This window comes from Azospirillum sp. (assembly GCF_050789165.1).
Map to the genome: position 1 here is coordinate 52,932 of NZ_JBOZRT010000162.1, position 88,918 is coordinate 141,849.

Sequence of the window (88,918 nt, forward strand, 5' to 3'; positions counted from 1 at the left end):
TTGAGCTTGCCGTCCTTGGTCATGCGGAAGATCTTCGGCATCGGCCACGCCGGCTTGAAGCTCTCCAGCCGCTCCACGGCGCGCGGGCTCAGCACCAGCATGCCGTGCGCCGCCTCGCCGCCCAGCACCTTCTGCCAGGACCAGGTGACGACGTCGAGCTTGTCCCACGGCAGGTCCATGGCGAACGCCGCCGAGGTGGCGTCGCAGATGGCGAGGCCCTGGCGGTCGGCCGGGATCCAGTCGCCGTTCGGCACGCGCACGCCCGAGGTGGTGCCGTTCCAGGCGAAGACCACGTCGCGGTTCCAATCGACTTGGCCGAGGTCGGGGATCTCGCCGTAGCCGGCCTGGATCAGGCGGGCGTCGAGCTTCAGCTGCTTGGCGATGTCGGTGCCCCAGTCCTTGCTGAAGCTCTCCCACACCAGCACGTCGACCGGCCGCGCGCCCAGCAGCGACCACAGCGCCATCTCGACCGCACCGGTGTCGGAGGCCGGCACGATGCCCAGGCGGTAGTCGGCGGGGATGCCCAGGATCTCCTTGGACAGGTCGATGACCTGCTGCAGCTTGGCCTTGCCCGGCTTCGAGCGGTGCGAACGGCCGAGGCAGGCGCCCTTCAGCGCGTCCAGCGACCAGCCCGGACGCTTGGCGCAGGGACCCGAGGAGAAGTTGGGAACGGTCGGCCGGACGGTCGGCTTCATGGAGCGCTTCCTTCGTTGCTGTGCGACCGGGTGGGCGGTCGCGGCCCGCAGCGACGATAGGTGCGGGAGCGGGGGTCCGTCAACGGACGGGAACCGGGGAGCCTGAGGCGGGATGCCGCGTGGGACACGCCGGCGCAAGGGAACACGCCGGTCGGGCGGCTGTTTGCCCTACATCACCCCTTGCAGGGGATAATCGCTGTGGAAGGACGTAATGGGCATTCGCATCGGAATCGCAGCGCTCGTTTTCATGATGGTTCAGGCCGTCCTTTTCGGCGTCGGGGTTGTGCTGGTGCTGGCGACGCCGCTCTCGGAACTCGCCATGACCCTGATGCCCTGGGTGGTGGGCGTGAGCACCGTGATCGCGCTTCCGCTCTCCTGGTTCATCGCGCCCAGGCTGCGGCTGCGTTATTGGCGCGAGCGCGGGCAGCTGCCCGGATCGCAGCCCCCCGTGCAGCCCCACGTGCCCCACGCCGCCTTGCGCCGCTGACACGCGCCCGTCACCGCCCCACCGCAGCCAGCACCCCGCGCATCCACTCCAGCGCCTGGTCGGCGTGGTCGGCGTCGAAGGGCTGGTCCGGCCAGTACTCGGCGTGCTGGCGCAGGCGGGCCAGATCCTCGAAGTAGTTGGCCAGCACCAGGATGTGCGTCGGCGGCGTGCCGGTGAAGCGGGAGGTCCGCATCGCCGTGCGCACCTTGGCGTGGCGCACCGGGTCGCGGCCGACATCGACGCCGACGTGCGGCGCCGCCATGTGCAGCGCCGCGGTGTAGCAGGCCTGCGCCGCCAAGCGGCACTGCGCCTCGCCCGGGGTGCCCGCCAGCAGGGATTCGGCGGCGGCGATCAGGTCTTCAGGACGCATGGGGTCCCCGCAGGAATTCAAAGCCGATGCGGCCGGCGAACTCGGGTCCGGCCTCGCGCACGCGGGCGTGCACGCGGTCGAGCGCGGCACGGTAGACGCGGTGCGGCTTGTCGGTGCCGGGCGGCACGCGGATGCCGAGCACGCGGAACAGGTCGTCGCCAAACGACTGCCCCATCGGCTCGCTCTCCAGGCCGAGTTCCTGGGCCACGAACGCCTGGTAGACGTAGACCGCGCGCTCGTCGCGCAGGCGCTCCGGGTCGAGGTCGCCGATGCCGCGCGGGTACAGTGCCGGGGCCGCCTTGTAGAGCGCCGAGAAGGCCCGGCGGCTGGCGTCGTTGGCGGTGTCGATGACGCGCTGGAGGGCGGGGATGCCCAGCTCCAGGAAGCCGGTCCACTGCGCCCACTCCTCCTCCGTCGCCGTTTCGGCGATGCGGCCGCGCAGCTCGGCGCAGCGCTCCACCAGCGGGCCGAGCGTGCCCTCGGCGCTGCGCGCCATCCACAGCAGGGTGATCGCCGTGCGCTCCAGCGGCAGCACGGCGTCGGGCGCCGCCTCGGCGGCGATCCGGGCGGCGGTCCACTCGACGCGGCCGGCCCACTCGTGGACGCTCACCGCGTAGGCGCGCGCGGCGTCGGCGCGGCGCTTGAGGTCGGCCAGGCGGTCCGGCGTCAGGACGCCGGGGACGAAGTCCGGCAGCGCGCGCAGCGCCTCGGGCGGGCGCATGACGGCGGCGATGTCGGAGGCACGGAGCGGTTGGGTCATGGCCGCCTCACACGACGCTGGTGAAGCCGTTGGTGATCGGGTAGCGGCGGTCGCGGTTGAAGATCCGCCGCGTGATCTTCACCCCCGGCGGCGCCTGCCGGCGCTTGTATTCGGCCAGATGCAGCATGCGCCAGACCTTGTTCACCGTCTCCGCCGCGTGGCCGCGGTCGACGATCTCGGCGATGCCCAGGTCCCGCTCCACCAGGCATTCCAGGATGTCGTCCAGCACCTCGTAGGGCGGCAGCGTGTCCTGGTCCTTCTGGTCGGGGCGCAGCTCGGCGGTGGGGGCCTTGGTCAGGATGCGCTCCGGCACCACGCGGCCGGCCGGCCCCCGGGCGTTCGGCGGCAGGTGTTCGTTGCGCCAGCGGCACAGGCCGTACACCGTCATCTTGTAGACGTCCTTGAGGATGGCGTAGCCGCCGCACATGTCGCCGTACAGCGTGGAGTAGCCCACCGACAGCTCCGACTTGTTGCCGGTGGACAGCACCATGGCGCCGAACTTGTTGGACAGCGCCATCAGCGTCATGCCGCGGGCGCGGGCCTGGATGTTCTCTTCCGTGATGTCGGGGTCGCGGCCGGCGAAGGCCGGGGCGAGCATGTGGGCGAACGCCTCCATCGCCGGCACGATGGGGATGGTGTCGATGCGGCAGCCCAGCAGCTCCGCCGCCTCGGCCGCGTCGTCCAGGCTGTCCTGCGAGGTGTAGGGCGAGGGCATCATCACGCAGTGCACGCGGTCCGGCCCCAGCGCGTCCACCGCGATGGCCGCGGACAGCGCCGAGTCGATGCCGCCGGACATGCCGAGGATCACGCCGGGGAAGCGGTTCTTGTTGACGTAGTCCTTGAGGCCCAGCACCAGCGCCTCGTAGACGCCGGCCAGCCCCTCGGCGGGCTGGGCGGTCTCGCCCTCGGCGCAGGTCCAGCGGTCGTCCGCCCCGCGTTCCCAGCGGGTGAGCAGCAGGTGCTCGACGAAGCTCGGCGCCTGCGCCTTGAGGGTGCGGTCGCCGTCCAGCGCGAAGGAGGCGCCGTCGAACACCAGCTCGTCCTGGCCGCCCACCTGGTTGACGTAGAGCAGCGGCAGCCCGGTCTCGGTCACCCGCTGCACGGCGAGCTGGAGCCGGCGGTCGAGCTTGTCGGCCTCGTAGGGGCTGCCGTTCGGGACGACGAGGATCTCCGCGCCGGTCTCGACCAGCGTCTCGGCGGCGTCGGGGGTCCACATGTCCTCGCAGACCATCACACCCAGCCGCACGCCGCGGACATTGATCGGCCCCGGCAGCGGGCCGGAGGCGAAGACGCGCTTCTCGTCGAAGACGCCGTAGTTCGGCAGGTCGTGCTTGTAGCGCACCGCCGCCACCTTGCCGCCGTCCAGCAGCAGCGCCGCGTTGTAGGTCCGGCCGCCGTCGCGCCAGGGCGCGCCCACCAGCACGGCGGGGCCGCCGTCGGCGGTCTCCGCGGCGAACTCCGTCACCGCGCGCTCCACCGTGTCGAGGAAGAAGGGCTTTAGGACCAGGTCTTCCGGCGGGTAGCCGCAGACCACCAGCTCGGTGAACACCACGAGGTCGGCGCCCCGCGCCGCCGCTTCGGCCCGCGCGGTGCGGATGCGGTCGATGTTGGCGGGGATGGCGCCCATGGTCGGGTTGATCTGGGCGAGCGCGATGGACAGGCGGTCGGTCATCATCTTCGTTCCGTTCCCGGAGGAGACGGGAGCCTAGCAGCCGGCGCGGCGCCGCGAAAGGCCCGGAACCCGCCTCGACCGGAGCTGTTTGCTGGAGAGCAACAGCAGGAGGCAGGCCATGCAGGGTTCCGGCTCGACCACGTCGGTGTGGATGGCGACGGCGGCGACTCCGCAGGGTACCGCCGATCCACAGAGCGTGCAGCCCGACGTGGTGCCCGATGTGATCGTGGTCGGGGCCGGCATCGCCGGGGTCAGCGTCGCCTATTTCCTGCAGCGCTCGGGCAAGACGGTGCTGCTGCTCGACGACGGCGCGCCGGGCGACGGCGAGACCGGGCGCACCACCGCCCACCTCTCCAACGCCATCGACGACCGATTCACCGAGATCGAGCGCCTGCACGGCCGGGACGGCGCGCGCCTCGCCGCCGAAAGCCACGGCACGGCCATCGACGCCATAGAGCGGATCTGCCGCGAGGAGGGGATCGCCTGCGATTTCACCCGCCTGGACGGCTGGCTGATGGCCGCCCCCGGCCAGGACCCGGCCGACCTGGACAAGGAACTGCAGGCCGCGCACCGCGCCGGTCTGACCGGCGTCGAGAAGCACGACCACGCGCCGGGCATCGCGCACCCCGGCCCGGCGCTGCGCTTCCCCGACCAGGGCATGTTCCACCCGCTGAAGTACCTGAACGGGCTGGTCGAGGCGTTCCGCAGGCGCGGCGGCACGCTGGCCACCGACGCGCACGTCACCACGCTGGAGGAGACCACCGACGGGGTGCGCGTGCACATCCAGGGCGACGGCGCCCCGGCACGAGCATTCGAGGCCAGGGCGGTGGTGGTCGCCACCAACGCGCCGATCAGCGACCGCGTCACCATCCATTCCAAGCAGGCGCCCTACCGCACCTACGCCATCGGCCTGAAGGTGGCGCGCGACGCGCTGCCGGCCGCGCTGTGGTGGGACGACCTGGACGCCTATCACTATGTCCGCCTCCAGCCGGAGGCGGACCACGCCGTGCTCATCGTCGGCGGCGAGGACCACAAGACCGGCGAGGCCGACGACATGGACCTGCGCTACGCCCGGCTGGAGGCCTGGACGCGCGAGCATTTCCCGATGGCCGGCGAGGTGCTGTACCGCTGGTCCGGGCAGGTGATGGAGCCGTTCGACGGCCTCGCCTTCATCGGCCGCGACCCGGCGTACTGGGGGCGCGTGTTCGTCGTCACCGGCGACAGCGGCATGGGCATGACGCACGGCACGCTGGCCGGCCTGATGCTGTGCGAACTGGTGCACGGCCATGACCACCCCTGGGCGACGCTCTACGACCCCTCGCGCAAGATGATCCGCAAGCTGGGCACCTACCTGCGCGAGAACCTCGACGCCGCCAGGCATCTGGCGCGCGCCGCCTTCGGCCCGTCCGACGTGGACTCCGAGGACCGGATCAAGCCCGGCGAGGGGGCGATCATGAAGACCTTCGGCCGGCCGATGGCGGTCTACCGCGACGAGCAGGGGGCGCTGCACCGGATGTCGGCGGTCTGCCCGCACCTGAAGTGCACGGTGGAATGGAACCCCGGCGAGAAGACCTGGGACTGCCCCTGCCACGGCTCCCGCTTCGCCTGCGACGGTGCGGTGCTGAACGGCCCGGCGACCTCGGCGCTGGCCAAGGTCGAGCAGGAGGTGCACGGGAAGGGTAAGTGAGCTTGCGGGAATGGCGTCGATCCGACACCATGCAGGACAATGGAGGATCCGCCCGCATGACCGCCCAAATGACCGCCCAAACGACGGATGGCGACGCCGTCCTGGCGCTCAACCAAGCCTTCTACCGTGCCTTCGCCAGCCTGGACTTCGCCGCCATGGACGCGCTGTGGGCGCGGCACCTGCCGGTGGCCTGCCTGCATCCGGGCTGGACGCTGCTGATGGGGCGCGAGGCGGTGATGGACAGCTGGCGGGCGCTGCTCGCCGGGCCGCAGCCGCCCTCGCTCCATCCGCGCAACGAGCAGGTGGTGATGCTGGGCGACACCGCGCTGGTGCTGTGCGAGGAGGTGATGCCGGGCACCGTCTGCGCCGCCTCCAACCTGTTCGCCCGCGAGGAGGGCGGCTGGCGCCTCGTGCACCATCAGGCCGGGCCGCTCGCCCCCGCCGCCGAGCGTGGTCCCACCCCGGCGCGGCGGCTGCACTGAGCGGTCAGTTCCCCTCGAAAGTCCGCAGCACGTCGATGGCGACCTTGTCGGCGACGGTGCGCTCCGGGTCGGTGTTGGTCAGCGCCACCACCGCCCACCGGTGCGCCCGCGACACCGCCATGTAGGCGTTGAAGCCGCCCGTGGCGCCCGAGTGCCAGTAGATCGGCGTGCCGTCGCGCGCCCACGCCACGAACCAGCCCAGCGCCATCGCCCCGTGCCCCAGGCTGCCGGGATCGACCAGCGAGGGGCCCTGGACCTGCACGGTCTGCGCCAGCGCCAGCGTGCCCACGGTGTCGGCGCCGCAGCCGCCGGGGCAGTCGCCCATGTTGACGCGCAGCCACTTCAGCAGGTCGTCGGCGGTCGAGTACAGGCCGAACGAGGGCAGCATGGCCGGCGCCTCCCAGTCCGGCACCTCCGAGCCCTGGGCGTGGCCGACCGCCTTGCGGACGCGCTGCTCGGCGCTGAGGCGGAAGGTGGTGTCCCGCAGGCCGAAGCGCTCGGTGACGATGCGCTTCAGCAGCTCCTCGTAGCTGGTGCCGGCGGCGGTGGACAACGCCTCGCCCAGCACCGCCATGCCGACGTTGGAATAGCGGAAGCGCGTGCCCGGCGGCACCGGCAGCTCGTAGCCGGACAGCCACGCGTCCACCTCGGCCGGGGTGAGCGGCTTGTAGGGGTTGCGCGGGTCCTCCAGGCGCGACCAGGAGAAGTTCGGCGTCTCCGGCACGTTGGGCAGGCCGGCGGTGTGCGTCGCCAGATCGACCAGCCGGATCGGCCGCCCCTCGTAGGCCGGCACGTGCGGCGTCTGGCGCAGGTGGCGGTCGAGCGGGTCGGTGGCGGCCACCGCGCCGGCGCGGATCAGCTCGGCCAGGATGGTGCCGGTGAACGGCTTGGTCAGCGAGGCGATCTGGAAGACCGTCCGGCCGTCCGGCCGCGGGCCGCCGCGCCGTCCGATGCTGCCGTAGCCGGTGACCAGCGCGCGTCCCTGCTGGATCACGCCGACCACCAGCCCGCCCCCGGTGGCCCCCGCCTCGGCCAGCCGCGCCAGGGCGGCGCGGTCCATGACCTCCTGGACCCGTCCCTGGGGCCGTTCCAGGTTGACCGCCGACGCCGCGGGCGCCAAGCCCACCGAAGCCGCCAGCGCAAGCCCGAATCCCATCGCCGCCGCCCGCATTCCACAGCTCCCGTCCTGGGTCGCTGGTGGACAGTGGGGAGCCGCGGGGGCCGCCGGGATTCACGCGTCGGGCGATCCCTCCACAGCGCGCGGCGCACCGGTCGACGCACCTCCCGGGCGGGGTGGCGGGTAGCCCTTTTCGCCCAGCCGCTCAGGTCCCTGGACAGGCGGGGGATGGGCGGCTAGACCAGTTCGCGGAACGGCCGGGACGCCATTCTTCTTTCGTCATCCCCGCGAAGGCGGGGATCCAGTCCGAGCGTCCGCGAGCCTTATGAGTCATGTCGCCCCGGTCGGGGCTCATCCTGGATCCCCGCCTTCGCGGGGATGACGTTCGGAGACGTTGCGGCCCCCATGACGGCGCTGGAGCAGATCAGGCAGTTCGCGATGTTCGTGGTGGTCGGCTGCGCCGCCGCGGCCGGGCATTACGGGCTGCTGGTGGCGCTGGTCGAGCTGGGGCACGCGCCGGCGGTGCCGGCCTCGGCCGCGGGGTTCATCCTCGGCGGGGTCATCAGCTACCTGCTGAACTACCATTTCGTCTTCAACAGCGCGGGCGAGCACCGGACGACCGCCGGCAAGTTCCTGGCGGTCGCCGTCACCGGCCTGGCGCTCAACAGCGCGCTCATGTGGGTGCTGACGCACTGGGCGGCGCTGCACTACCTGCTGGCGCAGGTGACCGCGACCGGCACGGTGATGCTGTGGAGCTACGGCGCCAACCGCTTCTGGACCTTCGGCGAGCGGGTCAGGCCGGACGCCCCACCAGCGTGAAGCGGTGCGGCGTCGGGCCGATGTTGGCCGGCAGCCGCTCGACCGTGAAGCCGGCCCGCTCCAGCACCGCCGACAGCTCCTCGGGCGTGTAGGTCGAGAAGCCGTTCTCCTGCCGGACGCGCCGGTAATCGGACAGCGCCATGCGCACGATGCCGCCCAGCGCCGTCGTCAGGAAGCCGTGCCGCGCCGCGAACTCCAGCTGGCTGCGCACATCGCGCAGCATCGGCGTGCCGGTCACCACCACGTCGGCCAGCATCAGCCGCCCGCCCGGCGCCAGCAGTTCCCGCCAGCGCGCCAGCAGCCCCGGCAGGTCCGGCTTGGCGATGTATTGGAGCACCGAGACCACCGTCACCAGGTCGACGCCGCCCGCCGGCTGGGCTGCGAGGCCCGCCTCGTCCAGCACCCGCACCCGCGGCGTCCCGCCCAGGCGGGCCGCCAGCTTCCGCCGCACCGAGGGGGCGCCGTCGAACAGCAGCACCTGCCGGCAGGCCCGCGCCATCGCCTCGGCGCCCAGCGCCTCGCCGCAGCCGAAGTCGAGCACCGTGCCGCCCGACGGCAGGTGCGGCATCAGGTCGTGCGTGATGCGGTCGAAGTGCGCCTCCAGATTGCGCTGGTCGGCGTAGATGGCGTTGGGACGATCCCAGAAGTCGATCCACAAGGTCACGGCGCCCTCCCCCATCACTCAACCAGCGATGGGGGAGTATGACCGATGCCTTAACGGATGATCAACCCGCCGAATCTTCCTATCCGTCTCGTCAATGGGCGTCCGTCTGGGCGCCCGCCTGCAGCTTCCGCTCCGGCGGGCGGCGGTCCTTGACGATGGAGAGCGGCACGCCGTCGGCGTTGATCTCCAGGATCGGCTGGCCGTCCAGCAGGTCGGGGCAGCGGCGCACCTGGGTGAACGCCATGAAGAAGTCGGCGCGCCGCCAGTCCGGGTCCTTGTCCACCAGCTTCAGCCACGGCGGCAGGTCGTAGCGCACCGCCAGCGGGTTGCCGCACACCGAGAGCGTGTAGGTGGTCTTGGGCGCCTCGCCGTTGTTCTCGCGCTCGATGAAGGCGATCAGCTCCTGCGTCGCCTCGTGCAGCGAGTTGCCCCAGTAGTCCAGCTCGAACTTGCCCACCGCGCCGCGCAGGCCGCCGATGAACTTGTTGTAGTAGACGTACTGGTTGGGATGCATGCTGGTCAGCTGCCAGAGATAGACCACGCCCAGCACCGTCAGCGCCCCGGCGAAGACGTGCCCGGCGCGCCGCCTCCACTGCTCGGCCACCGACCAGCCGCGGTCGGCGGCGTAGGCGGCCATCACCGCCATCGGCGGGATGACGAACAGGAAGTGGCGGATGCCGTTGTAGATGGTCGGCCGCATCAGCATGAAGACGACGATCGGCACGAAGGCGCCGAGCACCGTCGGCACCCAGGTCACCGCGACGTGCCGGCGCCACGGCTGCGATTCCAGGCGCAGCAATGCCACCACGCCCATCATCACCGCGACACCCAGCCCGACCACCAGCGCCTCGGGCAGCTTCACCGCCAGGTACATCGGCACGTAGGAGGCGGGCGGGTCGCTGGACAGCACGTTCTGGCCGTTCAGCAGGGTGATGATCTTCAGCGGCACGCGCGAGAACGCCTGCAGCGCCTCCAGCGGGTTCAGCGGGTTCAGCACCGCCCACGGCCAGAACACCGCCATCACCACGTAGGCGATCGGCAGCGCCGGCAGCAGGATCAGGAACGACAGCCGGGCGTCGTGCAGCATCTGCTTGCGCCCTTCCAGGTGCCACACCACGGCGAGGTGCAGCAGCAGCGCCAGCCCCAGGTAGAACACCCCGAACACCGCGCCGACGCGGATGCCCAGCGTCAGGCCGAGCGTCAGCCCGAACTTCCACGCCGCCGAGCGGCTGGGCCTGGGCATCTGCTGCAGGATGCGGGTGGCGAAGTACAGCATCCACACCATGCCGGCCGCGAACGGCACGTCCTTGGTGTTGTTGAACATCGCCCCGTAGTAGACGCCGCACAGCGCCAGCCCCGCCGCCGCCAGGAAGCCGGCGCGCGGGCCGGCCAGCACGCGGCCGAGCCGCCAGGTGCCGGCGACGCCGACCACGCCGATCAGGCCGCACAGCAGGTGGCGGGTGGCGTACTCGTCGAAGGGCGAGACCGGGATCAGGGTGGCGACCGCCAGGTCGAACAGCCCGCCGTACAGGTACAGGTCCTTGAAATGGAAGGCGGATTGGTCCTGGAACCCCGACAGGTAGAAGGACAGCAGCTCCTTGCCGTAGATGTGCTGCACCTCCTCGTCGGTGGTGATGCCGTAGTCCTGGAAGGACAGCACGACCAGCACCAGCATGCCGAGCAGCAGCACGCGGGCCAGCTGGTCCCACACCGTGCCGTAGTCCACGTCGGCGCGCGTGCCGGCACGGATGGCCGGATCCGTCGGAAAGACCTGATAATTCACAGCGGCGCCTCCGGCACCCGATGGCGCGCTGCCGCCTCGGCCTCGGCGCCCTCGGCGATGCCGTGCGTCGAGCGGACGATGAACAGCGGGCGACCCTTGACCTCCTCGAACACCCGGCCGAGGTAGTCGCCAATGATTCCAAGCGTGATGAGTTGCAGGCCGCCCATGAACAGCACCGAGACGATCAGGGATTCGTAACCCGGCACGTCCACGCCGAACAGCAGCGTCCGCAGCAGGCGGAGCACGATGTACACGAACGCGAAGCCCGATACCATGACGCCGATCAAGCTCCACACCCGCAGGGGGAAGGTGGAGAACGACGTCAGCCCGTCGATGGCGAAGCGCAGCAGCTTGACGAAGCCCCACTTGGTGTCGCCGCCGGCGCGCTGGCCCTGCTCGTACGACACCACGGTCTGGCGGAAGCCGACCCAGGCGAAGATGCCCTTCATGAAGCGCGAGCGCTCGGGCATCCGGTTGATGACCTCGACCACCTTGCGGTCCATCAGGCGGAAGTCGCCGACCTCGCGCGGCAGCTTGACGTCCGACAGCGTGTCGAACACCCAGTAGAAGGCGCGGGCGAACAGCCGGTGCTTCCAGCACTGGCCGATCCGGGCGTGGCGCGCCGCCACCACCACGTCGAAGCCTTCCCGCCACTTGGCGATGAACAGCGGCAGCACCTCGGGCGGGTGCTGCAGGTCGGCGTCCATCGGCACCACGGCGTCGCCGCGGGCGTGCGCCAGGCCGGCGGACAGCGCCAGCTCCTTGCCGAAGTTGCGCGACAGGTCGACCACCTTGATGCGCTCGTCGCGGCCGTGCGCGGCGACCAGGCGCTCCAGCGTGTCGTCGCGGCTGCCGTCGTTGACGCAGACCACCTCCCACGCCATGTCGAGCCGGTCGAGCACCGGCGTCAGCCGCGCGAACAGCGCCTCGACGTTGGGGCCCTCGTTGTAGAAGGGGATGACCACCGACAGCAGCCGGCGCCCGGAACCGCCGCCTGCGGCCTTGCCGTCCGGATCGGCGGGGGAACGTACCAGGGTGGGCGCCTCGGGCGCCTCGACGAGGGACATGGGGGACCGCAAGCTCACTTCACGCGCTGCCGGATGCCGTCCAACGGGCTGCGGGACCCCGGCCGGTCCGTGTGCCTTCGTCGCGTATACCATGAGACCTACGTGTGGGCAAAATGCCTGTCTTGTGACCATTGGCCGATTCGCACGCGCGTCTGCCCGTACCGCGGCGCACAACAACCACCCGCACGAACGTTCCGTGCCCGACGCTTATTCCATCCCCTTCGGCAGCCGCCTCTTGCGGCCCGCCCGCCCGGCGGCGCAAATAGGACCCGACGTTCCATGAGCCGCCACCGAACCGGTCCCCGATGATCCTGACGCCCATCCCCGCCGACACCCTGCCCGACGCGCTGGAGCGCATGGCCGCGCACCTCGCCGACCGCCCGCAGCCGCTGGCCGCCTTCCGCCGCATCGCCGCGACGTGGCCGGTGACCGGCGGCGTCGATACGCCGGAGCAGCGCGCCGACGGCGTCGCGCTGGCGCACGCGCACGGCATCGGCACGCTGGACGAGAAGCCCAGCGCCTCCTTCATGTGGGACGGCCACGTCATCCGCACCGAAGTCGAGGCCACGGTGATCGTGCACGAGGTGGCGCACTGGCTGTGCGCCGCGCCGGAGCGCCGCGGCCTGCTCGAGTTCGGCCTCGGCCCCGGCCCGGAGACCAGCCGCCGCGCCGAAGCGCGCGCCCAGCAGACGCAGACCTTCCAGCAGTGCATGCACGAGGAGGCGCAGACCTCGCTGCTCGGCATCCTGTGGGAGGCGGAGCTGGGCCACCCCGCCATCCTCGCCTTCCTGGAGCAGAACTGGATGGAGGCGTGGGAGCGGTCGAGCACCGCCGACTGGTTCGCCGGCCACGCCGCCGAGCTGTTCGAGCGCGGCCTGATCGACGCCGACGGCCGCCCGACCACCGCCCGCGCCTGGGCTGATAAACGCGGGGCTGATTCCCGCAGACTGGAGACCACGCATGGCTGAGACCGTCACCGTCCTCCCCCTGGCCCATGAGCACGAGGCCGGCTGGCGGCCGCTGTTCCGCGGCTACCGCACCTTCTACAAGTGGCCGGAGGACGAGGCGGTGCTCGACCGCGTGTGGGCATGGCTGCACGACCCGGCGCACCCGCTGGAGGGTCTGGTGGCGATGCAGGACGGCCGCGTCGTCGGCCTCGCCCACTTCCGCGGCGAGCCGAGCCCGAGCCGCGGGATGGAGGTGGGCTTCCTCAACGACCTGTTCGTCGATCCGGAGGCGCGCGGCGGCCGCGTCGGCGAGGTCCTGCTGGAGGAGCTGCGCCGCGTCGCCGGGCAGCGCGGCTGGCCGATCGTGCGCTGGATCACCGCCGACGACAACTACCGGGCGCGCACGCTGTACGACCGGGTGGCGAAGAAGACGGCGTGGAACCTGTACGAGATGGTGGCGGGGTAGAAACGAAAAAGCCCCCGCGCCATGAGGCCGGGGGCTCTTTCGTACCCGCTCATGCGGGGAAACTGGCGGATGGGGGGAGATTCGAACTCCCGATACCCTTGCGGGTATGCCGCATTTCGAGTGCGGTGCATTCAACCACTCTGCCACCCATCCGTGGCGCCCCGCGGTGCGGAGCGGCGCGGAACCTAACCGAAGCGTTCCGGCGCTGCAAGCCCTAAGATGAACCCGCAGCGCCGGAATTTTTCACTCAGCTGATTTCATACGCGCGCTCGCCGTGGGTGGAGAGGTCGAGGCCCTCGTACTCCTCCTCGGCGCTGACGCGGCGCGCGATGGCGACGTTGACCGCCTTGATGATCGCCCAGGTCACCGCGCCCGACCACAGCGCGGTGACGCCCACCGCCAGCGCCTGCACGCCGAGCTGGCCCAGCCACGTCATCCCCTCGGCCAGGCCGTTGCCGCCCAGGCCCTTCAGCGCGAACACCGCCAGCAGCAGCGAGCCCAGCATGCCGCCCACGCCGTGCACGGCGAACACGTCCAGCGAATCGTCGATCAGCAGGCGCTGCTTGACGTACAGCACGCACTGGAAGCACACCGCGCCGCCCAGCGCGCCCAGCACGATGGCGCCGCCCGGCCCGATGTAGCCGGCCGCCGGGGTGACGGTGGCGAGCCCCGCGACGCAGCCGGTGACCAGGCCGACCGAGGTCGGCTTGCCCAGCTTCAGCCACTCGATGGCGGTCCAGGTCAGCGCGCCGGCCGAGGCGGCGACGTGCGTGGCGATGATGGCGGCTGCGGCGCTCTGGTCGGCGGCCAGCGCGCTGCCGCCGTTGAAGCCGAACCAGCCCACCCACAGGATGCCGGCGCCGGTCATGGTCATGGCCGGGCTGTGCGGCGGAATCAGCTCGTGCGGGAAGCCCTTGCGGCGGCCGATCATGACCGCGGCCACCAGCGCCGACACGCCGGCCGTGGTGTGCACGACGATGCCGCCGGCGAAGTCCAGCGCCCCCATGGCCGCCAGCCAGCCGCCGCCCCACAGCCAGTGCGCCGCCGGCAGGTAGACCAGCACCAGCCACACGGTCGAGAACACCACCACGAAGGCGAAGGGTGCGCGCTCCGGGAAAGCGCCGATGATCAGCGCCGGGGTGATGATGGCGAAGGTCATCTGGAACAGCGCGAAGACGTTCTCCGGCAGGCCGGAGGCGGGCATCGCCGCGTCCATGTTGGCCAGGAACGTCTTGCCCAGGCCGCCCAGGTACGGCGCCGTGCCGTCGAAGGCGAGGCTGTAGCCGAACGTCACCCAGATCAGCGAGGCGACGCAGCAGATCGCGAAGCAGTTCATCAGCACGGACAGCACGTTGCGCGCCCGCACGAGGCCGCCGTAGAACAGCGCCAGCCCCGGCAGCGTCATGAACAGCACCAGCGCCGACGCCACCAGGATCCACGCCGTGTTCGCCCCCGAGGGCGCCAGCGCGGGGGCCGGCGCGTCTGCCGCCATGGCCGGCAGCGCCGTGGCGAGCGCGCCGATCAGCCCCGCCGGGGCCGCCTTTCCGATCAGCCGAAGTTCCATAAGTCCTGCTTCCCCATCCACTGGCGCGCCCCGCGCCGGTCGTTAGCCCAAAAACTGTGCACCTGCCTGCGGAGTGGCCGATTCCCCATCCACCCCACGCCGCCGGCCGGACCCTTCGGTTTCGTTGCGTTCGGCGGGCCAAGGGCCCATTCCTTGTGCAGCAAAGCCGAGATATTCAGCCGTGTCAGCGTTCGACGGCGCAACTGCTTGCAATTTATCTGCCACGTTTTCGGGCAGATGGACTCGAGATGCGGAATCGATAGGCAAAGCCCAGGAGACTCAACGAGTCGCGGCGTCTGGCGAAGGGCCGGCCAAGGGTGGGGACGCGTGGCGCGCCAGGGGCATGACTGCTTGTATCTTGAGCAGCATCCTGAAGCGGCGATCAGAACCACAGAGACACAGAGGCACAGAGAAGGCATGCACCGGCACTCTCTTCTCCGTGTCTCTCTGTGCCTCTGTGCCTCCGTGGTATGAATCATCAACACATGGCCGACACGGCAAGCCGCGCCCCCGGCTTTCGCCGATCCGGGCTCCCAAACCCTGTTGACTCTGCGGGGAAGACGCGTATAAATCGCCGCTCTCACGAACGGGCACGCACCAACAACGGTGGGCGGGCGGCCCGCCGTTTGTTCTGCAATGGGTATACGACAATGTTCGCAGTGATCCGCACCGGCGGCAAGCAGTACAAGGTCGCCTCTGGCGACGTGATCAAGGTCGAGAAGCTCGAGGCCGAGGCTGGCGCTTCCATCACGCTCGATGACGTGCTGATGGTCAGCGACGCCGGCTCCACGACGATCGGCACGCCGACGGTGGCGGGCGCTTCGGTGGCCGCCGAGGTCGTCGCCCAGGACCGTGGCCCGAAGATCATCGTCTTCAAGAAGAAGCGGCGCCAGAACTACCGCCGCAAGAACGGCCATCGCCAGGACCTGACCGTCCTGCGCATCACCGGGATCAACGGCGCGGCGTGAGCCGCAGCCGTATGTAAGGAGTAGGACTATGGCTCATAAAAAGGCAGGCGGCTCCTCGCGCAACGGGCGCGACTCCGACGGCCGCCGTCTCGGCGTCAAGAAGTTCGGTGGTGAGCTGGTGATCGCCGGCAACATCCTGGTCCGCCAGCGCGGCACCAAGTACCACCCGGGCACCAACGTCGGCATCGGCAAGGACCACACCCTGTTCGCCCTGACGGACGGCCAGGTGGCGTTCAAGCGCTCGTCGCAGGGCCGGACCTTCGTCCAGGTCGTGGCGACCGAGGTTGCCGTCGCGGCCGAGTAAGCCGCACGACCCTCCGGGGCGTCTACGAATTCGGGGGACCGGGCGACCGGCCCCCGTTTTTCGTTTCTGCTGTTATAGTCTCTCGGCCCTTCTCTCGGCCGTCATCCCCGCGCAGGCGGGGATCCAGGATAGAGCCCCGTCAGGGGCGACATGACTCATGTGGCTCGCCGACGCGAGCACTGGATCCCCGCTTTCGCGGGGATGACGGGATAGGGGACGTTGTCGAACCCACTGTAAGAATCGCGCCATGAAGTTCCTCGATCAGGCCAAGGTTTTCCTCAAGAGCGGCGACGGCGGCCCCGGCGCGGTGGCGTTCCGGCGCGAGAAGTTCATCGAGTTCGGCGGCCCGGACGGCGGCAACGGCGGGCGCGGCGGCGACGTCATCATCGAGGCGGTGAACGGCCTCAACACGCTGATCGACTACCGCTACGCCCAGCACTTCAAGGCCAAGCGCGGCAATCACGGCATGGGCAGCGACCGCACCGGCGCCAAGGGCGACGACATCGTGCTGCGCGTGCCCGTCGGCACCCAGATCCTCGACGAGGACCAGGAGACCGTGCTCGCCGACATGACCGAGGCCGGGCAGCGGATCGTGCTGCTGAAGGGCGGCGACGGCGGATTCGGCAACGCGCACTTCAAGACCTCGACCAACCGCGCCCCGCGCAAGTCGCACCCCGGCTGGCCGGGCGAGGAGCGCTGGGTGTGGCTGCGCCTCAAGCTGATCGCGGACGCCGGCCTCGTCGGCCTGCCGAACGCCGGCAAGTCGACGTTCCTGGCGGCCACCACGGCGGCCAAGCCGAAGATCGCCGACTATCCCTTCACCACGCTGGCCCCCAACCTGGGCGTGGTGCGCGCCGGCGAGGAGGAGTTCGTCATCGCCGACATCCCCGGCCTGATCGAGGGCGCGCACGAGGGCCACGGCCTGGGCGACCGCTTCCTCGGCCACGTCGAGCGCACGCGCATCCTGCTGCACCTCATCGACGGCACCGCCGAGGACGTCGTCGAGTCGTACCGCGTCATCCGCGGCGAGCTGGAGGCCTACGGCGGCGGCGTCATCGCCGGCAAGCCGGAGATCATCGGCCTGAACAAGGCCGACGCCATCCTCGAGGAGGAGATCGAGGAGAAGAAGGCGGCGCTGGAGGAGGCTTCGGGCGCCGAGGTGATGATCCTCTCCGGCGCCACCGGCCAGGGCGTGAAGGAGGTTCTGTACCGCCTGCTCGGCGCCATCAAGGCGTCGAAGGAGGAGGAGCCGGGCGTCCTGCACCCGACCGCCACCAAGACGCAGCGGCCGGACATCCCGACCTTCCGCACCAACCGCGACCCCGACATGATCGGGTGGGACGAGGACGACGACAACTGGGCCGACGGGGAGGACGGTGAGGATGGCGACCAGCGCTGAGGCCACGGCCCTGTCCGTCCCCACCCTGCTCGACGCCCGCCGGCTGGTCATCAAGATCGGCTCGGCGCTGCTGGTGGACAGCGGCAGCCACAAGATCCGCCGGGAATGGCTGGACGCACTGGCCGACGACGTGGCCGCCGCCCGCAAGCGCGGCACCGAGGTGGTGATCGTCACCTCCGGCGCCGTCGCCGCCGGGCGCGAGCATCTGGGCCTCGTCGGCCGCCCCCTCAAGCTGGAGGAGAAGCAGGCCGCCGCCGCCACCGGGCAGATCCGCCTCGCGCACGCCTACCAGGAGACGCTGGCCCGCCACGACGTCACCGTCGCCCAGGTGCTGCTGACGCTGGAGGACACCGAGGAGCGGCGCCGCCACCTCAACGCCCGCGCCACCATCGACACGCTGCTGAAGCTGGGCGCCGTGCCGGTGATCAACGAGAACGACACGGTCGCCACCGCCGAGATCCGCTTCGGCGACAACGACCGCCTCGCCGCCCGCGTGGCGCAGATGATCAGCGCCGACACGCTGGTGCTGCTGTCCGACATCGACGGGCTCTACACCGCCGACCCGCGCAAGGACCCGGACGCCACCCACATCCCGGTGGTGGCCGAGCTGACCCCGGACATCGAGGGCATGGCCGGCGAGCCGCCGCCCGGCTACAGCTCCGGCGGCATGGTGACCAAGATCGCCGCGGCGCGCGTCGCCATGTCGGCCGGCTGCCGCATGGTCATCGCCAAGGGCAAGCGCATGAACCCGCTGGCCGCGCTGGAGAAGGCCGAACGCGACGGCGGCGCGCCGTGCACCTGGTTCCTGCCCGCCGCCGAGCCCTCCAGCGCCCGCAAGGCGTGGATCGCCGGCCACCTCAACGCCGTGGGCGTGCTGGTGGTGGACGACGGCGCCGTCCGCGCGCTGAAGCAGGGCGCCAGCCTGCTCCCGGCCGGCGTCGCCGAGGTGGAGGGCGAGTTCGAGCGCGGCGACGTGGTCATCGTCCGCGACCGCGAGGGACGCGAGCTGGCGCGCGGCCTGTCGGCCTACGGCTCCGACGAGGCACGCCTGATCCGCCGCCGCAAGAGCCAGGAGATCGAGGCGATTCTCGGCTATCGTGGCCGCGACGAGATGATCCATCGCGACGATCTGGTGGTGCGATGACGGTTGATTCGATGATGGGGGGCCGCCCTCCCCTTCAGGCCATCCTTTGGGACATCGACGGCACGCTGCTGGACAGCGAGCCGTGGCACCAGCGCGCCACGCTCGCGGTGTGCCGGTCGCACGGCTACGACATCACCGACGCGCAGTACGCGGCGACGCTCGGCATCTCCTTCCCCGACTTCTACGCCCGCCTGCACGCCGAGCGCCCGATGCCGGTGAGCTTCGAGCAGTGGGCCGGCGCCATCACCGACCACTACATCCAGCGCATCCACGAGGTGGCGCCGCGCGACGGCGCCTTCGCGCTGGTCGAGGCGTTCGCCGCGCGCGGCCTGCGCCAGGCCTGCGTGTCGAACAGCGGCCGGCGGGCGGTGGCGGCCAACCTCGGCTACATGGGCCTGACGCATTTCGAGTTCGCCATCTGCCGCGACGACGTGGTGAACGGCAAGCCCGACCCGGAACCGTACCTGCGCGCCGCCGAGCGCCTGGGCGTGCCGCCGGAAGCCTGCGCCGCCATCGAGGACAGCCCGACCGGCGCCCGCGCCGCCAAGGCCGCCGGCATGCTGACGGTGGCGTGGCCGCAGCACGCCCACCTCGTCTTCGAGATGGCCGACCACGTCGTCGGCCACCCCGGCGAGGTGGACTGGGACGCGCTGTGCGAGATGGCCGGGGATTGCCGGCGCCTCGCGGCGGATTGAACCGGCGCGCTCAGGCCATCGGCCCCAGCAGCATGACCAGCTTGCAGTCCGACCGCCCGGCCGGGATCAGCGTGACCTGCTCGTAACGGACCAGCCCGTCCGCGGGGTGATTGAACGTCCGCACGCCGCCTTCGCGCTCCAGAACGCCGTGGTCGTCCCAGAAGCGTGCGAACATTTGGCTGCGGCGGCGCAACTCCTCCGTCAGGTCTTGCAGGCCGGAGTCGTCGGCGCGGCGCCCGGTGTCGGCGCGGAACTCGGCCAGCAGGCGCCGGGCGCGGTTCTCCCAATCATCGATGAAGTCCCGCGCCGCCGGATCGAGAAAGACATACCGCAACAGATTGCGGTCCGGCCCTCCCAACCAGCCGCCGAACAGCCGCGCCGCCGGGTCGTTCCAGGCGCACGCCTGCCACAGGCGGTCGAGAACGTAGGCCGGCGCCGTCACCGACTCGACCGCCGCCAGCAGCGCCGCGGGCGCGTCCACCGGCGCGGATCCGTCTGCCGGATCACGCCTGCGCGCCAGCTCGAACAGGTAAGCACGTTCGGCGGCGGTGAGCCGCAACGCCTCGGCCATGCGCGACAGGGCCGCGGGCGAGACGGACACGTCCCGGCCCTGCTCGATCCACGTGTACCACGTCGGACTCAGGCCGCAGAGGTGCGCCACCTCCTCCCGCCGCAAGCCCGGCGTCCGCCGGCGCACCGGACCTCCCTGGATGCCGGCGTCGGCCGGCGTCAGCCGCTCGCGGTGCGCGCGCAGGAACGCGCCGAGAAGGCGCCGCTGTTCGAGCGTGGGGATCATGGTGGCAGTTGATATACCAGGATAAGAGCCTGCCTTGTACCAGGTTAAGTGATCGCCGACGCTGGGCTCACCGACACAGGAGCCCACCCATGAGCAACAGCCATCACGCCTTCGTCGCCGACCAATATGGTCCCCGCGCCAATGCCTACGTCCTCAGCGCCGTGCACGCCGGCGGCGAGGATCTCGACCAGCTGGAGGCCGCGGTCCGCGGCTGCACCGGCGCACGTGTCCTCGACCTGGGGTGTGGTGGCGGTCACGTCGGCTACCGCGTGGCCCCGCACGTCGGCGAGGTGGTCGCCGTCGATCTGTCGCCGGAGATGCTGAACGAGGTCACCCGCACCGCGGCCGAACGCGGATTGCGGAACCTCTCGGTGCAGCAGAGCCCGGCCGAACGGCTGCCGTTCGCGGACGGGCGTTTCGACATCGTCCTCAGCCGTTTCAGCGCCCACCACTGGCATGATCTGGACGCCGGCCTGCGGGAGGCCCGGCGTGTGCTGGCCGCTGGCGGGCGGGCCATCTTCATCGACGTGATCTCGCCCGCCCGGCCGCTTCTGGACACGCATCTGCAGGTGGTCGAGACGTTGCGCGACCCTTCGCACGCTCGGAACTACACCGCCGCGGAGTGGGTGGCCTCCCTGTCGCGCGCCGGTTTCACCGTCAACGCCATCACGCCGCGCCGGCTGCGCATGGATTTCGCCACCTGGACCGCGCGCACGCGGACCCCAGACCTGCATGCCCAGGCGATCCGTTCCTTGCAGGCGACCGTGTCGGAGGAGGTGCGCCACCATTTCGCCATCGAAGCCGACGGCAGCTTTCTGATCGACACGCTGGCGCTGGATACCAGCGTGCCGTGACGCATGGCCTGCAGCACCGGGAACACAGGGCGGTGTGCGGATGCCCTCCTCCGCCTGTGGGCGCGCACGTGGGCGACCGGCGCCCTGCCGGAGCCGGGGCTCAGGCGCAGCCGGGCAGCCCGGCGTCCGCCGCGCGCTGCATCAGCCAATCGACCCAGCGCCCCGGACCGTTGCGCTCGGCGTAGCGGGCGGCTTCGGAGCGCGCCGCCCAGGCCAGCGGCTTGAAGTGCTGGAGCAGCGTCTCGACGGCATCGGTCACCGCTTCGGCGCCGTCCCCGTCATAGGCGACGCAGCCGGCCTCGCTGGCCTGCTCGACCAGCGCCGGGGCATCCGGAATGACGAACGGCAGGCCGCAGGCGATGGCCTCCGCCACCAGCCCGCTGTGCATCCGTTCGTACTCCGTGCGCGAATAGGGCATGAGCAGGGCGTCGCACGAGTCGAGCAGCCCCTGCCAGTCCGTCGTCTTGGAGCGGACCACGCGGACGTTAGGCAGGGTTTCCAGATCGTCGAGGATAGGGCCCGCGTCGGTGCCGCTGTCGTGCACCAGCCAGCGCGCGTTGCCGCGCGTCCAGCGGATCACCTGCGGCAGCAGTTGCGTCCCCTTCGCGGGCCGCTGGTGGCCGAGGACGCCGATCACCACCGGATCGGCGCCGCTGCGGTCGCGGAAGCGGCCCTCGTGCGGGTTGGGAGCGGTGACGAACGGCCGCCCCACCACATCGGCGTAGTCGCCCGCCATCAGGTCCGCCGTTGCGGCGAGCACGACCGGCGCCGCCGGCGGCAGGCGCCGGCAGGCGAAACGCCAGTAGGCACTCTCCGGCTCGGCGCAGCGGAACCCGGCCGTGAAGACGCTGAGCACCGGCGACGGCCAGGACCGCAGAAGGTTCCCCATGGCGACGATGTGGTGCGGCCGGGCGGTCGGCCACACCATGACGTCGCCGGGCACCGGATTCAGCCGCCGCAGGTCGCCCATGATCATCACGGCGCCATCGATCAACGTCTCCAGCGGGCCGCAGATCGGGTCGGTGCTGGTGACCTCGTAGGTGCCGAGCGAGAAGAACGGCTCCGCGCCGAGCGCCTCCACGACGTTCGGGGCGAGATGGCGGTGCCCGACGACCCGCACGTCCTGCCCGCGGCGGCGCAGTTCCTGGCTCAGGGAGAACACGGTGTTGGTGTGGTGTCCGCTGAAGGTCTGGATGCCGGGATCGAGGAAGAAGACGGTCACTCTGATGCCTCCAGCACGGACAAGCCGGGCGCGCACCGTAGCATGGGCGTGGGACGCACCGAACGGCAAAGATCATCCGCTTTCCGCGTGGCTCCGAATTCGTTACAGTCGCCCCCTTTACCGCATCGCAAAGGAACGACTCCCGTGTCCGCGTCCGCTCAAACCGCCGATTCCCTGCTCGATCAGATGCTGTCGCTGGGCCGTGCCGCCCGCGACGCCTCCGCCGTGCTGGCGAACGCGCCGAGCCCGCGGAAGGACCAGGCCCTGAGGGCCGCCGCCGCGGCCATCCGCGCCCGCAAAGCGGAGATCCAGGCGGCCAACGACCGCGACGTGGAGGCCGCCAGGGCCCGCGGCATCGCCGGCCCCATGGTGGAGCGCCTGCTGCTGAACGACGCCCGCATCGAGGCGATGGCCAAGGGGCTGGAGGACATCGCCGCCTTCCCCGATCCCATCGGCGCCGTGCTGGCCGAATGGACGCGGCCCAACGGCCTGGTGATCCAGCGCGTGCGCGTGCCGCTGGGCGTGATCGGCATCATCTACGAAAGCCGGCCCAATGTGACCGCCGACGCCGGCGGGCTGTGCCTGAAGTCCGGCAACGCCGCCGTGCTGCGCGGCGGGTCGGAGAGCTTCCATTCCTCGCGCGCCATCGCCGACTGCCTCGCCGAGGGGCTGCGCGCCGCCGGCCTGCCGGAGGCGTGCGTCCAGCTCGTCCCCACCACCGACCGCGCCGCGGTGGGGCACATGCTGACCATGCGCGACCATATCGACGTGATCGTGCCGCGCGGCGGCAAGTCGCTGATCCAGCGCATCGCCGAGGAGAGCCGCATCCCGGTCATCAAGCACCTGGACGGCAACAACACCGTCTACGTCGACAAGGGCGCCGACCCGGAGAAGGCGCGCAAGGTGGTGCTGAACGCCAAGATGCGCCGCACCTCGATCTGCGGCGCCGCCGAGACGCTGCTGGTCGACCGCGCGGCGGCCGGCACCCTGCTGGCGCCGCTGGTCAAGGACCTGCTCGACGCCGGCTGCGAGGTGCGCGGCGACGAGGCGGCGCGAGCCGCGGACGCGCGCGTCGTGCCGGTGACGGCGGAGGACTGGGACACCGAGTACCTGGACGCCGTCATCGCCTGCGGCGTGGTGGACGGGGTGGACGCCGCCATCGACCACGTCAACCGCCACGGCTCGCACCACACCGACGCCATCGTCACCGAGGATCCGGCGGCGGCGGAGCGCTTCCTGCAGCGGGTGGACAGCGGCATCGTGCTGTGGAACGCCTCGACGCAGTTCGCGGACGGCGGCGAGTTCGGCATGGGCGCGGAGATCGGCATCTCCACCGACAAGTTCCACGCCCGCGGCCCGGTGGGCGCGGAACAGCTGACCAGCTACAAGTATGTCGTGCGCGGCGATGGGCAGACGCGGCCGTAAGGCCCCCGCGTCGGGCCCCCCTCCTAACTTCCCCCCATCTACGACGAGGAGAGGAACTGAGCCCTCCCCCGCGAAGTGGGGGAGGGTTGGGTGGGGGCCCAGCGCGCGCACACCCCACAAATACTCCGGCCCCCAGCACGCCGGGCTGCGCATCGGGCTGCTCGGGGGCTCGTTCAATCCCGCGCACGCCGGGCACCGGCACATCAGCGTCTACGCGCTGAACGCGCTCGGGCTCGACCAGGTCTGGTGGCTGGTCAGCCCGCAGAACCCGCTGAAGTCCGCAGCCGACATGGGCAGCCTCGCCGAGCGGCTCGCCTGGGCGCGGATCGCCGCGCGGCACCCGCGCATCCGCGTCACCGCCCTGGAGTGCAGCCTCGGCACCCGCTACACCGCGGACACCCTGAAGCAGCTCACCCGCCGCTTCCCGAAAACCCGCTTCGTCTGGCTGATGGGAGCCGACAACCTCCGTCAAATCCCACGCTGGAGGGACTGGACGCGGATATTCCGGCTGGTGCCCATTGCGGTCTTCAGCCGGCCGACTTATTCTCTTGGTGCACTGGGCGGCGTAGCCGCGCAGCGCTTTGCCCGTCGCCGGGTGCCCGATCTCCGGGCCAGGGGGTTGGCCGATGCGACACCGCCGGCCTGGACCTTCCTGCGCAACCCGCTGCATCCGGCTTCGGCGACGGCGATCCGCCGGGCGCGTGCCCGCGGGTCGTGACCCCTGGTAACCGAGGTGGGAACCATCAGTACGTTCATGCAACCGGCCGCCGCGTCCCCCGTGCGGCCCGCGCCCGTTCCCCAGGAACTGAAGGCGCTCATCGAGCAAGCCCTGGACGACGACCAGGCCGACAACGTCGTCGTCATCGACCTCGCCGGCAAGACCAGCATCGCGGATTACATGATCGTGGCGTCGGGACGCAACACCCGGCACATCGCGAGCATGGCCGAGAAGCTGCGCGAGCGGCTGCGGGTCGCGGGCATCGGCGGCGTCGAGATCGAAGGGCAGCCCCAGTGCGACTGGGTGCTGATCGATGCCGGCGACGTCATCGTCCACCTGTTCCGGCCCGAGGTCCGCACCTTCTACAACATCGAGAAGATGTGGGGCCTCGACCTGCCGCGCGCCGAACCGCAGCGGCTGATGGCCTGACGGCAGGGGAAACGGGAGCCGGACCATGCGCCTGTGGCTCGCCGCCGTCGGGCGGGCGCGGGGTGGCCCGGCTCGCGACCTGTACGAGGAGTACGCCGGCCGGCTCGGCTGGCCCTTGACCCTGCGCGAGGTCGAGGTCAAGAAGCGCCTGCCTCCCGAAGAATTGAAGCGCCAGGAAGCCGAGCTTCTGCTGGACGCGGTGCCCGCGGGCGCCATCATCGTTGCGCTCGATGAACGGGGAACCGCGCTGTCCAGCGCCGCCTTCGCCCAGCGCGTCGGCGGCTGGCGGGATTCCGGGGTGGGCGACCTCGCCTTCCTGATCGGCGGCGCCGACGGGCACGGCGAGGAGGTGCGGCGGCGCGCCGCCTTCCTGCTGGCTTTCGGTCCGGCGACCTGGCCCCATATGATGGTGCGCGGGATGCTGGCCGAGCAGCTGTACCGCGCCCAGCAGATTCTGGCGGGACACCCCTATCATCGGGCGTGAAACTGATATATTAGTTAGCCGAACCGCTGAGCGACCCTGATCTGGAGAAGACCGCCATGACCGACACCAAACGCCCCCGCCCCGTCGTCCTGTGCGTGCTGGACGGCTGGGGGTATCGCGAGGAGACGGCGGACAACGCCATCGCCCAGGGCAACACCCCGGTGTGGGACCGTCTGTGGTCGGGGGAGCCGACCGGCTTCCTGAACGCGTCGGAGGAGGAGGTCGGCCTGCCCAAGGGGCAGATGGGCAACTCCGAGGTCGGGCACATGAACCTCGGCGCCGGCCGCGTGGTCATGCAGGACCTCGTGATGATCGACCACGCCATCGTCGAGGGCGAGTTCAGCCGCAACAAGGCGCTGAACGACATGGCCAAGGCGCTCAAACGCACCGGCGGGCGCGTCCACCTGATGGGCCTGCTGTCGCCGGGCGGCGTGCACTCGCACCAGGACCACATCGCGGCGCTCGCCTCCACCCTGTCGCAGGAAGGGCTGGAGGTCGTCGTGCACGCCTTCACCGACGGCCGCGACGTGCCGCCCGACAGCGCCAAGGACCAGGTGGCCGAGTTCATGGCCGACGTGCACGGCCTGCCCGGCGTCTCCATCGGCACGGTGATCGGCCGCTACTGGGCGATGGACCGCGACAAGCGCTGGGACCGCGTCGCCAAGGCCTACCGGGCGATGGTCGAGGGCAAGGGCGAGAAGAGCGCCGCCGACCCGATCCAGGCCATCGAGCAGAGCTACGCCCGAGAGAAGTACGACGAGTTCATCGAACCCACGGTCATCGACGGCTACGCCGGCATGAAGGACGGCGACGCCGTCCTGATGGCGAACTTCCGCGCCGACCGTGCCCGCGAGATCCTGGCGGCGCTGCTCGACCCGGCCTTCGGCGGCTTCGAGCGCGCGGCGACGGTCAAGTTCGCCGCCGCCGTCGGTCTGGTCGAGTACTCGACGGACCTCAACACGCTGATGACGACCATCTTTCCGCCGAAATCCATCACCAAGGTGCTGGGCGAGATCGTGTCGGAGGCCGGGTTGAAGCAGCTGCGCATCGCCGAGACCGAGAAGTACCCGCACGTCACCTTCTTCTTCAACGGTGGCGAGGAGCGCTGCTACCCCGGCGAGGACCGCATCCTCGTGCCGTCGCCCAAGGTCGCCACCTACGACCTGCAGCCGGAGATGTCGGCCGCCGAGGTCACCGACAAGCTCGTCGAGGCGGTGGACAGCGGCAAGTACGACCTGATCGTCGTCAACTACGCCAACACCGACATGGTCGGCCACTCGGGCATCCTGGCGGCGGCGATCAAGGCGGTGGAGGCGGTGGACGCCTCGCTGGGGCGCCTGGAGGCGGCGGTGCGCCGCGCCGGCGGCGTCATGCTGGTGACCGCCGACCACGGCAACGCCGAGCTGATGAAGGACCCGGAGACCGGCGGCCCGCACACCGCCCACACGCTGGACAAGGTGCCGCTGGTGCTGGTCAACGGCCCGGCCGGCGTGCGCCTGCACAGCGGCCGTCTGGCCGACGTGGCCCCCACGCTGCTCGACCTGATGGGCCTGCCCAAGCCGGCGGAGATGACCGGCCACACCCTCATCGATCGCGCCGCCCAGCGCGAGGCCGCGGAATAGGGGATGAACGACAGGGCCGAGGCAACATTTCCCTCTCCCCCCCGGGGAGAGGGACAGGGTGAGGGGGTCCGGCACTGCGGACGTGCCCGGTCCCCCGACATCCCCCTCACCCCACCCCTCTCCCCGGAGGGGAGAGGGGGCATTGCCTGCCTCGCCCTGCTCCTCCTCGCTTCGCCCGCGTTCGCGCAGGACGAGGCGCCCAACCAGACGCTGAAGCGCGTCGAGCAGGAGATCCAGGCCGACAAGGCGCGCCAGCGCGACCTCGAGCGCCAGTCGGACGCCATCCGCAAGGAACTGGCCGACCTGCGCAACCGCCTCGTCGGCCTTGCCGAGCAGGCCCGCGCCCAGGAAAGCGAACTCGGCGAGCTGGAACGCACCCTCGCCGGCCTGGAGGACGAGGAGCGCGCCCAGGCCGAGAGGCTCGACGCCGAACGCCAGAACATCGCCCGCCTGCTCGCCGCCCTGCAGCGGCTGTCGCGCGTCCCGCCCGAGGTGGTGATGGCCACGCCGGAGGGGCCGGTGGACACGCTGCGCTCGGCCCTGCTGCTGCGCGACACCGTGCCGGCCCTGCGCGAGCGCGCCGACGCGCTGGCCGCCGCCCTGCAACGCCTCGCCGACGTGCGCGAGCGGCTGGAGGGGCAGCGCGCCCGCACCCTCTCCGCCCGCGCCAACCTGACCAACCGCGAGGGCGAGATCGCCGCCCTGGTGGCCCGGCGCGAGGCGCTGTCACGCCAGACCGACGAGGAACGCCAGACCATCGCCCAGCACATGGCCCGGCTGGCCAGCCAGGCCGGCGACCTGCGGCAGCTGATGGAGCGGGTCGAGCAGGAACGCCGCGCCACCATCGAGACGGTCGCCAGGCTGGAGGCCGGACGGCTGGAAGCCGAACGCCGCGCCGCGGAACAGAGGTCGGCCGAGCAGAGATCCGCCGAGCAGAAGGAGGCCGACCGCAAGGCCGCCAAGACCGAGGTGGTCGCCGTGCAGCGCCCGCCCGACCTGCCGATCCTGAACGGCGGGCTGCGGCTGCCGGCCGGCGGCACGGTCACCGCGCGCTACGGCGAGCAGGACCGCTTCGGCGGCACCAGCCGGGGCGTCACCATTTCGGCCAGGGCCGGTACGCCCGTCCTCGCGCCCTATGCCGGAAGCGTGATGTTCGCTGGGCCTTTTCGCGGATACGGGCAAATCTTGATCGTCGAACACAGCAATGGATATCATAGTCTGATTGCTGGTTTGGGACGGATCGACACCTCCGTCGGCAAGCATGTCTCCACCGGAGAACCGGTCGGCCTCATGCCGTCACCCGCCGACGGCACACCGGATCTTTACTTCGAACTGAGACGACACGGTCAGCCGATTAACCCGGAACGCGGGTTCAGCGCGCCGGAGGGGAAAGGACAAGGCTAGATGCGAATGATGAAGCGCGCCGCTTTCGCTGCGGCCATGGTGTTCGTAGGGGCCGGAATCGGCCGCCTGACCGCCGCCGACACCAACACGTCCGAGACGTACCGCCAGCTCAACCTCTTCGGCGACGTGTTCGAGCGCGTCCGCGCCGAATACGTGGAGAAGGTCGGCGACGAGCAGCTGATCGAGAACGCCATCAACGGCATGCTGACGTCGCTGGACCCGCACTCCAGCTACCTCAACAAGAAAAGCTTCCAGGACATGCAGGTGCAGACCCGCGGCGAGTTCGGCGGGCTCGGCATCGAAGTGACCATGGACAACGGCCTGATCAAGGTCGTGTCCCCCATCGACGACACGCCGGCCTTCCGCGCCGGCCTGCAGCCGGGCGACTTCATCACCCACCTGAACGGCGAGGCCGTCATGGGGCTGGCGCTGAACGAGGCGGTGGAGAAGATGCGCGGCCCCGTCGGCTCCGACATCAAGGTCACCATCCGCCGCGGCGAGACCGGCGAGCCGTTCGAGGTGTCGATCACCCGCGCCGTCATCAAGGTGCAGTCGGTGCGCTCGCGCCTGGAAGGCGACGTCGGCTACATCCGCATCACCAGCTTCAACGAGCAGACGCAGTCCGGCCTGGAGAAGGCGATCACCGCCCTCCAGCAGCAGGGCGGCGACAAGCTGAAGGGCTACGTGCTCGACCTGCGCAACAACCCGGGCGGCCTGCTCGACCAGGCGGTGTCGGTGTCCGACACCTTCCTCGACAAGGGCGAGATCGTCTCCACCCGCGGCCGCAAGGCCGAGGAGGGCACCCGCTACAACGCCAAGCCCGGCGACATGACCAAGGGCCTGCCGCTGATCGTGCTGATCAACGGCGGCTCCGCCTCGGCGTCGGAGATCGTCGCCGGCGCGCTGCAGGACCACAAGCGCGCCGTCATCCTCGGCACGCAGTCGTTCGGCAAGGGCTCGGTGCAGACCATCATCCCGCTGCCCGGCCACGGCGCCATGCGCCTGACCACGGCGCGCTACTACACGCCGTCGGGCCGCTCGATCCAGCAGCTCGGCATCACCCCGGACATCGAGGTGAAGCCGGCCAAGCTCGAGGAGCTGGACGCCCAGGGCCAGCGCCGCCGCGAGGCCGACCTGCGCCACTCGCTGCGCAACAACGACCCGAACGCCGCCAAGGCGAAGCCGGCCACGCCTCCCGGTTCGGGGCCGACCCCGGCGCCGGGCGCCTCCAACGCGCCGCCGGCCCCGCCGACCCCGGCTCCGGGCGCCACGCCGGGCGCGCCGCCGGTCGAGCCCGGCGAGGCGTCGAACGACAACAAGCCGCCGTTCGACTACCAGCTGTCGCGCGCGCTCGACCTGCTGCGCGGGGTGGCGCTGTTCCAGGCGCGCGCCGCGCACTGACCGCAGAGGATGTCCGTGAACGCCGCCGCCATGCTGGGCCGCCTGAAGTTCGATCCGATGGGCGCCATCCGGCGCGGCGGCGAGCGTTTCCGGAACCTCCACGTCGTCAAGCGCTGGCGCTACCGCGAGCGCGAGCCGCGCAAGCCGCTCCCCGTGCCGCTTCTGGCCGCCTTCGGCGGCCTCGCGGTGGCCCTGGCCGGGGTCGGCGGCTGGCTGGCGATGCAGGGGGAGGAGACGGTGCAGGCCCGCGAGGCCGCGCTGCCGCAGGTCACCGTCGCCGTCAAGGGCGCCGCCCCGCCGCAGCCGGCCAAGCCCCCGACGCCGGCACCGGCACCGGCACCGGCTCCAGCCGCCGCCCCCACGCCCCCGCCGCCGCCCTCCCCGGTGGCCGCGGCGCCGCAGGAGGCGTTCGTCACCCTCACCCCCGCCCCGGCCGCGGGCCTGGTCGAGGAGACCAAGACCGGCCCGCTGCCGCGCGTCGCCGAGGACGGCCGCCGGCCCTGGCAGGTCTACGCCCGTCCCTTCCCGGCGACCGACAAGCGCCCGCGCATCGCCATCGTCATGTCCGACATGGGGCTGTCCGGCGTCACCACCGGCGCCGCGCTGCAAAAGCTGCCGGTCGGCGTGACGCTGGCCTTCCTGCCCTACGCCGAGCGGCTCGATTCCTGGGTCGAGCAGGCGCGCACCAAGGGGCACGAGGTGATGCTGTCGGTGCCGATGGAGCCCCTCGGCTTCCCGCGCGACGACCCCGGCCCGAACGCGCTGCTGACCACCCTGCCGTCCGACCGCAACATCGAGCGGCTGCACTGGTCGATGAGCAAGGTCATGGGCTACACCGGCATCACCACCACCACCGGCAGCAAGTTCGTCGGCAACGCCGACGCGCTGAAGCCGGTGATGGACGACCTGAAGGCGCGCGGCCTGCTGTTCCTCGACCCGCACCTGACGCCGAAGAGCCAGGGCGCGGCGGCGGCCGAGAAGGCGGGCGTGCCGCGCGCCGCCGCCGACCGGATCATCGACCGCGACCTCGCGCGCAACGCCATCGACGACCAGCTGCGCGAGCTGGAGGCGGTCGCGAAGCAGCAGGGCTCCGCCGTCGGCATCGGCTTCCCCTACCCCAGCACGGTCGAGCGCCTGTCGATCTGGGCCACCGGGCTGCAAGACCGCGGCATCGTGCTGGCGCCGCTGTCGGCGCTGGTCACCCAAACGAAAGGTCCGAACGGATGAGCCGCAAGCCGGACCGCGAGTCCCTGCCCTACCGCCCCTGCGTCGGCATCATGCTGCTGAACGGCCGCGGCCAGGTCTTCGTCGCCCGCCGCCGCGACACCACCGACGCTTGGCAGATGCCGCAGGGCGGCATCGACGAGGGCGAGACGGTGCACGAGGCGGCGCTGCGCGAGCTGGAGGAGGAGATCGGCACCGGAGCGGCCGAGATCCTGGCCGAGACGGTGGAGAAGCTGCGCTACGACCTGCCCGACCATCTGCTGGGCAAGGTGTGGAAGGGCCGCTGGCGCGGGCAGGAGCAGGTGTGGGTGGCGGCGCGCTTCACCGGCACGGACGCCGACATCGACCTCGCCACCGAACACCCGGAGTTCGACGCCTGGACGTGGGTGGACGCCGCCGACCTCACCGCCCTGATCGTGCCGTTCAAGAAGCCGGTCTACGAGTCGGTTCTGGCGGAGTTCAAGCCGATCATCGACCGGCTGCGGGCGTAACGAACCGGAACGCAAAAGGGCGGGCCGCCCCCTCCGGGACGGCCCGCCTTTTCGTTTTCTACGGATCAGTGGTGGTTCTCGGCCATCTTGTCGGGCTTCTGGTGCGGCCGGAAGACCGCGGGGTTCTCCGGCCCCTCGACGTCGAGTATGCCGACCAGACCGCGGGCGGCGCGGGACAGCGAGTGATCGACCAGCATGTACTTGCCCGGGACCTCGAGCTTGAACTCCACCGCGGTGGCGCCGCCGGCCGGCACCATGGTGGTCTGCACGTTCCGCTTCGGCGCCGACACCATGTCGCCCTCGGCGTACAGCTTGTCGAAGATCTCGCCGATCACGTGGAAGCTCGACGTCTTGTTGGGGCCGCCGACGCCGAAGTAGATGCGCACCGTCTCGCCCACCTTGGCCTTCAGTGCGTTGTCGCCCTGCAGCGCGTTGGCGGCGCCGTTGAAGACGAAGTATTCGGGCTGCTCGTTCATCAGCTTGTCGTAGCTCTCCGTCAGCTCGCCCGACGCGCCGTAGGCCTGCTCGGTGTAGATCTCGCCCTGCATCACGTAGAACTCGCGGTCCACCTTGGGCAGGCCGCCTTCCGGCTCGACCAGGATCAGGCCGTACATGCCGTTGGAGATGTGCTGGGCGGCCATCGGCACCGCGCAGTGGTAGACGTACAGGCCCGGGTTCAGCGCCTGGAAGGTGAAGCCCTTGGTCTGCCCCGGCTCGGCCACCGTCGCCACGCCGCCGCCGCCCGGCCCGGTGACCGCGTGGAAGTCGATGTTGTGGTTCATGGCGCTGCTGTCGTGGTTGTGCAGCTTGACGTCCACCGTGTCGCCGACGCGCACGCGGACGAACGGGCCGGGGACCCTCGGGGTGGTCTCGTCGGTGCTCTTGAAGGTCCAGTAGCGGTAGGTGGCGCCGTCCGCCAGCTTGCCATCCAGCTCCACCGTCTCCAGGTTCAGGGTGATCTTCTGCGGCGCGCGCTTGGCGAGGGGCGCCGGCAGGTCGGCGGCGGAGCGGACGATGTCGGCCGCGCCGGCACCCTCCGCGCGGGCCGGCTGTGCCAGCATGGCGCCACCGGCGATCAGGGCAACGGCGGCGGCGGTCGAGAGGAGCTTGGCGAAGGAGGTCATGGCCGTGTCTCTTTGAAGTCTGTTCGGTGTGTTCCGATGCCCCAGAGATAAGCCCGCCCCCGCCGGGCGAAGTTGTCGGCGGACAACTTCGCCCCTGGCCACCGGCTCCGACGGCGCGCGAAGTTGTCGGCGCGCAACTTCGGCGGGCCATGGGCCGGCGCCGTTCGTCACCCATCTTGTACGCAGGGGCCGCGCCGCCGGCCGACGACCAGGAGCCGCACGTGCCTTTGACTCCCGACCGCTCGATCCTGAAGAACCAGCAACTCTTCGCCGACCTCACCGACGAGGAGCTCGACGACGCGTTGCGGCACGCGCGCACCCGCCGGCTTCCCAAGGACATGCGCGTGTTCTCCCAGGGCGACCCGGCGGCGACCTGCCACGTGCTGATCGACGGGCGGATCAAGCTGACGCAGTCCACCCCCGACGGCGGGCAGGTGGTGCTGCGCTTCATCGGCCCCGGCGACATGTACGGCACCGTCGCCGCGCTGATCGGCATCCCGATGCCGGCCGACGCCACCGCGGTGGTGGACAGCGTGGAGGTCTACTGGTCGCTGGAGGCGATGCACGCGCTGATGCAGCGCTACCCGCGCGTGGCGCTCAATTCCAACGCCATCACCGGCGGGCGGCTGATCGACCTGCAGACGCGCGTCCGCGAGCTGGCGTCGGAACGGGTCGAGCGGCGCATCGCGCACGCCCTGCTGCGCCTGGTGCGGCAAGCCGGGCGGCGGGTGGACGAGGGCGTGGAGATCGACTTCCCGATCACCCGGCAGGACCTCGCCTCGATGACCGGCAGCACGCTGCACACGGTGAGCCGCACGCTGTCCGCCTGGGAGGAGCGCGGGATCATCGAGGGCAGCCGCCGGCACATCGTCGTCAAGGCGCCGCACCGCCTCGTCGCCATCGCCGAGGACCTGCCCGAAGCGGACGCGCCGTAAAAGCGGACGGCGCGCCGCTGCGTGTCTGATGGCTTTTCCTACGCCGCCACGAGCCACGACGACGAGACGTGGAAGTCGGGGATCTCGCGCAGGGTCAGGCTGCTGCCATCGGAGAAGCTGATCAGCGCCTGGCCGAGGCTGTCGCTGCCGATGGTGTAGGTGAGGTCCGAGGCCACCGCGATCCGGTCACCCGCATAGCCCCGGAAATCGGCGATCTCGTCGTGGCCGGCGCCGCTGCCGATCACAAAGAGGTCCTCCCCGCCACCACCGACCAGCAGATCGTCGCCGCCGCCGCCGATCAGCACGTCGTTCCCGCCGCCGCCGGACAGCAGTTCGCCCTGCGCGGTGCCGTACACCGTCTCGTCCACGACGATCTCCGGCGTGGCGTACACATCCACCGACGACGCCCCATAGTGCCCGGCGGAATCCCAGACCCTGAATTGGATCTGGCTCGCCGCCTCGTACAGCACGGTGAACCGGGCTTCGGCAAGCCGCGCGTTGATCTCGGCCTCGGTATCGGACATCGCATACCAGGCGGGCCCATAGCCCTGCCCCTGGACAGGCACGCCATGGATGGCGACGTTCGCGGCGTCGATCTCGAGCGTCAGCAGGCCGTCCTCCGGGTCGTCCACGGAGATCCCCGACAGAGCGGCGACCTCACCGACGGCCAGCGTGAACGGCGCCGGGGGCGTCGCGACGACCGGCGCCTCGTTCGTGCCGGTCAGGCTTAGGGAGGCCGAGCTGTAGTGGCCGCCGGAGTCCCAGGCGGAGATCGAGATGTACCCGGTCCCTTCATGGGACGGGGTGATCGTCGCGCCGGCCAGTTGGGCGTTGATCTCTTGCTCGGTGCCGACGAGCCGATAGAAGCCGGCCTCGGGCCCGTACCCGTCGGGGATCGGCAAGCCGGCGATGGTGCCGTTGCCGGTGCTCAGCTCGACGGTCAGGAGGCCGTCCTCCGGATCGTCGATCGTGATCGCCGGCAGCGCCACCGCCTTGCCGACGGGCGCCGACAGAGGCTGGTCGGGAAGCCCGCCGATGACGGGCGCCCAATCCGCCGCCGTGAAGGCGAACTGCGCGCTGGCGCCGCGGTAACCTTGATCTCTGACCTGGACCCAGATGTTGCCCTGGCCCTCGTAGGCCGCCGTGAAGGTGGCGTTGGCGAGCCGCGCGTTGATCTCCTGCTCGGTGCCGGTGACCTCGTAGATGCCCAACCATGCCGGAATCCCGTCGGCGAGCGGCAGCCCGTCGATGGTTCCGTCGCTGGACTGCAGCTGCACGAAGAGAACGCCGTCCTCCGGATCATCGACCGTGATGGCCGGCAGCGGTGCCGCGACGCCCACATGGACCGACAACGGCGCCTCGGGAAGCCCGCCGATGACCGGCGTCTCGTTCACGACCGTGAAATCGATCTGCGCGCTGCTGAGGTGGGAACCCTGGTCCCAGGCTTGAACCGAGATGTAGCCCGCCCCCTCCTGGTACGCCGTGAAGGTGGCGTCGGCGAGCAGCGCGTTGATCTCCTGTTCGGTGCCGGTGACCTCGTAGACGCCGGTCGTGGGGCCCGCCCAGTCAGGATAGGGCAGGCCCTCGATGGTACCGTTGGAGGCGTACAGCTGGACCGTCACGATGCCGTCCTCCGGATCATCGATCGTGATGGCCGGCAGCGCCGTCGCAACGCCCGAGCGCAGCGACAGCGCCCCCTCGGGAAGCCCGCTGACGACGGGCGCATGGTTGGTGCCCATGATCGGGATGTCGAAGTTGTTGGTATAGGCCGCGCCGTCCGTGGCAGCGATCCCCAGGATGCCCTGCCCTTCGTACCCGGCGGTGTAGGTGGCGGCGGCCAGCAGGGCGTTGATCTCGTCGGCGGTGCCGGTCAGCAGGTAGTACGGCGTGTCCGGAGGGACGTTCGGGTCCTGCGGCAGCCCGGTGATGAAGCCGTTGATGACGGACACGCGGACGGACAGGATATTGCCATCCGGGTCGTCCACCGTGATGGCCGGCAGCGCCGTCGCCCTGCCGACCGGCATCTCCAACATCCCCTCGGGCACGCCACTGATCGTCGGCGCCCCATTGACGACGTTGACCTCGATCGTCCCTTGGGTGGGGAGGTTGGTGCCGTCGACGGTCTGGACGAAGATCGAGTCGGGCCCCTCCCGCGTCGCCCTGTAGGTGGCGGCGGCAAGCGCGGCGTTGATCTCCGCCTCGGTGCCGGTCAGCTCGTAGTAGAGGTCGTTCGGCCCGGCGTCGGGAGCGCGCGGCAGGCCCTCGATGATGCCGCTGCTGGTGGCCAAGCGGATGGTCAGGATGCTGTCCTCGGGTTCGTCCACGGTGATGCCCGGCAGCGCCATCACCGAGCCGTACGTCACCGTCAACGGCCCCTCGGGCCAGCCGCCGATGGTCGGCGGATCGTCGGTGACCATCATCGCGAAGGACGCCGCACTGCTGTGGCCGGTCGAATCCTCGGCCCAGACGTCGATGTTGAACCATCCCTCAGCCGTCGGCATGTAGGTGGCGGCGGCGAGCTGCGCGTTGACGTCCGCCGCGGTGCCGGTCAGCACGTAGACGGACAGGCCGTCCTGCGAGGCTGGATCGCGCGGCAGGCCGTTGATGGAGTTGGTGTGGGTGCTGAGGCGAACGGTCAGGATGCCGTTTTCCGGATCGTCCACGGTGATGTCCGGAAGCGCGGTCTCCCGGCCGATCTGCACCGTCACCGCGCCGCCTTCCGGCAAGCCCCCGATGACCGGCGCATAGTCGGTGCCCTGCGTGGGGGTGTACGCGTAGGCGAAGCCTCCCCCTGCATCCTGGACGGAGAGGTCGAAGCTCCCGCCCCATTCGTTGTCCGGGGTGTAGGTGAGATCGGCAAGGTCCGCGTTGATCTCCGCCTCGGTGCCGGTCAGCGTGTAGACCGTGGCGCCGTCCTCCACCACCGGATCGGCCGACAGGCCGCCCAGGGTGCCGTTGGAGACGGTCAGGCGCACCGTCAGCGATCCGTCCTCCGGATCGTCCACCGTGATGCCCGGCACCGGCGTTGCCTGGCCCACGCTGGCATACAGGACGTCCGTCGGCATGCCGCTGATGACCGGCGCCTCGTTGACCGCGTCGAGGTTGATCGAGGCGTAGCTGGTCCAGCCGTGGTCGTCCTGGGCGGAGATGTCGATGGAACTCCAGCCCACTCCGTCCGCCGTGTAGGTGGCGGCGGCGAGCTGAGCGTTGATCTCGGCCTCCGTGCCGGTCAGCAGATACGACCGTTGCCATGGATAGTCCGCAGCGGTGGCCGGCAGGCCCTGGATGGTTCCGCCGTTGGTGGTCAGGCGCACGGTGAGCTGCCCGTCCTCCGGATCATCCACAGTGAACGCCGGCAGGGCCGCCGGCACGCCCGTCCGCACCGACTGGGTCTCGGTCGGCACCCCGTCGAAGACCGGCCCCTGGTTGAACGCGTACGTGGCGTAGTTCACGCTGGTCATGGCGCCCGCCTGATCGATGACGTCCATATCGACCGTGCCCCACGTCTCGCCGTCGGCGGTGTAGGTGAGGTTGGCGAGCACGGCGTTGATCTCCTGCTCGGTGCCGGTCATCGTGTAGAGCGTGTAGCCGTCCGGCTGCACCTCCGGCGTGAGCGACAGCCCGCCCAGGCTGCCGCCGGTGGAGCCCAGGCGCAGCGTCAGCAGCCCGTCCTCCGGGTCGTCCACCGTGATGTCCGGCAGCGCGACGGCGATCCCCGGCCGCACCGTCACGTACCCCGCGGGCACCCCGCTGAGCACCGGCGCTTCGTTGGTGACGGTCACCGCCATGCTCTCGTAGGAGCTGGCCAGGCCATCGGAAACGGACACGCTGATCTCCCCCGCCCCGCCGGTGGTCGCGGTGAAGGTGGCGGCGGCGAGCTGCGCGTTGATCTCGCCCTCCGTGCCGGTCAGCGTGTAGTGGCCGCTCACGCCGGGCCAGGTGGGGTCGGCCGGCAGGCCGTTGATGACGCCGTTGCTGGCCGACACGTACGCGGTGAGGATGCCGTCCTCCGGATCGTCCACCGTGATGCCGGGAAGCGCGACCGTCTGGCCGGCCGAGACCGTCAACCCCTCGGCCGGCACCCCGCCGATGGTCGGCGCGGCGTTCACGGCGGGCTCGTCGCCGGCTCCGGACTGGTCGCCATCGCTGCCGAAGCCCTGCCGCCGCGGGTTGTGGCCATGCCACCCCTTGGCCCCGGTCACCGGATCCGTCGGGTGCGTGACGGCCGTCACATCGCCGCCGCCGCCCGACGTCCTAGGATCCGAACCGTCGAAGGCGGTGTGCTCGCGCTTCAGCGATGACGCAGCCGGCACGCCGCCAGCCTTATGCGCAACTATGGATGATCTCCACTTTTGGGTTTCCAGAGCATTTTCGGGCATGTCCGAGCCGTCTGACCGCCGAATTCGGAAATTCTTAAAATAATATTCAACCCTCTATAGGCGGCGGGCGAACAATGACGCGATACCGGAAAAATCCCTTAGGCCACGAAGCGGAGGTCCTCCCGCAGCCCGTGCCCCAGGGCGAATGGGCCGGTGGCCGGATCGAGCGGATCGCGGTGGACGCGGTGACGGACAAGGCTTTCGTGAAGGCCCTGCGCTGCTGGCAGCAGGCGCCGGACGGCGGCACGCCGGAGGGTGCGATCCGGCTGCTGACGCCGCTGTGCGACTCTGCGACGCAGCTGCGCCTGACGCCGGTCGAGCGCGGCGCCACCCCGGAACACGACCGTGAGCCGTCCGCCCACCGGGTGCAGGGAATCGTCGACGGGCGGCTGCTCGCCTACGAGCGGTTGACGCTGCCGTTCTTCGACGGCGACCGGCTGATGGCGTTCCTGACGCTGTCGCGGCTGAAGCTGGTGGTGGAGGACGTGACGACGCCCAGAATGCCGCCGCTGTCCCCGCGCGAGCGGCAGTGCCTGGGCCTGCTGGCGTCCGGCTATTCCGCCAAGCGCATCGCCACCGAACTGGGCCTGACCGCGAAGACGGTGGAGCAGCACATCCAGCACCTGAAACGCAAGCTCAGGGCGAGGAACATCGCCCAGGCGGTGGCGAAAGGCATGGTCGCCACTCTGCTGCCGACGCAGCCCTGACCGTGACGGACGGTCCGTTTTTCCCCTTGCGCGCGCACCGGGCCGGGAGGACACTTTCCGCATGAACGTCGCGATGAACACCGCCCTGTCGGGATTGGCCGCCGCGTCCCGCCACCTGGACGCGTCGGCGTCGAACACCGCCAACGCCCGCACCACCGGCCCGATGCCGGCGGACGGCGACCTGGGGGCGGTGCAGTCCACGCCCGCCTCGGGCAGCCCCTACGTGCCGTTGCAGGCGGTCAACACCGCGCTGCCGACCGGCGGCGTGCGCGCCAGCCTGGCGCCGATGTCGCCCGCGCTTTATGCCGAGTACCAGCCGGACTCGCCCGACGCCGACGCCGCCGGCATGGTGGCGGCGCCGAACGTCGATCCGGCGCAGGAGACGGCCCGGCAGATGGTCGCCAGCGCCGCCTACAAGTTCAACGCCGCCGTCGTGAAGACCTCGGACGAGATGCTGAAGAGCGTCTTCGACATGAAGGCCTGACGGGCCGCGGGGCCGCTCAGCGGCCGCGGTGAAAGGCGATCCCCATCTGGAAGCTGCGGGCGATGTTCTCGGCCTTGCCGATGAAGAACGCCGCCGCCTCGGGCGTGCAGACCTCGTGCGCGGTCTGGCGGAACAGCTCCAGCCAGCGGGCGAAGTGCTCCTCGCCGACGTCGAGCTTGATGTGCGCCGGCATCGGCCGGCCGCCGTAGCGCGCGGTCATCAGAGCCACCGACGACCAGAAGTCCACCAGCGTGCGCAGGTGCTCGTCCCAGTCCTCGACCTCCGCGGCGAAGACGGGGCCGAGCGTCGCGTCCTCGCGCACGCGGCCGTAGAAGCCGTGCACGAGGCGGGTGATCATCGCCTCGTCGATGCCGGTGCGCTCGACGATCTCCTGGACGCGCACGTCGCGCAATTCGCGGTGTTCGGGTTCGGTCATGGCGTCACGTCAAATGCTGCTTCGCGAGGTAGTCTTCCGACTGCATCTCCATCAACCGGCTGACCGTGCGTTCGAACTCGAAGGCGTGCTGCCCTTCCGGATAAAGCCGCTCGGGCGGGCCGTCGGCGGCGACGACCACGTTCACCTTGTGCTCGTACAGCGCGTCGATCAGCGTCATGAAACGCTTGGCCTCGTTGCGCCGGTCGTCCTTCAAGGTCGGCACGTCGTCGATCAGCACCGTGTGGAAGTGCGTGGCAATCGCCAGATAGTCGGCGGCGCCGAACGGCTTGCCGCAGAGCTCCCAGAAGTTCACCCAGGCCACGCCCTTGGCGGCGCACGCGATGTCCACCCGCCGGCCCTGCACCAGCAGGTGCGTCGGCGCCGCGTGGGCGCCGTCGGTGAGCGTGGCGAACAGCTGCTTGACCGTCTTGTCGGTCGCCGGCCCCAGCGGCCAGTAGTACACCGGCGTGCCCTTCAGCCGGTCGAGCCGGTAGTCGGTCGGCCCGTCCAGGGCCATCACGTCCAGCTTCTCCTTCAACAGCGCGATGAAGGGCAGGAACAGCTCGCGCTGCAGGCCGTCCTTGTACAGCAGGTCGGGCGCCCAGTTGCTGGTCGCCACCACCACCACGCCAGCGTCGAACAGCGCGGTGAACAGGCGGCCGAGGATCATCGCGTCGGCGATGTCCACCACGTGGAACTCGTCGAAGCACAGCAGCCACGCCTCGTCCGCCATCTGGCGCGCCAGCTCGGGCAGCGCGTCGTCGGGGCCGGTGGCCTTGCCGCGCGCCTGGCGGTGCTTGTGGATGCGCTCGTGCACCTCCAGCATGAAGGCGTGGAAGTGGACGCGCCGCTTGCGCTCGACCGGCGCCGTCTCGAAGAACAGGTCCATCAGCATGGACTTGCCGCGCCCCACCCCGCCGTACAGGTACAGGCCCTGCGGCGCCTCCACCGGCTCGGGCCGGCGGGCGAGGCCGAAGCGCTCGCGCCAGCCGACCTTGCCGGTCTGCGGCCGGTAGTTCCGCAACGCGCCGTACAGGCTCTGCAGCTTCTCGGCGGCCAGTTCCTGGTCGGGATCGGGGCGCAGCGTCCCGGTGCCGCGCCGGGCGCGATAGAGCGAAAGCGGTCCTTCGGGCATGGGACTCCGCAGTGCGGGCTTGGAAAAAACAGGCCCTTTACCTAGCCGATGCGGGCCGTGCGCGCAATCCGGGTCGCGGACGAGGGCGCGGGATGCCCCTATGCGGTTCCGCCAAACCCTCTGACGAAAGTAAGATTCTCTAATGAAATGTGTGCGAAAGAGGTGTAACATTCCGTCCACACCCCGTGGAGACGCCGCCCCATGCCCATGCACGACCGAGCCGCCGCCATGGCGGAGCCGCCGCGCGTCGGGCTGGCCGAGCGGATCAGCCGGCGGCTGGACGCCGCGCTGGGGTCGGTCCGCTTCCTGATGGTCGCCTCCGGCGCCGCCTTCATCGCGGTGGTCGGCGGGCTGATCGGCTACGGCATCTGGCAGCATTATCACGAGGCGCTGGACTCGGTGCGCAGCAACGCCCGCCATCTGGTGCGCACGCTGGAATCCGACGCGGTGCAGCGCATCTTCGGCGTCGACCAGCTGTTCGCCGACGTGCAGTACGTGCTGGGCATCCACCCGGAGGCCGGCACCCCGGCCTCGCGGGGCGTGCACGACTACCTGCGCGGCCGGCGCGACGCCTTCCCGCAGATCGCCGCCCTGGTGGTGGTCGGGGCCGACGGCCGCATCCGCCACCACTCCGACGAGCGCGAGCCGCCGCTGGTCGACCTGAGCGACCGCCCCTACTTCGCCGTGCACCGCGATCGCGCCGACATCGGCCTGTACGTCGGGCCACCGATGGCCAGCCGGGTCATCCCCGGCAAGCCGGTGATCCCGCTGAGCCGGCGGATGAGCGGCCCGGATGGCGGTTTCGCCGGCGTCCTGGTCATCCTGGTCGATCCGGCCTACCTGGACGGCAGCTTCGCCGAGCTGCGCAGCGGCCTGCGCGGCACCGCCACGCTGGCGCTCCAGGACGGCACGGTGCTGGCGCACCAGCCGGCGACCGAGACGCTGTTCGCCGCCGGCCTCGCCGGCTGGCCGGCGCTCGGCGAGGCGGTGCGGGCCCCCGGGGGGGAGTCCGAGGGAACCTTGGTCCTGACGGCGCCGGACGGCGGCGAGCGGCTGGTCAGCTTCCGCCGCGTGCACGACCACCCGCTCACCGTGATCGCCACGGTGCGGCTCGACGACGCGCTGGCCGACTGGCGGCGCGACAGCGCGGCGTGGGCCTTCATCGGCGTGTCGATGGCCGGGGCCATCGCGCTACTGACCTGGTTCGTGGTCGGCCAGCACCGCCGGCGCGAGCAGGATCAGGAGAAGCTGGCGCAGGCCTCGCGCCGCATCCGCGGCATCCTGGAGTCCATGGTGGACGCGGTGGTCACCATCGACTCCCGCGGCCGCATCGAGACCTTCAACCCCGCCGCCGAGCAGCTGTTCGGCTACCGCGAGGCCGAGGTGGTCGGGGAGAGCATCAACATCCTGATCCCCGAGGGCTTCCGCCGCGACCACGGCCGCTGGATGCGCGCGTACAAGCCCGGCGAGGCGTCGCGCATCATCGGCGCCGACCGCGAGGTGCTGGCGATGCGCCGCGGCGGCTCCACCTTCCCTATGAACCTGGCGGTGAGCGAACTGGTGCTGCACGACGACGCCGACCGCGAGCGCGGCCGGGTCTTCGTCGGCGTCATCCGCGACATCACGCTGCGCAAGCAGAAGGAGGCCGAGCTGCTCGCCGCCAAGAGCCAGGCGGAGATGGCGAACCGCGCCAAGTCCGAGTTCCTCGCCAACATGAGCCACGAGCTGCGCACGCCGCTGAACGCCATCATCGGCTTCTCGGAGATCCTCGACAGCGAGTTCTTCGGCCAGCTGAACGACCGGCAGAAGGCCTGCGCCAAGGACATCCACGACAGCGGCAAGCACCTGCTGGACATCGTCAACGCCGTGCTCGACATGTCGAAGATCGAGGCCGGCCGCTACGAGCTGGTGGAGGAGCCGCTCGACCCCTTCGAGGCGGTGGCGCAGTGCGTGATGATGGTGCGCGACCGCGCCGTCGGCGCCGGCGTCACGCTGACCAACCGGATGTCCGAGGCGTCACGGCTGCCGCTGGTCACCGTCGACCGCCGCGCCTTCAAGCAGGTGGTGCTGAACCTGCTGTCCAACGCCGTGAAGTTCACGCCGGAAAGCGGCAGCGTCACCCTGTCCGGCGGCATCGCCGAGGACGGCAGCCTGGCGATCGCCGTTGCCGACACCGGCATCGGCATCGCGCCGGAGTTCATGGCGCACCTGTTCGAGCCGTTCCGGCAGGCCGACAATTCCGCCAGCCGGCGCTACGAGGGCACCGGCCTCGGCCTGTCGATCTCCAAGAACTTCATGGAGCTGCACGGCGGCGACCTGACCTGCGAAAGCACCGTCGGCGCCGGCACCACCATGACGCTGCGCCTGCCCGCCGGCCGCATCATCACCTTCGCGCCGATCCCGGAAAGCCAAAGCCAGCCAAGTCAAACCCCTACGGATGCCGCGGCGTAGCCCCACCTCCTCCCGATATCCGAAGTATACGCAAGAGGTAATCCCCAAACGTCATTAGCACGAATGGCGATCTTAACACCTCGTTAACCGGCAGAATGGCCTAATTGGCACATCGGATACACGCCAATCAGGAGACTACAGAGATGGCCGCGCGCATGACTTCGAACGAGATTCACGCCGCTTCGCAGGTTCATCTGGCCATCCTGGATGAGTTCATCCAGGTCGTGCAAGGCAAGATGGACACGTCGATGGCTCCGTTCCTGCGCGACAGCCTGTCCGATCTGCTGAGCAACCTCGCCGACCAGCGCGAGACCTACACCGCGCTGACCGAGGACACGACGCTGGCGGCCTGATCATCGCCCCCTCCCGCAAAGAAAGAGGCCAGCCGCGGGGACGCGGCTGGCCTGAGTTTCAGGGAGGAACGCACTAGGAAAAGGCTGCCTTGGGAAAGGTGGCAACGACCCCGAAGATCAGTTCACGCCATCAGTTCACGGCGGCGGCCGAGCTTTCGCCCATGCCGTTGTTCATCGCCCAGATGGCGGCCTGCGTGCGGTTGGACGCGTTGATCTTGCGCAGCAGGCTCTTGAGGTGGACCTTCACGGTCGCCTCGGTGATCTTCAGGTGGTTGGCGATCATCTTGTTGGAATTGCCGTTCAGCAGACAGTGCAGGATCTGCACCTCGCGCTGCGACAGGCCCTTGCGGCGGGTCGGCACCTCGGCGCCCATGTCCTCGGCCCGGCCGGACACCAGCAGCGCCGCGAGGTGCGTCGGGAACACCTTCTCGCCCATCATCACCAGGCGCAGCGACTGCATCAGCGCCTCGCAGGCGATGTCCTTCATCAAGTAGCCATCCGCCCCGGCGCTCAGCGAGGCGGAGAGCAGACGCGTGTCCAGCGTGCCGGTCAGGATGACGATGCGCATCCCCGGGTGCTCGGCGCGCAGGGCCTTCACCGCCTCCAGCTCCTCGGCACCGCTGGTGGGGTCGATCAGGACCAGGTCCGGATGGACGGACGCGCCCGTCAGCGCCGCCGCCGCTTCCTGCACGCTGCCGGCCTCGCCGACGACCGTGAACAGTGAACTGTCGAACAACCGCTTCATGCCCTCGCGGAAGAGCTTGTTGGTGTCGGTGAGGAAAACGTTCACAGTATCCATAGTCGTCTGTCTGCCTTTGTTGGGTTTACAGCGGCTGCGCCGGGCGCTCCGCCGATCCGATGCCGACGTTTGGGGCCGGCCTCCTCGTCTGAGGCAGACAATAACCAGGAATCGCAGCAATAAAAATTCCCAATTGGTAACATCCCGGCCGGAAATAGCCCTACGACCAACGCATTGAAATGGTTAACAACCGATGACCGGCAGATGTCCTATCACCGGAGCCCTACATCGGCCCTACATCGCCTCCACCAGGGCCAGGCTTTGCACCCCAACGCGAGGTCATAGGCGGCCTATGACCGGACAGGGTTCGGTGGGAGGGGCTTTTATTCATGACCTATACTGTTTCCCTGCATTGACCCGTCGGCGACGGCAGCGCTAGCGTCGCAACAGGATGACGGGCTGCATGGAGGATCCTGCGATGGCACAGACGGCTCAACGACCGATGTCGCTGCTGGTGAAGCGCCACCTCGACGCCGCCGGGGTGGACCTGATGGACGAGGGCGCCTGCCTGGAGGCGATCTTTCACGCCTCGCACGCCGTCGCCCCGGGGCAGCGGGCCGAGGCGATGGAATGGGGCGCAGCCTATCTCGACCTGCTGCGCTCCGGCCTGACCGGCGCCCGCCCGGTGGCGCCGCGCCGCGTGCCGTGCGAACTGGTGGGGTGACGGGGATTCCATGCCCCCTCCCCCTCTTCGGGGTGGAGGGGGGTAGAGCGGCGGCAGTCCCCTCCACCTCGAAGAGGGGGAGGGTTAGGGAGGGGGCAAACCGCCCCTACAGATTGCGGATCGGAATCGCCTTGGGCTCCCCCGCCGGGGTGAAGCCGAAGACCCGGCCGTAGAAGTACAGTTCCCCCTCCAGCGCGGTCACGATGCTCTCCGCCTTGCGGAAGCCGTGCCGCTCCCCCTCGAAGGGCACGTAGGCGACGGGCAGGCCCTTGGCGTCGATGGCCTCGACCATGCGCTCGGCCTGCGCCGGGGGCACCACCTTGTCCTCCAGGCCCTGGAAGAACACCATGGGCACCGACAGCCGGTCCACGAAATGGATCGGCGAGCGCGCGACATAGACGTCCTTGCGCTCGGGATATGGGCCGACGAGGCTGTCCAGGTAGCGCGCCTCGAACTTGTGGGTGTCGGCGGCCAGCGCCTCCAGGTCGCTGATGCCGTAATAGCTCGCCCCGGCGCGGAAGCCCTGGTGGAAGGTGACGGCGCACAGCACGGTGTAGCCGCCGGCGCTGCCGCCGGTGATGATGAGCCGCCGCGGGTCGGCCAAGCCCTGGTCGGCCAGGAACCGCGCCGCCGCCACGCAGTCGGCGACATCCGCGATCCCCCACCGCCCCTTCAGCGCGTCGCGGTAGGCGCGCCCGTGGCCGGTGGAGCCGCGGTAGTTGACGTCCACCACCGCGAAGCCGCGGCTGGTCCAGTACTGGATCTTCGGATTCCAGGCGGCGCTGGCGGCGGCGGTCGGGCCGCCGTGGCTCTTGACGATCAGCGGCGGCAGCTCGCCCTCGGGCGCCTGGAAGCCGGCGTTGGCCGGCGGGTAGTAGAAGGCGTGCGCCTCGCCCCCTCCTTCGGTCGGGAAGCGGATCGGCCGCGCCGCCGAGACGCAGCCGGGATCGGGCGCCGCGGCGGTGGAGCGCTTGACCACCTCCCAGCGGCGGCTGTCGAGGTCGAGGGTCACCACCGAACCGGGCAGGTCCGGCCCGGCGGCCAGGAAGGTGACGGTGCGGCCGTCGACGAACAGCTCGCCCACCTCGGTGAAGGGCAGATCGAGCCGGTCGAGCGTCCCGGCCTCCACGTCCACCAGCCCCAGCGACCACAGCCCGTCCCGCGTGAAGGCGCAGGCCAGCGTGCGGGCGTCCACCGCCGCCACCTCGCGGTTGCCGAACACCCAGAGCGGCCGGGCGAACTCGGCCGGCATCGGCAGCACCGGGCGGCCGGCGGCGCCGTCCCAGAGCCACAGGTTCCACCAGTCGCCCCGGTCGGAGACATAGACCAGCCGCCCGTCCGGCAGCCACGCCGGCTGCACGATGGCCTCGTCCGGCCCGCCGGCCACGCGCACCGGCGCGCCCGGCGCGCCGTCGGCGCCCAGCTCGGCGACCCACAGCGTGGTGCCGTCCCAGGGCATGTTGGGATGGTCCCAGCTCAGCCACGCCAGCCGCCTGCCGTCCGGCGACAGCCGCGGCGACGCGTAGAAGTCGGCGCCGCCCACCAGCAGCGCCGGCTCGCCGCCGGACAGCGGGATGGAGACGAGCGCGTTCTCCGGCTCGGCGTGGCCTTGTTCCGGGTGGCGCTCGCGCACGGCGATCAGCCGGCGGCGCGCCGGATCATGGGCGAAGTCGGCGAAGCGGTCGCGGCCCGGCGGGGTCAGCGCCACCGGCTCGGCGCCGGGAGCCGCCAGATACACCGCCTGGTCGGCGCCATGGCAGAACACCAGCCCCTCGGCCAGCGGCAGCACGTCGCCGCCGCCGTACTCGTGCACCCGGCCGCGCACGTCCCAGGGGGCGGGCAGCAGGTCGGTGGCGGTGCCGTCGGCGTTGCGGCGCACCGGCACCGTCCGCCCGCCCTCGGTGGCGCGGCTCTCCAGCCAGTGCACGGCGCCGTCGCGGCGCCAGGGCGCGCGCAGGCCGACGCCGGCATCGACGAGGCTGCGCGCCGTGACGGGGGACGTCCAGGTGCCGTAGGGGGCGATGACGGGCATGGGGAACTCTTACTGCGGTTTGGACTCGGCGCCGGCTTCCTTGGCGGCGTCGCCGATCAGGCCGACCTCGCGGTAGTAGCGCTCGGCGCCGGGGTGGAGCGGCACGGCAATGGCGGCCACCGCGCGGGCGCGGTCGATGCTGCGTCCCTTCGGGTGGCCGTCGGCGAGCAGGCGGCGGGTGTTCTCGTGCCACAGCGCGCGGGTGACGGCGTAGATCCGCTCCTCGCTGGCCTCGGCGCGCACCAGCAGCTCGGCGCCGACGCTCAGCGTGGTGACCGCCGGCACGCCGGGGTAGGTGTCGGCGGGGATCACCGTCTCGCCGAAGAAGCGCTGCGTCTGGCGCAGCCGCTCGGCCACCGGCCCGTCGATGGGCAGCAGGCGCACCGGCAGCCGCCCGGCCGCGTCGCTGACCGCCGAGACCGGCGCGCCGCCGACGATGGAGAAGGCGTCCACCTCGCCGCGCGCCAGCCGGTCGGCGGCGGTGCCGGGCTTGAGGTAGCGCGGCTGCAGGTCCTCCTCGGACAGGCCGTAGGCCTCCAGCACGAGGCGCACGTCGACCAGCGTGCCGGAGCCCTCCTCGCCCACCGACACCACCTTGTTCTTCAGGTCGGGGACGGTCTGGATGCCGCCGTCGGCGCGCACGGCGATGTGCACCGCCTCGGCGTACAGGGTGCCGATGGTGCGCAGCTCGTCGAACGGCGGCTTGCCGGCGTAGGTGCCGGTGCCGGTGTAGGCCCAGTAGGCGATGTCGGCCTGCGCCATGCCGGCCTCGACGTTGCCGGAACGCAGCAGGTCGATGTTCTCCACCGAGCCGATGGTCGCCTGCGCCACCGCGATCAGCCCCGGCACGCCGCAGCTGCCGCCCTTGTCGCAGGGGCGCGAGCCCGGCGGGTTGGAGATGGCGTTGGCGATCAGCCCGCCGATCGGGAAGTAGGTGCCGCCGGTGGTGCCGGTGGCGATGCGGAAGTAGCTGAGGTCCTGTGCCTTCAGCCCCGTGGCCCACGGCAGCAGGGCCATCCCCGCCATGCCCGCCAGCACCCGGCGCCGCGATGCTTCGCGATCGAACAATCGGCGGAACGGGTGTGCGGTTGCGCGCTGCACCGGAGGGGTCCTCGCTTAGGCAGTCGGGTCGGGCGTCGTGCTGGGGAACTGGTGTAAAAGAATACCCGCAACGCGCCTTTTTCAAGGCGGGGTCGGCCTAAAGAACGCCCAGCAGGTCGAGAACGCCGACAAGTGCTACCGCACCGCCACACATCTGCACGGCGCGCGGCGAGGCCGCCTGCCCCAGCACCGCCACCAGCCCGACTCCGGCCGAGGTCAGCAGCAGCACCGACGCCGCGAAGCCCGCCCAGAACAGCGGCGGTCCGGCCTGGCCATAGCCGTGGAACACCGTCGCCGCGGCGACGGCGAGGATCGCCACCACCAGGGGCGCGCGCAGCCCCATCGCCACCAGCGCGCCCAGCAGCACCAGCGAGGCGGCCAAGCCCTCCCCGGCGAAGGGCAGCCGCACGCCGAAGCGCGCCGCCATCCCGGCGGCCAGCGCCGCGGTGAGCGCCGCGGCGGGCAGCTGCCACACCGCCGGCCCGCCGCTCTGCCCGGCCCACAGCCCGACCGCCAGCAGCCCCAGCAGGTGCGCCAGCACGCCGGCCGTCCCGAACAGGCCCTGCCCGAACGCCCCGCCGGTCAGCACGGTGCGCGCCTCGGCCGGCAGCGCCGCCAGCAGAACCATGGTTGCGGCCACCGCCGCGAGTCGCCCACTCATCTCCATCCCCGGCCCGTTTCCCCGGCGGCATTCCCGTCCCGCCGGTATAGCCGAGGCGTCAGCGCCGCATCAATTCCTGCCGGTCCAGTTCCAGCTGCTGGTTCATGATCTCGCGCTGGCGCCAGGGCTCGGGCGTCATCGGGGTGGGGAAGTTGGTCATCCGGTCGAGGTCGGAGCGCGCCTGGTCGCGCTTCAGGTCGGACACCGCGCGGTCGGTGGACGTGCCCGGCTGCGGCGTCACCGGCACCCCGGTGTAGGTGTTCGATGGCGGCGGGCTGGAGCTGCCGCGGCGGCGCGGCGGCGGAGTCTCCGGGCGTTGGGCGGGGGCCGGCGTCTCCGTGCGCTCGGCGCTGCGGGCGGAGCCGCTGCCGCCGGGGACATAGGTCTGGGTATGGACGGCCTTGGGGATATCCCCGCGGGCCAGTCCCGGCGTCTCGTCCCGCACCTCGGTGCCCGCGCAAGCGGCGAGCCCGAGCACCAGGACGGCCGTGATCGCGGTGCGTTTCATATCACCAATGTCGTCCCCCGGAACGCCCGGAACAAGCGCCCCCTTTCGAGGCACGCCCACGGCGAAGCCGACGCTTCGGACTCCACAACGGACCATTTGAGAGTCTATGATGTTCTTGATTTGTTCGAACCGAAGATGGGGGACGGCATGGCGCGGCGCATTCTGTCGCTCTGGCTTCCGCGGCTCGCCACCGACGCCTGGGCGCGGCGGCGGCCGGAGACGGCGGCGCAGCCATTGGCGTCGGTGGCGGCGGAGCGCGGGCGCCTGATCGTCGCCGCCACCAACCGCGCCGCCGAGCGCGCCGGGGTGCACCCCGGCGCCACGCTGGCCGACGCCCGCGCGGTGGAGCCGGGCCTGGCCACCTTCGACGCCGACCCGGCGGCGGACGCCGCGCTGCTGGACCGCCTCGCCGGCTGGGCGCTGCGCTGGACGCCGTGGACGGCGGCGGACGGCGACGGGCTGGTGCTGGACGTCACCGGCTGCGCCCACCTGTTCGGCGGCGAGTCGGGGCTGGCGCGGGACGTGGTGGAGCGGCTGGCGCGCACGGGGTTCGAGTCGCGGGCGGCGATCGCGGACACCCCGGCGGCGGCGTGGGCGGTGGCGCGGTATGCAACCCTCTCCCCGCTGGGGAGAGGGTGGTCCGCAGGACCGGGTGAGGGGGGCCCGCGACGGGCGGCGTCCGGCAATCGCGGGACCTCCTCACCCCAACCCTCTCCCCAGAGGGGAGAGGGGGTAATCATCCCCCCGCTCGCCCAGCGCCAGGCCCTCGACCCGCTTCCCATGGCCGCGCTGCGCCTGCCCGCCGGCATCGTCGCCGCCCTGGACGCCGTCGGCCTGCGCCGGATCGGCGACCTGCACGGCGTGCCGCGGGCCACGCTGGCCGCGCGCTTCGGGGCGGAGCCGATGCGCCGGCTCGACCAGGCGCTCGGCCAGCTGGACGAGCCGGTGTCGCCGCACCGCCCGGTCGTCCCGCACAGCGCGCGCCTCGCCTTCGCCGAGCCGATCAGCACCCCCGACGACCTCGCCCGCGCCGCCCGCCACCTGCTCGACACGCTGTGCGCCGGGCTGGAGCGCAGCCAGGAGGGCGCGCGCCGGCTGGAGCTGGAAGCCCACCGCATCGACCGCCGCCCGGAGGACGCGCCGCAGACGCTCGCCATCGGCACCGGCCGCCCGGTGCGCGACCCCGCCGCGCTGATGCGCCTGTTCGCCGAAAAGCTGGAGCGCATCGAACCGGGGCCGGGCATCGAGGTGATGGTGCTCGCCGCCCCGGTGGTCGGCCCTCTGGGCGCCCTGCAGACCGGGCTGGACGGCGGGAGCGACGACTCCGGGCTCGGCGAGCTGGTGGACCGGCTGGGCAACCGGCTGGGGCCGCGCAGCGTGCTGCGCCTCGTGCCGCGCGCCAGCTGGCTGCCGGAGCGCGCCGTGGCCGGGTGCCCGGCGCTGGGCGTTCCGGCCAACCAGTCGGCGCCCCTGCTCTGGCCGGCCGACCGGCCGCGCCCGGTGCGCCTGCTCGCCCCGCCCGAGCCGATCGAGGCGGTCGCCCCGGTGCCCGACGACCCGCCGCGGATGTTCCGCTGGCGCGGCGTCGCCCACCGCGTGCGCCGCGCCGACGGGCCGGAGCGCATCGAGTCGGAGTGGTGGCGCAAGCACGGCGATCCCCGCGACTATTACCGCGTCGAGGACTCCGAGGGGCGGCGCTTCTGGCTGTTCCGCCAGGGGCTGTACCGGCCCGACGCGGCGGCGCGCTGGTTCCTGCACGGGTTCTTCGGATGACCGTGCGCTACGCCGAACTGCAGGTGACGACCAACTACACCTTCCTGGAAGGCGCGTCGCACGCCGACGAGCTGGCGCTGGCGGCGGCGACGCTCGGCCACGCCGCCATCGCCGTCACCGACCGCAACACGCTGGCCGGCGTGGTGCGCGCCCACGTCGCCGCCAAGGAACGCGGGCTGCGCCTCGTGGTCGGCTGCCGGCTCGACCTCACCGACGCCGGCAGCCTGCTCGCCTTCCCCACCGACCGGGCCGCCTACGGCCGGCTCTCGCGCCTGCTGACGCTGGGCAAGCGGCGGGCACCGAAGGGCGCGTGCTTCCTCGGCCGCGACGACGTGCTGGAGCACGCGCGGGGGATGCGCTTCGTCCTGCTGCCGCCGGACGGCCGCAACGACGCCGGCTTCGCGGCGGAGTTGGAGCGCTGGCGCCTCGACCTGGGGCGCAGCCTGTACCTCGCCGCCAGCCACCGCTACCGCGGCGACGACGCCAAGCGGCTGGCGTGGCTGAAGGAGATCGCGGCGCGGGCGCGCGTGCCGCTGCTGGCGACCAACGACGTGCTGTACCATTCCCCCGCCCGCCGGCCGCTCGCCGACGTGCTGACCTGCATCCGCACGCACAGCACCATCGACAGCGCCGGCTGGCGGCTGGCGGCCAACGCCGAGCGCCACCTGAAGGCCCCGCAGGAGATGGCCCGCCTGTTCCGTCAGGCCCCCGAGGCGGTGGAGCGCACCCTGGAGATCGTCGAGGCCTGCGGCTTCGCGCTGACGGATCTGAGCTACGAATACCCCGACGAGATCGCGGAGGACGGCCGTTCGCCGCAGGAGCGGCTGGTCGAGCTGACGTGGCAGGGGGCCGCGGAGCGCTACGGGGACGGCGTGCCGGAAGCGGTCGCGAAAACGCTGCGCCACGAGCTTTCCCTGATCGAGCTGCGCCAGTACGCGCCGTACTTCCTGACGGTGCACGACATCGTGAGCTTCGCACGTTCGAAAGGGATCCTCTGCCAGGGCCGCGGGTCGGCGGCCAACTCGGCGGTCTGCTATTGCCTCGGCATCACCGCGGTGGATCCGACCCGCATGCACCTGCTGTTCGAGCGCTTCATCTCGACCGCGCGCGACGAACCGCCGGACATCGACGTGGATTTCGAGCACGAGCGCCGCGAGGAGGTCATCCAGTACATCTATCGGAAATACGGTCGCGAGCGCGCCGGGCTGACCGCCACCGTGATCCGCTACCGCGCCCGCTCGGCGCTGCGCGAGGTCGGCAAGGCGATGGGGCTGTCGGAGGACCTGACCGGCCGCCTGACCGGCTCCATCTGGGGCTGGAGCAGCAAGGGCGTCGACGAGGAACGCGCCCGCCAGTACGGCGTCGATCCCGACGATCCGCGGCTCAAGCTGACCCTGGAACTGGCGCAGGAGCTGGTCGGCTTCCCGCGCCATCTGTCGCAGCACGTCGGCGGCTTCGTCATCACGCGCGGGCCGCTGACCGAGCTGACCCCGGTCCTCAACGCCGCCATGGAGGACCGCACCACCATCGAGTGGGACAAGGACGACATCGACGCCCTGCACATCCTCAAGGTGGACGTGCTGGGCCTGGGCATGCTGAGCTGCCTGCGCCGCGCCTTCGACCTGCTGGAGGAGCATCATGGATGGGCGCCGACGCTCTCCACCGTCCCGCCGGAGGATCCCGCGGTCTACGACATGCTGTGCGCCGCCGACGCCATCGGCGTGTTCCAGGTGGAGAGCCGGGCGCAGATGTCGATGCTGCCGCGCCTCCGGCCGCGGACGTTCTACGATCTGGTGATCGAGGTCGCCATCGTCCGCCCCGGGCCGATCCAGGGCAACATGGTGCATCCCTACCTGCGCCGCCGCCAGGGCAAGGAGCCGATCGAGTTTCCCTCGCCGGAGCTGGAAGCGATCCTGGAGCGCACCTGCGGCGTGCCGCTGTTCCAGGAGCAGGCGATGAACATCGCCATCACCGCCGCCGGGTTCTCCCCGGCCGAGGCGGACAGGCTGCGGCGCTCCATGGCCGCCTTCCGGCGCACCGGCCGGGTGACGGAGTTCCGCGACAAGTTCGTCGCCGGCATGGTGGCGAACGGCTACGCGCCGGATTTTGCGGAGCGCTGCTTCAAGCAGATCGAGGGCTTCGGCGAGTACGGCTTCCCCGAGAGCCACGCCGCCAGCTTCGCCAATCTGGTCTACGCCTCGGCCTGGGTGAAGCGCTGGCACCCGGCGGTGTTCGCCTGCGCGCTGCTGAACAGCCAGCCCATGGGCTTCTACGCCCCGGCGCAGATCGTCCGCGACGCGCAGGAGCACGGCGTCACCGTGCTGCCGCCGGACGTGAACCTGTCGGAGTGGGACTGCATCCTGGAGGAAAAAGGCCCTCCCCCGCCCCCGGCGGGGGTGGGTTGGGTGGGGGCAGCGGCCTTCCCGAAAGACCGTAGCCCCCACCCCCCCGCTGCGCGGGTCCCTCCCTCCCCCGCCGGGGGCGGGGGAGGGCGTTGGTGCCTGCGCCTCGGCCTGCGCATCATCAAAGGCTTCGACGAAAAGGAGGCGACCGCCCTCATCGACCGCCGCGGCGCCGGCTACCGCGACCCGCACGACGTCTGGCGCCGCGCCGGCCTCCATGTCGCCACGCTGGAGCGGCTGGCCAAGGCGGACGCGTTCCGCTCCCTGGGGCTCGACCGGCGGGCGGCGCTGTGGGCGGTGAAGGCGCTGGGCGCGCACCCGCTGCCGCTGTTCGCCGCGCTCGACGGCCCGGCGCAGACGGAGCCGGAGGTCACGCTGCCCGGCATGGCCATGGGCGAGCACGTGGTGATGGACTACACCAGCCTCAGCCTGTCGCTGAAGATGCACCCGCTGGCGCTGCTGCGCGACGGCCTGACCGGCATCGCCCCGGCCGCGCGGCTGAAGGACGCCCGCCCCGGCGCGCGGCTGACGGTGGCCGGGCTGGTGCTGGTGCGCCAGCGACCGGGCAGCGCCCAGGGCGTCATCTTCGTCACGCTGGAGGACGAGACCGGCGTCGCCAACCTCGTGGTCATGCCGGACACCTTCGAGCGCTTCCGCAAGGAGGTGATGACCAGCCGCCTGCTCGCCGCGACCGGCCGGGTCGAGCGCGAGGAGTCGGTCGTCCACGTCAAGGTCGAGCGCCTGACCGACCTCACCCACCACCTCGCCGAACTGACCGCCGCCCCGCCGCAGGTCTTCCCGAAGGGGCGGAACTTCCACTGAACGAAGGTGCTTCCGGCGCGCTTTTCCGCAGGCCTTCGCTCTTCCGTCATCCCCGCGAAGGCGGGGATCCATAATTTCCAATGCGTTACGCTATGTCAGTTATGGATCCCCGCCTTCGCGGGGATGACGAAGGAGGAAGGCTCACGCCCGCCCCCGCTCCGGCGCGCACAGGTGCAGCAGCGCGATGCCGATGAAGGTCAGGAAGATCGCCGCCGAGCGCTGGCCGTTCCAGGTCTGCGACTGCCACATGGCGAACCACTCGCCGCCGACGCCGATGAAGCCGGCGGCGTAGAGCAGGAAACCGGCTGTCAGCCCGGCGATGCCCGCGCGCTTCTCGCGCTCGAAGATGTCCCCCTCGAAGCCGCGCACCCGCCACAGCCGCCACACGCCCCACCAGCACAGCGCCGCCGTCATGACCTGCCAGGCGATGATCAGGGCGTAGGCGGCGTGGTGCAGGGCCGGCGCCTCGATGGCGCGCCACATCAGCGCCGGGCTGCGGAACGTCGTGTCCATCGCCAGCACGTGCTGCACGAAGGCGAAGTTGGAGCCGTAGTCGGTAAGGTTCCCCAGCGCCACCAGCGTGAAGAACAGCGCCACCGCGGCCAGCAGCAGGATGCGCGAGACCCGCGCGCTCACAGCCCCTCGACCTCGCGGCTGCGGTTGTTCTCGCGCATGTAGGCGACCATGCCCGGATTGTGCAGGCCGTAGTCGCGGTGGCGCGCCCGCACGGCGGCGACCAGCTCGCCGCCGCGGCCCAGCGCCTCGTCGGCGAACTCGATCATGCGCAGGTTGGGCCACGCCTTGGCGCGGATGCCGACGATCGCGGCCATCGCCTCGGCGGCCGGAAGGTCCGGCCGCGCCTGCGCCAGGATCATGGTCAGCGCCGCGGTCGAGCGCGAGATCCCCATGTGGCAGTGCACCAGCAGGTGCCGGCACGCCTCCGGTTCCGCCATCAGGTCGCGGCCCAGCGCCAGGATCTCCTCGACATGGTCGCGCTGCGGCGGGGACTGGCCGGGCAGGTCCTCGATGATGTCGTGGAAGCGCAGTTCCAGCCGCTCGTGCTCGCCGTAGCCGCCGAAGACCTCCAGCCCCGGATGCTCCGGGTCGAGGATGGACAGCACGTGGCTGACCCCGACCTCGCTGTGCCCGGGCAGCTCCTCGATCCCGCAGACGGTGAGGGCGAAGGGAACGAAGGAACGCGGCATGGGACAGGAACTCCAAATGGGTGGTGGTGCGTCTTTCGGGAAATAGGGCGCTTCCGAGGGCAGCCCATCCCCGCCGGCCGGTCAAGCCTGGAAATCAGCCATGTCCCTACCCACGGTCAAGACAGGCGAAGCTGTCGGGAGGAGAGCGCCCATGACCCAGGTCCTGCTGCTCGGCGCCGGCAAGATCGGCAGCATGATCTGCCACCTGCTGCACGCCACCGGCGAGTACACGGTCACCGTCGCCGACCGCGACGAGGCCTGCCTGGGCTGGATCGCCCAGGACGAGGCGGCGCTGCGCACCCTCGACGTCGCCGACGCGGACGCGCTGCGCGCCGCGCTGACGGGGCACGACGTGGTGATCTCCGCCCTGCCCTACTACCTGAACGCCGCCGTCGCGGAGGCGGCGCGCGACGCGCAGGTGCACTACTTCGACCTGACCGAGGACGTGGCGACCACCCGGCGCGTGCGCGCCATCGCCGGGGACGCCGCCACCGCCTTCGTGCCGCAGTGCGGGCTGGCGCCGGGCTTCGTCTCCATCGCCGCCTACGACCTCGCCAAGCGGTTCGACAGCCTGCGCGACGTGTTCATGCGCGTCGGCGCCCTGCCGATCTACCCGACCAACGCGCTCAAATACAACCTGACCTGGAGCACCGACGGCCTGATCAACGAGTACTGCAACCTGTGCGAGGCGATCCACGACGGCGAGACGCGCGAGGTGCTGCCGCTGGAGGGGCTGGAGCGCTTCTCGCTGGACGGCATCGAGTACGAGGCGTTCAACACCTCGGGCGGGCTGGGCACGCTGTGCGACACGCTGGCCGGCAAGGTGGAGTGCCTGAACTACAAGACCGTGCGTTATCCCGGCCACCGCGAGCACGTGAAGTTCCTGACCCAGGAGCTGCGCCTGTCCGGCCGGCGCGACCTGCTGAAGGACGTGCTGGAGACCGCGGTGCCGGTGACCAAGCAGGACGTGGTGCTGGTGTTCGTCACCGTGAACGGCATCCAGGACGGCCGGCTGACGCAGGAGACCTTCGCCAAGAAGGTCTACAACGCCACCGTCGGCGGCAAGCTGTGGAGCGCCATCCAGATCACCACGGCGGCCGGCGTGTGCGCCATGGTCGACCTGCTGCGGGCCGGCAAATTGCCGCAGCGCGGCTTCGTCCGGCAGGAAGACGCCGACCTCAAGGACTTCCTGGCCAACCGCTTCGGCCGGCATTACGCCTGACCGCACGGCATGGAATGCGTGCGGGACGCCCGGCCGACAACCGCATCTTGCCGAAGCCGCGCACCAGGGGCGCGGCACGTGAGCCAATTTGCCCGCTTACGCGCTGTGGGTATTTGCGTGTAACCTTCTGTCCATGGCGCCGTTCGGACGGTCCGTCCGGGCGCTCCCGCCATCCGCACGCCATGGACGCTCCAAGGCCGACATGCACGCATCCATCCAGGCGCTCACCGGCACGCGCGCCTTCCGCCCCGACACGACGGAGAACCGCTCGCACAGCCAGCGCGGGCTGCGCCGCGGCGTCGTCGGGCTGGCCGTCGGGTTCCTGTTGCTGCTGAACAGCGCGCTGGTCTTCGACCTGATCAACGACTACCACGGCTCGCTGGGCGCCGCGGCGCGCACCACCATGAATGTCGCGCGCACCATGGAGCAGCACGCCGCGCGCGCCTTCGCCACCACCGACCAGACGCTGAGCGGCGTCGCCGACGTGCTGAAGGCCACCAGCGCCGCCATCGACCCGCGCCCCTCGATCATCGACGAGTTCCTGGAGCGGCGCTACACCATGCCGCCGCACGTGCTGGCCATCGTCATCCTGGACGCCCAGGGCAAGGTGGCGCACGCCAGCGACCTGATGGCGCGCACGCCGATGAGCCTCGCCGACCGCGACTATTTCGTGCGGGCGCGGGATGCGGCCGATTCGGGCATCCAGGTCGGGGTGCCGGTGGTCAGCCGCATCAGCAACCGCCCGGTGATCCCGGTCGCCCGCCGCATCCCCACCACGGACGGCAGCTTCGCCGGGGTGCTGGTCGCCTACCTCGACCTCAACCATTTCCAGCGCTTCTACCAGGACCTCGACGCCGGCTTCTCCGGCACCATCGCGCTGCTGCGCACCGACGGCACGCTGCTGATCACCGGCCCCTACGGCGTCGCCGCGCCCGGCACCTCGCTGGCCGAGCACGCGGTGTTCCGCAAGCACCTGCAGAGGGCCTCGAACGCCACCGTGGAGGGCGCCAGCGGCTTCGGCGGGCAGGAGTGGATCGCCAGCTACCGCGCCGTCGGCGACCTGCCGCTGGTGGTGGTGGCCGGGGTGGACCGGCAGGCGGTGCTGTCCGGCTGGCACGACGGGCTGAGCCTGCGCGTCGTGCTGGGCGTGGTGATCTCGCTGGTGGTGGTGTTCTTCGCGGTCCAGCTGGTGCGGAAGATCGACAACCTGGACACCACCAACCGCCGGCTGGAGGAGGAATCCGGCCGCCGCTCGGAAGCCGAGGAGGCGCGCGCCGACGCGCTGCGGCGGCTGAAGAACACGCTGGCGCAGAGCGTCGAGGCGCTGGCCCACACGGTGGAGAAGCGCGACCCCTACACCGCCGGCCACCAGACGCGCGTCGCCCGGCTGTCGGTGCTGATCGCCCGCGAGATGGGCCTGCCCGACGAGCGGGTCGACAACATCCGCCTGGGCGCGCTGATGCACGACATCGGCAAGGTCGGCATCCCGGCGGAGCTGCTGACCAAGCCCGGCCGGCTGTCGAAGGAGGAGTTCGAGCTGATCAAGACGCACAGCCGGATCGGCCACGACATCGTCCGCAACATCGACTTCGACCCGGCGGTCGCCCGCATCGTCGCCGAGCATCACGAGCGCTTCGACGGCACCGGCTACCCCAACGGCCTGAAGGGCGAGCACATCGCGCTGGAGGCGCGCATCGTCGCCGTCGCCGATGTGGTCGAGGCGATCACCTCGCACCGCCCGTACCGTCCGGCGCTGGGGCTGGAGACGGCGGTGAACGAGATCCGCAAGCACCGCGGCAGCGCCCTCGACCCCGCCGTGGTGGACGCCTGCCTGCGCACGCTGGAGCGCGACCCGGCGGTGATCGGGAGCGTTTGACCGGCATCAAGAGTCCTCGGGCCGGAGTCGGGTAAGTGGTTGGCCACACCAATCCTTACCTATGGGAACCTTCATGACGAAGCTTCTGGACGGCAAGGTCGCCGTCGTCACCGGCGCCAGCAGCGGCATCGGCGCCTCCATCGTCGAGCGCTATCTGGCCGAGGGCGCCAAGGTGGCGGTCTTCGCCCGCAACGCCGCCGCGCTGGAGGACATCGCCGCGAAGGCCCCGGACCGCGCGCTGGCGGTGCCCGGCGACGTCACCGTGCGCGCCGACCTGGAGCGGCTGGTGGCGGCGACGGCGGAGCGCTTCGGCGGCGTCGACGTGGTGGTGCCGAACGCCGGCGTCGCCAAGGTCGTCTCCTTCGCCGACAGCGACGAGCGCGCCATCCACGAGCAGTTCTCGGTCAACTTCGTCGGCGCGCTGCAGACGGCGCGGCTGTTCCTGCCGCACGTCCGCAAGGGCGGCTCCATCGTCTTCGTCACCACGTTCCTGGTGCAGGTCGGCTTCCCCGGCCTGGCGATCTACAGCGCCAGCAAGGCGGCGCTGACCTCGGCCACCAAGACGCTGGCGGCCGAGCTGGCGCCGCAGGGCATCCGCGTCAACGCCGTCGCCCCCGGCCCGATCGCCACGCCGATCTGGAGCAAGGTCGGCCTGCCCGACGACGTGCTGGGCCAGGTCGCCACCGCCGTCACCGCCCGCCTGTTCCCCGGCGCGTTCGGCGCCCCGGAGAGCATCGCCGACGCCGCGCTGTTCCTCGCCTCCGACCAGGCGAAGAACATCTACGGCCAGGAGCTGGTGGTGGACGGCGGCTACACGGTGGGGTGAGGTCTTGCCCCCTCCCTAACCCTCCCCCGCCTCCGGCGAGGGAGGGGATTGGACTCCCTCTCCCGCGACAGCGGGGGAGGGCTGGGAAGGGGGGAGAATCTTTGGTTTCGGCCGCGGTGCGCGCATCTTCTTCAGCAGCAGCGCGAAGGGCTTGAGCACCCGGTCGAACATCTCCGGCTGGCCCTCCAGGCGCGACACCACGAAGGCCGCGGCCTCCAGCGTCGACACGCTCTCGCGCCGCGGCTCGCGGCGGGCCTGCCCGTACAGCGACTTGAAGTGCGGGTGCAGCACGATGCGCCGGCACTTCAGCAGCCACGCGTTGCGCCACCACAGGCTTTTGGCCTGGCTCCAGGTGCCGTCCAGCAGGATGACGCCCTCCAGCCCGTCGAGGATCGCCGCGCTGTCGGGCAGCGGCGCGCCGTTCTTGTCGACGGCGGCGATCTCCTCCGACGCGGCGGCGGCGCCCTGCTTGGCGGCGCCCAGGTACAGCACGCCCCAGCGCTTGTAGTCCACTTCGCGCCCGACGATCTTCTTGAGGTTCGGCCAGCTGAGGCCCACCCGCACCACCACGTTCCTGAACTGCAGGCCGGCGATCGGCGCCGTGCCGAGGATCTCGCGCTTCTCCTGCGGGTGCTCGAGGATGACGACTTGGATCCGGTTGTCCACCGGGTCCACCGCCTCGCAAACGCACAGGTGCTCGGGTTTCAGGCAGGTGGCGCAATTTTGGGCAGCTTGGTGCATGTCGGTCTCGAAAACGGGAACGCGGTGTCCGGAACCCCGGAATTGGGAACGCCTGGGGCGCTCCGCGCGACTATGGGCCGGCGCGCGCGCGAATGGAACAACAGACCACCGGTCAGGCGTTGCAACGGGGCAGACCCGCCGGTCCTGCGGGAGCTTGACCTGAGTCAAAGGTGGGTCCGGTTCTTGCAGGATAAGGTTTCAGGCACACACCCGGTGCGGGCCCGGAGCGGTCGATAGACCGTCCGAGCACCCCGGCCGGAGCTCGAAAGGAAGCCGCCATGATGGACGCTTACCTCGCCGCCCGTGAACTGGAGCGCATGAAGGCCGAGCGCTCGGCAGAATTTGCCCGGCAGCTGCCGCTCCACGCGGAAGAAATTGCCGACCTGCGCGACCCGGAGAACGGCGAGGCGCCGCGCACCGAGCCGGACTGGACCACCAACTACTGAGCCGTCACCCTCCGATCCGTGGCGGCGGATCCGGCCGGCACCAGCGGCGCGCACGCGCCGTCGCCGCGCATCATCCGCGCCACCATGTCGTACAGCGCCACCCACGCCCCGCGCACCTCCGGGGTGAACTCGGGCCCCAGGTTGATCTCCAGCGTCTGCAGCAGCGCCGCGCCGACCGTGGCGTAATGCTCGTCCCGCACGCCGTAGCCGCGATGGCGCTCCCCCAGCGCCCTCAGCGTCCCTTCCAGCGCCGCCGGGTTGGACAGGTGCCGCACCGCCGAGGCGAGCGTCGCCACCAGCTTTTCCGCCTGCGGGTGGATGTCGCCGCCGAACAGCGCCCGCAGGCCGGGGTCGAGCGCGAACAGCCGCTCGTAGAACTGCAACCCCACCTGCGCGTTGAGCATCGCCACCTTGCAGAAGCTGCGGCGCACCGCTTCCATGTCGTCGGGTGACACGGCCTCCCCCTGATCCGGATTCCTGGACGCAATGTTTGTTGACCAAACAATAGGATGACGGCAAGCCCCATCGCCACCGTGGGGCGCACTGTTGCCATTCGCGAAACACGCTTGTCCCGCCGGCGGCCCTACCGCGCTGGCCGATCAACGATCATATGGCGGACAGCATCCCCACAGCCTGGAGTCCCGTCATGAGCACCGCACAGCCCGTCCCCGCCGTCCGCCCGGTCCTGGGCGTCATCGAGGGCATGGAGACCTCCGACGGCGCCGGCGTGCGCATGACGCGGCTGATCGGCACGCCGCAGCTGCGCATGCTCGACCCGTTCCTGATGCTCGACTTCTTCGGCTCGGACGATCCCGGCTCCTACATCGCCGGCTTCCCGGAGCACCCGCACCGCGGCTTCGAGACGGTGACCTACATGCTGGCCGGCCGCATGCGCCACGCCGACAACCACGGCCACGAAGGCGTCATCGAGACCGGCGGCGTGCAGTGGATGACCGCCGGCCGCGGCATCCTGCATTCCGAAATGCCGGAGCAGACCGAGGGCCTGATGAAGGGCTTCCAGCTCTGGATCAACCTGCCGGGCGCCCGGAAGATGAGCGAACCCGGCTACCAGGAGTTCAACGCCGCCCGGATCCCGGTCGAGCGGCGCGACGGCGGCGCGGCGGTGAGGGTGATCGCCGGCGGCACGGCGCAGGGCACCGCCGGCCCGGTCCGCGCCGAGGCGACGGACGCCCGCTATTTCGACGTGGAACTCGCCCCCGGCGGCCGCTTCGCCGAGCCGCTGCCGGCCGACCACACCGCCGTGCTGGTGGTCTACGAGGGCGGGCTGGCCGCGCCCGAGGCGGACGCGGTGCGCGTCGTGGTGCTGGGCGGGGGCGAGCGCGTCGAGGCGACGGCCGGGCCGCAGGGCGCGCGCTTCCTGCTGATCGCCGGCCGCCCGCTGAACGAGCCGGTCGCCTGGGGCGGCCCATTCGTTATGAACACCCGCGAGGAGGTGATGCAGGCCTTCCGCGACTTCGAGGAGGGGAAGTTCTAAGGGTTGCTTTTGCCCCCTCCCTATCCTTCCCCCGCTTGCGCGGTGGAGGGGGCAGCGCCCGCCTACTCCGCCCTCGCCACCGGCATGTCGACGCCGTAGCGGATGACGCGGTTGCGGCCGCTGTTCTTGGCTTGGTAGAGCGCGCGGTCGGCCTGGACGATTACCTCGTCCACCGGGGTTTCCAGCCGCGCCTCGACCAGCCCGAAGGAGGCGGTCACCGCGATCTCCCGCCCGTCCGGCAGCGGCACCAGCGAGCGCTGGAGGTCGATGCGCAGCCGCTCGATCACGTGGAAGCCCTCGTCCAGCGAGGTCTCCTTCAGGCAGATCAGGAATTCCTCGCCACCCATGCGGAAGGCTTCGTCGAAGCTGCGGATGCCGCGGCTGATGACGGCGGCGGTGGAGGCGAGCACGCGGTCGCCGATGTCGTGGCCGTAGGTGTCGTTGATGCCCTTGAACTTGTCGATGTCGCACAGCGCCAGGCAGAAGGGCTGGCCGGCGCGGCGGAAGCGGTTCATCTCGCGGTCCAGCGCCTCCTGCATGCCGCGGCGCGAGCGCAGGCCGGTCAACGGGTCCAGGCCCGAGGCGGCGGCGCCGAAGGCGCGCTCGACCCGGCGCAGCTGCATCACGAACTCGTTGAAGCGGCCGATCACGGAGTCGTAGTCGCTCTCGCTCGGCAGGTCGCCGGTGGCGGCCTGCAGCAGCACCAGCTTGGCGTGGCGGTGCATCTGCTCGTGCAGGTGGACCAGCTTCTCGACCGCCGGCTGGTGGGCGAGGTCGTCCTTCTTGGCGGCGACGCACCACGCGGCGAAGGAGGCCGGCGCCGACACCCGGTCGCCGCCCTGCCCCTGGTGGAAGAAGGCGGCGCGGTGCCACTGGCCGATCCAGCGCAAATGCTCGTCCAGCACGACGCCGAGGCCCTCGGCGGGGGACAGCGGTCCGTTCGGTTCGGTCATGGGCCTCCCGGCGGCCAGGACAGGCGGGTTGTGGTCACCCGCCATACTATACTCAACCGCGCTGCGCGGCCATGGGACCATCGTGAGATGACGCACCCGCCCGAGGATTTGTGACAATCACCACATTCGCACGGCGCCGGATGAATTGCATTTGACTCAGATTCGTTATCTATCCCACCATTTGCCTCAACAATAATTCGCGTCCGTGGGAGACTCCGTCAATGAACTCGAAGCTTACGATGCTTGCCGCCGCCACCGCGGCCGTCCTCTTCGCACAGTCCCCGGCCTTCGCGGGCGACCAGGACTTCGAAGTGGTCAACAAGACCGGCTACCCGATCAAGCACCTGCACGTCTCCGAAGCCAAAAACAACTCCTGGGATGAGGATGTCCTGGGCCGCGACGTGCTGAACGACGGTGAATCGTTCGAGCTGAACTTCGCCAAGGGCGAGAAGACCTGCAAGTGGGACATGAAGGTGACCTACGATGACGGCGAGACCGCCGTCTGGCAGGACCTGAACCTCTGCAAGATCTCCAAGGTCACCCTGCGCTGGAACAAGAGCACCGGCGTGACTTCGGCCCTGCTCGACTGACGCTCGGACGCGGCGGCCCGCTACAGGGCCGCCGCGGTCTCCAGGAAGGCGCGGATCAGCGCCGGGTCCTTGTGGCCGGGCCGGTCCTCGACGCCGGACGAGACGTCGAGCGCCGGCGCGCCCGTGGTGCGCACCGCCTCCGCGACGTTGCCGGCGTTCAGCCCGCCCGACAGCATCCAGGGCCTGGACCACGTCCGCCCGTTCAGCAAGGTCCAGTCGAACGCGATGCCGTTGCCGCCCGGCAGCGCCGACACCTTGGCCGGCGGCTTGGCGTCGAACAGCAGGCGGTCGCAGACCGCCGCGTAGTCGTTGGCGCGCTCCAGGTCCTCCGGACCGCCGACCTTGATCGCCTTCATCACCGGGATGCTGAACGCCGCCTTGATGGCGGCGACGCGCTCCGGCGTCTCCTTGCCGTGCAGTTGCAGCAGGTCGAAGGGCACCTGGCTGACCACGTGGTCGAGGAAAGCGTCGTCGGCATCGACGAACAGCCCGACCGTGCGCACCGCCGTCGGCACCATGCGCGCCAGTTCCGCCGCCAGGGACGGCGCCACGTAGCGCGGCGAGGCGGGATAGAACACCAGCCCGATCCAGCGCGCCCCGCCGTCGAGGGCGGCACGCAGGCTTTCCGGCTCGCTCAGCCCGCAGATCTTGACCGGAACGCTCATCCCTCGATCTCCTGGACAATGCGTTTGGCGGCGGCCGCCGGATCGGCCTCGCCGGTGATCGGGCGGCCGATGACCAGATGGTCGGCGCCGGCAGCCAGCGCCTCGGCCGGGGTCATCACCCGCTTCTGGTCGCCCTTCGCCGCCCAGGCCGGGCGGATGCCCGGCACCATCAGCACGAAGTCCGGCCCGCAGGCCGCGCGGATCGCCGCCACCTCGTTGGGCGAGCAGATGACGCCGTCTAGGCCCGACTGCTTCGCCACGGTGGCGAGGCGGACCACCTGTTCGGCCACCGGGGTGCGCTGGCCGACCGACTCCAGATCGCCGTCGTCCATGCTGGTCAGCACGGTGACGCCGAGGATCTTCGGGCGCTGCGCCCCCGCCTGCGCCGCGGCCTCGACCGCGGCGCGCATCATCGCCGGGCCGCCGGAGGCGTGGATGGTCATGAAGGCGGGCTTCAGCGGCAGCGCCGCGCGCACGCCGCCGGCCACCGTGTTGGGGATGTCGTGCAGCTTGAGGTCGAGGAACAGCGGCGGCCCGTCCTCGCCGATCACCGCCCGCACGCCGGCCGGGCCGTGCGCCACGAAGAACTCCAGCCCCAGCTTGACGCCGCCGACCAGCCCGGCGAGCTGCCGGCACAGGGTGCGGGCTGCCTCCAGCTCGGTGGTGTCGACGGCGCAGAAGATGCGGTCGGCGGCGGACGTCATGCGGTGGCCTCGTGTCTCGGGGATCGGTGCGGATGGCCGACCCTAGCACGGTCCGCTCCGGGACTTGAACCCCCGCGCCGCATCCTCTAGGAGAAGCCGCGGAACGATGGGCACGGGACGGAGCAACGGATGGCGGACGGAATGCGAAGCGGCGACGACGCCGCGGCCCGGCTGGCCGCCCTGCTCGGCCCCTGGTGGCACCGCCTGGGCGGCGAGCCGCCGGCCTGCGCCATCGTGCCGGCCGACGCCCTGCCCGCCGCCGTGCGCCCGCTGCTCGACCACACGGGCAGCATGACGCTGCGCCTGGAGGCGCACTGGGGCGGCCCGCTCGGCGTGCGCCGGCTGGCCGACGCCGAGGACGGCGACACCCTGACCCGCGCCAGCGTGCTGCACACCCTCGGCGGCGATGGCGACGGCACCCCGGTGGAGCTGGCGGTGATCCGCATGGCGCTGCCCGCCCTGCCCGTGGCGCTGCACGACGCCCTGCGCGCCGCGGCCGTGCCGTTCGGCCGGCTGCTCGCCGACCACGGCATCGCCTTCGCCGCCGAGCCGCTGGCCTTCTTCCGCCTGGAGGCCGACGCGGTCGCCGCCGGGCACGGCGCGGTCGACCTCGGCACGCCGCTGTACGGCCGCCTGAACCGCATCGTGACGCCGGAGGGCGCGACGCTGTGCGACGTGGTGGAGATCGTGCCGCGGGCGTGATGCACGGCACCGTTCAGCGCCGCGTCCACTCGTAGGTTCGCACGCGCACCACGCGGCTGCCCGGCAGCGGCTGCCGGTTGAGATCCCCCAGCGACGACGCCGCAGCCCCCAGCCCGCCGGCGTAGCGGCCCCGCTCCTCGGCGACCTGCGCCTCGTCGTAGTCCGCGGCGTCCGGGTCGTAGCCGGCCCAGCCCGTGGCGCGGTACTGGCCGGCGCGCTCGTCCACGTCCACCGGCGCATGGCGATCCAGCCGATCCTCGACATCCCGGCACCGCGGCTCATCGACCCGGCCGACGAGCAGCACGGCACCACGGCGCACCGCCTCGGACATCACCTCGGCCTCGGCGCGGGGGATGCCGGCATCGGTCAGCGCGTCGATGCGGCTGGCGGCGGTGTCGTAGAGCACCGCGGGCGCGGAGGTGCCCTTGGGACCCAGGTCGTTCAACCCGGCCAGCCCCGCTTCGGCCTTGGTGGTGGCGTTGCCGTACATGGCGAAGGCGTCGGCGATGCCGCTTTGCTCCAGGTCAGCAAGCGCGCGGCTGGCCTGCGTCAAGTCGGGGTACAGCGCGACGACGGTGCGGTGGTGGTGCTCGTGTTCCATGGCGTCCCTCCTCGTCCAGGACGGAAGGGAAAACAGCGGCGCTACCGAATCGTGTCGTTGTGCAGCACCATCTCGACCGCCAGCTGGGCGGCGCAGAGGTCTTCCAGCGCGGTGCCGACCGACTTGAACAGGGTGATCTGGTCGTAGAAGCGCCGCCCGGCGCGCTCGCCGCGCGTCAGGTCGTAGAGGTCGCCGGCGATGTCGTCGGGCGTCAGCACACTGGACGCCAGCGGCTGCACGATGTCGCCGGCCTCCTTGCAGGCGCCCTCGCGGGTATCGACGAAGACGCGGGCGCGGCGGACGCAGTCGTCGTCGGCCTCGCGCATGTCGGGCGTGAAGCCGCCGATGAGGTCGAGGTGCTGCCCCTCCTGCAGCCATTCGCCCCGGATCAGCGGCTGCTTGGACAGCGTGGCGCAGGAGATGACGTGCGCGCCCTTGACCGCGCCCTCCAGGTCGTCGGTGGCCTGGATGCGGAACTTGGGGCGGTGGAAGCGGTTGGCGACCTTCTGCGCCTTCTCCGGGTTGCGGCCCCAGACCAGCACGTGCTTGATCGGCAGCACCGCCGTGTAGGCCTCGATCAGCTCCGGCGCCAGCGCGCCGGTGCCGACCACCAGCAGCCGCTCCGCGTCCGGCCGCGCCAGATAGGTGGCGGCGAGCGCCGAGGCGGCGGCGGTGCGCCGCTTGGTCAGCGCCGGGCCGTCGATCAGCGCCTGCGGCATGCCCGTCTTGCCGTCGAGCAGCAGGTAGGAGCCCTGCACCGCCGGCAGGTCCTTGGCGCCGTTGTCGGGGAAGACGGTGACGATCTTGATGCCGATGCTCCGCCCGACCTCCCACGCCGGCATCAGCAGCAGCGTGGCGTCGGTCTCGCCGTAGGTCTTCACCGTGTGGTGATGGCGCAGCGGCACCTCGACATCGGCGCGGAACGCCTGCCGCAGCCGCTCGATCAGCATGCGGTGGTGCAGGACGGTCTTCAGCTCGGCGCCGCCGATGGTGCGCATGGGGATCTCCCCTGGTCAGCCGGAAGACGCGCCGCCGAAGCGGCGCCACTCCCGGTTCAACACCTCAATGCACCGTCGGTGCCTGCGGGGCAGCGTTGCCGACGGGGGCCGGCAGCGTGGCGCGCGGCTGGCCGGAGACCGGCTGCGACAGCTCGGCCACCCGCTTCTCGGCGGCGGCGGCGCGGGTCTGCGTCTCCTGCAGTTCGCGCTCCAGGTAGAACACGCGGTCCTCGGCGCGCCGCGCGCGGGCGCGGTTGCGGTGCTGGGCAGCCCAGGCGACGAAGCCGCCGCCGACGAAGCCGACCAGCAGCGCCAGCAGGGTCGCCAGATAGATCGGGGCCTCCAGGGTGAAGGGGGTCGGCCACAGCGCGAAGACCACCGGTTCGCGGTTGGAGATGGCGAAGAGGACCGCGAACAGGGCGATCGGCAGGGTGACGATCCAGCTGAGATAACGCACGGGCAGGTGTTCCTTACACTTTGGTCATTCGTCGGTGTTCAGGCGGTCGCGCAGTTGCTTTCCGGTCTTGAAGAAGGGGACGTACTTCTCGCCGACGGCGACGGCTTCGCCGGTGCGCGGGTTCCGCCCCTGGCGGGCGTCGCGACGCTTGACCGAGAAGGCGCCGAAGCCGCGCAACTCGACCCGGTCGCCGCGCGCCAGCGCATCGCCGATCTCGTCGAAGATGGTGCCGACGATCTTCTCGATGTCGCGCTGGTAGAGGTGCGGGTTGCGCTCGGCGAGGCGCAGGATCAACTCGGACTTGGTCATGGCCCCTGGTTTCCCCCGGAATGTGCGCACGGGTAGGCCCGCGACGTTGCGCACGCAAGCGTGCCAAGGGACGCGGGCGGCGTCAAGGTAAGGCGTTTGGAGACAAGCGCTTTCCGGAAAAAGCGTATGCCGCGCGGCGGGTGCCCGACCATGACGCCCCGATGAATTTTGCCCCCCGGCCGTTGACGCGCAAATAGGTCAGTCCATCTGGCTAATTGTGCGCTGCAATAAAAACCGGAGGCGGCAATGGCCCGGGGTCACGGTTTCGGGGTGGGGTCGAAGGTCTACGCGCTTGTCGGGACACTGTGCGCCATCGCGGTGGCCATCGCGCTGACGGCGTGGCATGCGCTGGGGCTCTACCAGGAGAAGGTCTACCGCATCCAGACGGCGGCGCAGGCCGCCCAGGTGGGCGAGCGCGTCAACGCCACCATCCTGGCCATCGTCATGGACTCGCGCGGCGTCTACATCGCCGACAGCCGGGCGACCATGGAGAGCTTCGCCAAGCCGCTGCTGGCCAACCTCGGCACGCTCGACCGCCTGCTGGCGGAGTGGAAGGCGCTGGCCGGCACGGAGGCGGACGCCCGCTTCGCCGCCGCCGAGCGCAACGTCCGGCAGTTCATCGCCATGCGCACGGAGCTGGTCGAACTCGGCCGCCGGGACGGCGCCGCGGCCGCCCGCGCCTTCGGCGACAACGACGCCAACCGCGCCACCCGGCAGGCGCTGAACCGCGAGGTCGAGACGCTGACCGCCCTGACGGCGGAACGCATCGCCGCCGTGGTGGACGACCTCGCCGCCTTCCACGCGCAGGCGCGCTGGGTGTTCGGCGGCATGGCCGGGGCGGCGGTGCTGGGCGTGCTGCTGGTGGCGGTGCCGCTGGTCCGGCGCGGCATCACCGGGCCGCTGAACGGCATCACCGCCGCCATGACCCGCCTGTCGGCCGGCGACCGCGACACCGTCATCCCGGGCGTGGAGAAGACCGACGAGATCGGCGCCCTGGCCCGCGCCGCGGAAATCTTCAAGCGGAACGCCGAGGAGATGGTGCGCCTGCAGGCCGACGCCGCCGCGGCGCGGGAAGGCGCCGAACGCGAGCGCCGCGACGCCATGGCGCAGTTGGCCGACCGGTTCGAGAGCGCGGTCAGGACGGTGGTCGAGTCGGTCGCCAGCTCGGCGACGCAGCTGCGCGGCAACGCCGTCCGGCTGGCCGGCACCACCGACGAGACCAGCCAGCGCGCCTCCAGCGCCGCCTCGGCCTCGTCGCAAAGCTCCAGCAGCGTCGACACCATCGCCGCCGCCACCGACGAGATCGCCTCGGCCATCGCCGGCATCGCCGCGCAGGTCGGCCGCTCCGGCCAGATCGTCGCCGTCGCCGCCGAGCGCGCGCAGCAGACCGACACCACCGTTGCCAGCCTGTCCGACGCCGCGGCGCGCATCGGCGAGGTGGTCGGGCTGATCCAGGACATCGCCGAGCAGACCAACCTGCTGGCGCTGAACGCCACCATCGAGGCCGCCCGCGCCGGCGAGGCCGGCAAGGGCTTCGCGGTGGTGGCCGGCGAGGTCAAGGCGCTGGCCAGCCAGACCGCCCGTGCCACCGGCGAGATCGCCCAGCAGATCGCCGCCATGCAGACGGCGACCACCAGCGCGGTGGAGGCGATCCGCACCATCGTCGGCACCATCGGCGAGGTGAACGCCATCAGCGCCGCCATCGCCGACTCCGTGGACCAGCAGGGCGCCGCCACCGCCGAGGTGGCGCGCAACGTCCAGGAGGCCGCGTTGGGCCTGCGCCAGGTGACGAGCGACGTCGGCGAGCTGACCCACGCCGCCGAGACCACCCGCAGCGCTGCCGACGAGGTGCGCAGCGCCGCCGGCGACCTGACGAAACAGGCCGAGGCGCTGAAGTACGAGGTGGACGCGTTCCTGATGGGCGTGCGGGCGGCGTAGCACCGCGGGCAAAACGAAAAAGGCCGCCGCGGTTTCCCGCGGCGGCCCGTTTCGTACCCGAAGGCGTCGAGGATTACTCCTCGCCGGTCTGCTGCTTGCGCTTCAGAGCGGCGCCCAGGATGTCGCCCAGCGAGGCGCCCGAGTCGGAAGACCCGTACTCGGCCATCGCCTGCTTCTCCTCCTCCATCTCGCGGGCCTTGATGGACAGCGAAATGCGGCGGGAGCTGCGCTCGATCTGGGTGACCTTGGCATCGACCTTCTCGCCCACGGCGAAGCGCTCGGGGCGCTGCTCGGAGCGGTCGCGGGCCAGGTCCGACTTGCGGATGAAGCCGGTGAAGCCCTCGCCCACCGAAACCTCGATGCCGCCGTCCGTCACCTGCGTCACGGTGCAGGTCACGACCTCGCCCTTCTTCAGGCCGGCCGTGGCCGACTCGAACGGGTCGGAGCCGAGCTGCTTGATGCCGAGGGAGATGCGCTCCTTCTCGACGTCAACGTCCAGCACCTTGACCTTGACGCGGTCGCCCTTCTTGAACTCGGCGATGGCTTCCTCGCCCGACTTGTTCCAGTCGAGGTCGGACATGTGCACCATGCCGTCGATGTCGCCCGGCAGGCCGACGAACAGACCGAATTCGGTGATGTTCTTGACCTCGCCTTCCAGCTCGGTGCCGGGGCCGTACTTGTCGACGAACGTCTCCCACGGGTTGTCCAGGCACTGCTTGAGGCCCAGGGAGATGCGGCGCTTCTGCGGATCGACGTCCAGGACCATCACCTCGACCTCCTGGGAGGTGGAGACGATCTTGCCCGGGTGGACGTTCTTCTTGGTCCAGCTCATCTCGGACACGTGCACCAGGCCCTCGATGCCCGGCTCCAGCTCCACGAAGGCGCCGTAGTCCGTGATGTTGGTCACGCGGCCCTTGAAGCGGGCGCTGACCGGGTACTTGGCTTCCACGCCCTCCCACGGATCGGCCTCGAGCTGCTTCATGCCGAGGCTGATGCGCTGGGTCTCCGGGTTGAAGCGGATGACCTGGACCGTGACGGTCTGGCCGATCTGCAGGGCCTCGGACGGGTGGTTGATGCGGCGCCACGCGATGTCGGTGACGTGCAGCAGGCCGTCGACGCCACCCAGATCCACGAACGCGCCGTAGTCGGTGATGTTCTTGACGACACCCTGGAGGACCTGGCCCTCCTTGAGGTTGGCGACCAGCTCCGAACGGGCCTCCGCACGGCTCTCTTCGAGCACGGCGCGGCGCGACACGACGATGTTGCCGCGCGAGCGGTCCATCTTCAGGATCTGGAACGGCTGCGGCGTGCCGAGCAGCGGGCTGATGTCGCGGACCGGACGGATGTCCACCTGCGAGCCCGGCAGGAACGCCACGGCGCCGTTCAGGTCGACCGTGAAGCCGCCCTTGACGCGGCCGAAGATCACGCCGGTGACGCGCTGCTGGTCGTTGAACGCCTTCTCGAGCTGGGTCCACGCCTCTTCGCGCTTCGCCTTCTCGCGGGACAGGACGGCTTCGCCGTTCTTGTCTTCCATGCGCTCCAGGTAGACCTCGACGGTGTCACCCGCCTTCAGCTCGGGCGCCTGCCCGGCGACGGCGAATTCCTTGAGCGCAACACGCCCTTCCGACTTCAGGCCGACGTCGATCGTCACCATGTCGTTCTCGACCGCGATGACGCGACCCTTGACGACGGTACCCTCCAGGGACTCGGAGGTGCCCAGCGACTCTTCCAGGAGCGCCGCGAAGCTTTCCTTGCCGCCGGTGTGGGCCATTGCTTGTGCCATTGAAACTCCTAAGGTTGCGCAGAGAGCGGTCCGCCAGCCCCGGCCCACGGCAAAATGGGTTCGGGTCCGAAACGGTCCGCCGCGCCGGGCCCCACGCCCGGCGACTTGGGTTGATGTTTTCCCTGGAAGGCGTGAGGCTCGCCCGCGCGCCCTAGCGCCCAAGCACTGATAGGGGGCCGAGACCGGTCTTGCTGCCGATAAAGGCAAGGGCCGCGTCGAACGCCTGGTCGGCGGTCAGCGCGGACGTATCAAGCACAAAAGCGTCGCCAGCCGGTCGGAGCGGTGCAACCGCCCTCTGACTGTCGCGCGCGTCACGAGCCTTCATGTCCTCCAGGACGTCGGAGGATATAGCCGGAATCCCCCGATCCCGCAACTCCTTGAGTCGCCGCTCGGCCCGCACCTCTACCGAAGCGGTAACGAACAGCTTCACCCTGGCGTCGGGGCATACGACGGTGCCGATGTCGCGCCCGTCCAGCACCGCGCCGGGCAGGCCGCCCGGCGGCGAGGCGGCGAACGTCCGCTGGAAGTCGAGCAGCGCCGCGCGCACCTCGGGCACCACGGCGACCTTGGACGCGGCCTCGGCGGCCTCGTCGGAGCGCAGCTCGGGGTCGTTCAGGATGCCGTCCTCGGGGTGCAGCGCGCGGGCGGTCTGCGCCGCGAAGTGGGCGTCGGCGGGGTCCTTGCCGGCGCGCAGCACGGCGACGCCGACCGCGCGGTACAGCGACCCGGTGTCGAGGTGGGCGAAGCCCAGCGCCTCGGCCACGCGCTTGGACAGCGTGCCCTTGCCGCTGGCGGCGGGGCCGTCGATGGCGATGATGGTGGACGTGGTCATGGTCGTTCTTTGGTTGGGCTGCGGCGTTGCCGGTCTGCGTGCTGGCGCTGAGCCCCCACCCTAACCCTCCCCCACTCCGCGGGGGAGGGGATCGACTCCTTCCCCCGCGCCGTGGGGGAAGGTTGGGATGGGGGCCGAACGCGGGGGCGTCGTTGGAGGACTAAACCCGCTCGATCTTCGCGCCCAGCCCGTTCATCAGGTCCGCGAATCCCGGAAAGCTCGTCTCGATGAAGGCGCCGTCATCCACCTGCACCGGCTCCCTGGTGGCGGTGCCCAGCACCAGGAAGCTCATGGCGATGCGGTGGTCCATGGCGGTGGCGACGGTCGCCCCGCCCTGCGGCGGCGCGCCGGTGCCGTGCACGGTCAGGCTGTCGTCGGCGCCGACCTCGACCTTGACGCCGCACTTCGTCAGGCCCTCGGCGACCATGGCGAGGCGGTCGCTCTCCTTCACGCGCAGCTCCTTGAGGCCCAGCATGACGGTGGTCCCCTGCGCGCACGCGGCGGCGGCGGCCAGCACCGGATACTCGTCGATCATCGACGGCGCCCGCTCGGCCGGCACCACGACGCCCTTCAGCGCGCCGCCCCTGACCCGCAGGTCGGCGACCGGCTCGCCGGCCTGGTCGCGGCGGTTCTCGAAGCCGATGTCGGCGCCCATCTCCACCAGCGTGTCGTACAGCCCGGTGCGGCGCGGGTTCATGCCGACGTCCCGCAGCAGCACCTCGGATCCGGGGCGCAGCAGCGCCGCCACCGCCGGGAACGCGGCCGAGCTGGGGTCGGCCGGCACGAAGATCTCGCGCCCGGTCAGCTCCGGCTGGCCGGTGATGGAGACGGCGAGCGCGCCGTCCTCCGTCTCCTCGGTGGTCACGGTGGCGCCGAAGTGGCGCAGCATCAGCTCGGAATGGTCGCGGGTCGGCTCCGCCTCGATCACCGTGGTGACGCCGGCGGTGTTGAGCCCGGCCAGCAGCACCGCCGACTTCACCTGCGCCGAGGGCACCGGCAGGCGGTAGGTGACCGGCACGAGATCGTCGCGGCCGATGACGGCCAGCGGCAGCCGGCCGCCGGCGCGGCTGACGAAGGAGGCGCCCATCTGCTCCAGCGGCGTGATGACGCGGGCCATGGGCCGCTTGTTCAGCGAGGCGTCGCCGGTGAAGAAGCTGGTGATCGGGTGCCCGGCCACGAGGCCGATCAGCAGCCGCGCCGCGGTGCCGCTGTTCCCCATGTCGAGCACCTGCGCGGCTTCGTGCAGGCCGCCGACGCCGACGCCGCGCACCCGCCAGACGTTGTCGGCGCCGCGCTCGGCCTGGGCGCCCAGCGCGCGCATGGCGGCGGCGGTGTGCAGCACGTCCTCGCCCTCCAGCAGGCCGTGCACCACCGTCTCGCCGATGGCGAGGGCGCCGAACATCAGCGCGCGGTGCGAGATCGACTTGTCGCCGGGCACGCGCACGGTGCCGGTGAGGGCGCCGGCGGACGAGGAGCGCAGCGGCTTCGCCTGCATGGGTCTGGGTCCTTGGCCGAAATCAGGGTCGGAGCGGGTTTGGCCGGAGTTCCTAGCACAGCCGTTCGGACGATGCGAGGCCCGGCGGAGTGCCCCCGGTGGCGTAAGGCCGTAACCATCTTGCTCAACCGGCGTCCTACAACATGATGCTAAAATACGCGCATCGAACGATCCGAGCGGGAGGAGCCCATGCGGACGCGTCGCTTCCCCTCCCGCCACGAGGCGGAGCGCTACCTGGCCGAGCAGGGGTTCGAGTTCCTCGGGGCTCCCAGCCGCTGGCGCAAGACACTGGACGGCCACGCCTGCTACGCCGACGTCGTGGTTCAGAACGGCGCGGCGGTGGTGGTCTTCATCGAGTCGAACGACGGCTTGCCGCCCTGAAAGGCCCTCCCCCAGCCCCGCCGGGGGAGGAAGCCTGGAGATCAATCCCCGATCGCCACGCCTTCGCGGCGGCTGTCGGCACCGCCGGTCAGCCCGGCGGGGGTCACCAGGATCGCCTGGGTACCGGAGGTCAGCTCCAGCACCTTCACCGGGTGCCCCTTGGCCTCCAGCGCGGGAGCCCAGGCCTCGGCCTCGGTGCCCTTCTCCAACTCGGTCGGGCCGTTGCGGCTGCCGAAGTTGGCGAGGTCAACCGCCTCCTGCGGGTCCATGCCCCAGTCGAGCAGCGCCACCAGCGTCTTGGCGACGTAGTTGATGATCGCGCTGCCGCCGGGCGAGCCGACCACGGCGTAGAGCTGGCCGTCCTTGAACACGATGGTCGGCGCCATCGAGCTGCGCGGCCGCTTGCCGGGCTCGATGCGGTTGGCGACCGGCTGGCCGTTCTCCACGGGGTTGAGCGCGAAGTCGGTCAGCTCGTTGTTCAGCAGGAAGCCGCGGGTCATCAGCCGGGCGCCGAACTGGTCCTCGATGGTGGTGGTCATCGAGACGGCGTTGCCGTCCGAGTCGATGATGGCGATGTGGCTGGTGCCCTTCTCGATGCCGTCCGACGCGCCCATCCGCGCGCCCTGCTGGAACGGCGGGTCGCCGGGGGTGGCCTTGCCCATGGACTTGGCCGGGTCGATCAGCTTGGCCCGGCTCTGGATGTAGCCGGGGTCGATCAGGCCCTTCACCGGCACCTTCACGAAGTCCGGGTCGCCGAGGTACTGGCCGCGGTCGGCGAAGGCCAGCCGCCCGGCCTCGGAGAACCGGTGCACCGCCTCGACCGGGTTGGTCTTGAGCGCCGCCATGTCGACCGGCTCCAGCGCGCCCAGGATCTGCTGCACCGCCACCGCGCCGGAGCTGGGCGGGCCCATGCCGCAGATGGTGTAGGCGCGGTAGGCGCCGCACACCGCCGGGCGCTCCTTGACCTGATAGGCCTTGAGGTCGGCCTCGGTCATGTCGCCGGGGTTGGTGGCGTGGCCGGTCACGGTCCGGACGATCTCGGCGGCGACCGACCCCTCGTAGAAGGCACTCGCCCCCTTCTCGGCGATCGCCTGGAGGGTGGCCGCGTACTCCGGGTTCCTCAGCAGGAAGCCGACCGGCTTCGGGGTGCCGTCCGGCTGGTAGAAGTAGGCGGCGGCCTTCGGGTCGTTCTTCGCCAGATACTTCTCCTGCCCGAGCAGGCCGCTCAGGCGCGGGCTCACCGTGAAGCCCTCGGAGGCGAGCCGCACCGCGCGCTCGAACAGGCGCGGCCAGGGCAGCTTGCCGTGCGCCTTGTGGACGGTCTCCAGCAGCCTGACGGTGCCGGGCACGCCGACCGACCGGCCGCCGACCACCGCGTCGTAGAACGGCATCGGCTTGCCGTCGGCGCCCATGAAGCGCTCAGGCTTGGTCGCCGCCGGGGCGGTCTCGCGGCCGTCGTAGGTGGTGAGCTTCTTCGCCTTGCCGTCGTAGAAGACGAGGAAGGCGCCGCCGCCGATGCCGGAGCTCTGCGGCTCGACCAGCCCCAGCACCAGTTGGGTGGCGATGGCGGCGTCCACCGCGTTGCCGCCGGCGCGCAGGATCTCGCGCCCGGCCTCGGCGGCCAGCGGGTTGGCGGCGGCGGCCATGTACTTGGTGGCGGTGCCCAGCGTGCGCGCCGTGCGGCCGGTGGCGCCTTCCGGCGCCTGCATTCCGGCGGCCGGGGCCGTGGTGGTGGTCTGCGCGACGGCCGACAGCGGCAGCAGCGCGACGAGGCCGGCGCCGGCGAGAACTCGCCAGCCGGGAGCGAATTGGGACTTCACGAACCCTCCCATTCCCATCATATGTGTCGCCCGGCCTTCGGCCGGTTGGTGTGTCGGTCCGGCCTTCGGCCGGCGGGCGGTGTCTCTGGCCGCCATTGGGTATCGAGCTTACGCGTGCCCCGCGGCCCTCGGAAGGGGTTGCGCGCAGCCGCGGTTGGTGGTTGAACTTTTTTTTGACAACGGGGCGCTGCCATGGCAAAGGGCCGCCCTTAACCGGATTTCATGAGAAAGCGGAGGATTTGGCGTGGCGAAGCCGGAATGGGGCATCAAGCGCATCTGCCCGAACTGCGGCGCGCGCTATTACGACCTGCGCAAGGACCCGCCCGTGTGCCCGTCGTGCGGCACGACGTTCGATCCCGAAGCGCTGCTGAAGTCGCGCCGCGCGCGGCCGGCGCCGGTGGACGACGCGCCGCCGAAGAAGGTGCCGGCGGGGGTCGATGAGGACGAGGCGGAAGTCGAGCGCGAGGACGAGGACGTCGCGGATCTCGAGGAGGTCGAGGACGAGGTCGCCGTCGAGGACATCGAGGAGGACGCCGACGAGGTGGCCGAGGACGAGGACGACGTCCTCATCGAGGACACCTCCGAACTGGGCGAGGACGACATGGACGAGGTCGTCGACGTCGAGGGCGAGGACGAGGAGGAGCGGTAATCCCGGCGGCGGGAAAAAAGTGAGGTCGGGGAAGATTTTCCCCTTGCAATGGGACCCCGACCTGACGAATATCCCGCTCCACCGAGGCCGCCGGTTTCCAACGGAAGCAGGGCTGCCACCCAGGGTTTCGGGGCCATAGCTCAGCTGGGAGAGCGCTACAATGGCATTGTAGAGGTCAGGAGTTCGATCCTCCTTGGCTCCACCAAATTCAAAGGGCTCGGCGAGTGATCGCCGGGCCCTTTGGCGTTCCACTGGAGGAGGCCGCAGTGCAGAACGAAGGCGGAGCATCCACCGGTTCCTCCGGGACGGCCGACGAGCTGGTCGCGCTGGGGCGCCGACGCTGCGGCGAGGGCGACCTCCGGGGGGCGCTCGACGCGTTCCAGGCGGCGCTTCCCGCCAAGGGCGACGATCCCGGGTTCCTGTTCGACGTGGCCGGCGTCGGCCGCGCGCCGGACGCAGTGGTCGCCTTCCGCGACATCCTCGCGCGCCATCGGGAGGTGGCCTCGTCCTGGGCCGGCCTGGGCAACGCCGCCTTCCTCGCCGGCAGCCCGTACCTGGGCAAGCGGGCCTACGCCCGCGCCATCGCGCTGGAGCCGGACCAGCCGGCCAGCTACGTCAACTTCGCCGAGGCGCTGGCCATCGACGCCGTCGGCACCGACGAGCACGAGCGCGCGGTGGCGCTGCTGCGCCGGGCCATCGCGCTGGTGCCGGACGACACGTCGCTCCGCTACAACCTCGCCCGGTCGCTGCTGTCGCTCGGGCGGTTCGCCGAGGGCTGGGCGCACTACGAGGGGCGCCTGCACCCCGACGGCCGGAACCACGTCGTCCGCGCCGTCGCCTGCCCGCGCTGGCGGGGGGAACCGCTGGCCGGCCGGCACCTCTTCGTCTGCGGCGAGCAGGGCATCGGCGACCAGCTCTGGCTGCTGCCCTTCGTCCGCGAGGCCGCCGCGCAGGCCGGCCGCGTGACGCTGGAGGTGGCGCCCAAGCTGGTCCCGCTGGTCAGGCGCAGCCTTCCCCAGGCGACCGTCCTGCCTCTGCAGATCGAGCGGCGCGAGGGAATCTGGCACGCGGTCGGCGAGAGCCGGACCGGGCCGGACGGCGCCGACCGCTACATCGAGGCCGGCAGCCTGCCGCAATTCCTCTGGGACACGGTGTCCGGCCAGCCGGCGGCGCCGGCGCTCACGCCCGACCCGGCCCTGGTCGACCGGTGGCGGACGCGCCTGGACGCGCTGGGGCCGGGGCTGCGCGTCGGCATCTGCTGGCGCTCGCCGCTCTTCGGCCGGGAGCGTTCGCCGGAGTACCTGCCGCTCGACACGTGGCGGCCGATCTTCGAGGCCCTCTTGCGGGCCGCGGACGGGCCGGTGCACGCCTGCTGCTTCCAGCACGGCGATGTCGACGGCGACATCGCGCAGGCCCCGCGGTCGGTGGGCCTCGCGGTCACCCGGTTCCCGGACCTCGACCTCTGGGACGACATCGACGGGACCGCCGCGGCGCTGGCGAACATGGACCTGGTGGTCACCGCGCTGACCTCCATCGCCCGGATATCGGCCGGCCTGGGCATCCCCACCCTGGTCCTGACGAAGACGCCGTACTTCGTGGCGCCGTCCGACGGGCGCGACCCCGTGGGACCGGCCCTGGAGCCGGTCGCCCCGGCGCCGGGCCGCTTCTGGCCGGAGGGCGTCGTCGGCGAGGTCGCCGCGCGGATCGAGGCGCGGCTGAAGCGGTGACGGGCGTCAGACCGCGCCGGTCATGTTGGCGAAGTTCAGCGTGTCGGCGGCGTTGCGCTGGCGGAAGACCTCGGCCTTCTGGTTGCGGCCGTGCTTCTGGTAGCCGCCGGTGCGGATCAGCGTGCTCTCGTCCAGCTGGCAGTTCAGCACCTCGTTGAGGTGGCTGAGGCCCTGCTTCACCTCGCCCTGGAACTGGTCGTCCGCCATGCTGGTCATGTTCATCACCAGATCCTGGCGCTCGGTCACGTCGATCAAGAACTGGTGCGGGTCGGTGATGTGGCCGTTCTCCAGCGCGTGCTTCCACATGCCGGTGGCGGGCAGCGGCAGCAGGTACCCGACGCTGGGGTACACCTTGGTCTCCTCGCACATGCGGAAGGTGTCGGCCAGCGTCTCCGGCGTCTCCTGCGGGTAGCCGACCACCACGCTGGTCGAGCACACCACCCCCGCCTCGCGCAGCACGCGCACCTGTTCGCGGAAATAGGCGGCGTTGACCCGCTTGTTCATCGCCTCGAGGATCTCGTCGTTGCCGGATTCCAGCGAGAAGCCCAGCGACACGCAGCCCGTCCTGGCGAACTTCTTCGCCACGCGCAGGCGGTCCTCGTACGGCGTGTCGGGTTGGCCCAGCAGGTCGGAGCGCACCGCGGCGGTGTAGTGGATGCCGAGGTCGGCGGCGTCCAGCGCGTCGAGGAACTTCTCCGCCGGCGCCAGCTTGTGGAAGGACAGCTCGTCCCAGAAGTTGATGTAGTTGGCGCCGTACTTCTTGTTGAGGTGCCGGATCTCGGCGATCACCGAATCGGCGCTGCGGTGGCGGTACGGGTCGTGCCAGAAGACGTAGTGGCAGAACGTGCACTTGAAGACGCAGCCGCGCGCCGTGTTCACCGGCATCACCCGCGCCTCTTCGAGCGGGTAGCGGTTGACCGTCTCGTGCACCGTGCCGCGGGCGCGGCGCAGGTAGGTCTCGACGTCGAACAGGTCCCAGTCCGGCCAGGGCAGGTCGTCCACCGCCTTGACGGCGGCGCGGCGGCCGTTGTGCAGGATGCGGCCCTGTGGATCGCGGAAGACGATGCCGGGGACGCCGACGCCCTTCAGGCAGGCCGGGTACGGCCCGTTGTCGTGCGGCACCGGGGTCGGCGGCTCCGCCATCGCGCCGAGCGGCCGGCCGTCGCGCAGCGCCTCCAGCACCTCGACGGTGGTGATGTCGCCCTCGCCCAGCACCACCACGTCCACCGGCGTGGCGTGGAACAGGATCTCCGGTATCGAGGAGCCCACCGAGTTGCCGACGATCACCGTGGCGCCGGGGTTGTGCCGCTTGGCGGTGTGGATCAGCCAGTGCACCCAGCGGTAATGCGTGACGATCGAGCCGACGGCGATCACGTCGTAGCGCCCGCGCATCAGCGCCGCCTCGACCTGGTCGTCGGTGTGGTCCGCCGCGTCGATGTCCAGGATGTCGAACGAGAATCCCGCCAGCTTGACCGCCGTGACGACGTAGCCGAGCCCCACCGGCAGATAGCGGTGCGGCGCCTTCGGGCGCAGGCTGGGGTTGACGAACAGGATCTTCATCGGCCGGTCACTTCCCGAAAGGGGCGCGCGAGCGGCTTACGGTAGGGAAACAAGGTTAACAACCGATCAATCCGCTCCGCTTTCCGGCCCCTGAGGCGGCTCGCGGGGGCGGCCGTGCATTTTTCTGAAATTTCCCCTTGCCAACCCCGCGGCCCGCCCGTATAAGCGCGCTCTCTTCCGGCGTGGCGCAGCGGTAGCGCAGCGGACTGTTAATCCGTTGGTCGTAGGTTCGAATCCTACCGCCGGAGCCAGCGCGGGTGTAGCTCAGTTGGTTAGAGCGCCGGCCTGTCACGCCGGAGGCCGCGGGTTCAAGTCCCGTCACTCGCGCCATTCTCCCCCTCCCGGGGGAGATGGCATTTTCCCCGATCGAACAATTTGATGCGGATCAACGCCGGTGGGCTCCCACCGGTGCAAGAACGGCCGGCCCCGTTTCGCCGGAGAGGACATCCATGAGCATCGAGTTCGCCCCCGCCACCCGCCTGGACACCGTGACCAAGCAGGATCCGCAGGCCATCGCGCGCCTGATGACACTGCACCCGGTCTTCGGCCCCGGCGCCGGCCTGCCCGGCGAGGTGACGCTGGGCGACGCCGCCGAGGCGATCGGCCTGCCGCTCGACCTCGTGATGGCCTACGCCCGCGGCGAGGTCCGCGTGCAGGTGCAGGAAGGGCGCAGCTGCGGCTGCGGCTGCAACAAGGGCTGACCGCTTATCGGCGCCCGGCGCACGCCGGGCGCAGCGTGGTCGGCCGCTCAGCCGGCCAGACGGTCCGGCTCCCCGGCGAAGATGCGGCGCACAAGCTCCTCGCAGGCGCAACGCGTCGGACAGCAATCGCAATTCGCTCCCTTGTCGCAGAAGCCGTCGCGGACCTCGCGCAGCCGCGCCAGCAGGTCGGCCTTCTGCGCGTCGCTCAGCCGGTGGCTGCGCAGCGTCATCTCGATGGCGTCGTCGAAAACCGCCCGGCTCAGGTTGCGCATTGCAGGTGCTCGCGATCGGCGGAAGGCTGAGACTAGCCGGCCCGTGTTTCCGCACGATGTCTCCGCTGTAACGCCCACGTTCAGGATGGAGCCTTCCCGCATGCCGATTCTCCACACGGCCATCGTGCTGCTCGCCGCCGCGGTCCTGGCGGTGCCGCTGGCCAAGCGGATGGGCTTCGGCAGCCCGCTGGGATACCTCGCGGCGGGGCTCGCCATCGGGCCGAGCGGGCTGGGCCTGATCACCGACGTGGAGAGCATGGCGCACGTCTCCGAGCTGGGCGTCGTCATGCTGCTGTTCCTGATCGGGCTGGAGCTGCGGCCGCAGCGGCTGTGGGTGATGCGCAAGTCGGTGTTCGCGCTGGGCGGCGGGCAGGTGGTGCTGACCGCCGCCGTGCTGGGCGGGGCGGCGCTGGCGCTGGGGCTGCCGGCGAGTGCCGCGGCGGCGCTGGGCGCCGGGCTGGCGCTGTCGTCCACCGCCATCGTCCTGCCGCTGCTGGCCGAGCGCGACCTGCTGTCCTCGCACGCCGGGCGCGACAGCTTCTCCATCCTGCTGTTCCAGGACTTGGCCGTGATCCCGCTGGTGGCGCTGCTGCCGCTGCTGGGCGACGGCGGCGGGGCGGTGCCCACCGGCGAGGGCGCGTGGCTGGCGGTGGCCAAGGCGGCGGGCGCCATCGCGCTGGTGCTGGTCGGCGGCCGGCTGCTGGTGCGGCCGGTCTTCCGGCTGGTGGACGCCGCCAAGACGCCGGAGATCTTCACCGCCACCGCGCTGCTGATCGTGCTGGGCACCGGCGCCCTGGTGGAGGCGGCCGGGCTGTCGATGTCGCTGGGCGCCTTCATGGCCGGCGTGCTGCTGTCGGACTCGGAGTACCGGCACGAGGTGAAGGCCGACGTCGAGCCGTTCGAGGGCCTGCTGCTCGGCCTGTTCTTCGTGTCGGTGGGGGTGTCGGCCGACGTGGCGGGCTTCGCCGCGTCGCCGGGGCGGATGCTGGCGCTGACGCTCGGGCTGGTGGCGGTGAAGGCGGCGGTGGTCTTCGGCCTCGCCCGCTTCGCCGGCAACACGCCGCGCGGCGCCGTGCGCATGGCCGCGGTGCTGGCGCAGGGCGGCGAGTTCGGCTTCGTCCTGTTCGCCCAGGCGGTGGGCGAGCGGGTCATGGGGCAGCAGGCGGCCAACACCGCCATGCTGGTGGTGACGCTGTCGATGATCATGACGCCGTTCCTGTTCGCGGCGGCCGAGCGCTGGCTGGTCCCGCGCCTGGGCGGCAAGCCGGCGCGCGCCTTCGACACGATCCCGGCGGAGGACGCCGCACCCGTGATCATCTGCGGCTTCGGCCGGGTCGGGCAGATCGTCGGCCGCGTGCTGCGCCTGAAGCGCATCCCCTTCACCGCGCTGGAGCACAGCGCCGCCCAGGTCGATTTCGTCCGCCGTTTCGGCAACAAGGTGTTCTACGGCGACCCGACGCGGCCCGAGCTGCTGCGCGCCGCCGGCGCCGACAACGCCAAGGTGCTGGTGGTGGCGCTGGAGGACATGGAGCAGAACCTGACCGTGGTGGACATGGCGCAGCGCCTGTTCCCGCACCTGACCATCGCCGCCCGCGCCCGCAACCGCCGCCACGCCCACCTGCTGATGGACCGTGGCATCACGATCATCGTGCGCGAGACCTTCCTGTCCAGCCTGGAGCTGACCGAACGGGTGCTCACCGCCATGGGCGTGGACGCGGAGGAGGCGCACCAGACGCTCGACACCTTCCGTGCCCACGACGAGCGCACGCTGAAGCGCCAGCACGCCGTGCACCACGACGAGCAGCGGCTGATCCAGACCTCGCGCGACGCCGCGCTGGAGCTGCAATCGCTGTTCGAGGCGGACCGGGCGGAGCGCTGACCGACTGGCCGTCCGCCGCGTCCGCCCCACCTTTCCCTTGGCAAACCAGGGAGGCAGGTCATGGACGGTCCGCGGGAGTGGCTGGAGACGGTGGTGGTGCCGCGCACGCACGACATCGGCGGGTTCGAGGTGCGGCGCGCCCTGCCCTCGGCGCAGCGGCGCATGGTGGGGCCCTTCATCTTCTGGGACCAGATGGGCCCGGGCGAGCTGCCGCCCGGCCAGGGGCTCGACGTCCGGCCGCACCCGCACATCGGGCTGGCCACGGTGACGTACCTGTTCGAGGGCGAGATCCTGCACCGCGACAGCGTCGGCTCGGTCCAGGCGATCCGGCCGGGGGCGGTGAACTGGATGACGGCGGGGCGCGGCATCGCCCATTCCGAGCGCAGCTCCGACGAGACCCGGCGCTCCGGGCAGCGGGTGTTCGGCATCCAGTCGTGGATGGCCCTACCCAAGACGCACGAGGAGGCCGACCCGGGCTTCGTCCATCTGCCCGCCGAGGCGCTGCCGGTCCTGGAGGGCGAAGGCAAGCGGGTGCGGGTCATCGCCGGGGCGGCCTTCGGCGAGCGCTCGCCGCTGAAGACCTTCACCGAGACGCTGTACGTGGACGCCCAGCTGAACCCCGGCGCCCGCCTGCCGGTCCCGGCGGAGGTGGAGGAGCGCGCGCTGTACGTCGCCGCCGGCGCGGTGATCATCAACGGCGACCGCTTCGAGGCCGGGCAGCTGCTGGTGCTGCGGCCGGGCGACGCCATCACGGTGGAGGCGGAGACGGCGGCGCGGGTGCTGGTCCTGGGCGGCGAGCCGATGGACGGGCCGCGGCACATCTGGTGGAACTTCGTCTCCAGCTCCAAGGACCGTATCGAGGCGGCCAAGGCCGACTGGAAGGCCGGGCGGTTCGACGCGGTGCCCGGCGAGACGGAGTTCATCCCGCTGCCGGAGGAGAAGAAGCCGGACGTGGTGGCGAAGGAGCCGTAGCAGAGGTTTTGCCCCCACCCTGACCCTCCCCCGCTTCGCAGGGGAGGGAACTCCGCCGCTCTGCCCCCTCCCCCGCGAAGTGGGGGAGGGATGGGGTGGGGGCTCAACGCACGCACCTCACCGCCCGAATCCCAGCCCCTCCAGCACCGCCCTCACCTCCGCATCCTCCAGCGCCGCCAGGAAGCGCTTCACCGGCGCGCGCTCCAGCCGTGCCCGCGGGATGAGGAAGTCGTAGTGCTCCTCCTGCAGCGGCAGGAAGCCCAGGCCGTACAGGCGCGCCACGCTCTCGATGGCGACGCCCCAGTCGGCGCGGCCCTGCGCCACCGCCACGGCGACCGCGTTGTGCGACTTCGCCTGCGTCCAGTAGCCCGCCGGCTTCGCTCCGCCCAGCAGGCGGTCGGTGAGGATGCGCGTGCCGCTGCCGGCGTTGCGGTTGACCATCAGGCAGCCGGCGTCGGCCGCCGCGGCGGCAATCGCCTCGGCCCCCGCCCTGCCCTCGAACCGCGCGTCGCCGGGGCGGAAGAGCACGCCCTGCAGGCGGCGGTAGCCGGGGACCAGCTCCAGCTCCGGCGTCAGGAAGGGGCGGTTGTAGACGCCGCTCGCCGGGTCCATCAGGTGGACGGCTGCGACATCGCACTCGCCGCGCTTGGCCGCGGTGAGGCCGCCCATGCTGCCGACGTTGAGCGCCTTGACCGTCAGCCCCTCGACGATCAGCCGGCCGACGACGGCGTCGAGGCCGACGCAGTGGCTGCCGATCACCGTCAGGTCGGCCAGCCGGTTGCCGCCGATGAGGTGGACGGACATCGGCGTGCCGGCCTCCACCGCCTCGGCGTGCTCGCCGATGGCGACGAAGCCGTCCGCGGCGCTGAACGCGGTGACCGAGCCGGAGCCCTTCGACAGCGGGTACGCCGCCAGCCCCTCGTCCCCCTGCACCAGGGAGACCATGACGAACTCCATGCGCCCGCGCTCGGACCCGACGCGCATCGGCAGCGTCGCCACCACGCTTTCCTTCGCCGCCTCGGGCAGGCCGGCGAGCGCGCGGATCACCGGCGCCACGAACTCGTGGAAGGTGAAGACGGCGGAGGTCGGGAAGCCCGGCAGGATCACCACCGGCTTGCCTTTGGTGGCGGCGAGGCACAGCGGCTTGCCGGGCTTCAGCGCCACGCCGTGCACCAGCACGCCGGGATCGTCCAGGCGGCTGACGATGCGGTAGGACAGGTCGCCCGCCCCCTTGGACGTGCCGCCGGAAAGCACCAGCGCGTCGCACGCGAGCCCCTGCGCCACGAGGCGTTCCAGCGTCGCCTCGTCGTCCGGGCTGACGCCGAGGCGGACCGGCTCGCCGCCCAGCTCCTCGACCGCCGCGGCGAGGATGGCGGCGTTGGAATCGTACACCGCGCCGGGGCGGATCGGCTGGCCGGGCGCCACGATCTCGTCGCCGGTGGAGAGGATCGCCACGCGCGGCCGGCGCAGCACGTCCACCTCGGCCAAGCCGATGGCGGCCAGCACGCCGATCTCGCGCGAGCTGAGCGTCTGCCCGCGGCGCAGCACCGTCTCGCCGCGGCCGATGTCGGAGCCGGCGGCGGCCACGAAGCCGCCGGGCACCGCAGCCTTGCGGACCTCCACCGTGAGGGCGCCGCCCCCGGCGTGGGTCTCGGTGTGCTCGACCATCACCACGGCGTCGGCGCCGCGTGGCAGCATACCGCCCGTGGCGATCACGGTGGCGGTGCCGGGGGTCACTTCGGCGCGCGGCTGCGCCCCGGCCGACAGCACCTCGCCGTTCAGGGTCAGCAGCACCGGGGCGTGCTCGCTGGCCCCGGCGGTGTCGGCGGCGCGCACGGCGAAGCCGTCCACGCTCGACCGGTCGAAGCCCGGCACGTCCACGCCGGCCACCACGTCGCGCGCCAGCACCCGGCCGCGGGCGGCCGCGAGCGGCACCCGCTCCTCGCCCCGCGGCGTCAGGTCGAGCGCGGCGCGCCAGCGCTCCCACGCCTCGTCGCGGCCCGCCACCTTGAGAAACTGCTGCTGGCGCGCCGCCTGCTGCACGAACTGCCGGACGTCCTCGTTGGACACTCTGCTTCCTCCGATGAAGCCCCTCCCCCTCGCGGGGGAGGGGCTTTCCACCCTCAGTCAATCCCCTGTGTTCTCGCCATCATAGCGCCTCGGCCGGGGCGTCGTACATCCACACGGCGACCTCGGCGCCTTCCGGCATGCCCTCGCTTTCCGCGGGGATCAGCACGAAGCCGTCGGCCCGCGCCAGCGCCGCCAGACCGGGCACGGCGGCCGACGCCACCGGCTCGGCGCCGGCATCGGTGACGCGCACGCGGTAGACCTCGGCAAAGCCGATCTCGGAAACCAGCTTGCGCGCCGCCGGCACGCGGCGGACCGCGTAGGGCAAGCCCGCCGGCCGGCCGCCCAGCCGGCGCACGGCGGCGCCGGCCAGCAGGTCGTAGACGGCCGCGCAGGCCACCGGCTCGCCGGGCAGCAGCACGACCGGCACGTCGCCCACCTGCCCCAGTCCCGCCGAATCGCCGGGCCGCAGCGCCAGACCGTGCAGCGCCAGCGTGCCGGCGTCGGCGAGCGCCAGCGGCGCCTCGTCGTCGGCGCCCAGCCCGGTGCGCCCGCAGACCAGCAGGATATCGGCGCCGGGCGCGCGCAACGCGTCGGCAAGCTCTGCCCGGCCGAACGGCCCGCGCACCTCGGCCACCCCGCCGTCGCGCCGGACCAGCGCCGACAGCAGCGCCGCGTCCGCCTCGCGCCCGTCGCGCGGGCCGCCGGCCAGCAGGATGCGGACGCGCGGGCGCCGCACCACCGCCACCGGCTCCATCCCGAGCCCGGCCAAGAGGCCGACGTCCTGCGGGCGCAGCACCCGTCCGGCGGGCAGCAGCACGGCGCCGGCCCGCGCCTGCTCGCCCCGGCGCTCGACTCCGCTGCCGGCGGGCAGCGCGTCCAGCGCTTCGACGCCGAGCGGCGAGGCCTGCGTCGCCTCGACCGGCAGCACGGCGTCGGTGCCCGGCGGCAGCGGCTGGCCGGAGGAGACCGGCACCGCTTGGGCCCCCATCAGCAGGATCGGGTTGTAGCCGCCGGCGCCGAGCGTCGCCTCGGCCGCCACCGCCATGCCGTCGCGGGCGGCGCGGTCGGCGGGCGGCAGGTCGGCAGGGGCGGCAACGTCCGCCGCCAGCGCCCGGCCGGCGGCCTCGGCCAAGGGCACCGCCTCGGCGGGCAGCGGGACGGCGCGGGGCTCCAGCCAGCGGACGGCGTCGGACAGGGCGCTGCGCGCGGCGAAGCCACGGCCACGGACGTCGGGGAGGTGCGGGGGCGGATGAAACACCGTGGAACACCATGAAACACTGTGCGGAGGGTGTTTCGTTCGCACCGCCCAAACTGGCCGGCCGGCCGACCGGCCACCCGGACCGGGACTAAAATCCTATCATCGGAACCCGGCCGGACGCAAGGGCCAAACCGCTCAATGCCACCGGTGCGGCGGGATGCGGACGATGGCGTTGAGGACCCTGGCGATCTGCACCGCGACGGTCTCCGACAGCCCCGTCTGGGGCAGGTCGTTCAGCCGGATGACCTCCTGGCTGCTCGAGTCGATCACGTCCCACGCCATCCCGTCCTCGCTGATGACGGCTTGGTAGCGGGAGCGATGCGTGTGGTGGTGGCGGTCCATGCGCCGACTATGCGCCCGCGGCCGTTGGGCGTCGCGGGTGATTACGGATCGGGACCATCCTGCTTTTGTATCGTCATCCGTTCAATTTTAGCAGCATCATCACGTAATACGAGAGCATGCCGAACCGCCAGGGTCGCGGCGCTGGTCCGGCGCATGGCGGATAGAGCGCCCGGGCGCTTGTCAGGCGCCGGGGATCGGCTACCCTCAAGGGAACGATAAAAGCTTGGGGAGGACAGGCCATGGCGCTCCGTGCCGAGCAGCTCAAGGACGAGCTGACCGAGGAGGTGGTCCGCCAGGTGCGCGGGCGTCTCGACCGCAGCCGGGTGGATCTGGCGGAGCGGTTCGTGCGGCAGTTCTATGCCAACGTGCCGCCGGACGACATCGTCCAGGCCCCCGCCGACCAGCTGTACGGCGCCGCCATCGCCATGTGGCAGTGGGGCCAGCGGCGCGCGCCGGGCCGCGCGGCCGTGCGCGTCTACAACCCGCGCATCGAGGAGCACGGCTGGCAGTCGCCGCGCACGGTGGTGGAGATCGTCAACGACGACATGCCGTTCCTGGTCGATTCGGTGGCCGCCGAGCTGAACCGCCAGGGCCTCACCGTGCACCTCGTCATCCACCCCGTGGTGCGGGTGGCGCGCGACGCCGAGGGCCGCATCACCGACCTCCATGAACCGGAAGCCGCGCCGGACGGCGCCAGCCCGGAATCCTTCATGCACGTGGAGGTCGACGCGCGCTCCGACGCGGCGGCGCTGGAGCGGGTGCGCGCGGGGCTGGAGCGGGTGCTGGGCGCGGTGCGCGCCGCCGTCGCCGACTGGCGCGCCATGCGCGCGGAGGTGCACGAGGCGCTGGGCGAGGTCCAGGCCGCCGCCGCCGCCCTGCCCGCCGACGAGGTGGCGGAGGCCGAGGCGTTCCTGCGCTGGGTGGACGCCGACCACTTCACCTACCTGGGCTACCGCGAGTACCGGTTCGAGCCGCGCCCGGAGGGCGGCGAGCCGCTGCTGAACCAGCGCCCCGACAGCGGGCTGGGCATCCTGCGCGACGACGACGTGACGGTGTTCGAGGGCCTGCGCCACTACCAGTCGCTGGCGCCGGACGTGCGGGAGTTCCTGCGCGCCCCCCGCGCGCTGATGGTCACCAAGGCCAACACGCGCTCCTCCGTGCACCGGCCGGTGCACATGGACGTGGTGCTGCTGAAGCGCTTCGACGCCGAGGGCCGGATCGTCGGCGAGCGGATGGTGGTCGGGCTGTTCACCTCGGCCGCCTACAACCGCTCCCCGCGCGACATCCCCTTCGTGCGCCGCAAGGTCGCCGCGGTGGTCGAGCGCGCCGGCTTCGATCCCCGGAGCCACGACGGCAAGGCGCTGCTCAACATCCTGGAGACCTACCCGCGCGACGAGCTGTTCCAGGCCAGCGTCGACGAGCTGTACGACACCGCGCTCGGCATCCTGCACCTGCAGGAGCGGCAGCGGCTGGCGCTGTTCATCCGGCGCGACCCGTTCGACCGCTTCGCCTCCTGCCTCGTC

The 88,918-nt window shown here is 71.2% G+C and carries 83 protein-coding genes, 4 tRNA genes and 1 pseudogene (1 of these 88 running past the window's edge); 47 read left to right on the forward strand and 41 right to left on the reverse strand.

Going from position 1 to position 88,918, the window contains the following annotated elements:
• Positions 1-695, reverse strand: partial view of a phosphoserine transaminase gene (locus ACRWK7_RS34645; RefSeq protein WP_431862330.1) — the 5' portion only. The gene continues 469 nt to the left of window position 1, outside the view; 695 of the gene's 1,164 nt are visible here — the first part of the coding sequence; the start codon lies at positions 693-695; its stop codon lies off the left edge, out of view.
• Between the two features lie 211 nt (positions 696-906).
• Here ACRWK7_RS34645 and ACRWK7_RS34650 point away from each other — a divergent pair, with 211 nt between their 5' ends.
• Positions 907-1,182 carry a hypothetical protein gene (locus ACRWK7_RS34650; protein WP_431862332.1) on the forward strand — a complete coding sequence of 92 codons (276 nt, stop codon included), beginning with the start codon at positions 907-909 and terminating at the stop codon, positions 1,180-1,182.
• A gap of 10 nt (positions 1,183-1,192) precedes the next feature.
• On the opposite strand, the gene ACRWK7_RS34655 is transcribed toward ACRWK7_RS34650, so the two are convergent.
• The 3 genes from ACRWK7_RS34655 to ACRWK7_RS34665 are packed head-to-tail and all read right to left on the reverse strand — an operon-like array spanning position 1,193 to position 3,984.
• The gene (locus tag ACRWK7_RS34655) at positions 1,193-1,552 is read right to left on the reverse strand and encodes a hypothetical protein (RefSeq protein ID WP_431862333.1); all 360 of its coding nucleotides are present in this window, start codon (positions 1,550-1,552) and stop codon (positions 1,193-1,195) included.
• A complete protein-coding gene (locus ACRWK7_RS34660) occupies positions 1,542-2,312 on the reverse strand; it encodes a hypothetical protein (RefSeq protein WP_431862335.1) in 771 nt (256 codons plus the stop codon). Before ACRWK7_RS34660 ends, ACRWK7_RS34655 begins: the two co-directional genes overlap by 11 nt.
• Positions 2,313-2,319: 7 nt before the next feature.
• Positions 2,320-3,984, reverse strand: coding sequence for an NAD+ synthase (locus ACRWK7_RS34665; RefSeq protein WP_431862471.1), 1,665 nt, complete (start codon positions 3,982-3,984; stop codon positions 2,320-2,322).
• A 118-nt stretch (positions 3,985-4,102) separates the two neighbouring features.
• On the opposite strand from ACRWK7_RS34665, the gene ACRWK7_RS34670 reads away from it, so the two are divergent.
• Together ACRWK7_RS34670 and ACRWK7_RS34675 are read left to right on the forward strand one after the other, a co-directional pair.
• The gene (locus ACRWK7_RS34670; RefSeq protein WP_431862337.1) at positions 4,103-5,671 is read left to right on the forward strand and encodes an FAD-dependent oxidoreductase; all 1,569 of its coding nucleotides are present in this window, start codon (positions 4,103-4,105) and stop codon (positions 5,669-5,671) included.
• A 56-nt stretch (positions 5,672-5,727) separates the two neighbouring features.
• Positions 5,728-6,153, forward strand: a complete 426-nt coding sequence (locus ACRWK7_RS34675; protein WP_431862339.1) for a nuclear transport factor 2 family protein — start codon at positions 5,728-5,730, stop codon at positions 6,151-6,153.
• A 4-nt stretch (positions 6,154-6,157) separates the two neighbouring features.
• Here ACRWK7_RS34675 and ACRWK7_RS34680 read toward each other — a convergent pair whose 3' ends face one another.
• A complete protein-coding gene (locus ACRWK7_RS34680) occupies positions 6,158-7,324 on the reverse strand; it encodes a serine hydrolase domain-containing protein (protein ID WP_431862341.1) in 1,167 nt (388 codons plus the stop codon).
• Between the two features lie 351 nt (positions 7,325-7,675).
• Here ACRWK7_RS34680 and ACRWK7_RS34685 point away from each other — a divergent pair, with 351 nt between their 5' ends.
• Positions 7,676-8,089, forward strand: a complete 414-nt coding sequence (locus ACRWK7_RS34685) for a GtrA family protein (RefSeq protein WP_431862343.1) — start codon at positions 7,676-7,678, stop codon at positions 8,087-8,089.
• On the opposite strand, the gene ACRWK7_RS34690 is transcribed toward ACRWK7_RS34685, so the two are convergent.
• The 3 genes from ACRWK7_RS34690 to ACRWK7_RS34700 form a co-directional block, all read right to left on the reverse strand.
• On the reverse strand, positions 8,064-8,753 hold the full coding sequence (locus ACRWK7_RS34690) for a methyltransferase domain-containing protein (RefSeq protein ID WP_431862345.1): 690 nt from the start codon (positions 8,751-8,753) through the stop codon (positions 8,064-8,066). The genes ACRWK7_RS34685 and ACRWK7_RS34690 overlap by 26 nt on opposite strands.
• A gap of 91 nt (positions 8,754-8,844) precedes the next feature.
• Entirely contained in the window at positions 8,845-10,536 is a 1,692-nt protein-coding gene (locus tag ACRWK7_RS34695) for a glycosyltransferase family 39 protein (RefSeq protein WP_431862346.1), read from the reverse strand.
• Positions 10,533-11,603, reverse strand: a complete 1,071-nt coding sequence (locus tag ACRWK7_RS34700) for a glycosyltransferase family 2 protein (RefSeq protein ID WP_431862348.1) — start codon at positions 11,601-11,603, stop codon at positions 10,533-10,535. Before ACRWK7_RS34700 ends, ACRWK7_RS34695 begins: the two co-directional genes overlap by 4 nt.
• A gap of 305 nt (positions 11,604-11,908) precedes the next feature.
• On the opposite strand from ACRWK7_RS34700, the gene ACRWK7_RS34705 reads away from it, so the two are divergent.
• Both ACRWK7_RS34705 and ACRWK7_RS34710 read left to right on the forward strand, forming a co-directional pair.
• Entirely contained in the window at positions 11,909-12,571 is a 663-nt protein-coding gene (locus tag ACRWK7_RS34705) for a hypothetical protein (protein WP_431862350.1), read from the forward strand.
• On the forward strand, positions 12,564-13,016 hold the full coding sequence (locus ACRWK7_RS34710) for an N-acetyltransferase family protein (protein ID WP_431862352.1): 453 nt from the start codon (positions 12,564-12,566) through the stop codon (positions 13,014-13,016). Before ACRWK7_RS34705 ends, ACRWK7_RS34710 begins: the two co-directional genes overlap by 8 nt.
• 63 nt (positions 13,017-13,079) lie before the next feature.
• Here ACRWK7_RS34710 and ACRWK7_RS34715 read toward each other — a convergent pair.
• Together ACRWK7_RS34715 and ACRWK7_RS34720 are read right to left on the reverse strand one after the other, a co-directional pair.
• Positions 13,080-13,169: transfer RNA gene (locus ACRWK7_RS34715), tRNA-Ser, on the reverse strand.
• Positions 13,170-13,263: 94 nt separating this feature from the next.
• Positions 13,264-14,580 carry an ammonium transporter gene (locus ACRWK7_RS34720; protein WP_431862354.1) on the reverse strand — a complete coding sequence of 439 codons (1,317 nt, stop codon included), beginning with the start codon at positions 14,578-14,580 and terminating at the stop codon, positions 13,264-13,266.
• 650 nt (positions 14,581-15,230) lie between these two features.
• On the opposite strand from ACRWK7_RS34720, the gene rplU reads away from it, so the two are divergent.
• The 5 genes from rplU (at position 15,231) to ACRWK7_RS34745 (ending at position 19,090) form a co-directional block, all read left to right on the forward strand.
• The gene (rplU, locus tag ACRWK7_RS34725; RefSeq protein WP_109121015.1) at positions 15,231-15,548 is read left to right on the forward strand and encodes a 50S ribosomal protein L21; all 318 of its coding nucleotides are present in this window, start codon (positions 15,231-15,233) and stop codon (positions 15,546-15,548) included.
• A 28-nt stretch (positions 15,549-15,576) separates the two neighbouring features.
• Positions 15,577-15,852, forward strand: coding sequence for a 50S ribosomal protein L27 (gene rpmA / locus ACRWK7_RS34730; protein ID WP_431862356.1), 276 nt, complete (start codon positions 15,577-15,579; stop codon positions 15,850-15,852).
• 247 nt (positions 15,853-16,099) lie between these two features.
• Complete coding sequence (gene obgE / locus ACRWK7_RS34735; RefSeq protein WP_431862358.1) at positions 16,100-17,251, forward strand: GTPase ObgE; 1,152 nt, start codon at positions 16,100-16,102, stop codon at positions 17,249-17,251.
• Positions 17,235-18,395 (forward strand): glutamate 5-kinase, encoded by a 1,161-nt coding sequence (gene proB / locus ACRWK7_RS34740; protein ID WP_431862360.1) that lies wholly within the window; start codon positions 17,235-17,237, stop codon positions 18,393-18,395. Before obgE ends, proB begins: the two co-directional genes overlap by 17 nt.
• The gene (locus tag ACRWK7_RS34745) at positions 18,392-19,090 is read left to right on the forward strand and encodes an HAD family hydrolase (protein WP_431862362.1); all 699 of its coding nucleotides are present in this window, start codon (positions 18,392-18,394) and stop codon (positions 19,088-19,090) included. Before proB ends, ACRWK7_RS34745 begins: the two co-directional genes overlap by 4 nt.
• 10 nt (positions 19,091-19,100) lie before the next feature.
• Here the strand turns inward: ACRWK7_RS34745 and ACRWK7_RS34750 are convergent, their stop codons facing one another.
• Positions 19,101-19,886 carry a helix-turn-helix transcriptional regulator gene (locus ACRWK7_RS34750; RefSeq protein ID WP_431862364.1) on the reverse strand — a complete coding sequence of 262 codons (786 nt, stop codon included), beginning with the start codon at positions 19,884-19,886 and terminating at the stop codon, positions 19,101-19,103.
• 89 nt (positions 19,887-19,975) lie between these two features.
• On the opposite strand from ACRWK7_RS34750, the gene ACRWK7_RS34755 reads away from it, so the two are divergent.
• Positions 19,976-20,740: a class I SAM-dependent methyltransferase gene (locus tag ACRWK7_RS34755; RefSeq protein ID WP_431862366.1), complete on the forward strand. Its 765-nt coding sequence runs from the start codon at positions 19,976-19,978 to the stop codon at positions 20,738-20,740.
• 100 nt (positions 20,741-20,840) lie between these two features.
• On the opposite strand, the gene ACRWK7_RS34760 is transcribed toward ACRWK7_RS34755, so the two are convergent.
• Positions 20,841-21,962, reverse strand: coding sequence for a glycosyltransferase (locus ACRWK7_RS34760; RefSeq protein WP_431862368.1), 1,122 nt, complete (start codon positions 21,960-21,962; stop codon positions 20,841-20,843).
• A 186-nt stretch (positions 21,963-22,148) separates the two neighbouring features.
• On the opposite strand from ACRWK7_RS34760, the gene ACRWK7_RS34765 reads away from it, so the two are divergent.
• From ACRWK7_RS34765 to ACRWK7_RS34805, 9 genes are read left to right on the forward strand one after another with little or no spacing between them, the layout of a single operon-like run.
• A complete protein-coding gene (locus ACRWK7_RS34765) occupies positions 22,149-23,387 on the forward strand; it encodes a glutamate-5-semialdehyde dehydrogenase (protein WP_431862473.1) in 1,239 nt (412 codons plus the stop codon).
• Positions 23,368-24,105 (forward strand): nicotinate-nucleotide adenylyltransferase, encoded by a 738-nt coding sequence (locus tag ACRWK7_RS34770; protein ID WP_431862370.1) that lies wholly within the window; start codon positions 23,368-23,370, stop codon positions 24,103-24,105. Before ACRWK7_RS34765 ends, ACRWK7_RS34770 begins: the two co-directional genes overlap by 20 nt.
• A 36-nt stretch (positions 24,106-24,141) precedes the next feature.
• Entirely contained in the window at positions 24,142-24,534 is a 393-nt protein-coding gene (gene rsfS, locus ACRWK7_RS34775; RefSeq protein WP_431862372.1) for a ribosome silencing factor, read from the forward strand.
• A 25-nt stretch (positions 24,535-24,559) separates the two neighbouring features.
• A complete protein-coding gene (rlmH, locus tag ACRWK7_RS34780) occupies positions 24,560-25,018 on the forward strand; it encodes a 23S rRNA (pseudouridine(1915)-N(3))-methyltransferase RlmH (protein ID WP_431862374.1) in 459 nt (152 codons plus the stop codon).
• Between the two features lie 56 nt (positions 25,019-25,074).
• A complete protein-coding gene (gene gpmI, locus ACRWK7_RS34785; RefSeq protein ID WP_431862375.1) occupies positions 25,075-26,640 on the forward strand; it encodes a 2,3-bisphosphoglycerate-independent phosphoglycerate mutase in 1,566 nt (521 codons plus the stop codon).
• 3 nt (positions 26,641-26,643) lie between these two features.
• On the forward strand, positions 26,644-28,044 hold the full coding sequence (locus ACRWK7_RS34790) for a murein hydrolase activator EnvC family protein (RefSeq protein WP_431862377.1): 1,401 nt from the start codon (positions 26,644-26,646) through the stop codon (positions 28,042-28,044).
• Entirely contained in the window at positions 28,045-29,445 is a 1,401-nt protein-coding gene (locus tag ACRWK7_RS34795) for a S41 family peptidase (protein ID WP_431862379.1), read from the forward strand.
• 15 nt (positions 29,446-29,460) lie between these two features.
• Complete coding sequence (locus ACRWK7_RS34800; protein ID WP_431862381.1) at positions 29,461-30,672, forward strand: divergent polysaccharide deacetylase family protein; 1,212 nt, start codon at positions 29,461-29,463, stop codon at positions 30,670-30,672.
• The gene (locus tag ACRWK7_RS34805) at positions 30,669-31,160 is read left to right on the forward strand and encodes an RNA pyrophosphohydrolase (protein ID WP_431862383.1); all 492 of its coding nucleotides are present in this window, start codon (positions 30,669-30,671) and stop codon (positions 31,158-31,160) included. The genes ACRWK7_RS34800 and ACRWK7_RS34805 overlap by 4 nt, the downstream gene beginning before the upstream one ends.
• 65 nt (positions 31,161-31,225) lie before the next feature.
• Here ACRWK7_RS34805 and nirK read toward each other — a convergent pair whose 3' ends face one another.
• Positions 31,226-32,284, reverse strand: a complete 1,059-nt coding sequence (gene nirK, locus ACRWK7_RS34810) for a copper-containing nitrite reductase (protein WP_431862385.1) — start codon at positions 32,282-32,284, stop codon at positions 31,226-31,228.
• Positions 32,285-32,505: 221 nt separating this feature from the next.
• Between nirK and ACRWK7_RS34815 the strand changes: the two genes are divergently transcribed.
• On the forward strand, positions 32,506-33,219 hold the full coding sequence (locus ACRWK7_RS34815) for a Crp/Fnr family transcriptional regulator (RefSeq protein ID WP_431862387.1): 714 nt from the start codon (positions 32,506-32,508) through the stop codon (positions 33,217-33,219).
• 38 nt (positions 33,220-33,257) lie between these two features.
• Here the strand turns inward: ACRWK7_RS34815 and ACRWK7_RS34820 are convergent, their stop codons facing one another.
• A complete protein-coding gene (locus ACRWK7_RS34820; RefSeq protein WP_431862389.1) occupies positions 33,258-37,532 on the reverse strand; it encodes a hypothetical protein in 4,275 nt (1,424 codons plus the stop codon).
• A 197-nt stretch (positions 37,533-37,729) separates the two neighbouring features.
• Here ACRWK7_RS34820 and ACRWK7_RS34825 point away from each other — a divergent pair, with 197 nt between their 5' ends.
• Both ACRWK7_RS34825 and ACRWK7_RS34830 read left to right on the forward strand, forming a co-directional pair.
• Entirely contained in the window at positions 37,730-38,305 is a 576-nt protein-coding gene (locus ACRWK7_RS34825; RefSeq protein WP_431862391.1) for a response regulator transcription factor, read from the forward strand.
• A gap of 61 nt (positions 38,306-38,366) precedes the next feature.
• Positions 38,367-38,789, forward strand: coding sequence for a flagellar basal body rod protein FlgC (locus ACRWK7_RS34830; protein WP_431862393.1), 423 nt, complete (start codon positions 38,367-38,369; stop codon positions 38,787-38,789).
• A 16-nt stretch (positions 38,790-38,805) separates the two neighbouring features.
• Here ACRWK7_RS34830 and ACRWK7_RS34835 read toward each other — a convergent pair whose 3' ends face one another.
• Together ACRWK7_RS34835 and zapE are read right to left on the reverse strand one after the other, a co-directional pair.
• Positions 38,806-39,225, reverse strand: coding sequence for a group III truncated hemoglobin (locus ACRWK7_RS34835; RefSeq protein ID WP_431862394.1), 420 nt, complete (start codon positions 39,223-39,225; stop codon positions 38,806-38,808).
• Positions 39,226-39,229: 4 nt separating this feature from the next.
• Positions 39,230-40,360 carry a cell division protein ZapE gene (zapE, locus tag ACRWK7_RS34840; RefSeq protein ID WP_431862395.1) on the reverse strand — a complete coding sequence of 377 codons (1,131 nt, stop codon included), beginning with the start codon at positions 40,358-40,360 and terminating at the stop codon, positions 39,230-39,232.
• Between the two features lie 201 nt (positions 40,361-40,561).
• On the opposite strand from zapE, the gene ACRWK7_RS34845 reads away from it, so the two are divergent.
• Entirely contained in the window at positions 40,562-42,811 is a 2,250-nt protein-coding gene (locus tag ACRWK7_RS34845) for an ATP-binding protein (protein ID WP_431862397.1), read from the forward strand.
• Positions 42,812-42,966: 155 nt separating this feature from the next.
• The gene (locus ACRWK7_RS34850) at positions 42,967-43,164 is read left to right on the forward strand and encodes a hypothetical protein (protein WP_431862399.1); all 198 of its coding nucleotides are present in this window, start codon (positions 42,967-42,969) and stop codon (positions 43,162-43,164) included.
• A gap of 130 nt (positions 43,165-43,294) precedes the next feature.
• Here the strand turns inward: ACRWK7_RS34850 and ACRWK7_RS34855 are convergent, their stop codons facing one another.
• Entirely contained in the window at positions 43,295-43,963 is a 669-nt protein-coding gene (locus ACRWK7_RS34855) for a LuxR C-terminal-related transcriptional regulator (RefSeq protein ID WP_431862401.1), read from the reverse strand.
• 418 nt (positions 43,964-44,381) lie between these two features.
• Here ACRWK7_RS34855 and ACRWK7_RS34860 point away from each other — a divergent pair, with 418 nt between their 5' ends.
• The gene (locus ACRWK7_RS34860) at positions 44,382-44,627 is read left to right on the forward strand and encodes a hypothetical protein (RefSeq protein WP_431862403.1); all 246 of its coding nucleotides are present in this window, start codon (positions 44,382-44,384) and stop codon (positions 44,625-44,627) included.
• Positions 44,628-44,733: 106 nt separating this feature from the next.
• Here ACRWK7_RS34860 and ACRWK7_RS34865 read toward each other — a convergent pair whose 3' ends face one another.
• From ACRWK7_RS34865 to ACRWK7_RS34880, 4 genes are all read right to left on the reverse strand, one after another.
• A complete protein-coding gene (locus ACRWK7_RS34865) occupies positions 44,734-46,659 on the reverse strand; it encodes a S9 family peptidase (RefSeq protein WP_431862404.1) in 1,926 nt (641 codons plus the stop codon).
• 9 nt (positions 46,660-46,668) lie between these two features.
• A complete protein-coding gene (locus ACRWK7_RS34870; RefSeq protein ID WP_431862406.1) occupies positions 46,669-47,685 on the reverse strand; it encodes a TAXI family TRAP transporter solute-binding subunit in 1,017 nt (338 codons plus the stop codon).
• A gap of 172 nt (positions 47,686-47,857) precedes the next feature.
• Positions 47,858-48,421 (reverse strand): HupE/UreJ family protein, encoded by a 564-nt coding sequence (locus ACRWK7_RS34875; protein ID WP_431862408.1) that lies wholly within the window; start codon positions 48,419-48,421, stop codon positions 47,858-47,860.
• A 58-nt stretch (positions 48,422-48,479) separates the two neighbouring features.
• Positions 48,480-48,929, reverse strand: a complete 450-nt coding sequence (locus ACRWK7_RS34880; protein ID WP_431862410.1) for a hypothetical protein — start codon at positions 48,927-48,929, stop codon at positions 48,480-48,482.
• 147 nt (positions 48,930-49,076) lie between these two features.
• On the opposite strand from ACRWK7_RS34880, the gene ACRWK7_RS34885 reads away from it, so the two are divergent.
• Entirely contained in the window at positions 49,077-50,702 is a 1,626-nt protein-coding gene (locus ACRWK7_RS34885; RefSeq protein WP_431862411.1) for a DNA polymerase Y family protein, read from the forward strand.
• Entirely contained in the window at positions 50,699-53,926 is a 3,228-nt protein-coding gene (locus tag ACRWK7_RS34890) for an error-prone DNA polymerase (RefSeq protein WP_431862412.1), read from the forward strand. Before ACRWK7_RS34885 ends, ACRWK7_RS34890 begins: the two co-directional genes overlap by 4 nt.
• A 141-nt stretch (positions 53,927-54,067) precedes the next feature.
• Here the strand turns inward: ACRWK7_RS34890 and ACRWK7_RS34895 are convergent, their stop codons facing one another.
• Positions 54,068-54,562: a DUF2165 family protein gene (locus ACRWK7_RS34895; RefSeq protein ID WP_431862414.1), complete on the reverse strand. Its 495-nt coding sequence runs from the start codon at positions 54,560-54,562 to the stop codon at positions 54,068-54,070.
• Complete coding sequence (locus ACRWK7_RS34900) at positions 54,559-55,131, reverse strand: tyrosine phosphatase family protein (protein ID WP_431862416.1); 573 nt, start codon at positions 55,129-55,131, stop codon at positions 54,559-54,561. Before ACRWK7_RS34900 ends, ACRWK7_RS34895 begins: the two co-directional genes overlap by 4 nt.
• A 151-nt stretch (positions 55,132-55,282) precedes the next feature.
• Here ACRWK7_RS34900 and ACRWK7_RS34905 point away from each other — a divergent pair, with 151 nt between their 5' ends.
• The 3 genes from ACRWK7_RS34905 (at position 55,283) to ACRWK7_RS34915 (ending at position 59,055) form a co-directional block, all read left to right on the forward strand.
• Positions 55,283-56,353, forward strand: coding sequence for a saccharopine dehydrogenase family protein (locus tag ACRWK7_RS34905; RefSeq protein WP_431862418.1), 1,071 nt, complete (start codon positions 55,283-55,285; stop codon positions 56,351-56,353).
• A 202-nt stretch (positions 56,354-56,555) separates the two neighbouring features.
• Positions 56,556-58,229 (forward strand): HD domain-containing phosphohydrolase, encoded by a 1,674-nt coding sequence (locus ACRWK7_RS34910; RefSeq protein ID WP_431862419.1) that lies wholly within the window; start codon positions 56,556-56,558, stop codon positions 58,227-58,229.
• A 73-nt stretch (positions 58,230-58,302) separates the two neighbouring features.
• Entirely contained in the window at positions 58,303-59,055 is a 753-nt protein-coding gene (locus tag ACRWK7_RS34915) for an SDR family NAD(P)-dependent oxidoreductase (RefSeq protein ID WP_431862420.1), read from the forward strand.
• A 15-nt stretch (positions 59,056-59,070) separates the two neighbouring features.
• Here the strand turns inward: ACRWK7_RS34915 and ACRWK7_RS34920 are convergent, their stop codons facing one another.
• Positions 59,071-59,796 carry a DTW domain-containing protein gene (locus tag ACRWK7_RS34920; RefSeq protein WP_431862421.1) on the reverse strand — a complete coding sequence of 242 codons (726 nt, stop codon included), beginning with the start codon at positions 59,794-59,796 and terminating at the stop codon, positions 59,071-59,073.
• A 278-nt stretch (positions 59,797-60,074) separates the two neighbouring features.
• Here ACRWK7_RS34920 and ACRWK7_RS34925 point away from each other — a divergent pair, with 278 nt between their 5' ends.
• Positions 60,075-60,242, forward strand: a complete 168-nt coding sequence (locus tag ACRWK7_RS34925) for a hypothetical protein (protein ID WP_431862422.1) — start codon at positions 60,075-60,077, stop codon at positions 60,240-60,242.
• Here the strand turns inward: ACRWK7_RS34925 and ACRWK7_RS34930 are convergent.
• Positions 60,236-60,697, reverse strand: coding sequence for a globin domain-containing protein (locus ACRWK7_RS34930; protein WP_431862423.1), 462 nt, complete (start codon positions 60,695-60,697; stop codon positions 60,236-60,238). The genes ACRWK7_RS34925 and ACRWK7_RS34930 overlap by 7 nt on opposite strands.
• Before the next feature lie 191 nt (positions 60,698-60,888).
• Between ACRWK7_RS34930 and ACRWK7_RS34935 the strand changes: the two genes are divergently transcribed.
• Entirely contained in the window at positions 60,889-61,737 is an 849-nt protein-coding gene (locus ACRWK7_RS34935; RefSeq protein ID WP_431862425.1) for a pirin family protein, read from the forward strand.
• Positions 61,738-61,799: 62 nt separating this feature from the next.
• Here ACRWK7_RS34935 and ACRWK7_RS34940 read toward each other — a convergent pair whose 3' ends face one another.
• Complete coding sequence (locus tag ACRWK7_RS34940) at positions 61,800-62,690, reverse strand: diguanylate cyclase (protein WP_431862426.1); 891 nt, start codon at positions 62,688-62,690, stop codon at positions 61,800-61,802.
• Positions 62,691-62,911: 221 nt separating this feature from the next.
• Between ACRWK7_RS34940 and ACRWK7_RS34945 the strand changes: the two genes are divergently transcribed.
• Positions 62,912-63,280 carry a hypothetical protein gene (locus tag ACRWK7_RS34945; protein ID WP_431862428.1) on the forward strand — a complete coding sequence of 123 codons (369 nt, stop codon included), beginning with the start codon at positions 62,912-62,914 and terminating at the stop codon, positions 63,278-63,280.
• A gap of 20 nt (positions 63,281-63,300) precedes the next feature.
• Here the strand turns inward: ACRWK7_RS34945 and ACRWK7_RS34950 are convergent, their stop codons facing one another.
• Together ACRWK7_RS34950 and pyrF are read right to left on the reverse strand one after the other, a co-directional pair.
• Positions 63,301-63,945, reverse strand: coding sequence for a phosphoribosylanthranilate isomerase (locus ACRWK7_RS34950; protein ID WP_431862430.1), 645 nt, complete (start codon positions 63,943-63,945; stop codon positions 63,301-63,303).
• Entirely contained in the window at positions 63,942-64,649 is a 708-nt protein-coding gene (gene pyrF, locus ACRWK7_RS34955; RefSeq protein ID WP_431862432.1) for an orotidine-5'-phosphate decarboxylase, read from the reverse strand. The genes ACRWK7_RS34950 and pyrF overlap by 4 nt, the downstream gene beginning before the upstream one ends.
• A gap of 129 nt (positions 64,650-64,778) precedes the next feature.
• Between pyrF and ACRWK7_RS34960 the strand changes: the two genes are divergently transcribed.
• Entirely contained in the window at positions 64,779-65,351 is a 573-nt protein-coding gene (locus ACRWK7_RS34960; RefSeq protein WP_431862434.1) for a chorismate--pyruvate lyase family protein, read from the forward strand.
• Between the two features lie 13 nt (positions 65,352-65,364).
• On the opposite strand, the gene ACRWK7_RS34965 is transcribed toward ACRWK7_RS34960, so the two are convergent.
• From ACRWK7_RS34965 to ihfB, 4 genes are all read right to left on the reverse strand, one after another.
• Positions 65,365-65,952 carry a hypothetical protein gene (locus ACRWK7_RS34965; RefSeq protein WP_431862436.1) on the reverse strand — a complete coding sequence of 196 codons (588 nt, stop codon included), beginning with the start codon at positions 65,950-65,952 and terminating at the stop codon, positions 65,365-65,367.
• A gap of 41 nt (positions 65,953-65,993) precedes the next feature.
• Positions 65,994-66,950, reverse strand: coding sequence for an ornithine cyclodeaminase family protein (locus ACRWK7_RS34970; RefSeq protein ID WP_431862438.1), 957 nt, complete (start codon positions 66,948-66,950; stop codon positions 65,994-65,996).
• 64 nt (positions 66,951-67,014) lie between these two features.
• A complete protein-coding gene (locus tag ACRWK7_RS34975) occupies positions 67,015-67,407 on the reverse strand; it encodes a lipopolysaccharide assembly protein LapA domain-containing protein (RefSeq protein ID WP_431862440.1) in 393 nt (130 codons plus the stop codon).
• A 24-nt stretch (positions 67,408-67,431) separates the two neighbouring features.
• Positions 67,432-67,716 (reverse strand): integration host factor subunit beta, encoded by a 285-nt coding sequence (gene ihfB, locus ACRWK7_RS34980; protein WP_109116899.1) that lies wholly within the window; start codon positions 67,714-67,716, stop codon positions 67,432-67,434.
• A 246-nt stretch (positions 67,717-67,962) separates the two neighbouring features.
• On the opposite strand from ihfB, the gene ACRWK7_RS34985 reads away from it, so the two are divergent.
• Positions 67,963-69,654 (forward strand): methyl-accepting chemotaxis protein, encoded by a 1,692-nt coding sequence (locus ACRWK7_RS34985; RefSeq protein WP_431862442.1) that lies wholly within the window; start codon positions 67,963-67,965, stop codon positions 69,652-69,654.
• Between the two features lie 73 nt (positions 69,655-69,727).
• Here ACRWK7_RS34985 and rpsA read toward each other — a convergent pair whose 3' ends face one another.
• From rpsA to aroA, 3 genes are all read right to left on the reverse strand, one after another.
• The gene (rpsA, locus tag ACRWK7_RS34990) at positions 69,728-71,437 is read right to left on the reverse strand and encodes a 30S ribosomal protein S1 (RefSeq protein ID WP_431862444.1); all 1,710 of its coding nucleotides are present in this window, start codon (positions 71,435-71,437) and stop codon (positions 69,728-69,730) included.
• Between the two features lie 151 nt (positions 71,438-71,588).
• A complete protein-coding gene (gene cmk, locus ACRWK7_RS34995; RefSeq protein ID WP_431862446.1) occupies positions 71,589-72,269 on the reverse strand; it encodes a (d)CMP kinase in 681 nt (226 codons plus the stop codon).
• A 160-nt stretch (positions 72,270-72,429) separates the two neighbouring features.
• The gene (gene aroA, locus ACRWK7_RS35000) at positions 72,430-73,764 is read right to left on the reverse strand and encodes a 3-phosphoshikimate 1-carboxyvinyltransferase (RefSeq protein WP_431862448.1); all 1,335 of its coding nucleotides are present in this window, start codon (positions 73,762-73,764) and stop codon (positions 72,430-72,432) included.
• 189 nt (positions 73,765-73,953) lie between these two features.
• On the opposite strand from aroA, the gene ACRWK7_RS35005 reads away from it, so the two are divergent.
• Positions 73,954-74,145 (forward strand): hypothetical protein, encoded by a 192-nt coding sequence (locus ACRWK7_RS35005; protein ID WP_431862450.1) that lies wholly within the window; start codon positions 73,954-73,956, stop codon positions 74,143-74,145.
• A gap of 41 nt (positions 74,146-74,186) precedes the next feature.
• Here the strand turns inward: ACRWK7_RS35005 and ggt are convergent, their stop codons facing one another.
• Positions 74,187-75,965 (reverse strand): gamma-glutamyltransferase, encoded by a 1,779-nt coding sequence (gene ggt, locus ACRWK7_RS35010; RefSeq protein ID WP_431862452.1) that lies wholly within the window; start codon positions 75,963-75,965, stop codon positions 74,187-74,189.
• 244 nt (positions 75,966-76,209) lie between these two features.
• Between ggt and ACRWK7_RS35015 the strand changes: the two genes are divergently transcribed.
• The 3 genes from ACRWK7_RS35015 to ACRWK7_RS35025 all read left to right on the forward strand — a co-directional run bounded on the left by ACRWK7_RS35015 (position 76,210) and on the right by ACRWK7_RS35025 (position 78,341).
• Positions 76,210-76,614 carry a TIGR02300 family protein gene (locus tag ACRWK7_RS35015; RefSeq protein ID WP_431862453.1) on the forward strand — a complete coding sequence of 135 codons (405 nt, stop codon included), beginning with the start codon at positions 76,210-76,212 and terminating at the stop codon, positions 76,612-76,614.
• A gap of 129 nt (positions 76,615-76,743) precedes the next feature.
• A tRNA-Ala gene (locus tag ACRWK7_RS35020) sits at positions 76,744-76,819 on the forward strand.
• A 61-nt stretch (positions 76,820-76,880) separates the two neighbouring features.
• The gene (locus ACRWK7_RS35025) at positions 76,881-78,341 is read left to right on the forward strand and encodes a hypothetical protein (RefSeq protein WP_431862455.1); all 1,461 of its coding nucleotides are present in this window, start codon (positions 76,881-76,883) and stop codon (positions 78,339-78,341) included.
• Positions 78,342-78,347: 6 nt separating this feature from the next.
• On the opposite strand, the gene ACRWK7_RS35030 is transcribed toward ACRWK7_RS35025, so the two are convergent.
• Positions 78,348-79,901, reverse strand: coding sequence for a B12-binding domain-containing radical SAM protein (locus tag ACRWK7_RS35030; RefSeq protein ID WP_431862457.1), 1,554 nt, complete (start codon positions 79,899-79,901; stop codon positions 78,348-78,350).
• A gap of 176 nt (positions 79,902-80,077) precedes the next feature.
• Here ACRWK7_RS35030 and ACRWK7_RS35035 point away from each other — a divergent pair.
• From ACRWK7_RS35035 to ACRWK7_RS35045, 3 genes are all read left to right on the forward strand, one after another.
• A tRNA-Asn gene (locus ACRWK7_RS35035) sits at positions 80,078-80,152 on the forward strand.
• Between the two features lie 2 nt (positions 80,153-80,154).
• Positions 80,155-80,231, forward strand: a tRNA-Asp gene (locus ACRWK7_RS35040).
• 119 nt (positions 80,232-80,350) lie between these two features.
• Complete coding sequence (locus ACRWK7_RS35045; RefSeq protein ID WP_431862459.1) at positions 80,351-80,602, forward strand: hypothetical protein; 252 nt, start codon at positions 80,351-80,353, stop codon at positions 80,600-80,602.
• Positions 80,603-80,649: 47 nt separating this feature from the next.
• On the opposite strand, the gene ACRWK7_RS35050 is transcribed toward ACRWK7_RS35045, so the two are convergent.
• Entirely contained in the window at positions 80,650-80,874 is a 225-nt protein-coding gene (locus tag ACRWK7_RS35050; RefSeq protein ID WP_431862461.1) for a hypothetical protein, read from the reverse strand.
• Between the two features lie 100 nt (positions 80,875-80,974).
• Between ACRWK7_RS35050 and ACRWK7_RS35055 the strand changes: the two genes are divergently transcribed.
• Entirely contained in the window at positions 80,975-82,753 is a 1,779-nt protein-coding gene (locus ACRWK7_RS35055; protein ID WP_431862463.1) for a monovalent cation:proton antiporter-2 (CPA2) family protein, read from the forward strand.
• Between the two features lie 60 nt (positions 82,754-82,813).
• Positions 82,814-83,725, forward strand: a complete 912-nt coding sequence (locus ACRWK7_RS35060) for a pirin family protein (RefSeq protein WP_431862464.1) — start codon at positions 82,814-82,816, stop codon at positions 83,723-83,725.
• Between the two features lie 117 nt (positions 83,726-83,842).
• Here ACRWK7_RS35060 and ACRWK7_RS35065 read toward each other — a convergent pair whose 3' ends face one another.
• The 3 genes from ACRWK7_RS35065 to ACRWK7_RS35075 all read right to left on the reverse strand — a co-directional run bounded on the left by ACRWK7_RS35065 (position 83,843) and on the right by ACRWK7_RS35075 (position 87,395).
• Positions 83,843-85,795, reverse strand: a complete 1,953-nt coding sequence (locus ACRWK7_RS35065) for a molybdopterin biosynthesis protein (RefSeq protein WP_431862465.1) — start codon at positions 85,793-85,795, stop codon at positions 83,843-83,845.
• A 79-nt stretch (positions 85,796-85,874) separates the two neighbouring features.
• The gene (locus ACRWK7_RS35070) at positions 85,875-87,053 is read right to left on the reverse strand and encodes a molybdopterin-binding protein (protein ID WP_431862466.1); all 1,179 of its coding nucleotides are present in this window, start codon (positions 87,051-87,053) and stop codon (positions 85,875-85,877) included.
• Positions 87,054-87,188: 135 nt separating this feature from the next.
• Positions 87,189-87,395, reverse strand: a complete 207-nt coding sequence (locus tag ACRWK7_RS35075) for a hypothetical protein (RefSeq protein ID WP_431862468.1) — start codon at positions 87,393-87,395, stop codon at positions 87,189-87,191.
• A 239-nt stretch (positions 87,396-87,634) separates the two neighbouring features.
• On the opposite strand from ACRWK7_RS35075, the pseudogene ACRWK7_RS35080 reads away from it, so the two are divergent.
• Positions 87,635-88,918: pseudogene (locus ACRWK7_RS35080) on the forward strand (NAD-glutamate dehydrogenase); the annotation flags it as partial.

What these genes read in the sequence shown, in the direction of transcription:
- ACRWK7_RS34925 (WP_431862422.1), top strand. Translation starts at nt 60,075, where the DNA reads ATGATGGACGCTTACCTCGCCGCCCGTGAACTGGAGCGCATGAAGGCC.
- nirK (WP_431862385.1), bottom strand. Translation starts at nt 32,284, where the DNA reads ATGACCTCCTTCGCCAAGCTCCTCTCGACCGCCGCCGCCGTTGCCCTG.
- ACRWK7_RS34650 (WP_431862332.1), top strand. Translation starts at nt 907, where the DNA reads ATGGGCATTCGCATCGGAATCGCAGCGCTCGTTTTCATGATGGTTCAG.
- ACRWK7_RS34910 (WP_431862419.1), top strand. Translation starts at nt 56,556, where the DNA reads ATGCACGCATCCATCCAGGCGCTCACCGGCACGCGCGCCTTCCGCCCC.
- ACRWK7_RS35075 (WP_431862468.1), bottom strand. Translation starts at nt 87,395, where the DNA reads ATGGACCGCCACCACCACACGCATCGCTCCCGCTACCAAGCCGTCATC.
- ACRWK7_RS34795 (WP_431862379.1), top strand. Translation starts at nt 28,045, where the DNA reads ATGCGAATGATGAAGCGCGCCGCTTTCGCTGCGGCCATGGTGTTCGTA.
- ACRWK7_RS34755 (WP_431862366.1), top strand. Translation starts at nt 19,976, where the DNA reads ATGAGCAACAGCCATCACGCCTTCGTCGCCGACCAATATGGTCCCCGC.
- rsfS (WP_431862372.1), top strand. Translation starts at nt 24,142, where the DNA reads ATGCAACCGGCCGCCGCGTCCCCCGTGCGGCCCGCGCCCGTTCCCCAG.
- ACRWK7_RS34885 (WP_431862411.1), top strand. Translation starts at nt 49,077, where the DNA reads ATGGCGCGGCGCATTCTGTCGCTCTGGCTTCCGCGGCTCGCCACCGAC.
- rpsA (WP_431862444.1), bottom strand. Translation starts at nt 71,437, where the DNA reads ATGGCACAAGCAATGGCCCACACCGGCGGCAAGGAAAGCTTCGCGGCG.
- ACRWK7_RS34960 (WP_431862434.1), top strand. Translation starts at nt 64,779, where the DNA reads ATGGCGGACGGAATGCGAAGCGGCGACGACGCCGCGGCCCGGCTGGCC.
- ACRWK7_RS34935 (WP_431862425.1), top strand. Translation starts at nt 60,889, where the DNA reads ATGAGCACCGCACAGCCCGTCCCCGCCGTCCGCCCGGTCCTGGGCGTC.
- ACRWK7_RS34710 (WP_431862352.1), top strand. Translation starts at nt 12,564, where the DNA reads ATGGCTGAGACCGTCACCGTCCTCCCCCTGGCCCATGAGCACGAGGCC.
- ihfB (WP_109116899.1), bottom strand. Translation starts at nt 67,716, where the DNA reads ATGACCAAGTCCGAGTTGATCCTGCGCCTCGCCGAGCGCAACCCGCAC.
- ACRWK7_RS34670 (WP_431862337.1), top strand. Translation starts at nt 4,103, where the DNA reads ATGCAGGGTTCCGGCTCGACCACGTCGGTGTGGATGGCGACGGCGGCG.
- ACRWK7_RS34850 (WP_431862399.1), top strand. Translation starts at nt 42,967, where the DNA reads ATGACTTCGAACGAGATTCACGCCGCTTCGCAGGTTCATCTGGCCATC.
- ACRWK7_RS34855 (WP_431862401.1), bottom strand. Translation starts at nt 43,963, where the DNA reads ATGGATACTGTGAACGTTTTCCTCACCGACACCAACAAGCTCTTCCGC.
- ACRWK7_RS34685 (WP_431862343.1), top strand. Translation starts at nt 7,676, where the DNA reads ATGACGGCGCTGGAGCAGATCAGGCAGTTCGCGATGTTCGTGGTGGTC.
- proB (WP_431862360.1), top strand. Translation starts at nt 17,235, where the DNA reads ATGGCGACCAGCGCTGAGGCCACGGCCCTGTCCGTCCCCACCCTGCTC.
- ACRWK7_RS34915 (WP_431862420.1), top strand. Translation starts at nt 58,303, where the DNA reads ATGACGAAGCTTCTGGACGGCAAGGTCGCCGTCGTCACCGGCGCCAGC.
- ACRWK7_RS35055 (WP_431862463.1), top strand. Translation starts at nt 80,975, where the DNA reads ATGCCGATTCTCCACACGGCCATCGTGCTGCTCGCCGCCGCGGTCCTG.
- ACRWK7_RS34790 (WP_431862377.1), top strand. Translation starts at nt 26,644, where the DNA reads ATGAACGACAGGGCCGAGGCAACATTTCCCTCTCCCCCCCGGGGAGAG.
- ACRWK7_RS34830 (WP_431862393.1), top strand. Translation starts at nt 38,367, where the DNA reads ATGAACGTCGCGATGAACACCGCCCTGTCGGGATTGGCCGCCGCGTCC.
- aroA (WP_431862448.1), bottom strand. Translation starts at nt 73,764, where the DNA reads ATGCAGGCGAAGCCGCTGCGCTCCTCGTCCGCCGGCGCCCTCACCGGC.
- pyrF (WP_431862432.1), bottom strand. Translation starts at nt 64,649, where the DNA reads ATGACGTCCGCCGCCGACCGCATCTTCTGCGCCGTCGACACCACCGAG.
- ACRWK7_RS34765 (WP_431862473.1), top strand. Translation starts at nt 22,149, where the DNA reads ATGCTGTCGCTGGGCCGTGCCGCCCGCGACGCCTCCGCCGTGCTGGCG.
- rplU (WP_109121015.1), top strand. Translation starts at nt 15,231, where the DNA reads ATGTTCGCAGTGATCCGCACCGGCGGCAAGCAGTACAAGGTCGCCTCT.
- ACRWK7_RS34970 (WP_431862438.1), bottom strand. Translation starts at nt 66,950, where the DNA reads ATGCGCACCATCGGCGGCGCCGAGCTGAAGACCGTCCTGCACCACCGC.
- ACRWK7_RS34905 (WP_431862418.1), top strand. Translation starts at nt 55,283, where the DNA reads ATGACCCAGGTCCTGCTGCTCGGCGCCGGCAAGATCGGCAGCATGATC.
- rpmA (WP_431862356.1), top strand. Translation starts at nt 15,577, where the DNA reads ATGGCTCATAAAAAGGCAGGCGGCTCCTCGCGCAACGGGCGCGACTCC.
- ACRWK7_RS34720 (WP_431862354.1), bottom strand. Translation starts at nt 14,580, where the DNA reads ATGGAACTTCGGCTGATCGGAAAGGCGGCCCCGGCGGGGCTGATCGGC.
- ACRWK7_RS34870 (WP_431862406.1), bottom strand. Translation starts at nt 47,685, where the DNA reads ATGGCGGGGATGGCCCTGCTGCCGTGGGCCACGGGGCTGAAGGCACAG.
- ACRWK7_RS34890 (WP_431862412.1), top strand. Translation starts at nt 50,699, where the DNA reads ATGACCGTGCGCTACGCCGAACTGCAGGTGACGACCAACTACACCTTC.
- ACRWK7_RS34770 (WP_431862370.1), top strand. Translation starts at nt 23,368, where the DNA reads ATGGGCAGACGCGGCCGTAAGGCCCCCGCGTCGGGCCCCCCTCCTAAC.
- ACRWK7_RS35005 (WP_431862450.1), top strand. Translation starts at nt 73,954, where the DNA reads ATGCGGACGCGTCGCTTCCCCTCCCGCCACGAGGCGGAGCGCTACCTG.
- ACRWK7_RS34880 (WP_431862410.1), bottom strand. Translation starts at nt 48,929, where the DNA reads ATGAAACGCACCGCGATCACGGCCGTCCTGGTGCTCGGGCTCGCCGCT.
- ACRWK7_RS34665 (WP_431862471.1), bottom strand. Translation starts at nt 3,984, where the DNA reads ATGACCGACCGCCTGTCCATCGCGCTCGCCCAGATCAACCCGACCATG.
- obgE (WP_431862358.1), top strand. Translation starts at nt 16,100, where the DNA reads ATGAAGTTCCTCGATCAGGCCAAGGTTTTCCTCAAGAGCGGCGACGGC.
- ACRWK7_RS34945 (WP_431862428.1), top strand. Translation starts at nt 62,912, where the DNA reads ATGAACTCGAAGCTTACGATGCTTGCCGCCGCCACCGCGGCCGTCCTC.
- ACRWK7_RS34965 (WP_431862436.1), bottom strand. Translation starts at nt 65,952, where the DNA reads ATGGAACACGAGCACCACCACCGCACCGTCGTCGCGCTGTACCCCGAC.
- ACRWK7_RS34985 (WP_431862442.1), top strand. Translation starts at nt 67,963, where the DNA reads ATGGCCCGGGGTCACGGTTTCGGGGTGGGGTCGAAGGTCTACGCGCTT.
- ACRWK7_RS34835 (WP_431862394.1), bottom strand. Translation starts at nt 39,225, where the DNA reads ATGACCGAACCCGAACACCGCGAATTGCGCGACGTGCGCGTCCAGGAG.
- gpmI (WP_431862375.1), top strand. Translation starts at nt 25,075, where the DNA reads ATGACCGACACCAAACGCCCCCGCCCCGTCGTCCTGTGCGTGCTGGAC.
- zapE (WP_431862395.1), bottom strand. Translation starts at nt 40,360, where the DNA reads ATGCCCGAAGGACCGCTTTCGCTCTATCGCGCCCGGCGCGGCACCGGG.
- ACRWK7_RS35060 (WP_431862464.1), top strand. Translation starts at nt 82,814, where the DNA reads ATGGACGGTCCGCGGGAGTGGCTGGAGACGGTGGTGGTGCCGCGCACG.
- ACRWK7_RS34900 (WP_431862416.1), bottom strand. Translation starts at nt 55,131, where the DNA reads ATGCCGCGTTCCTTCGTTCCCTTCGCCCTCACCGTCTGCGGGATCGAG.
- ACRWK7_RS34705 (WP_431862350.1), top strand. Translation starts at nt 11,909, where the DNA reads ATGATCCTGACGCCCATCCCCGCCGACACCCTGCCCGACGCGCTGGAG.
- ACRWK7_RS34950 (WP_431862430.1), bottom strand. Translation starts at nt 63,945, where the DNA reads ATGAGCGTTCCGGTCAAGATCTGCGGGCTGAGCGAGCCGGAAAGCCTG.
- ACRWK7_RS34920 (WP_431862421.1), bottom strand. Translation starts at nt 59,796, where the DNA reads ATGCACCAAGCTGCCCAAAATTGCGCCACCTGCCTGAAACCCGAGCAC.
- ACRWK7_RS34865 (WP_431862404.1), bottom strand. Translation starts at nt 46,659, where the DNA reads ATGCCCGTCATCGCCCCCTACGGCACCTGGACGTCCCCCGTCACGGCG.
- ACRWK7_RS34805 (WP_431862383.1), top strand. Translation starts at nt 30,669, where the DNA reads ATGAGCCGCAAGCCGGACCGCGAGTCCCTGCCCTACCGCCCCTGCGTC.
- ACRWK7_RS34750 (WP_431862364.1), bottom strand. Translation starts at nt 19,886, where the DNA reads ATGATCCCCACGCTCGAACAGCGGCGCCTTCTCGGCGCGTTCCTGCGC.
- ACRWK7_RS35050 (WP_431862461.1), bottom strand. Translation starts at nt 80,874, where the DNA reads ATGCGCAACCTGAGCCGGGCGGTTTTCGACGACGCCATCGAGATGACG.
- ACRWK7_RS34675 (WP_431862339.1), top strand. Translation starts at nt 5,728, where the DNA reads ATGACCGCCCAAATGACCGCCCAAACGACGGATGGCGACGCCGTCCTG.
- ACRWK7_RS34940 (WP_431862426.1), bottom strand. Translation starts at nt 62,690, where the DNA reads ATGACCGAACCGAACGGACCGCTGTCCCCCGCCGAGGGCCTCGGCGTC.
- ACRWK7_RS34655 (WP_431862333.1), bottom strand. Translation starts at nt 1,552, where the DNA reads ATGCGTCCTGAAGACCTGATCGCCGCCGCCGAATCCCTGCTGGCGGGC.
- cmk (WP_431862446.1), bottom strand. Translation starts at nt 72,269, where the DNA reads ATGACCACGTCCACCATCATCGCCATCGACGGCCCCGCCGCCAGCGGC.
- ACRWK7_RS35030 (WP_431862457.1), bottom strand. Translation starts at nt 79,901, where the DNA reads ATGAAGATCCTGTTCGTCAACCCCAGCCTGCGCCCGAAGGCGCCGCAC.
- ACRWK7_RS34660 (WP_431862335.1), bottom strand. Translation starts at nt 2,312, where the DNA reads ATGACCCAACCGCTCCGTGCCTCCGACATCGCCGCCGTCATGCGCCCG.
- ACRWK7_RS34745 (WP_431862362.1), top strand. Translation starts at nt 18,392, where the DNA reads ATGACGGTTGATTCGATGATGGGGGGCCGCCCTCCCCTTCAGGCCATC.
- ACRWK7_RS34680 (WP_431862341.1), bottom strand. Translation starts at nt 7,324, where the DNA reads ATGCGGGCGGCGGCGATGGGATTCGGGCTTGCGCTGGCGGCTTCGGTG.
- rlmH (WP_431862374.1), top strand. Translation starts at nt 24,560, where the DNA reads ATGCGCCTGTGGCTCGCCGCCGTCGGGCGGGCGCGGGGTGGCCCGGCT.
- ACRWK7_RS34875 (WP_431862408.1), bottom strand. Translation starts at nt 48,421, where the DNA reads ATGAGTGGGCGACTCGCGGCGGTGGCCGCAACCATGGTTCTGCTGGCG.
- ACRWK7_RS35045 (WP_431862459.1), top strand. Translation starts at nt 80,351, where the DNA reads ATGAGCATCGAGTTCGCCCCCGCCACCCGCCTGGACACCGTGACCAAG.
- ACRWK7_RS34860 (WP_431862403.1), top strand. Translation starts at nt 44,382, where the DNA reads ATGGCACAGACGGCTCAACGACCGATGTCGCTGCTGGTGAAGCGCCAC.
- ACRWK7_RS34845 (WP_431862397.1), top strand. Translation starts at nt 40,562, where the DNA reads ATGCCCATGCACGACCGAGCCGCCGCCATGGCGGAGCCGCCGCGCGTC.
- ACRWK7_RS34700 (WP_431862348.1), bottom strand. Translation starts at nt 11,603, where the DNA reads ATGTCCCTCGTCGAGGCGCCCGAGGCGCCCACCCTGGTACGTTCCCCC.